The following is a 113256-nucleotide window of genomic DNA, read 5'->3' on the forward strand; positions in this document are numbered from 1 at the left end:
CCGGCGGCGCGAGAGCGTCGAGCATCCGTTCGGCACGATCAAGCAATGGATGAACCAGGGCGCGTTCCTGATGCGGCGGCTGGAAAACGTCCGCGGGGAGTTCAGCCTGACGGCGCTCGCCTACAACATCAAGAGGGCCATCTCCATCATCGGTGTGCCGGGCCTGATCGCCGCGTTGCGGACATAAAACGCCCCATTTTGCGTTGTTCTCAACCCAAAATAAACGCCACTATGCCCATGAACGCCACCATCGCACCCGAAAACGGAAAAGCTGGAAATTGGACAAAACGCCGCCGTCCACGCCGAAAATCAACTACTTTCCATCATTCGAAGAGTTCTCGGACGGTCTGCTTGAGTTCGGCGTCATCAAGCCGTTTGACGGCCAACCAGCTACCGTGGGCAATGGTGGCATGGTGGCGTTCGAGGCCCGCTCCCGCGCCCAGGTCAAGGAAGTCCACGCGGCGGCCTTGGCCCTCGGCGGCCAGGACGAAGGTGCTCCCGGTCCGCGAGGCGAGAATGGCGCAGACCCCTACTGTGCCTATTTCCGCGATCCTGAGGGCAACAAGTTTCTGGTCTACCGTGCAGGTCCAGACGAAAGTTGATGCTGAAGCCGCTGGGAGGCGTAACAGGTTTACGCCTCCTCCCCTGCGCAGGGTGATCTGGTCAGTAGCGCACCGTGCTGGCGTTGCCGTCCCACCCGTCTTCGTCGACAACAATGAACGCCGGAGTATTTGTCGTGGAATCTCTCTCGCAAACTCGTGAACCCCTGTTCAAACCGCTTCGATTGCCTTGTGGTTTGACGCTGAACAATCGAATTGCAAAATCAGCGATGTCGGACTCCTTGGGAGACGGAACCGGCCATCCAACCGCTGCGCAGATAAGGCTATATCAACGCTGGGCCGAAGGCGGACTGGCCGTATCGATAATTGGCGAGGTGCAGCTTACGTCCGGCTATGCCGAGAACCCCGGCAACCTGGTATTGAACGAAGCGTCGGACCTCGAACGGTTTCGGAAACTTGCTCAACACGGCAGCGAGAACGGCACCGGGCTCTGGCTACAGCTCGGCCACGCCGGAGCCCTTGCCTACGCACCAACCAGCAACCCCAAGGGCCCGACTGCTTTCAACCTGCAGGGGCTGCGTTGCGCGGAAATAACATCCGAAGAAATACGTCAACTGCCCTCTCAATTTGCGACGACAGCCCGGCTAGCGCAGAAAGCTGGCTTTGGAGGTGTGCAAATTCACGCAGCACACGGATTTCTGCTTAGCCAGTTTCTTTCGCCACTGTTTAATAAGCGGACGGACGGGTACGGGGGCGCGATCGCCAATCGCATGCGGCTATTGCTGGAAGCCATCGGGAGCAAAGTCCGCCTCCGACAGGTCTGGACGCGGACCCTACTTCCTCGAACTCGCAAAGCGAGCCCGTGCTGTGACGACCAAGCCTCTTATGCTGACCGGAGGCTTCAAGACGCGTGCACAGGCCGAAGACGCGGTGGCAAGCGGTGCAGTTGACATTGTCGGTCTCGCGCGTGCGCTCGTCCTTGAGCCTGCGCTTCCCAAACTCTGGAAAGAAAATCAGAAACCCGAGCCGAGCTTTCCAAGATTTTCAGATGCCCCGGAGGGTGGGATTACTGCGTGGTACACAATGCGGCTGGCTGAGATCGGCGCTGACAAGGAAACGCTCGTTTTCGGCGACCTTGAACAGGCAATCCAAGCCTATGCAGCCCGCGACGAATCTCGAACAGAAGTCTGGTCGGCTCATTTCGAAAAAAATTCCGTTGGAACAAGCTAAACCGACCACGTCAGGTTCAGGCCGCCCCTTCATTGAGCGGTCGGCCACTCGGCCTCTCAACATGCCGTAGCTCCCAGGTTCTGGCTAATAGCGCTCCATCGTCGCGATGAGCGACGTTGCCATCCGCTTCGCCTGGCGGGCAGGCTCCGCTGAGCGAGCAATTTCGGCTACGGCCGTTGCTCCCTCTTGGAGAAGATTGATCTCGTCCGCCACACGTCGCGGGTCGCGGAACCGCGCCGCATGAGCGAGTTCTTCGAAGTATGCGAGTGCCAAGCGCTTGTGCATCTCGGCGGCTCGAAACACGGGATCGGCGATGTCCTTGTGCTCTCCGGCAGCAGCCATGAAGCCGCAGCCTCTAAACTCCTTGTCCTTAAACCATAGTTCCAGAAAGTCGAACGTCGACAGAATTCGCTCCAGGGGATCGGTCGCGCGCTTCTCGACGAACTCGCGCATCTCACGGCGATCCGCCTGGTCGCGCCGCTCGAGCGCCGCGAGGATAAGGTCCTCCTTTGTCTCGAAGTGTCGGTAGAGGGTCGTTTTCGCGACGCCGCTTTCCGCGATAATCAAGTCGATGCCAGTCGCGTGGTACCCATGCTCGTTGAATAGCCGCAGAGCCGTCTCAAGCAAATGGTCCTTGATCTCTGATCGCCGCATAAACATCACTCAATGAAACTGATCTGTATCGATAATTAGTTGCCCGTAGAGCCCAGCGCAATAGCTGCCGCACCATCTCTTGCTTCTATTGGGCTCGCCTAATCGCAACTTCGTGATTTGAAAACGATACTGATCAGTAGTAATAAGTTAGAAACGATACAGATCAGTATCGTTTTGATTTAAACGGGTCGAGAACCCGCCATTACCACCAACAATGGGAGAAGAAAAATGACCGAGATTATTCATCATGTCGGCCTCCAGCCGAAATCGAAACACATAGCAAGCATCCAGCACATAGCAGAGACGTATGGCCGCACGGCGACGACAGTTGGCCTGTATGTATCAATCACCGTGATCTACGCCTGGTTCGGCGGCATGAAATTCACAGCCTACGAGGCCCAAGGCCTGGTCGATCTGGTCAGCAACAGCCCCCTTGTAAGCTGGATGTACTCCATCTTGAGCGTGCGAGGCTTTTCAAGCTTCCTGGGCGTCCTCGAAATCAGCATCGGCGCCCTTATAGCCGCAAGACTTATCAGCCCGATTTACTCGCTGGTGGGGGGTGTCCTGTCATCCGGGCTGTTCGTCACCACCATCAGCTTTATGATTACGACCCCTGGTGTGATTGTGCCCGAACTCGGGTTCCCCGCCATCTCGGTCGCTCCCGGCCAATTCCTGCTCAAGGACGTAGGCCTTCTGGCGCTATCGCTCTGGATTGCAATGGATTCGCTGACCGCAATCCGCTTCACGAGAAACTAAAACCAGAAGGCTGGCGTATCAGCCGCTAGAGAAAACGCCCCGGCCAAGCTTGGAATCGGGGCGTTCGCCATTCACCAAATTTCAAACTCGTGCCATTGTGCGGAGCGCGATCTTCTTCCACACAACGTACGGAGGGTTAGTGCCGTGAACGGGTTGTCCCACGGCATTGGGACGGGCATCGAGACGTGGGCCAGTTTCGGTTTGATTGGAGCGCTGGGCTTCGTCCTTGGCTTCGCGATGAACCACGGTTCGATCTGTACCTTCATCGCTACGACCGAATTGATTTCACAACGCAGGCCCGCGCGATTTCTCGCTCTGGCCGAATGCGCAGTGTGGGCCGCGATTGCATATATCATCCTCGACACGCTACCAACGATGCATGGCGGATGGTCTCCTTTGGTCCACATGGTGGCCGCAGCCATCCTCTTCGGCGTCGGCGTATACGTGAACGGTGCCTGCATATTTGGATCGGTTGGACACTTCGGTAACGGAGAACTGGATTTCGCGTTCACCTTCCTCGGGATATTTATGATCCTGTCCCTCGACACTGTGTTCAGTCTGCGCGGCGAACCGATGCCGATCAGCGGTTCACCGCCGCTTGCTCTGGAAGCCTTATTGGTGGTCTTGTCCGCGTTCCTGTTGCTCAGACTTGGCCTCTCCATAAAAGGGGAGACAAACTTCCGCCGTTTGACGGTGGCGATGAGTGCAATCGGAATAACTTCGGCCGTCTTATCTGCCTTCGCCACTCGTTTCTCAATCACGACCTCAGTCGGCTCGATGCTTTCCATCCCGGTGACGAGTTCACTCATCTTTGTCTGCATGTTTAGCGGCAGTCTCATCTCGGCGAGAATTCGCCGACATCGGTTTTCGCTGAGCTGGCCGACATGGAAAAGCTTATCACGAAGAACAATTGGAGGCCTGCTGATGGGCTTTGGGGCGCTCCTCATCCCCGGTGGAAATGACACGCTCCTGCTTGTCGGTCTCCCGATGGGAGCATGGCAAGCCTTCGTCGCCTATTTTCTCATGGTGGCGGCGCTTGCCGTGCTGATCGCTAGGTTTGGTTCGACAGCGCGATCTTGGTCTTGAAGACTTCAGCCAAAGTCCGAGCGCCATCACGCTGGATCGGTCACGAGCACGATCTTGCCCTTAGGCTGAGGGAGTTGCCCTTCAAGCATAAGATGGGCATCCCGCGCTTGCTCGAACGGCAGTGTAAGGCCGACGTTTACCTCCAGGGCGTTTTCGTTCAGCAGGTCTGAGATGCGCCGAAGGCTCTCGGTGGAAACATCGACCAGAAAGAACCCCGCCGTCACCTCATGCCTTTCCGCGAGCATCTGGTCCGGCTTGGATACGGCAGAAATCAACATCCCGCCCCGTTTCAGTACTTTGAACGACCGTGTTTGGGATTCACCGCCTACGAAATCCATCACGGCATCTACGTCATGGACCTCGTCTTCGAAGAGCGCTGCCTTGTAGTCGATTACGCGTCCTGCTCCCAACGAACGAACACGCTCGATGTCCTCCGAAGAGGCCGTGCATATCGAGTTCAGTCCAGCGCTTTTTGCAAATTGGACGGCAAAGGCTCCAACATTTCCCGCAGCCCCATGAATCAACACCGTCTGACCTTGCATCAGACCTGCTTGGTCGAACAACGCTTGCCAAGCCGTGACCGCGATGACCGGTAGCGACGCTGCAGCCACGTAATCGATCGACGGCGGCTTCCTGTCCAGCATAGATGCCTTGGCCGCTGCGTATTGCGCATACCCTCCGCAGAACCGCTTGTTCGTTACGCCGTAGACTTGATCACCGACCGCCAAGTGATCAACGTCGCTTCCCATGGCGACAACCTCGCCCGATATATCGGAGCCTAGAATGAGAGGAAGGGGCTGGGGAAGTGCACTGTTACCAGAGCGAATCCATCCATCCCACGGTCCAACGCCCGCAGCGTGCACCCTCACGATCACCTCGTCGGTTCCGGGCGTGGACGTCGTAATGTGTTCCAGCATCATCACTTCGGGCGGGCCGAACTCGTGAATGCGCCATACCTCTCCCGAGAAATGCTGCGGGCGATCGGACATCGGCTTTCCTCCGGTTGCGGTGGCTCTGCGCGAGAGTGTCGACCTTGGGGCGACGACGTGCACCCTCATTTCTCGGCAGATGTCAGCGGTTCGTCGCCGAATAGACCAAAATTGGGACGAGCGCCCAGCCCTCCTAAAGCTAGATGGCTTGGCTGCAGAGTGCGGTTGAGGGCGCGAATGAAAGACAGTCTCTGCCTATTTCCGCAAGGATACAACTGCTGCGAGGCTTGCGGTGGTCGCCGGACACAGTGTCGGACGCTTTGGAATCAGTCCGGCATTGCGAAGGCGTCGACAATCCGTTCCACGGCATGCTGGATGCCCGTGCCCAGTTGCCGTGATTTCTGCCACAGAACGACATAGTGATACGTTGCTCCTGGCTCGAAACGTCTGGTTTCCAGCCCGAGATGGCGATACTCTTGTGCAATGATCTCGTTCGTAATCGAGACGCCAATCCCGGCTGCAACGAAACCCGCGTCATGCCCGTGGACATCGTATTGCACGACGATATCCGGCTCTGACCCCATATAGCGCAAGGCGTTCACGTTCATCTGATGAGCGGAATATTGAGGCTCGATATCGATCAGGGCTTCCCCAATGAGGTCTTCCGGTGTGATGATCGGCAACTCTGAAAACCGGTGGGCCGGCGGGAAGAGGCAAACATTGACCGCGGTTCCCAGCGGGACCCAATCGAACAGATTGTCATCAAGCGGAAGCCTCGAAATACCGATGTCGGATCTGCCGTAGGTGACATGGTCTGCGACGTCCTTGTAGCTTCCGGTCCTCACCTGGATCGTGCGCGACGGGTTCGCCTCCCGGATTTTCTTGACGGCCCGCGGCATGAGCTGGAGGCAGAATACGCTTGGGGCTGCGATCCCGATCACGCCCGCCTCGTCGGACCTAATCATGTCGATCGCCTTGCCGAGCCGGTCGAGCCCGGCAAAGGCCGCATCCGTGCTTCGAAGAAGGTCCCATGCTTGACCAGTCGGGACAAGGCGATTGTTTTCGCGAACGAAGAGCGCAAATCCCACAAGCGCCTCCAGTTGCTGAACGTTCTGGCTTACCGCCGGCTGCGTGACTTTCAGCATCTGTGCCGCAAGGCGTTCGGACCCAGCGCGCATCACTTCGCGAAAAACTCGCAGATGGCGAAGTTTAATACTCGATCCCGATATATCCACCCGCCCTCCTCTCGCCCCGGATATAAGCCCTGCTTATCGTATCTTTTCATATCTTATAAATTGACCCTCCTCCCGTAAAGTATAAATCTGAATACAGAGGCGATAACCTTGGGTTAACACACTTTAATATTGCACCTTACGGTTAAAGCAAAGAATAATCCGCCATTTACAAAGTAAACACTTCTAATCCGCAGGAACGTTTTGCCCGCGGCACGGAGAACTATTATGCACGGGCTTGTTGAACAGTTTGCCGCGGGGACAATAACCACCCTCACGGTATTTGCTTCGAGCGCCATTCTCGGCACGGCGGTCGGTTTCTGTGTCGCTGCTGCCACTACGTCGCAACTCCGTCTCGCGGCGGCAGTCGGCACTGCATACGTCAACGTCATCCGGGGCGTCCCGGAACTTCTCATCATCCTCGTGGCGTTCTTTGGCGGAACCGGAGCCCTAAGTTGGGCCGTTGGACGCTATGTCGAGATCAATGCCTTCGCCGCCGGCGTCGGTGCGCTGACGATCGTCTTCGGCGGCTACGCCGCCGAAGTCTTCAGGGGCGCGATCAAGGCGATCGCGGCAGGTCAGACCGAGGCCGCGGCATCCCTCGGCCTTGGGCGGCTCCACACCTGGCACCTGATCATCGTCCCGCAGATGATTCCGCTGGCTCTTCCAGCCTATGGCAATCTCTGTATCTCGCTCATCAAGGATACCTCGCTGGTTTCGATTGTCGGCCTCAGCGATGTGATGCGCGTGGCCTATGTCGGGGCCGGATCATTTCGTGCGCCGTTGCCCTTCTACCTCGCCGCTTCCGCGATCTACCTAGCATTCACGAGCTGCGCTCTGTCCGGTTTCAGGGTTCTCGAGCGCCGTTTCGAACCCAAGGGAGGACGGGCATGAACCTTGACGTCACGCTCGAAGCATTCAGGATGCTGCCTGTGGGCCTCGTGTTAACGCTCGGGCTCACCGTCGCCTCGCTTGCCGCAGGTTTTGCGCTGTCGATACCACTTGCCCTGATGCGGACATCTGCCACCCGCTGTGTATCCGCACCGGTTCTCGCCTACACCTACGTTTTTCGGGGCACGCCGCTGCTCGTCCAGCTCTTTCTCATCTATTACGGGATCGGGCAGATCGATCTTGTCCGTCACAGCTTCCTGTGGTCGGTTTTTCGAGAGCCTTTCTGGTGCGCGCTCATTGCTTTCACGCTGAACACGACGGCCCACACGACGGAGGTGTTTCGCGGCGGCTTCATGGCCATCCCGAAAGGACAGGTCGAGGCTGCACGATCGCTCGGTTTGTCGCGCATGCACACGCTGCGGCTCGTCACTTTCCCACTGATGATACGCATCGTCTTGCCCGCATACACCAACGAGGCGATTGGCATGCTGAAAGCGAGTTCGCTAGCCAGCACGATCACACTTCTTGAGGTGACAGGATTGGCCCGGCAGCTCGTGTCGGCAACCTTCGCACCCTACGAAGTGTTTGTCGTCGCAGGGATTCTCTACCTCTCCTCCACTCTCTGCATCGCGTGGCTGTCCCGATGCCTAGAGGTGCAACTGAAACCGAGTGCACGGCCTTCGACAACACGACCGGCTGCTGCGGCCAAAAAGGACGAGGCCGCCGTCGGCGGACACCTCGCGCGCCCGTGAAACATTCGGCCGATCTGCGGAGCTTCACTTCTAACCAACCGGAGCAGAAAGGGGAACGACATCATGAAACTTGCCTACATAACATTGGCGGTGGTCCTGGCTTGCACGCCATGCGCAGCGGAAGAAGGGACGTCGCTTGCAATCGGCTCCGAGGGCGCCTCGCCGCCATGGAATTCGATCGACGCGTCTGGGCAACTCATCGGCTTCGATATCGATGTCGGCAAGGAACTTTGCCACCGTGCCAAGATCGAGTGCCGATTCATAGCTCAGGACTGGGACGGGATCATTCCGGCCCTCACCGTTGGAAAGTTCGATGCCATCATGTCGGGCATGGCGATCACCGAAAAGCGCAAGAAATCGATCGCGTTCTCGCAGCCTTACGCCGGTGGCTTCAACCAGATCGTCGTTAGAGGCGATTTGAAGCTTGCGCCGACCGACACGTCGCAGAAGCTCGATCTGACGGTAATCGACGCCTCGAAACAACAGGTCCTTGACCAGCTCAAGCAGGCGCTGGAGGGCAAGACGCTTGGTGTTCTGCGATCCTCCAACTCCGAGGTCGTGCTCAATGAACTCTTCGGATCAAGTGCGACAATCCGCAGCTACGATTCTCAGGACAATCTTCAGCTCGATCTTGCCGCGGGCCGTATCGATGGCGGCCTCGCGGATTACTTCACCTGGAAAACCTTTCTCGACAGCAAGGACGGCGAAGGCGCAAGTTTCTTTGGCCCCGAGCTGTCTGGAGGTCCGTGGGGACCCGGCGTTGGCGTCGGGCTGCGCCAGGCCGATACCGAGCTGCTCGCAACTTTCAACAGGGCCATCGACGAGGCACGTGAAGATGGCACCCTGGAGCGGCTCAGCCTCCAATGGTTCGGTATCGACGTCTCTCCGTCACGATAAAGGCAAGGTCCCTTCCAGGCACAACACGACGGTGCCTGGAAGATCCTATCCGATCAGAAGGTAGAACCATTCATGACACACTCCTTCACGGTGATTGCGACCGGTCAGTCTCTCATTCACCAAGATTTTCGTGCGACCGCAGACGACCGGCTTCGAGCGATCGAGGAAATAATCCGGTCGGCCGACGTCTCCTTCACCAACTTCGAAATGACGGTCTTTGGCGATCATGCCGGATGGCCGTTGAAGGGATCTTATTTCGGATATGCACCGCCGTCCGTGCTCGACTGCCTTCGCGAGATGGGCTTCAACGCGCTGTCGCTCGCAAACAACCACGCATTCGATCTTGGCCCTTCCGGCGTGCTGTCGACGATCGAGGAAGCATCGCAGCGCGGTTTTTTGCATGCGGGCACGGGACGCGACTGGCAAAGTGCGGGTGCTGTCGCAATGAAACAGATTGCGGGACGCACGGTCGGATTGATCGCCATGGATGCCGGGCCGGGACCTGCATTCATGTATGCCGAAGATCCCGGCCAGGGAAGGCCATCTCGTCCCGGGATTAACGAGTTGAGGGTTGAACGCAGATTCGAGGTCGATCAGCATAATTTCGAGATCTTGAGCACGCTTCAGCGACAGTTTGGTTCAACCGATCTCGAGCACGCCAACTACGCGCAGCCGAATGACCCGCCTCGAATTCATACCGACCGCGAGATCAATTTTTACGGCACGGTTTTTGCGCGATCCGTCGAGCAGGCCCGCAGGATTGCCGTCGATCCGCAAAGCGCAATCGCCCAACTCGGCGCAATCCGGAAGGCGAGCGCGGACGGTGCGTTCGTCATCGCGTATCTGCACCACCATCATTGGGAGCCCGACTGGCAGCGCACTCCGCTGTGGGTGCAGGATTTCGCCCGCTTATGTGTCGAGGCGGGCGCCCGGATGTTCGTCAGCCACGGCGCGCCAGTGCTTCAGGCCATCGAGATCCATCAGGACGCCCCGATCTTCTATGGCCTGGGAAACTTCATTTTCCACACTGCGCATGGCGATGAGGAATGGAGCCCAAGCGAAGTCTGGAAAAGCGTCATCGCATCCTGCGTCTTCAATGAAAGTGGCGATCTTCAAAGGATCGAGCTCGACCCGATCGTGATCGGAGGTCTTCAAGCGCTGCGGGATCGAAACCTGAGCCGCCTCGCTTATCCGGTTCTCGCGATGGAAGATGCCGCAGTAGACATCCTGACGGAGCTGAAACAGCGATGCCGCGCCTTTGGTACGGAACTGACGATCGAGGGCGAGCGCGGCTTCATTTCGAATTCGGAAGGATCGGCTGAACGCCTACCATCCCGGACGTAAAACAACGGATCTGACCGATGTGAGGCGGTGCCACGTACCCTTGTTGGCATCGCCTCACGCCTCCATTGCTTGCTCCTCCGCCATAGAGCTGACCAATTGAGCAACACGGCTGCGTAAACGCGGTGAGAGCTGGAGGACGTCTTCGATCAGTTGACGGCCTTCCGAGGTTGAAATGTAGGCGATCCGCTCATCGATTTCCGCGACGGCGAGGTAACCGTCGCCGCTCGCGGGCTCAGGAAGGCCATCGAAGAACCGCGAGACGGGCATCCGAAGGCAGCTTGCGACCTCATAGAGCATCGAGGCGCTGACCCGGTTCTTTCCGTTCTCATATTTCTGAACCTGCTGGAAACTGACCCCGATACCGGCGGCAAGATCGCTTAGGGAAACATTCGACTGGATGCGCCGGATGCGAATCTGCTGTCCGACATGCCTGTCGACAGGATGCGTGTCGCCTGAAGGTGATGGGACAGCCCGAACGGCCGCATGCCCACGCTTGGCGCGCCACGTCTTTTCGTTGCCTTGCTTCATTGAAACACCCCGTAGGTGAGAGCTTCTGCGGTACGCCCCCGCTGAAAAACTCGCTTAACCCGAAGCCGGGGAGTTAGAACACCGTACACGACGGTCCTATGGCCTTTAGTTCCGGAGAACCTGGACATACGCCACAGGCTCCCCGACCAAAGGTCAAGGAGTGTGGTGCCGTATCGGCCGGCACCAACCGCGTGTAGAGGGTTCTAATCCCCAAGACAGCGCGTACTGCCTCAACGCGCATCATAGGCAATCGCCGTGCTCAATGCAACGCAATTTTTCAAGGAAAATCAGCCACTTCCGCAGCACCGACCAACAAGAAACGCCCCGCGTTGCTACATACAACGGAGGTCGATTGCAAGGGTCGCGGTCTCCGGTCTGCCTATGAAAAGGCCCAGGGACCGCCTGTTTCGGTCACGTCACCGGATCTGAAGGCACGGGCCAGTTCGGCCCATAGTGGATCTTCCGTGAAGCTCGCCATGCCACCGCAGGCCTCTTCAAGCGTCATCGAGCCGAAGCACGTTATCAACGAAGAAAGGCCACTTGGGCCGGCATTGTGAAGAAGCGAAAAGGGTTCGAATGGCGCCGAGATGACACGGTGACCCCAGGCACCCGACCGTTCGTCGCGCAGGAGATTGCCCAAAAGCGCGCGATCCCCGCCTGTCTTTGCGAGCGCATTGCACAAGGCATAACGCATCAAGGGGTAGTAGACGGCATGGCGGCTGCCGCCCAGCACGCGCACGCCCGGAAGGATTGCAATGACGATAAAGACAAGGAGAAGGCTGGGCACGATGCTGCGGCCGATCAGTGCCTCGGACAAGGCTGGAGCGGCAAATGGAAGACGAACCGCATGTTTTTGGTCCGAGCACAGGAAGCCGCCCGCAAGATGGAGCGGGAAGATACGGCCCTCTTCGCATCCCCAGAAAAAGTGCGTGGCGTTCCTGAGCCACCCACGCCAAGGACCGGAATCGAGCCGGTCGATGGCACACAAGATCGCAAGCGGAAGTTCGGTATCGGCGAAGAGCGCGGAGGAAAGCCAGGATTGCGGGTCCGCGAGATGCATGACGACCATATCGGCAACGTCTCGATCGTCCAGCTGCAGGAGATCGACTTCCGGTTTAAGGAACCGTTGCCAAAGGCTCACATTGGCCTGCTGAATGGCATCGGCGGCGGATGAAAATTCGGCAGCGGGCATCTCCTGGGCCAGGCGGGTAAGGGAGGCCGGCGCATGCTCAGGTCGATCAGCGTTCTTTAAGTGGAACCGGTAGCCGCCATTTTCGGCCAGGACGCTATAGGGGATCATTCTGCTGCGTGTCAGGCCGAAGAGATTGATCGACTGACCATCGAGCGTCAGCCAGCCGGGACCCTTGCGGCCACGCTCGACGAATTTGACCGTGGAACAGGCATAGGAAATGTAGGAGCGGCTATTGCGCGCCTGAAGGCCCATCAGGCTAAACAAATGGGTGTAGAAGGCGTCGGGCTCGAACAGAAGATGCAGATGGGGGCCGGTCTGCATGACCGGATTGTCGATAATTTCCGCCTGAAAGCGTTCGATCTGGCGCTGATTATACCCCCTTCTGCTCGCGCAGCTTGCGATCCATGAAACCAGCAACGATTTTGCATGTTGACGGGCGCTGCAAGCAGGACCTGGCGACGCAGCAAACAAGGTTGCCGCGTAGTCGCGGACGGGAGCAGTGGGGAAATCGCGCACCCAGGGAAAAAGATCAAGGATGAGTGCCATGACCTCCGCCTTGGTAAATCGGTGCTGGCCAAGAGGTGCCGTGTTCATGGACTCAAACGCGGCCCCTCGGCCGTCGTCTCCCTTCGCTGACTCACGCAGAAGATCAGGAATGCGACGGTCATCAGAACGATCCCGAAGCAGCCAAGGATTATGGAGGGCTCAACACCGGGTCCGACAACCGCAATCAGGCCGTAGACTGCCAATCCGATTGCGACACAAAGCGTGTGGATCTGGCTGCGGGCACGTCCCAGCATGTGGCTCGGGACGGAGCGTTGAACCTGAACATCGATGATAACACGCGCTACATTGTAGCTGACGCCAAGCATCGTCATCTGCACGATGGTCATCGTCAGGCCCTGCAGGAGGATAAAGCCGGTAAGGATGAAGCCGGAAAGAGCAAGATGGCTGACCAGTCGATGGCTGCGAGGCTCAAGAAAGAGCAGGCCAATACAACCGGCAACCGAGCCGGCTGCCCAAGCCGCCTCCGGGTAGGAAAAATCGAGCGCCGTCCCCTTCAGCTGTTGGATAACGAGTGTTGATGCCAAAGCATTGACAAGCATCCCCATCGCATAAATCAGCGCATAGATAGCTGCGCTCGTGAGCAGCGGGCCTGAAGGCAAGGCGGTGGGCACCACGTCGGATAGCCGAAGCCGAACTATCGGTTTCCGCCCTGTCTCACGAATGACAAGCCAGGAGCGGCTCGAGATCGCCACGAAGGAGAGTGCAAAACAGAAAAGCGGGACGAGCACGCCAAAACGCTCTGGTACCATGACAAGGAGGATACCGGTCGAAAGTGCGGCCAGGAGGTTTCCGACCTGCATGGCAATATACGACATAGAGTTAAAGGCCATCAGCCGCTCGGCGGCAGCAATGGACGGTATCAAGGCTTGCAGAGCCGTCAGGTAGGTTCGGTCGACGACTGCGTACGCCAACCAGGAAACGACGAGAACTGGAATGGGATCGAAACAGGCTAGTCCGGCAAAGGTTGCGCCCATGATGATCAGCCTGAAAATATCACAGACAAGGCAGGTCAAGCGGCGGTCGAAGCGGTCGGCGGCAGAGCCGCCCAAGTTGGTTGTAAGAAACTCCGCTATGCTGCCTGCTGCGAGAAGGACAGCAACCACGGCTGGGCTGCGGCTGGCATCGACCACGATCCAGGCTACCAGGACGAAATAGGCATTGCGCCCGGCCGCCGCCGCCGCCATGGCGCACAAATAGCGATATCGCAGATTGATTTCTGACAAGCAGTTCATCCCGAGCAGCCACCACGGTCCGCTGCCCGTCGCAAGGCACCAGCCATGGAGATGCTACCCTCAGGGAAGTGCGCCGGCTTTCAGAATTTTGACATTTTGTTTGTGGTCACCTACTGAGACCAAGCCGCACGATAAACGGCCGGAGGCGCACCGAGTTCCTGCCGGAAGCTTGTCGAAAAATGGCTTCCGCTCGAATATCCGCACATCAAGGCTATTTCCGTGATCGAGTGAGAGGTCGTCCGGAGGAGGAAACTTGCCCGTTCGAGCCGGCGGCTGTTGAGGTAGGAATGCGGCGAGGCGCCTGTCGATTGCTTGAAGGCTCTGCACAGATGGGTAGCGCTCATTCCAAACTCTTGCGAAAGCTCCGTCAACGTCAGTTTCTCGCTCAAGAGGTCTTCGATCCTTTCGGTGATCCGCCTGAGAACGACCGGCGCAAGCCCGCCTCGCGTGCCCTTTTGCGGTCCGTTTGAACGCCGGAGCATCAGTCCGAAAATCGTTGTCAGGTGACCCTCGACAATCAGGCCGCTCGCCCGGTCGGATTGTGAGAGTTCACCAGCAATCTTGCGCGCCGCAAACTGGATCGCGAGGTCGTTGAAACCAAGTTCCGGCTTCAGACGCTCAGCCCTTCCGAATTCGTCGAAGAGGTTTCGGGCAAACTGTCTCTCGACCGATATCAGAAGATAAGATGCCGTCGAATCTCCTTCATCCCAGCCGCTCCAGGTGCGGCCAGGTGGAACGTAGGCCAGCGATCCCTCGGGACGGGCGACGAATCCGATCCGGCTTCCGTCCAAGTAGTTCTCGCCGGCGGTCGCAGTTCCCTGAATATTGAGAAAGATGGAGTGCTTATCGGCCGAAACCTCGATTTCCTGACGTTTCAGGCCCGTCCGGCGTACCAGGTCGGCTCTCACCCCTTTCCATTGCCCTTGCCGGTGCAGGACGGTCTCACAGTTGGAAGACTTGATGCAGCTCGGCTCCATGCAACCACGCATTCGGTTCCATCACTCCTGTCTGCAAACGAGTTTTAGCGATAACGCGCTGCACCTCAAGTTGCCAATCCGACGCTTATTAACCGATGGTCGAATTTCACGCGAATTTTTTGAAAGTACATCAAGATTCTGAATGAGCGGACATCGTCGATCACAAATTATGCCGTGCAGCATCGCCGCCCGATCCTCCGATAACGTGCAAGCTGCGGCGATGCATGTGAGGACGATCCGTACATGCATGATTTTTCCGACTTTCTTGAAGAATGCGAGCGTGCCCCGCGCCTGAACGAGCTCGCGGCCTTCTTCGCGTCCACCGCAGCCGGCCATTCAGGCGTCCCCTCGCACCGGCCAACAATCGACCGTCGCCTGCTGCCCAGGGATACGATCTTTAGGCGTTTTATCGCCCTTCACGAAATCCGCCAGGGTCCGTTCGATCAACATTATCTGAGCAGTATTCCTTACCGCTTTGAGGAGGAATGCCGGCTAGGATGCGGGATACTCAGGTATGCCACGAGCCGGCGGCGATCACTCAAACTCTACTCCCTCGGAACTGCCGAGGGTACGATGGCACGCACAGTCAGCGAGCTTGGGGTTGGAAAGGTTCAGTCACTTTCATGCAGTCCCAACGTAGAGAACCTGCGCAGCTTCTATGCCTACGGCGTGCCGCCGCACGCAACCTTCTTCCAAGGGCCGTTTCATCATCTCACAGTCGACGTCATCCGCGCCTCCGAAGACTTGAGGGCCTTTGCGAGCGGCTTCGATATCATTCTCGAGGACACGACATTTCAGATGTATTCGCCAAACCGGGAGGAGCAGGTTCGATTCGTCTCACAGCATCTGACGCCGGACGGCATCTTCGTGTTTGTTGAGAAGTTCAAGCATGATGAGAGAGAATATCGTCGTCGCGAATACCAAAAGGACTTCGGTTTCAAGACCCGCTTCTTCAGCGGCGATGACATCAGAGCAAAGGAGGAACAGGTGCTCACGCGGATGAACGAGAGCGAGGTGACGCTCGCCGAAATGGCCAAGGTGCTGAAGCCGCTTTTTGAGCACTGCTATGTGACGTGGAATAGCGGTAATTTCTATACGCTTGCCGCAAGCAACAGCGCGGACAACATCGAACAATTCATCGGAAAGCTCTGCGCGCCCGCCCTGCCGGTCGAATACGTCTACGAAGATATTCCTCGTAAGCTCTAGCCGTCAGTTGCCCTCGCCTAGCACGTTCAATCACTCAGCAGGCGAATTCTCGCGTCGCGCCGTAGCTCGCACAGACAACGCAAGCAACGCCCTATTCTTCGCGCGGGCGCAGTTTGGTCATTGCTTCTACAAGCGCCAAAAGTGACTCCACCGCATCAGCGGGAAGCGACTCGATCACTTTGATGAGCTTTCGGCGCTTGTCCGCCTCGGAGGGTGTCTTTCCAAACCGATATGGAGCGGCTGCCATGATGAAGTCAATCGGTGAAAAATCCAGAACTTCGCTCAGATGGATGAGCCGGGTGACGTGCATCTTCGTCTCATTGCGCTCGTAGCGGCCGTAGACTTGCTCGTGCAGGCCGAGAAACGGCGCCACCTCAGCCCTGGTCAACCCGGTCCTGTCGCGCGCCTGCCGGAGCGCTTCGGAAATGCGGCGATCGAGCTCGCCAAGTTCGGGCCCTTCGAAGCCGGGACAACGATAGATGGCTTTATCGATCTCCGGATCGGTCGTCTCAACGAGACGTTTGTCCTCGACGTACCTGTCAAATTTTGTCGTCATTAAAGGCAGCCTATCATTGTCCTACCTCCCTCTTACATCACCCTCACTGCATCTGGCTACCGCGGACGCCGGCAACGGAAATAGGAGCACAGGTCAAGAAATGGCAGCTACTTGACGAGGAGTGAGACGTGATGCGCGGCAAAGCCTCCCTTGCGTGCATCCGGCCGCAAGCGCCAGACGTCATTGCGAGGGTCGCCCTGATGACCGCTTCCGCCAGGGATGGATGCCCGACACAGGCTGGCCAGGTTCCGCCTTAACGACAGCCCGGCCCGCAGGGCGGCGCAAACCGCCTCACAAGGCGACGAAATCGGCTGTCGTTATGTTGGCATTAAAACGCGCAATTCTCCTTAAACGTGTCACGAGATTGCGGGCGCACCTTTGCGGGGGAGAGCGATGGCGGCGATCAAAATGAAGTCCTACACGTCTCCAACGCGGATCCTGCTTGTGCTCGATTGGGAAGACGGAAGCCAGACGTATAACTGATTTCCTCCAACCACACAGGGACGCATGGAGATGGAAGGCGAGCAACTGGGCTTTGCTTGCGAGCAGACGGGGAGAGCCGAGAGGTCAGCCTACCCGTTGGTGATCCTCTCGAGCCCTCTCAGGGGACCCGAAAGCGCCCCCTGCGTGTCCTTTTTGGCGGAAGGACAGGAGCAACTTAGGCAGAGTGCGCGCGCTTGGAAAGTTGGACCAAGGTCCGATTGGAAGGAGGGAGGCTGCAGGAGGGTTGGTCCGCGACATCCTAAAGCCTCCCTCATCCTTCGGGGCAGAAGGACATGGGTCACTTAGCGCTCACAGAACGCTCGGGTAGTCGGACTTAGGTCTGACGAGTTCACCGCCATTTTGCGAGTCTAGCGGGATTTCCGGCACACCCGCTCGTCACAAGAGTCCCGGAAGAAGCGGAAACGCAGGAGGAATCAGAGCCCGTGAGCTAGGACCTTCTGGCAGCCTGGCGACAAACGCTGCATGTTTTCCCTGAGGCAGGCGATGCCGCGTCCGCCGCCGAGCGGAACGGCACGGCAGTAAGACCGGAAGTCCGGCCCGCAGGCCTCGCGGGCAATGACCATTTCCTCACGCGGTGAAAGCTGCGGTGCGGCCGCGGCCGGCGCTTCGGCGTCGGGGGTGCCAGCATCCGGCGTGGCCGGCGCCGTCGATGCATCGGAAGACGATTTCGGCGCGGCGGCCTTGCTGCCTCCGCCGAGCGCGCTGATTGCCTGCTTGCATCCCGACGAGAGTGACGTTTCGTGCTGCTGCAGGCAGGCAAGCGCCTCCTTGCCTCCCGGCGTGACGCCGGAGCAATTGGACATGAAATCGCTGCGGCAGGCGGACTTGATTGCGTTGCGCTGCGCGTCGGTCGGTTGCTGCGCCAAGGCGGCACCCGCGAACAAGGCGACGCCCAGCACGGACAGGCCAAGTCTCCTTCTCCACATGCCACGTCTTTCCAGTGACGACGACGAGAAATTTTCCATAGTTCCTCTCCCTGCGGAAATCACAGTGTCGACCATGTCGGCATCGTGAGGCTGCTCTAGCCCTCTTCCTCCGAGGGCGCTCCATTGCTTTATCGACGGGGCAGAAGATCGAGCGCGGCGGCCCGTTCGTTCCTCGCCGGGAATAGCAATTCTCAATGCTACGTCTGTGCGTCGGGCACCGCCACCGCGCGGCGCTTCCGGTATTCCTCGAAGTGCTGCAGGATCACGTAGAAGGACGGCACCAGCAAAACCGCCAGGCACGTCGATGCAATCATGCCGCTGAAGACGGAAATGCCGATCGATCGGCGGGCGTTGGCGCCGGCGCCGGTCGCCAGCACCAGCGGCACCACGCCAAGGATGAAGGCAAACGACGTCATCAGGATCGGCCGGAAACGCAGCCGCGCGGCAAGCACGGCGGCAGCGGCGATTTCCATGCCCTGCGTGCGTTTTTCACGTGCATATTCAACGATCAGGATGGCGTTCTTCGAGGAGAGCGCGATGAGCAGAATGAGACCGATCTGGGTGTAGAGATTGTTGGCAACGCCGAGCGCCGTCAGTGCGCCGACCGTCCCGAGCAGAGCGAGAGGAACGGCGAGAATGACGGCGAACGGCAATATCCAGCTTTCGTATTGTCCGGCCAAAACGAAATAGACAAGCAGAATGGCAAGGCCAAAGACGTAGTAGATCTGCCCGCCGACCGCCCTCTCCTGATAGGACAGCGCCGTCCACTCGAAGCCGGCGCCTGGCGGCAGCGTCTGATCGGCAATCTGCTCCATGACATCGAGCGCCTGCCCCGAACTGAAGCCGCTGGCGGGACCCCCGACGATCGTGGCGGTAGGATAGAGATTGTAGAGACTGATCAGCGACGGCCCGGGCACGCTGGTGACATCGATCACAGTACCAAGCGGGACCATGGTGCCATCGCCGGCCTTGACCTTCAGGTTGCGGATATCATCCGGCCGCACGCGAAAATTCGGATCCGCTTGCACATAGACCTGGAAGGTACGGCCGAACTTGTTGAATTGGGTAACGTAGCTCGATCCGACGTAGCCCGAGAGGGCGGAGAACACCTGCCCGACCGTGACGCCAAGCGTCTCGGCCTTGATGCGATCGACCGAGACCTCAAGCTGGGGAGCATCCGCGCGGAACGACGTCTGCAGCCGCTGCAGCGAGGATTGCGAATTCCCGTGTTCGACGATCGTGTCGGCCAGCGTCTGCAGCAGCGGGAAATCGAAGCTGCCGTCCTTGAGCAGCACCTGCATGGTGAAGCCGCTGGCATTGCCGATGCCCTGGATCGCAGGTGGGACCAAGACCAGCATCTTGGCCTGCATGACACTTTCCAGTGCGCCATTCAGATGCTGGTATATCGACGGCAGATCCTGGCCTTTTTCCTTTCCTCGCACGTTCCAGTCCTTGAGAACGACATAGGCGACACCGGCGTTCGGCAGGCTTGCATTGTTGTCGAGGACCGAAATGCCGCTGATTGTCAGAACCTGATCGACGCCCGGTGTCGCCTCGGCGATCTCGCTGACCCGCAGCATCACGGCATCGGTGCGCTCCTTCGACGCACCATCCGGCAGCTGCGCGCTGATCAGCACGTAGCCTTGATCCTCGATGGGAAGGAAGGCCGTCGGAAGCCGGGCGAGCCCCCAGAAGGCAACACCAATCAGCGCCAAACCCACGAGGACTGCGATGGCACTATTGCGCACAAGGCCGGCGACGAGCCGGGAGTAGCCGTTCTCAGCGGCATCATAGATACGATTGAAGCTGCGATAGAAAATGTTGCGCTTCTCGGGCGCAACGGGCGGCCGCAGCCAAAGGGCGCATTGCGTCGGTTTCAACGTTATCGCGTTGATCGCGCTGATCAAAGCGGTCGCGGCAATGACCAGCGCAAATTGTCGGTATAGCTGCCCCGTCAACCCAGGCAGGAAGGCAGCCGGAATGAAGACCGCCATGAGAACCAGCGTAATACCGATGACCGGACCGAGAAGCTCGTCCATCGCCTTTTCTGCCGCTTGCCTACCGGGCATCCCCTCCTCGACGTGACGTGACACGCCCTCGACGATGACGATCGCGTCATCGACAACGATGCCGATCGCAAGGACGATCGCAAACAATGTCGACAGATTGACGGTGAACCCAAGGGCTGCCATCGCCGCAAAGGCACCGATGATCGTCACCGGAACGGTCGTCGCCGGCACGAGCATGGCCCGCCAATCCTGCAGGAAGAGCAGGATCACGATCAGCACCAGAACGCCGGCCTCGATCAGCGTCACGTAGACTTCGCGAATCGACGCCTTCACGAATTTCGTCGTATCGAACGGCATGCTGTATTCGAGGCCAGGCGGAAAGCTCTTTGAAAGCTCCGCCATCTTCGCCCTGACGGATTCGGCAACTGCGATGGCATTTGCGTCCGGCAACTGGAAAATGCCGATGCCGGTGGCGGGGCGCCGGTTCTGCAGGAATGACTGGCTATAGGTTTGAGCGCCAAGCTCGACACGGCCAATGTCGCGCACGCGCGTTATCCGGCCGCCACTGTCGGAATCGACCTTGACGATGATGCCTTCGAAGTCGGCGACTTCGTTGAGACGTCCGCTGATATTCAACGTGTACTGAAAATCCTGGCCGCTTGGCACTGGCGGTAGTCCCACCTGCCCCGCAGTGACCTCCTGGCTCTGCTGCTGAATGGTGTTGACGACGTCCTGCGGCGTCAATCCCCGGGCTTGCAGGAGATCCGGGTCCATCCAGATACGCATTGCGTACTGGCCCGTGCCGAAGACGCTGACATTGCCGACGCCTGAAAGCCGGGCGAGTTCATTCTGCAGGTTGATGACAGCATAATTTGACAGAAAAAGGCTGTCGTAGCGGCTATCTGGCGAGGTGAGGCTGACGAAACCGAGGATCGATGTCGACTTCTTCTGCGTCGTCACGCCTTGCACCTGCACCGCCTGTGGCAGTGAGGGCATGGCAATGGCGACACGGTTCTGCACGAGGACCTGCGCCTGGTCGGGATCCGTGCCGATCGCAAAGGTGACGGTCAACGAATAGGTGCCGTCGCTGGCACTGGTCGATTGCATGTAGAGCATGTTTTCGACGCCGTTGACCTGCAATTCGATTGGCAGTGCAACGGTGTCCACCAGGGTTTTGGCGCTCGCGCCCGGATAGCGCGTCGTCACCTGCACGGTGGGCGGAACCACGTTCGGATATTGCGCAACCGGCAGCTGGAAGAGCGCGACGGCACCGATCAGGACGAACACCAGAGCAAGGACGTTTGAGAGCACCGGCCGCTCGATAAAGAAGCGCGAAATCATCTTGTTCGCCTCCTGGAGCGGGTCCGGCGCCGTCTCATGGGACCTTCGATCCGCTGGGATCGCCTGTTGCCGCGGCGGCGTCTATCGTGATTTTCTCCGGCGTGACTTTCATGTCGGGCACGGCCCGCTGGATGCCGGCCATGACAACCCAGTCGCCAACGGCGATACCCTGCTCGATGACCCGCATCGAGCCGTCGCGCTGGCCGATCTTGACCGGTCGCTGTTCGATCACGTCGTCCTTGCCCAGCACCAGCACATAGTTCCCCTGCTGGTTGGTGCCGATCGCATCATCACGAACGAGAAGCGCCTTGTCCTGATGGGCCACGGGAACACGAACCCGAACGAAAAGGCCTGGCAGGAGGGCGTGGTCCTTGTTGTCGATGATACCGCGAACCGAAAGCGTGCCCGACGAGGCATCGATCTGCGGAGCGACATAGTCGAGATGGCCTTTGTGCGGATATCCCTGTTCGTCCCCCAGCCCGATTTCCACCGGTATGGTTGGGAGATCGACTTGTGTCAGCTTTCGTCCTGCCCTTGCGAGGCTCTGCTTGATCCTCAGCACCTGCGCTTCGCTGACGTTGAAATAGACGTACAGCGGATCGGTTTGCACGATGGTGGCAAGCTTTGTCGGGCCGGACACTCCGACCAGAGCGCCGACATCGACGAGATGATCGGTCACCGTGCCATCGAAGGGCGCCACAACCTCGGTGTATCCAAGATTGATGTTTGCAAGATCGAGGCTGGCCTGCGCGTTCAGAATGGAGGCGTTTGCCTCATCGAGCGTCGCCTTGGCGCTGTCGACAGCCGTCTGCGTCGTTACCTGCTGCTTGTTGAGATTGAGTTGCCGGTCGTATTCCTGCTTCGCCCCGACCTGCGACGCCTGCTGCGAGGCCAACTGCGCCTGAGCTTGATCGACCTGCGCCTTGTAGGTGTCCCGCTGGATGCTGAAGAGCTTGTCGCCCTTCTTCACTGCAGTGCCATCCTTGTAGTCGACCGACTCAAGAAAGCCCTGGACGCGCGCTTCGATATCGACGGCGCTGATAGCATCAGTATTGCCTGTCAGCTCGAAGTATTCAACTACCGGCTGTTGCAGCGGTTGCGCGACATTGACCTTGGGCGGCGGCGGCGGCACATACGCATTGCCCCCGCTGTCGCATGCCGATAAGCCGGCGACCACTGCCAAAATCCCGATAAACTGTAGCCCTCGATACGATCTACCACGCATTTCCCTGCCTCGATGAATGCACGAGCTTCGGATTTCATGCGTGCCTCGCGGTGGATCCCAACACTCCAGGGGCCGAGGCGGAGTGTAGTATGGGACAATATTTCCGCGAAAGGCAATAGCAACGCACGCGATAAAGAGTTGCCGATACAAGCCGAGATGTGCGAAAAGAGATGAACTTACAGTTACATTTCGGCAGCAAGAAAAGAAACGTGCAGTAGCTGCGCTTCCGTCCGGTCGGGCGGAGGTTGCCGAGCCGTTTTGAAGTGTCTCAAAGGCACGCCCTAAAGGAGTAGGCTCGCCTACCCCTTTCTAGCGATGGCAATGGCGCCGGCAACCTTAACGCACCCAGCATTCAACGCGTACCCCATCAACCGTTGCCAAAGTGAGGGCCGTGACATGTCGAAATTCATCTTGCCGACGCGCTTCAAGGTACTGGTTGCCGTGTGCGCGGTAACTGCCGGATTGAGCGGCCCGACCGGGGCATGGGCGGACGACTCGAAGGAGCTGCTGAAGGCAATGTCCGACTATATGGCGGCTCAAAAAAATTTCTCCTTCGACTATGTCTCGTCGGTGGAAGCCGTGACGCCGGCCTTCGAGAAGCTCCAGTTCGTCAGCTCAGGGACCGCAACGGTCAGCCGGCCGGACAAGATTCGGGTGACGCGGACGGGAGGCTTTGCCGACCTTGAGGCGAGCTTCGACGGGACGAGATTCACGGTTCACGGAAAGAACCTCGATGCTTACGCCCAGATCGACGCGAAAGGCAGCCTCGACGAACTCTTCGACCGGCTCGAAAATGCCGGCGCCGAGATTCCGGGCGCCGACCTCTTGCTGTCGAACAGTTTCGATATGCTGATGGACGGCGTCACCGAGGCCAAGCACATCTCAAGCGCCGTTGTCGACGGCATCGAATGCGAATACCTGACCTTCCGAAAGAATGATGTCGACTGGCAGATCTGGATCGAGACGGGCTCGAAGCCTATTCCGAAGCGCTATGTCGTCACCAGCAAGCATGTCGTGCAGGCACCGGAATACACGCTTGAGGTCCGGAATTTCCGCACGGGAGAAGATGCGAAGGCGGCAAGTTTCGCGATCGACATCCCTGGCGATGCAAAGAAGGTCGACCTCAGTGAACTCGGTCAGATCGATGAGCTGCCGGCGCCGGCGGGCCCAATGGGAGACGCACAATGAACACTGTCGTACGGATTTTCGCCTTTGCGCTCGCAGTCGCCTTTGCCTCTCTTGACGTCAGCATCGAGGGCAATGACCTGACAACCTTGACCGTCAGGGCGTCCACCCCGGCCGAGGCGGTGGTCGGACGTCCGCTGACGCCGCTCTCCTACGCGGGCGTCGCCCGCCGGACCACCCGCCGTGTCGTGCGTCGGACAAACGTCTACATCAGCACTCTGCCGGCGGGCTGCGTCTATGGAGCGTACTATGGGGGCTACTATTACCGCTGCGGATCGCTCTACTACGCCAAGAGCGGCGCTACCTATGTGCAAGTGGTGATCGAATAGAAGGCTCGAGCATTCACGTCTGCTTCAAGGGCAAGTCAGGAAAGGAATGTGCTTGAGCCACAGCGACCGGCGCATCAGGTGCGCCGTGCGCATCCTCCAGGAACTGCCCGGCCAGCAGCTGTTCCAGTATATCGACGACCATGGCGCCTGCCATCCCATCCAGTGAGACGGGCATCCCGGGCCGATGTCAGCTCGCGGCAATTCCGCACCGGGGTGCAACACAAATCGCAGCACTGGCCGCGCTCGAACCGCAGCAAAGCCAGCGTGGACGCGCGCGGCAGATGAACGAGATCATCGATGCGGTTGCCGAACGCCTGGTCAACACACGAAAGCGTCGAAATGGGCGAGCTTGCCACGCTGGCGGGTGCCCGGCCGAGCCGAAGCGCCAGATTGTTGCGCTGGATGGACGAGGGGAAATCGTTGCGCTACGCTGGTTGAAGGGCCTCAACGGCCGCTGACAGCGGCTGGTTTGCTGCATTCGCACGCTTCACGACGATTGCAATGGAACCAAATCGCACCTCAGTCCGTTATGGGCCATTGCCGCGAATGCGGCCACGGGAGATGGCGCCAGGGCGCCAGGGCGCAAATGGCACGTCAGACCTATTGGAAGGGCTATCTCAAGCTGTCACTCGTCACCGCCGCGGTATCGCTGACGCCGGCGACAACGGAAAGCAACCAGCTTCGATTTCATGTCCTGAACCGAAAGACGAAGAACCGCGTCGAAAGCCGCTACGTCGACAGCGTCACCCGCAAGCCGATTGCCGACAAGGATCAAGCCCGAGGATATCCGCGCGGCGAGGACGACTACGTCATTCTCGAAGACAAGGAACTCGACGAAGTCGGCTTGGAAAGCACGAAGACGATCGACATCGATACCTTCGTGCCGCGCGGCTCAATCGACTGGATCTGGTACGACAAGCCACATTTTCTCACCCCGGAGGACAAGGTCGGCACCGAAGCTTTCTGTGTGATCCGCGAATCGATGAACGCAAACGATGTCGTTGGCATCGCCCGGCTCGTCCTCTACCGGCGCGAACGGGCAGTCCTGCTTGAGCCGCAGGGCAAGGGCATTATTCTGTGGACGCTTCATTTCGGCGACGAGGTTCGCCCGCCGGCAGCGACACTGGACAGCCACAGCAAGGTGGATGACACCGTGCTCTCCCTGATGAAGAAGCTGGTGAAGGACCGGACCGAGGAATGGCAACCGGCCATGGTGCAGGACCCGATCCAGAAACGGCTGAGGGCAATGATCCGTGCGAAGCAGAAAAGCCTCGTCAAAGCGACACCACCATCTTCCAAGGGGCAGCCACCGAAACCGACGGGCAACGTCGTCAATATCATGGACGCACTGAAGAAAAGCCTCGCCAAGGAAACAGGCCGTCCGAAATCTCACTGAGACATCGCATCCAGCAGTCCGTTATTTTTGCTTCTCGAGCGGGACGGCAGCGGCAAAGAAGTCCGCCCACGGATCGCTTCGCAAGGTATTGAGACGCGCCGGAGCGTTGTCGACCGTGAAATAGGCCGGGCCGATTTCCTCGGTCAACTCTTTCCACTCAAGCGGCATGGAGACGGCAGCGCCGGGGCGTGCGCGCGTCGAATAGGCGGCGACAGCCGTATTGCCGCGCCCATTGCGCAGATAGTCGATGAAGATCTTGCCGTTCCGCTTCGCCTTCGTGGCGGTTGCCAGATATTTATCCGGCTGATCTTTCGACATACCGTCGGCGAGCGCCTTGGCGAAGGCCTTGACCTGCGTCCAGCTGGCCTTCGGTTTCAGCGGCGTCACGACATGCAGCCCCTTGCCGCCGGAGGTCTTGACGAAGGCCGCGAGACCGGCCGCTTCCAGACGCTCCTTCAGTTCATGGGCGGCGGCGATCACATCCGTCCAGCTGACGCCATCAGCCGGGTCAAGATCCATCGTGATCATGTCGGGCCGTTCCCAACTGGCTGTCGTGGCACCCCAGGGATGGATCTCCAGCACCGCGGACTGGACAAGCGCAATCATCCCGTCGAAGTCCATGATGCGCAGCAATTTCTCGCCGCCCCTGTCCTTCGGATCGGTGATCTGTTCGATACTCGAATTCATGCCCTTCCAGGCATGCTTTTGAAAGAACCGCTGTCCGCCAATACCATCAGGACAACGCAGCAGCGCCAGCGGCCGCTTGGTGACATAGGGTTCGATGAAGCGCCACACCCCCGCATAATAGCTGGCCAGCCCCTGTTTCGTGATGCCCTCCTCCGGCCAGTAAATGCGATCTGGGTGGGTGAGCGTGACGCTGGACTGAGGCAGTTCCTTTGCGGTCTTACTTGTTGCTTCGGGCATCACATCCTCTGGCGCCTTGTCTTCCCTCAAGCCACGAAACGCAGCATGCCGCAAATTGCCGTCGGCCGACCAGGCCTGAAACTCCACCTCGGCAACGAGCTCCGGCCTGACATAGACCAGCCCACGGCGCTCTTCGGCAGTGAGTTCATCGTCAAACGAATTCTCACTCTGCTCCATCGCCGACAACGTGTCATAGAGATCTTGTGCGACATTGACGCTGAAGCCCGTTCCTACCCTGCCGACATGCTCGAGCTTGCCACTGCGGTTGACGCCCATGGCAAGCGAGCCGATCGCATTTTTCATCGAGGTCGACGGCACATAGCCGCCGATGACCAGTTCCTGCCTCTGCAGGCATTTTGATTTGACCCATTCGCCAGTGCGCCCGGACACATATTCACTGTCCGCCAATTTCGAAATAATGCCCTCAAGACCGAGCTGGCGGACATGGTCCAGCACCAAGGCACCTTTCTCAGCGAAATGCTCGCTGTAGCGGAGCCTTCCGTCAGCGTCTGCCAGCAGACCCAACAGCAACGCCTTGCGGTTGATGAGCCGGGCTTGCTGCAGGCCGTATCCGTCAAGATAAAGCAGATCAAAGGCGTAAAAGACAAACCGATCGTGACGCCCTTGACTGAGATCGTTCTGGAGGGACGAAAAGTCGGAGGCGCCGTTTTCCCGCTCGACGACGATCTCTCCATCCAGGATGGCTGACTTGGCCGGCAGTGCCACGAAAGCATCGACAATCTCTTGGCCGAACTTCTCGGTCCAATCGAGGCCGCTGCGCGTGAGCAGGGTCGCCCTGCCATTCTCAAGCCGTACCTGCAGCCGGTATCCGTCAAATTTGATTTCGTGGATCCACCCTTCGCCCGACGGCGGTTTGGTCTTGAGCTTGGCAAGCTCGGGCTCGACAAAGGCGGGCATCGCGGCCTTTTCGGCTCCCTTTGGCCACTCATGGCGTTTCGGCTTGGGCGGGGTCGCTGCAGGCTTGGCGGAGGTCGGCTTTGACGTGCCCTTGGGGCGGGAGTTCCAGGTGGCGTCAGGGTGCTTGGCAATCTCTTCGATCTTGCGGCCGCTCTTGACCGATTCCGGCCGCTGTTTGAGAATGTCGCCCTTGTGGCGCGCTTCCTCGTCCTCGGCCTTGATGAGCAGCCAGTTTTCCTGTCTCTCGGCCGGTTTGCCGTGCATCCGAACGAGATGCCAGCGGCCGCTGAGTTTCTCACCGTCGAGGTCGAACTCCAGATGGCCCTTCTTGTAGCCCTTATGCGGATCGCCATTCGGCGTCCATGTGCCCCGATCCCAAACAAGCACCGTGCCGCCACCATATTGCCCCTTCGGGATGATGCCTTCGAAGTCGCCATAGTCCAGCGGGTGATCCTCGACGTGAACGGCAAGCCGCTTTTCATCGGGATTGAGGCTTGGCCCGCGTGTGATGGCCCAGCTCTTCAGCGCGCCATCGAGCTCAAGCCGGAAGTCATAGTGAAGTCTCGTCGCATCGTGTTTCTGAATGACGAAGCTGAGCGCTGCAGGTGCCGCAGACTTGGTGCCACGCCGGCTTCCTCGCGGCTCCGGCGTCACCTTGAAATTGCGCTTTGCCTGATAGGCCTCCAGAGCCATGGTCAGCTCGCCTTCGTCTGCCCGCTAGCGGCGCGTTTGCTGGCCGGTGGCTTAGCACTCAGCTTGGCGCTCTGGCGCAGGGCGTCCATGAGATCGATGACCTTGCCCCGCGGCTTTGGCTTCGCTCTCGGCAGCTCCCTGCCCTCGATTTTCGCCTTCACCAGCTCCGAAAGCGCCGTCTCGTAGCGATCGTCATATTCCTGCGGATTGAAGGCGCCCTTTTTCGTGCCGATGATATGGCCGGCCAGTTCGAGCATTTCGTTGTCGAACTTCATATCCGGAATGTCCTTGAAGACGGTATCGGGCTTGCGGACCTCGTAGTCGAAGCTCAACGTCGTCGCGACGACATAGTCGTCCTGCGGCCGGATCAGCACCGTGCGGTTACGGCGAAACAGCACGGCCTCTGCGATCGCCGCAACCTTTTGATCGTGCATGGCGCGAGCGATCAGTACGAGAGCCTCCTCGTCATCTTCGCCCGCCGGCGCCAGATAGTAGGGGCGATCGAAATAGAGCTTGTTGATTTCATTGTAGGGTACGAAGTTCTGCACGTTCAGGACTTTGTCGCTCTGCGGCATGACGCCGGCGATCTCGTCGCCCTCGATGACAATGTATTCGCCGTTGTCCAACTGATACCCCTTGACCTGGTCATCCCGTTCAACCGGTTTGCCGTTCTCGCTGTCAACGAACTGGCGCTCCACGCGATGGCCGGTCTTGCGGTTGATGATGTTGAACGAGATGCGGTCCGAGGTGGAGACGGCAGTGTATAATCCCACGCCGCACACGAGGTCTCCGACCTTCAAATGGCCTTTCCAGCTTGCCCGAGCTGCCATGACATTCCCCTCAGTTGTCGTTTTGCAGTTTAGTCCGGCGCCTTTCGTCCAAGGCTATGATCTTCTCAACGGATGCGACGTCGTCGCTCGTCACTACCGGAACCGGGTCGGCAGCGATGGCTTCGAGCACATCCTTCGATAGCCCTCCGTTGCGGATCACCCACTCAAGGGTCTCACGGGTCTGGCGTTCGGCCTTGAGCTGCGCGTAGAGCGCGATAATCAGCCGGTCTCGGGCATCCATCTGCCCGCTCTTGCGATCGATCTTTCGGATGTGAGGCACGTGATCACCCGCCCGCGTTTGCAACGAGAGGATTCAACAGATTGGAGGCAAAAAAGTTCCCGGACTGCGCAGCTCCGGCACTGTTTTTTGCTTTGATGGCAACCCTAGAAGCGCAGCGGAGGCGAAGAAACGATCTCCTCCTTGCCCTGTCAATGTTTTGCCGGCCGCCTCAAGATCGTGGCGCCGGTTGCTGAAACCGGATCGCTCGCTGGAAAAGTGCCTTCCAGTCCCTCGTCGAGCTGTTCTTCTATGGCGCTGCGATCGCCTGCTGCACGAGCGCCCGGCCGCCTGGTCAATCAGAGTTGACTTCACCCCATCGGCGGCAGCCATCTCCAACAGGACCGCCTTGGCTCGTTGCAGCAACAGGACGGAAACCACCTCGCCGCCATCGCCGAGGAATTCGATCGTGAAGCTTGCCGCCCATTTCGAGTGACCTGTGTGCCGACAACGTGCAACGACGTTCCGCTTCAGCTTTTCTTCTGCTTTCAAGGCGCAAGCCACGATCGAATGTTCCGAGTTGCGGCCAGCGGTGCGGTGTCCAGCGCGCAAAAAAATAGCCACCGCTTGCACGGTGGCTGAGAGTATGAGGTCAAGGACCTCCAGAGGGAACAGTTGCGTCATCGACCGGGAGGATGGTCGACATGCGTCAGCAACCGTCGTCAATATGCAGCTTTGGCGCCGTCCGCTCAATCAACCATGGACCGAAATCCGCTATTTGCGGAAACCATCTTTCCAGATTTTTGCGGAAACGCGCGATATTCTACCCGCACACTCCCGGGCAGCTCAGCCGTGCGGAGCCCTGGCGCCGAAACGAGGAGGATCAGGGCTTGGACGGCCTCGCTGGCCCGGTCGATTCCCGCAGTATGAGTTCGACAGGCCACAATTCGTGGATCTCCAGCGCGGACCGCCCCGAGAGCAATTGCAAGACAAGATCGGCGCAACGCGATCCGGCCGCACGCATCGAAGAGCGCGTCGCCGAAAGCGACGGCACCATGTTGTCTGCTGTCAGGTACGGAAAAACGTCGTCGTGGGCGATCACCGAGACGTCTCGGCCGATCTGCAGCCCCAGCGATCGAACCGCGCGATAGACGCCGAGCGCCGTCATCATGGATCCCGCCACAAAGGCAGTCGGCGGGTTCGGTTGTTCCAGGAAGGACCGCGCGAAACGAAAGCCAAGCTCGTCGGTGAAGTTTCCGTTCGCGATCAGCTGCGCATCGGGCTCTATACCGTGGCTTTGAAGGGCCTTGCGAAACCCGCTGTCTCGATGAAGGGCGTAGGTGGCGCCCGGCCGGCCATTGATCATTGCGATACGCCGATGGCCGAGGTCGATCAGATGCGATGTTGCTCGTTTGATCGCGGCTTCGTTGTCGATGTCGAGCCAGGCATGCGGCACGTCGATGGCGGATCGGCCATGCACAAGAAACGGCATGCCGAGTTCGTGCAGTAGCGCAATGCGCTCATCGTCGGGTTTGGGCGAATGCACGATGATGGCGTCCACGCGTCGACTTTCCACGAGTCGTCGATAAAGCTGCATCTCGTCTTCATGGTTCGGATCCGCCATCGGGATGACGAGAATGTCGGTCTCCTCTGCCACCAGTCGCTCCGCCATACCGGCCATGAACTCGGCAAAGTGGAATTCGCCGGCCCGCCCCATCACCACGCCGATCGCCCCGGCCCTACCGGTCTTCAGCCGCACTGCGTTGACGTTCGGGCTGTAGCCCAGCCGGACCGCAGCTTCGGCAACACGTGCACGTGTGGTCTCGCTCACCTCGGGGTAGCCGCTCAGCGCCCGACTGACAGTTGTCGGCGACAATCCCACCTGCTTCGCGAACTCTTTAAGCCTCATACGACATTGTGTCTTTCGTCCTGGCCTACCTGGCTGGACGCCAGCAGGTGCTGTCTTCCTTATGGCCTAAGCGTCGCAGTTCGCAAACAGCCAAACCGTTTTCAATTCTAGATATTCCTCGGCGGGCGATCCTGTTCTTTTCCCACAACCGAAATCAACGCCATCCCTCTGATTTTTCTGTGTTATCAATATGTGATTGCGGTTGTGCGACTTTGGCACGAGTGCCCGCTTGACTCAATATCGACCTTCTGACAGTTTTTTCCAACCAAACCGTTTTCAATTTTCTCAATGTTTGGTTCTTTTGGGAGGAAGATATGAAGTTTCGTTTCACAGCGGTCGCCATTGCTGCCGCGTTGATTGGCGTCGCACAGCCGTCCTTTGCCGTAAACATCAGCATCTCGGCCAGCTCCACCGGCAAGAACCTGGAGCTGTTCCGCAAGCAACTCGACGCCTTCGAGAAGGCAACCGGCAACAAGGTCAGCATCGTGACCATGCCATCCTCCTCGACCGAGCAGTTTTCGCAGTATCGCCTCTGGCTCGCCGCCGGCAACAAGGACGTCGACGTCTATCAGACGGACGTGATCTGGGCGCCGCAGCTGGCCGACCAGTTCGTCGACCTGAAGGATGCGGCGAAGGATGTCGTCGGCGATTTCTTCCCGTCGATCATCGCCTCGCAGACCGTGAACGGCCGCCTCGTCGCCATGCCGCTCTACACCGATGCACCGGCGCTGTTCTACCGCAAGGACCTGCTCGACAAGTACGGCAAGCAGCCGCCGAAGACCTGGGACGAAATGGCGGCAACCGCCAAGGAAATCCAGGAGAAGGAACGCGGCGCCGGCCAGAAGGATCTCTGCGGCTTTGTCTTCCAGGGCAACGCCTATGAGGGTCTGACCTGCAACGCGCTGGAATGGGTCAAGTCGTCGGGCGGCGGTCAGATCATCGAAGCGGATGGCACCATCTCCATCAACAACGAGAAGGCTGCAGGCGCGCTCGACCGTGCCAAGGGATGGATCGGAACAATCTCTCCTCCCGGCGTCCTCGCCTATCAGGAAGAAGAGTCCCGCGGTGTCTGGCAGACCGGCAACGCCGTCTTCATGCGCAACTGGCCCTATGCCTACGCGCTCGGCAATGGCGCAGACAGCGCCGTCAAGGGCAAGTTCGACGTCGCAACGCTTCCGGTCGCCAAGGAAGGCGACACCCCGTCATCGACGCTCGGCGGCTGGAACCTTGCGGTCTCCAAGTATTCGCAGAACCAGGACGCCGCCATCGCGCTCGTCAAGTTCCTGACCTCCCCGGAACGCCAGAAGCAGCGCGCCGTCGAGCTCTCGAACCTGCCGACGCTGCAGGCGCTCTACGACGACAAGGACATCGCTGCCGCGCAGCCGTTCATGCCGAACTGGAAGCCGATCTTCCAGAACGCCGTTCCGCGTCCCTCCGCTTCGGCCAAGGTCAAGTACAACGAGGTGTCCTCGAAGTTCTGGACCGCCGTTCACAATTCCCTCTCCGGCAACGGTACTGCCGCAGAAAACCTCGAGCTTCTCGAAGCCGATCTGACGTCGCTAAAGGGCGACAACTGGTGATTGACAGTACCGGCAGCGGCGGCCCCCCGCCGCTGCCCTCTCCTGAAGACGCCATCGTCAATCGCCTCAAGAAGCGGGGACCTCATGACTGAAGCCGCAATGCCTCAAAGCGTCGGATCGCGAGCGCGCGCCGCCAGCACCTCGTCGGATTTGCACGCCGAGCGCGTCCGCTCGGCCTGGATGTTCCTGGCTCCGACCCTGTTCATTCTGGCAGTCGTTGCCGGATGGCCTCTTTTCAGAACGGTCTATTTCAGCTTCACGAACGCATCGCTCACCAGCCTCGGCGACGCGCAGTTCGTCGGCTTCAAGAATTATCTCTCCTGGATCACGCTCAAGAGCGGGCGCACCGTCTATAGCGGCCTGCTGGCCGATCCCGCCTGGTGGGGCGCCGTCTGGAACACGATGAAATTCGCGTTTCTGTCAGTGACCATCGAAACCGTCCTCGGCCTCGTCGTCGCCTTGGTGCTGAACGCCCAGTTTCCAGGCCGCGGCATCGTGCGTGCCGCCATTCTCATTCCCTGGGCGATCCCGACCATCGTTTCCGCCAAGATGTGGGCCTGGATGCTCAATGATCAGTTCGGCATCTTGAACGACATCCTGCTTGGCCTCGGCCTGATCAGCCAGAAGATCGCCTGGACCGCCAATCCCGACACGGCGATGATCGCGGTACTGATCGTCGATATCTGGAAGACGACGCCCTTCATGGCGCTGCTCATTCTCGCCGGCCTGCAGATGGTCCCCGCCGATATCTACGAGGCGGCCAAGATCGACGGCATCAACCCGATCCGCGTCTTCTGGCGGCTGACGCTGCCGCTGGTGCGCCCGGCCATCATGGTCGCGGTGATCTTCCGCATGCTGGATGCCATGCGCATCTTCGACCTCATCTATGTGCTGACGCCGAACAATGCACAGACCAAGACCATGTCCGTCATGGCGCGTGAAAATCTCTTCGATTTCGACAAGTTCGCCTATGGGGCAACCGCTTCAACCGTGCTCTTCCTGATCATCGCAACGGTTACCGTGCTCTACATGTGGCTCGGTCGCGTCAAACTCGGTGGGAGCGAACGCTGATGTTGCTGACCCTGACCAAGAACACGCTCTTCTATCTGCTCGTCACCGTCATCGTCATCGTTGCGGTCTTCCCGTTCTACTATGCGATCCTGACGAGCTTCAAAGCCGGCACGGCCCTTTTCGAGGTGAACTACTGGCCGACTTCGATCTCGCTCACCAACTACACGACGGTCCTGACCACGGGCAGCTTCATTCGCAGCCTCGGCAATTCTCTGCTCGTCGCCTGCCTCGTCGTCGCGGCCTCGCTGCTGCTTGCCGTCACCGCGTCCTATGCGCTTGCCCGCGTCAATTTCCGCGGCCGGGCACTGCTGATGCTGACGATCCTGTCGGTCTCGATGTTCCCGCAGATCGCCGTGCTCGCCGGCCTGTTCGAGCTGATCCGCTGGATCGGCATTTTCAACACGCCTTTCGCGCTGATCTTCTCCTACATGATCTTCACCCTGCCCTTCACTGTCTGGGTGCTGACCACCTTCATGCGCGATCTGCCCATCGAAATCGAGGAAGCGGCGATCGTCGACGGCGCCTCCCCCTGGGTCATCATCACGCAGGTTTTCATGCCGCTGATGTGGCCTGCTTTGGTCACCACAGGCCTGCTTGCCTTCATTACGGCCTGGAACGAATTCCTCTTCGCCCTAACATTCACCTCGTCGGACGCTCAAAGAACCGTGCCGGTTGCCATCGCCCTGCTTTCGGGCGGCAGCCAGTTTGAAATTCCTTGGGGCAACATCATGGCGGCATCCGTCATCGTCACGGTACCGGTCGTTGTCCTGGTCCTGATATTCCAGCGACGCATTATTTCCGGCCTCACAGCCGGCGGCGTCAAAGGTTGAAGAAAGCAAGATATGGCACAGATTCGACTCGACAATATCCGCAAGAGCTTCGGTGCGCTCGACGTCATCAAGGGCGTCTCGCTTGATATCCGCAAGGGCGAATTCATGGTCTTCGTCGGCCCTTCGGGCTGCGGCAAGTCCACGCTGCTGCGGCTCATCTCTGGGTTGGAGGAGATCTCGTCGGGCACGCTGTCCTTCGATGGCGAAGCCGTTAACCGCTTTGCCCCCTCCAAGCGTGGCATCGCGATGGTGTTCCAATCCTATGCGCTTTACCCGCACATGACCGTGTTCGAGAACATGGCCTTCGGCATGAAGCTATCGGGCCGCAGCAAGGAGGAATGCAAGACCCGCGTCGAACAGGCAGCCGGCATGCTGCAGCTCTCGCCTTATCTGGAACGCCTGCCGCGGCAGTTGTCGGGCGGTCAGCGTCAGCGCGTGGCGATCGGCCGCGCCATCGTCCGCGACCCGAAGGTGTTCCTGTTCGACGAACCGCTGTCGAACCTCGATGCTGCGCTGCGTGTCGCGACCCGGCTTGAGATCGCCAAGCTTCATCGCAGCATGCATGGCACGACGATGATCTACGTCACCCACGACCAAGTCGAAGCAATGACGCTGGCCGACCGCATCTGCGTGCTGCGCGACGGCGTCGTCGAACAGGTCGGCACGCCGCTCGAGCTTTACGAGACGCCGAATTCCGTTTTCGTCGCCGGCTTCATCGGCTCGCCGAAGATGAACTTCCTGACGGGCGAATTCTCGGCACCCTACAATGCCCACACCATCGGCGTGCGGGCCGAACACATGGAGATCGTCCAGCAGGCGCCCGCCTGGACGGGAACCGTCATCCATTCGGAAATCCTCGGCTCGGACAGTTTCGTCTATCTCGACATCGGGATCGCCGAACCGCTCGTTGTTCGCGAAACGGGCGTATCGAGCCACCGACCCGGCCAGAAACTGGGCGTCGCCCCGCTAGTGGGCTGCATTCACCGGTTCGACCAATCCGGACGCGCGCTCGAGAGGATACCCCTCAAAGGCGCGGCCTGACACCCATCAAACCACAGGATCCGACCGCTTCCCATCGGTTTCGGACCACCATCGCATGAAGGAGCAGTAACTTGGCTATTCGCACCATTGTCTGGGGTGAAAACATCCACGAAACCACCAATGCCATCGTTCGGGGCATCTATCCGGAGGGCATGCACACCACGATTGCCAATGCGCTGAACACCGATCCAGCTATCAGCGCGACGACGGCGACGCTGCAGGAGCCTGAACACGGCCTGACCGAAGCGCGCCTCGCCGAAACCGATGTCCTCACCTGGTGGGGCCACAAAGACCATGGCGCCGTATCCGATGTCGTCGTCGAGCGCGTCGCCAAGCGCGTCTGGGAAGGCATGGGCCTTCTCGTTCTGCACTCCGGCCACTTCTCGAAGATCTTCAAGCGCCTGATGGGTACGCCCTGCGCTCTGAAGTGGCGCGAGGCCGGCGAGCGCGAACGCCTCTGGACCATCAACCCGCGCCACCCGATCGCAGCCGGTATCGAGGAGAATTTCGTGCTGGAAAACGAGGAAATGTACGGCGAGCAGTTCTCGGTACCGGAGCCGCTGGAAACCGTCTTCATTTCCTGGTTCCAGGGCGGCGAAGTCTTCCGCTCGGGCCTCACCTGGCGCCGTGGCGCGGGCAACATCTTCTACTTCCGCCCCGGCCATGAAACCTATCCGACCTATCATGATGCCAACGTCCAGAAGGTACTCATCAACGCCGTGAAATGGGCTTATAACCCGCAGGGCGATCTCAAGAGCATCACCGATGCCCCGAACGTTCCGGTCGAAAAGGCGCTCGAACCGATCGTCGAGCGCGGTCCGAGACTGCACCAGGCCGGCGAAGCCGGTTACCGCTGAGGAGCATAGCAATGCGTCTACTCGTTCTTGGCACAGGCGTTATGGCCAAAAACCAGGTTGCCAACTTTCTCGCCATTGATGGCGTGGAGGTTGTCGGCGCCGTTGATACGGACCCGGTCCGCCTCGCCGAATTTGCCGATCACTTCCACATCGAGAAGCGTTTCCAGACGCTCGAGGAAGCGATCGCATGGGGCGAATTCGATTCCGCCACCAACGTCACGCCGGATCGCATCCACCACGCGACCAGTCTGGCGCTGATCGCCGCCGGCAAGCATGTGTTTTGCGAAAAGCCGCTGGCGGAAAACTACGCCGACGCGCTGGAGATGACGGAAACCGCGGAAGCTGCAGGCGTCGTCAACATGGTCAACCTGACCTATCGCAATGTGGCGCCTCTGCAGCGCGCCCGCGAAATGGTGCTGGCCGGCGAGCTCGGCACGATCCGCCATGTCGAAGCCTCCTACCTGCAGAGCTGGCTGGTTTCTCGCGCCTGGGGTGACTGGCGCACGGAATCGCGCTGGCTATGGCGCCTGTCGACCGGTCACGGTTCGAACGGCGTGCTCGGCGATGTCGGCATCCACATCCTCGACTTCGCCGCCTATGGCGCAGCAACCGACATCGACCATGTCTTTGCCCGCCTGAAGACCTTCAACAAGGCACCGGGCGGCCAGATCGGCGAATATCTCCTCGACGCCAACGACAGCTTCACCATGTCGGTCGATTTCACCAACGGTGCGCTCGGCGTCATTCACGCCACCCGTTGGGCGACCGGCCACCTCAACGAATTGAAGCTGCGCATCTACGGCGAAAAGGGCAGCCTGGAAGTGATCCATCGTCCCGATGGTTCGGACCTGCGCGGCTGCTTCGGCGAGGACATCGAGACCGCCACTTGGCGCGACATCGAAGTGCCCGCGGTTCTCACCAACTACCAGCGCTTTGCGGAAGCGGTCAGAACCGGAAAGCAGGACGACCCGACCTTCCGCCACGCTGCCAACCTGCAGAAGGTCATCGACCTTGCGATCGTGTCGGAGAAGGAGCGGCGGGAGCTCAATCTGCTGGAGGCCTCCGAACAGGATAGCCCAGCAGACAAGCGGATACCGCCGCTGACTGTCGTGGTCTGAATACAAGGGGACGAGCTGCCAGCCAGAAACGATAAGGGCTCGCTCATGCGGGCCTTTGTCGCCTTGGATTTACTATCGAAGGCGCTCTGCCAGCAGACCAATCAAAGCCGCATCGGCATTTGCGAAAGCGAGCCTCAGATAACGCTCCTGCCCTTCTCCAAAATAGCTTCCGGGCAAGCAAACGACGCCCGTCTCTTTTGCCAGCCGCTCCGCGACGGCCGATGAACCGAGCTGTTCAAAGGGATGACGGATGAAGGCGAAGTAGGCGCCGATCGCGCCGATCTCCCAACCGGGCAAGACTGCCATTACGGCCTTTAGCGCATCCGCGCGGCGCGCGATTTCCAGACGGTTGCCAGCACGCCAACCGGCGAGGATTGGCATCGCCTCGGCAACGGCGATCTGCGCCGCGCGCGGAGCGCAGATCTGCATATTGTCCATCACCTTGGTAATCTCGGCGACGACGCTCGCACCGGCCGTGATCGCTCCGAGGCGATGGCCGGGAATGCAGAAGGACTTCGAAAAGCTGTAAAGCAGGATAAGCGTGTCTTCCCAGCCCGGAATTGTCAGCAGCGGATGCGGCGCGCCGTAACCATCGGGCAGAAAGTCGCGATAGGTCTCGTCGACGATCAGCCACGCCCGGTGCTTGCGGCACAACATCAACAGGTCGCGCAGCAGCGCCGGCGGATAGATCGCGCCGGTCGGATTGTTCGGCGTGACGATCGCCAGCACCTTCGCACCTTGCGCCAGAGCCTTTTCGGCGGACTGGACGTCTGGCAAGAAACCGTTCTGCGCATCGCACTCGACGAGGGCACGCTTGATGCCAAGCATCGACAGCGTCGTTTCCTGATTGAAATAGAACGGATTGGTCAGCGCCACCGTATCGCCGGAACCGGCAAGCGCAATCGCCACGGACATGAAGGCCTGATTGCAGCCGGCGGTTATATGGATGTTGTCTGACGACACCGCGGCGCCGTAGACTTCCGACATATGCCGCCCATAGGCTTCCCGCAGCACGTCCTCGCCCTCGATCGGCCCGTAGCCGGTCATCTTCGGTGAGGACGCGGCTTGGCCCAACAGCCGCAGCATATCGGGGTGCGCGGGATAGCCGGGCACGGCCTGCGAAAGGTCGACCAGCGGCCCCTTCCCGCCCTTGTATTCACGAGCCCAAGCAAGGACGGACGGGATAGGCGGGGGAGACAGTCGCGCAACAAGCGGATTGGGTTCGGCAGACATGCGTATCTCTTACGGAACGAGGTGGACCAGACTCCTGCACAAAATGGGCTGCCTCGGCAACATGCATTCGAACGTCAGGAACCGCAGAAAGCCTTGAGCTTTGAAAGCTTCGGCACGTGGATATGCCGATTGGCAACGATCCCGATAATCCCCTCGGCCTTCAGCTTCGACATCTGACGGGAAACGGTTTCGATCGTCAGCCCGAGGAAGTCGGCAATATCCGCCCGCGATAGCGGCAGGTCGAACTGGCGCCGGTCGCCGGTCGCCTCGGGATCGAGATGCGTCGCGATCAGGAGCAAGAAGCTTGCGACCTTCTCCGCCGCCGTCTTGCGCCCCAGCGTCACCATCCAGTCGCGCGCTTCATCCAGCTCGCGCAGTGTCTGCGTCATCAGACGTTCTGCAAGCGCGGGGTTGCTCTTGACCATGCGCTCCAGCGCAACCTTTGGAATGCGACAGAGGTTGACGTCGGATGCCGCCTCCACCGACACGGCATTCTCGTCGGCATTCAGTCGGCCAAGGAGATCGGGAGCAAATTGCAGTCCAACGATCTGTTGGCGTCCGTCTTCCAGCGTCTTCGTGAGCTTCACGACGCCACGGATCACGGTGGCGTAGGATTCGGCCGGCATCTTCTCGCCAGCCAGCTCATCGCCGGCTTCGTGGTTGACGAGGCGCGTATGCGCAGAAAGCGCCTGCAACTCATCGGCGCCGAGCGCGCCGCATATGCCCTTGTGGCGGACCTCACAACTCATGCAACGCACTGGTATGTTTGAATTATGTATGTCTTTGCGCATCAACTCAGCTCCGCGCAAAAGCATAGACGACAGCCACAGCGGGACAATAGCGTTTTCTTGATTGAAATCAAAGTGTCACCGGATGGGCTGACGCGCTTCGACGGCAACACCTTCGCCATCACGCCGAAGGGCCGGCCTTTCGTTCGGGTGATCGCGGCGACGTTCGACCGCTACCTCAGGGACAGGCGAAACATTCCGTCGCCTTGTGATCGAGATCAAGTTTTGCCGCGGCGAACCTTGCTATGACTGACCGCGACACCAAATTGCCGCAGCCCTCACTGGCCGATTGCCTGTAGAGCCGACCCCGTTATAGTGGTTTCAGAAATTTCTGAAATCACAGACACAACGGAAACCGAGATGAACCTTCCGCCGCTTGTTCAATCCTTCGTTCTGCACTTTGGTGAAATGGGCTCGCGCTGGGGCATCAACCGCACGGTCGGCCAGATCTACGCCCTGCTCTACGTGTCGCCTTCGCCGCTCTGCGCCGAGGAAATCGCCGATTCGCTCGGCATTTCGCGATCGAACGTGTCGATGAGCCTGCGCGAACTGCAGACCTGGAACCTCGTCCTGCTGAAGCACCGACCCGACGACCGGCGCGACTTCTTCACGACGCCGGATGACGTCTGGCTGATCCTGCGCACCCTTGCCGAGGAGCGCAAGAAGCGCGAGGTCGATCCGACGCTCTCGGTGCTGCGGGAAATCCTCATGCAGCGGCCGGCAAGTGAGGCCGAGCGTCATGCGCAGGAGCGCATGAGCGAGATGCACACGCTGATCGAACAGCTAACGCATTGGTATGAGGACGTAAAACAACTTGAAACCGAACGGCTTGCAACGTTACTCTCGCTCGGAGCGAAAGTGACGAAGCTGTTGGAGGCCAAGGACCGAGTCGTTTCGCTCGGCCGCAGCCGCCGGCCCAATCCTGCGAACAAGAGTTAGCGCTATGGGGAGTGCTTACTTAGACGCAAAAGGAAAGCAGGCTTTCGGCAAGCCGGCAAAAACCGTGCCCGGACATGGTGGGTTGCGAAAGACAGCCGCGATCCTGACCCTGGCATCGCTGATGTGGATCCCACAGGCGGCACTTCTCGCCACGGCCGTCGGCCGCATTGCCGACGGCGGCGGCTTCACCGATGTTTTGTGGCTCGCCGTCTTTATCGCCCTGCTCGGCATAGCGAAAAGCTGTCTCGAGGCAGCTGGCGGCCGCATGGCGTTTCGCGCCGCGCGCGCCGAACTGACAGCGCGGCGTGAACTGGCTGCCGCAGCCCTTGCCCGACGCTCGCCGATCGACAGCACGAAGCCGAGCTCCGGCGAGGCCGCAAGCGTTCTCGGCGAGCAGGCCGAGATGATCGTTGCCTATCTCTCGCGCTTCCAGCCGGCCCGCTTCAAGGCGAGTGCCGTGCCGCTGGTCATCCTTGCCTGTGTCTTGCCGATTTCGTGGATTGCGGCCCTCATTCTCTTGATCGCCATGCCGCTGATCCCGGTCTTCATGGCATTGATCGGCTGGCGCGCGCAGGCGGCAAGCGAAAAACAGCTGGCAGCGACCGGCGGCCTCAACGGTTTCCTCCTCGACCGGCTGCGCGGGCTGGCCACCATCCGCGCGCTTGGTGCCGTCGACGCGACCGCGACGAGGCTGAGCGCCGACGCCGTGTCGCTGAAGGTCCGGACGATGGCTGTGCTGAAGATCGCCTTCCTGTCGTCGGCCGTTCTGGAGCTTTTCGCGGCTCTGGGCGTCGCGCTGGTCGCCGTTTACATCGGCTTCTCCCTGCTTGGAGAAATCCGCTTCGGCGCCTGGACAGCCGGGCTCGACCTGACGACCGGCCTCTTCGTGCTGCTGCTTGCGCCCGCCTTCTTCGAGCCGCTGCGCGAACTCTCGGCCGTCTGGCATGACCGGGCCGCCGGTGAAGCTGCGATCAAGGCGATCGATGCGCTGAGCACTGGCGGCCTCATGCTGCCCGAGGACGCCGACCCATGCGCAGGCAAGCCAACCACGCCAGCTGGCGCCATCCGACTGCAGAATGTCGGCTTCCGCTACGGCAAGGATACCGGCATGACGATCGACGCCTTCGATCTGAACATCCGTCCCGGCGAGCATGTCGCACTGCTCGGCGCCAGCGGCTCTGGAAAATCGACCCTGCTCGCCCTGATTGCCGGCCAGGCTGCCTGCGAGACCGGCAGCATCACCATCGACGGACAGCCAGCCAACCCCGCCCTGTGGGCCAAGATCGCCTGGGTCGGCCAGAAGCCGCACATATTTGCAGGCACGATCGCGGGCAACATTTCGCTCGGTCGGCCCGGCGTTTCGATGCAGGCCGTGGCGAGGGCGCTTGAGCTCGCCAAGCTTCCCCGCTTCGCCCGCAGTCACGCTCGACGCCCGCTCGGCGATGGCGGCATGGGACTTTCGGGCGGCGAAGCGCTGCGCCTCGCAATCGCCCGCGCCGCCTGCAATATGGACGCCTGCATCGTGCTTGCGGACGAGCCGACGGCGCACCTCGACGCCGAGACCGCAAGCGAGATCACCGAGGGCCTGCTTGCTCTTGCAAGGGGACGCACGCTTGTTGTGGCAACCCATGACCCGCGGCTTGCCGCGCGCATGGACCGGACGATCGCCCTCGATCTGGAAACCGCACGGGAGGCCGCCGAATGAGCGCATCGCTTTCCAACCTCAAGCCGATCGTCAAGCTCTTCGTGACCGAACAACGCCGCGGCTTGATCCTCGGGGCCGCGCTTTCGGCGACCACGGTATCTGCAGGGATTGCTCTGCTCGGCCTCTCCGGCTGGTTCATCACGGCAACCGGCATCGCCGGGCTTTCGGCAGCAACGCTCGCCACCTTTGACGTCTTCATGCCGTCGGCCGGCATTCGCCTGCTTGCGCTCGGCCGGACCGCTTCGCGCTACGGCGAGCGGCTCACCACCCATGACGCAACGCTGAGCGTGCTCGCGGCTCTGCGCGAACGCTTGTTTCGTGGATGGTCCGTGGCCGGTGGCGCCCGGGAGCTTGCACGCCGGCCCGCCCGCCTGCTCTTCCGCCTGACGGGCGACATCGACGCGCTCGATTCCCTTTATCTGCGCGTGCTGGTTCCGGCAGGCGTTGCGATCTGCACGGCGCTTGCCGCGAGCATCGCGCTCGGCCTCATGCATCCACTCTTCGGACTGGCGGCCGGCATCGTGCTGCTTGCCGCCGGTCTCGGCATTCCCGTCGTCGCCGGACGTCGGGCAGCAAAGCATGCTCGCCGCCGTGCCTATGGCATCGAGGCCGTTCGCGCGCGCACCGTTGATCTCGTCGCCGGCCAGACAGACTTGCTGATGGCCGGGTGCCTGGATGCACAGCGTGCGGCGATCGCCGAAGCCGACCGCTATGCCGCTTGCGCCGACGACCGCCTCAACCGCGTCGAAGCCGGCGTCACATTCGGCTTCGGCCTCATCGCTACCGCGTTGCTCAGCGGTTCGCTCATGGCTGGGGCAGCATTGAGCGTAGCGGGCACAATCAGCCCGCCGGTCGCCGCGCTCGGGGTGCTGATGATCTTCGCCGCAGTCGAGCCCTTCGGTGCGCTGCGCCGTGGTGCGATGGAGCTCGGCCGAACCCTGCTTGCCGCCCGCCGCATCGCGCCGCGCCTGTCGGCAGATGAAGGCGCACACCGCAACGCTGCATCGGCTCCCGATCTGGCTTTTTGCCTGAACGAAGTGACCGCGGGATATGAGGCGGAAATGCCTGTGCTAGGCAGCATCACCCTCGATCTAAAGGTCGGCGAAAAACTCGCATTGATCGGCGCAAGCGGTAGCGGCAAATCGACACTCCTTTCGCTTCTCGCAGCCGAAATAGAGGCCAGCCACGGAGCCGTCGAATGCGTCGAGGCGACCCTCTTGACGCAGCGCACGGAGCTTTTCCAAGATAGCGTTCGCGGCAATCTGCAACTCGCGAGCTCCGATGCAAGCGACGTCGCGCTGCATGGGGCACTCGCCGCCGCCGGTCTCCTGCGCGCAGTCGTCGCTCTGCCACGCGGCCTCGACACGCCGCTTGGCGAAGGCGGCATGGGGCTCTCGGGCGGTCAATCGCGCCGCCTTGCCCTCGCCCGGCTCTTCCTGCGCGACGCGCCGCTCTGGCTGCTGGATGAGCCGACGGAAGGCCTCGATGGCGCAACCGCGCGCGATGTCATGAGCCGTCTGGTGGAGAAAGCGCAGGGACGCTCGCTCGTCATCGCCACGCATATCCGTAGGGAGGCCGCGATCGCGGACGTCATCGCGGTCATGGAGGATGGGCGCATCACCGACGTTTCGCGCCGCGGAGAGGCAGCGTTCGAAAAGGCTTTGAACCGGTTGAGACCGGACTGAGCCACACCGCATGACCGCCAGGCAATCCGGTTTGGCGGGAACCCTTCGTACCCCGTGGGACCGTGGGAGAAAGACAATGGAACTAGACATCGTCGCGCTATCGCGCTTCCAATTTGCGCTGACTGCGCTTTACCACTTTTTATTCGTGCCTTTGACGCTCGGGCTCTCCGTGCTGCTTGCCATCATGGAAACCGTCTACGTCATGACGGGCCGCCAGGTCTGGCGGCAGATGACGAAGTTCTGGGGCATACTGTTCGGCATCAACTTTGCAATCGGGGTCGCCACCGGCATCGTCATGGAGTTCCAGTTTGGCATGAACTGGAGCTACTACAGCTACTATGTCGGCGATATTTTTGGCGCACCGCTGGCCATCGAAGGGCTGATGGCGTTCTTCCTTGAAGCAACCTTCGTCGGCCTGTTCTTCTTCGGATGGGACAAGCTTTCGAAGGTCGGTCACCTGGTCGCGACATGGTGCGTGGCACTCGGCTCCAACTTCTCGGCTCTCTGGATCCTCGTCGCCAACGGCTGGATGCAGAACCCGGTCGGCTCGGCGCTCAATCCGCAGACAATGCGCATGGAAATCACCAGTTTCTTCGACGTGGTCTTCAATCCGGTCGCCCAGGCGAAATTCGTCCACACCGTATCGGCCGGTTATGTCTGTGCATCGATCTTCGTGCTCGGCGTCTCGGCCTGGTACCTGTTGAAGGGTCGACACCTCGAAATCGCCAAGCGTTCAATGACGGTTGCGGCATCGTTCGGCCTGGCATCGGCGCTTTCGGTCGTCGTCCTCGGTGACGAAAGCGGCTACCTCGCGACCGAAAACCAGAAGATGAAGCTCGCCGCCATCGAGGCGATGTGGGAGACGGAACCAGCGCCCGCCGCCTTCACTGCCTTCGGCTTCCCCGACCAGGAAGCGCGCGAGACGCATTTTGCCATCCATATTCCCTGGGTCATGGGTTTGATCGGCACACGCTCGCTGACGACGGAGATCCCCGGTATCGACAAGCTCGAGCAGCAGGCGGAAGCCCGCATTCGCGACGGTATCAAGGCCTACGACGCGCTGATGCAGATCCGCGCCGCAGCAACGCCGGAGGGTATCGCACCTCAGGTCCGCACCTCGTTCGAGGAACTGGGACACCAGCTCGGCTACGCTCTTCTTCTGAAGCGCTACGTCGACGATCCGCGCCAGGCCACGGACGCGCAGATCACCCAAGCCGCACGGGACACGATCCCGCATGTACCGACGCTCTTCTGGTCGTTCCGCATCATGGTCGGGCTCGGCATGTTCTTCATTGTCTTGACGGCCACCTTCTTCTGGCTCTCGGCACGGCGTCATCTGGACAGGTACCCGCTCCTCCTGAAGATTGCCGTCTTCGCGATCCCGCTTCCCTGGATTGCCATCGAGGCGGGTTGGATCGTTGCTGAAATCGGCCGTCAGCCGTGGGTCATCGAAGGTGTTTTGCCGACGGCAATGGCGGTGTCGAGCCTCGGCGCAAGCACGGTACTGCTGACGATCATCGGCTTTGCCGTGCTCTACACCACGCTCATCATCGTCGAGATGACGCTGATGATCAGAGCCATCCAGAAGGGGCCGGAGCCGGACGACGAGCCGGAAGCAGAGCTTATTTCCGAAACCCTCGTTCCCGCTGCGGAGTAATCCATCATGGTCCTGCACGAGCTGATAGACTACGAAATCCTGCGCTTGATCTGGTGGCTGCTTCTCGGCGTACTCCTGATCGGCTTTGCCACCACGGATGGCTTCGACCTCGGCGTCGGCACATTGTTGCCTTTCGTCGCCAAGACCGATACGGAGCGCCGCGTCGCCATCAACACGATCGGCCCTGTCTGGGAAGGAAACCAGGTCTGGCTGATCGTTGGCGGGGCCGCGACTTTCGCCGCCTGGCCGCCGCTTTACGCCGTGTCGTTCTCGGGCTTCTACCTCGCGATGTTCGCGATCCTGTTCGCGCTCATCCTGCGCCCGGTCGGCTTCAAGTATCGCTCCAAGCGCGAGAGTGCCCGCTGGCGCAACAACTGGGACTGGGCGCTGTTCGTCGGTGGTTTCGTACCGTCGCTGATCTTCGGCGTCGCCGTTGGCAACGTGCTGCAAGGCGTGCCGTTCCGCTTCGACCCGGCTGACATGCGCATCTTCTACGAGGGCTCGTTCTTTGGCCTTCTCAACCCTTACGCTCTGCTTTGTGGCCTGCTCTCGGTCGCCATGTTCGTCATGCACGGCGCTTCCTGGCTGGTCCTGAAAGCAAGCGGCACGGTCGCCGAACGGGCAAGACGCTATGGCAGCCTCGCCGCGCTCGCCGTCATCATCCTTTTCGCACTCGGCGGCATCTTCCTGGCGCTTGGTGTGAGTGGCTACAGCATCACCAGCGAGATCAACCGGGCCGGCCCGTCGAACCCTCTGCTCAAGACGGCCACCCACGATGGCTTCTGGCTGACGAACTATGGCACCCACTCGTGGATGCTGATTGCGCCGGTCCTCGGCTTCCTCGGAGCAGCAGCCGCCTTCCTCGCCCTTCGGGCAAAATGGGAAGTCGCTACCCTGCTCTTCAGCAAGCTCTCGATCTTCGGCATCATCTCGACCGTCGGTCTCTCGATGTTTCCGTTCATCCTGCCCTCCTCACTCGACCCGAGGTCGAGCCTGACGGTATGGGATGCCTCGTCGAGCCACATCACGCTGTTCGTCATGCTTGTCGTGTCGCTGATCTTCCTGCCGATGATCGTCGCCTACACCGCCTGGGTCTACAAAGTCCTCTGGGGCAAGGTCGATGAAGAGACCGTCAACGACAAGAGCGGCCACGCTTACTAAAGGAGAAAGACGATGTGGTATTTCGCATGGATCCTCGGCCTGCCCCTGGCCGCCGCCTTCGCCGTCCTCAACGCCATGTGGTATGAGCTGATGGACGACGAAGCCAAGAAGCGACAGCAGTAGCGCTTCGGCGTCCTGTTTGAAACCAACGAAGGGACGGTCTGCGCAGGCGCTCGTCCTTTTTTTGCGTGAGAGACGTCAGCTTCGAAATTCTGATGCTCACGAACTCGAAGGTTAATAGCTGGGGCTAATAGCTGGCCTCGACGAAAATCCGGAGCTTCGACGCCGGCCCGATCCTCGGCCTCGAAGCGCGACGCGGTCGGGCTGTCCAGATCGATGACGCCAAGAATTTTACCGTTGCGTTGAAGCGGCACGACGAGTTCCGAACGCGAGGCGGCGTCACAGGCGATATGCCCGGGAAACGCATCTACGTCCTCGACGAGGATCGAAGTCCCCTTTTCCACAGCCGTACCGCAGACCCCGCGGCCGACCGCGATTCGAACGCACGCGGCCTTGCCCTGGAATGGTCCAAGAACCAGCTCCTTGTCCGATTTCAGGAAGTAGAAGCCCGCCCAGTTCAGATCCGGCATCATTTCGAACATCAGAGCCGATGTATTCGCGGCATTGGCGATCATATCGCTTTCGCCGTGCAGCAGCCCCTTCAGCTGCTGGCAAAGCTCTTTGTAGAAATCGGCCTTGTTGGCGGAATTTATGGTCGCGGCCTGAAACATATCCGTTATCGCTTCCGTTTGCGTGGTGAGCGTCGATATAGGGGCACGCACCCCGATTGCCAAACGCAATCGTCAGGAGCAGGATGGACCATCATGTCACTCGATGGCGATAGTTATCAGCAACCATCTTGTCGGTCGATGATCCGACTCTATGTAGTGCCCTGTCGCGACCTATTGCGGATCGCGAATTAAGTCGGCCGGCAGCTGCGGTTTGCGCGCACGGCGATATCGGGCGGCGGTCAGTTAAAACGCAGCCGCCCCTCATTGTTAGGGCATTGCGACGAGCGCAGCAGCTATCTCGGCAAAGCTGCGCAAGACGTCATGAAGCCGCTTCGGCTGGGCAGATTGATCCATTGATTTCAAGCAGAGGTAAGGACGATGACACCGGAAGACAGACGGGCGGTCTTTAGCCACCGCCAGATAGCGGCAATCATTGAAGGCATCATGCAGGAAGACGGCACCGAGGAGCCGATCACGGGAAAATCGCTTGGCGAGGCGATCCTCTTCGTGTCGGAAGAAGCGGCGACCAGCGCATCCAGCGCCCATGTCATTTACGGCGAGAACGGCTCGCTTAGCTATACCGATTGCCTGAGCGTTTACCGCGACTACGGCGTGGCTCTTCGCCAGACGCCGAATTGAGACAAACGCTGGGCGGGCTGCGCTGAGCGCTCTTGCCCGTAAGCAGAAGGATGCAGTCGATATGGCGAAGCGAAGTGCAGGCCTGCTGATTTACCGCCTCCATGATGGTGGCTACGAGGTCCTCCTGGTTCACCCGGGGGGCCCCTACTGGGCAAAGAAGGACATCGGCGCCTGGTCGATCCCCAAGGGCCTCGTCGACGAGGACGAAGATGAACTTGATGCGGCAAGACGTGAAGCCCGCGAAGAGCTGGGCGTCGACGTCGAAGGAAGCTTTCACCATCTCGGGGAATACAAGCAACCCGGTGGCAAGATCGTTGCTGCCTGGGCAGTCGAGGCCGACATCGATCTGGAAGCAACGGCCAGCAATCGCTTCCAGATGGAGTGGCCGCCGCGCTCCGGCGTGATGGTGGAATTTCCCGAAGTGGATCGGGCCGAATGGTTCACGCTGGCGGATGCGGAGCGAAAGATCCTGAAAGGTCAGCAGCCCCTGCTCGTGGATTTCCTTCGACGGCGGTCGCAAAGTCCCCTGGAGGCATATGCGAGCTGATCAATGATGACAGCCGGGCTTGCGATTGTGCATGGCAGCTATTCGCAATCAGCTCTCGCGTTGCCGTCGGCGGTCCGTAAGAGTTCAAACACTCTCCTGCGGACGAATCTAGAAACATGACAGCCCATTCTTCGCCACTGCGCGGTGTTCTCGTCGCGTTCGGCGCCTATGCCGTATTTGCCTTCAGCGATGCATCGATCAAGATATTGCATGGCGACGTGCCGGCCTATCAGATCGCCTTCATCGGTGCGCTGTTCGGCTGCGCAGCACTGCCCTTCATCAAAGGCAGGGATGACACCTTTGTCGATATCGTCAGAAGCACGAACCGCACCCTTTGGCTGCTGAGGTTCGTCTGCGGCGCCATAGGAGCAATCGCTTCGATCATCACGTTCACAAAGCTGCCGATGGCCGAGGCCTTCTGTCTGCTGTTCCTTCTGCCGTCGTTCGTGACCATTCTGTCGGTCATCTTTCTCGGGGAAGACGTCCGCTGGCAGCGCTGGGCCGCCGTCATCGTCGGCTTCATCGGCGTTCTGGTCGTGCTCCGTCCGGGCTTCCGCGAGTTGTCGGTCGGTCATCTTGCGGCGGCGATCGGCGGCCTGGCTGCAGCAATCTCGATCGTCGTCATGCGAAAGATGGGGCCGGCAGAAAAGCGCCTGTCGCTGTACGGCGCAGCCTTGCTCGGCACGCTCGCCGTCAGTGGCATCCTGATGCTGTCGGAGGTGGTTGTTCCAACCCCGCGCCAGTGGCTGTTCATCGCAAGCTATGGCCTGCTTGGCGCGGCCGGTAACGTGCTTTTGATGACAGCCGCCCGGCTGGCACCGGCAAGCCTGGTCGCCCCTCCTCAGTACAGCCAGATGTTGTGGGCGATCGCATTCGGATATCTGATCTTCGACGACACCATCGACCTTCCGATGGCTGCCGGCATCGTTCTCATTATCTGCTCGGGCCTGCTGACGCTCGCCCGTGAAAAGAAGCGTGGTACGCCGCTGCCGCGAGCCGTCGTTTCGGCTGACAGCCAGGCGCCGCTTGCAACATCGACCGAGGCGACCGGCGACGTGGAGCGACCAGCTCAAACGGCCTCGCACGCGATTTCTCAAGCCTAAAAAAACCGCCTTTGCCGGAGTCAATGACGTTGGCAAAGGCGGCTCTTCTATTTTTTCAGAGTCTGGGTGATCGGGACCGTTAGCGGCGCAGGACCGGGCAGCCGCGGATGTTGCCGAAGCTGATTTCATCGGCGCCACGGCGCGTCCAGCCCTCGACGATCACGCGGCGGGGCGTGACGTCGACCACGCGGGCACGACGAAAGCCGTAGTCGCGCGCGATATCTTCTGCGAGCCGCGGGTCACAGCCACGCTGACGCCGCTGCGGGCGATCATAGTCAGACGGTGGCGGACGGTAGTAACCGGCAGGCGGTGGCGGGCGACCACTGCCAATGTAGACGTCTACCTGAGCGGATGCCGGTGCAGCTGCCCCGGCAACAGTGCCGGCGGCGAGCAGCGTCGCAAGGCCCGCCTTGGCCAAAAATTGCATCATCGAAAGTTCTCCATTAGGGTGCGGCGAAGCCCTTCCCCATTCGATACACTCTTACCGGCAAGGTCAGGTCCAACCTTTCCGGATCTGCGCATTCATATGCGATTCGCACAAAGCAGGGTGAAAATGGCGTGGCCAAGGCAAGCTGACGGCGCCATTGTGGATGGTGCCAATCAACGGCGGATCAAGGGGCAGCCGCGAACGTTGGCGAAAACCATCCGGTCCCAGCCCCGATAATTGCGGCCGGAAACGACCACGCGCCGCGGCGTGACGGTCGTGACGCGCGCGTAGCGCAGGCCTGTCCAACGTGCCTTCTGGACAGCTTGCACGGGCGAGCAGGCATAGGCGGGACGGTATTGGACATCGACAACTGGCGCACGTCCCCATTGCGAAGCCGAGGCGGTCGGTGCCCCGAACGGAACCGAGGCCAATGCGATAATGGCGGCAAACGAAGCCTTGGCGATGAAATGGGTCATGACACGAACCTCTGAACCGTTGCTTACATCTCCCATTCGGGATTATGGCGACGATAACCCTCTGAAACTGAATGATCTTCGAACCGGCCGTTCAGTTCCGGTTCAGCCGCCGAGATGCAGCACGATCTCACGCCGATGCGGCCGGTCGCGGTGTTCGAACAGGTAAATCCCCTGCCACGTGCCGAGCGCGAGGCGCCCCCCGACAACCGGAATGCCGATGGAAACCTCAGTCAACGCAGCCTTGATATGCGCCGGCATATCGTCCGGTCCTTCGGTCGTATGAACGATCCAGCGCATCGAGGGATCGGACGCGGGAGGCACCAGTCGGCGAAAGAATGCATCGAGATCGGTGCGGACGTCCGGGTCGGCGTTTTCTTGAATGAGCAATGAGCATGAGGTGTGGCGCACGAAAACGGTCAGCAGCCCCTCGGCCGCGCCATTGGTGCGAACGAAGGATGCTGCCTCCGCCGTAACCTCGTAAAGGCCCTGTCCCCTGGTGGAAACGGTGATGATCTTCTGGGGCATGGCGCCGGTTCCGCTAAACGTCTCTTTTACCAGACGTGGCGTTGAGCTGCCCTCATGTCAATGCAGCTTCCTCGGCAGCTTCCTCGCTGCTCAAAGCTGCAGAAAGGGAACGAATCCACCGAAAATCATCCGCTTGCCATCGAAGATCGACTTCCACTCGTCGCCTTGAAGACGAGGGTCTGCCATCACCTTCGCCATGATGTCATCGCGCTCCTGGCGCGAGCCATAAACGATCCAGGAAAAAACCACGACTTCGTCGTCGGCCGCCTGCACGGCGCGCGGAAACGAGGTCAGTTCCCCATACGGCACGTCGTCGGCGATGCATTCCACATACTCTTTCGCACCGTAAGACTTCCAGATCGCACCTGTTGTCGCCGAAAAGGCCTTGTACGCCTCAATGTTCTTCTGCGGCACAGCCACGACGAACCCATCGACATAGGACATGGTTTTCTCCCTTTTGCGTTCTTTTGCGTTGTTGCACGTCCAAGGACCAACGGAGTTGGCTTGGACCGACAGCCCTCTTCAAATTAAGATTAGGCAGGATCGGCGATAGGCAAGAGATCTGCCGCGAACTTCCAATCGGGAATAATTCGCTGACCGTTGTCGGCGCTCCTCCTCTTTCGGCGTCCTTGCCACAGATGAAGCGCCAGGAGGACAACCGATGCAGAAGATCACGCCTTGCCTTTGGTTCGATAACCAGCTCGACGACGCCATCAGCTTTTATAGGGCGATATTCAAGGGCGCCGGGGACCCGCAGGTGAAGCGAGGCCCGGATGGGAAGGCATTTGCCGCGACGTTCGACCTGGAAGGCCAGCAGTTCATGGGCCTGAACGGCGGCCCTCAGTTCAAGTTCAGTGAGGCCGTCTCATTCTTCGTTCGTTGCAAGGATCAGGCAGAGGTCGACTATTACTGGGAACGGTTGCTCGATGGCGGCAAGGCGCAGCAATGCGGCTGGCTGAAGGACCGGTTCGGCGTCTCCTGGCAGATCATACCCGACGCGCTGATGCGCTATCTCAACGATCCGGACGCAGAAAAGGCTATGCGTGCGCAGGCCGCCATGATGCAGATGGTGAAGATCGATATCGCGGCGCTCGACGAAGCCTACGCAGGCTGCGCGCCGGACATCTCCACAAGCCGGGTCTGATCCTTCGCCTGTGCCTGCGTCTCGGCCTCCTGGCACTGCGTGGTGATGCGCAGGCTTCGGAACCGCTCGACGAGAAAATCGACGAGCGCGCGAACTGCTGTCGGCAGTCCTCGCGTTGCGGTGAAGACAAGGTAGATCGTCGCCTGGGACATCTGGTGATTGGGCAGAAGGCGCACGAGCCTGCCATCGCGAATTCCCTCGGCGCAGATATGGTCGGGCAGAAGCCCGACCCCTATCCCGGCATATATCGCTTCCAGCACGGCCGCGACGCTGCGGCAGCTCATGCGCGGCCTGTGCTGATGCCGGTATCGGGTGCCATCGGGTCCAGTGAACTCCCAGACATCCCAGTCCTGCCACTCCGTCAGCGGCCCGGCAAAAGACACCGTCGCAGCGTCGGCGAGGCATTCGACGCCTTCGATCGAGCGCAGTGAACTCGCAACTTTCCGGTTCGCCACAAGGATCAGATCCACCTTGCTGAGCACGCGCATCGTCAGTTCGGAATCCGTCTCTTCGGCCAATTGCGCGCGAACCGCGAGATCGAGGCGCTCGTTGATGATGTCGACCCGTCGATCCGTACTGAGGATCTGCAGCTGAACCTTGGGGTAACGGTTGAGAAACTCCGGGATGATTGCGCCAAGCGAGCCATCCAGCAATCCGTGGGGCACGCTGATACGAATCTGCCCCTGCGGTTCACCGGTCGCATCGTTGATGGCCTTGGCGGCGCGATCTGCCTCGCGCAGCATGTTTTCGCAGTGATTGTAGAAGGCACGTCCGATTTCCGTCACGCGGAATCGATTGACCGTCCGCTCCAGTAGCCTGACGCCGAGTCTTGCCTCCAGCGCTGTTATGTGCCGGCTGAGCTTCGATTTCGGCATGTTCAGCACCGCCCGGCGGCGGAAAAGCCATTGTGACGGACGACGGCGGCAAAATAGACGAAATCGTTCAGATCCTGGAAAACACCCTCTGCGTTCAGCATCGGGGCACCCCTTTCAGTAAGCTCGATAGGCCTGCGATCATTATCGCTTACCGCTACCAAGGGGTGATGCCAACCGCATGGAACGCGATTTCGTTCCAAATTTGGAACACTGCGTTCCAATCCGTGCCCTTCAATTTGGCCTTTGGCGGGACTACTTGCGGTGCGATTTCCTTTGGCGCCGTTGCATTGTGGCGTTACGCGCGCTCCTACGAGCCCCGAGAACAGCATGACGAAGGCGATGCGCCGCACACCTGCGACGCAGCGGAATCGCGAGCTTAAGTGTTTGATATTGTTACATAAAAACAACAGAATACAGCAAAGAACCGTCACAAGCAGGGATTTCGTCACAGGCAGAATTGATAGATTTGATCAAGGATGAAATTAAGGCTTCAGCGGTTCGCTGATCCGCCAGCCGAAAGGCAAACTACCGGAACGGCCCCATCTCCCCTGGCGGCGGTTCAATCGAAAAGGAAATGGATTTCAAATGAATATACGGATGGCTTTGTTGACCTCCGCCGCAGCGTTTGCTGCTGCGTCTACGCCGGTCTTTGCTGCGGACGCAATCGTCGCAGCTGAACCCGAGCCGGTTGAATACGTCCGCGTCTGCGACGCGTACGGCACAGGCTACTTCTACATCCCGGGCACCGAAACCTGCCTCAAGGTCAATGGTTACATTCGTTTCCAGGTTGACGGCGGCCCGGATGAGAAGGGTACGTCGGACTGGAACGCTCGCACACGCGCCCAGGTTCAGTTCACCGCCAAGAGCGACACGGAATATGGTCCGCTGACCGGCGTGATCGTTTTCCGTAACAATGGCGACAACGCTTCGACCAGTACCATTTTGGACTCGGCATACATTGATATCGCCGGCCTGCGCGCTGGTCTGTTCTACAGCTGGTGGGATGACGACCTTTCGGGCGAGCCAGACGTCCTGTCCAGCTTCCAAACGCTGCACAACTCCATTCGCTACCAGTATGAAAACGGCGATTTCTACGCCGGTATCAGCGTAGACGAGCTTGAAGACGGCTATTACAAGCCTGGCGAAAACCCCAACAACGTCGGCGTTGCCTTCGGCATCGGCGGCAAGGCTGGCGCGATCAGCTACCAGGTTATCGGCGGTTACGACACCGACAACGAAGAAGGTGCTGTCCGCGGCATGCTTTTCGCTGATATCGGCCCGGGCACGCTCGGCCTGGCAGCTGTCTATGCGTCTGGCCCGAACTCCTACTACTCTCAGTCGGAATGGACGGTTGCCGCCGAATACGCGATCAAGGCCACCGACAAATGGACGATTACCCCGATCGCCCAGTACTTCGGTAACTATGTGCCTGATCTTGACACCTTCCACGGCGACTCCTTCGACGGTCTGGGCGATGCATGGAAGGTCGGCATCACCGTCGACTATCAGATCGTCGACAACCTCTACGCCAAGGCAACGGTCGATTACACCGATCCGGACGACGCCGACGAAGTGACCAAGGGCTTCTTCCGCCTGCAGCGCGCGTTCTAATTCGAAATCCCGGCGCCCTGGATCAACCTTGGGCGCCGCCCAGTATTGCGTTTTCTGATCTGTTTGACCTCCGATCAGTTACGGGGACGGGTCCGGTTTCCCTGCCGGACCGTCCTTGCTTTTTTCCCAAGCATGCCACGCTTCCGCAGCGAGATATCTCGATCAATCAGATGCCATGGGGCAGAACGGTTCCGATATCGAACAACGCTGCTTCAAGCAGCCACCGGTGGCTTCGCGCCACACTAACCCGCGAGCTCCTCGATCGAGTCCACCCGATCGGGGTAGAAGGCGAGATGCTCCTTGATCTCGCTGACCGCAGCATACGGATCTTCATAGGTCCAGATCGCGTTCCCCGCGGTGTCGCCACCCGAAACGATGTTGAAATACGAGGCCTCCCCCTTATAGGGGCAATAGGTATGGTGGTCACTTCGGGTCAGGAGCGCCATGTTGACATCAGCACGCGGTATGTATTGCACGGCGGGATAGGACGCTTCCTTCAGCGTCAACGCGTTGCGACTGTCGGCAATGACCTGACCGCCGAGCTTGACGACGACGCGCGCCGGATTTTTCCTGACGGTGATTGGATGATCGGGACCAGGTATCTTCATCGGTTGTGCAGACATCGACAGCTCCTTTCGGCCAGACATCAGATATAGGGACCGACGTGGCGAATTTCATGCGCCGATCAACTGGAATCGCGCTGGCTTCATAGGCGTGGCGGATCTGCGCACATCGTATTGTGCCTTGGCCGCGTTCTACCTCGCCATTGTCGCCCGTCGCTGAAGCGCCCCGAGCCCCAGGACAGCCGCCAACACGCACCCGACGCCGCCGATCTGGTATTTTGACAGCGGTTCACCGAGGATCCCGAAGGCCAGCAACAGCGCTGAGACCGGTGCGACTGCGGTGAAGAGCGACGCCTCAACACCACTCACGCGCTCCGCCCCCGCATACCAGAGAATGAAGCCGGCAACAGTCGGCACGAGTGCATAGTAAATCACCGCCGACATTGCACTTGCAGGCAATGCGCTCGGCACGCCCTCAACCAAGAGGGCCGCGACCATAGCGACAAGGAAGCCGATCCCGGTCATCAACGCGGATTGCGTCAGCGCCGGGATCGGTGAACTGAGGTTCTTGTTCAGGAGTATGAACAGGCTTTCGCAGATCACCGCTCCGAAAACCAGCGCGTTGCCAAGGAGGGATCCACTGCCTGCGTCGGGCGAAAGAGCAATGAAGAGAACGCCGGCAGCCGCCAGCGCGATCGCCAACAGCATCGATGAATGTGGTCGCTCGCCCAAAACCGCGACGGAAAGCGCCGCGGCGACGACCGGCAGCGTTCCAATGATGACGCCCGCGTCGGCGGCTGTGGTCAGCCTCAGGCCCGAGATCAGCAAGGTTGTGTAGCCAACGCTACCCGCACCGGCCTGAACGACGAGGATGATCCAGTCGCGAGGCGGCAAGCCTGGCAAGCGCGTCCGGGTCATCCACATCAACAGCACGAAGAATGGGAAGGCTGTGGCGAAGCGCAGAGCTGTTGCCGTGAGTGGCGGCATGCCTGATGCAATGACCCGGCTTGCGATGACCGTGCTGCCGACTGTTATCATCGCCAAAGTCAGATAGAGGTAACCTTGCAAATGTCGCTGCATCATCTTCTCCTGTTTGCACAGAAGAAAGACGAAAACCGCACGGCGATCTTGTATGAAATTGCAGCGCAGTCAGGCGACCGCATTCGCGTAGGCGCGCGGGGAAACTCCGTACTTGCGCACAAATACCCGCGTCATATGGCTTTGGTCGACGAAGCCGCTGGCAACGGCAGCTTCAGCCAAGGGCGCGCCGCCGGCGATCAAGTGTCGGGCAAGATGGATGCGGCGCTGGACCAAATAGGCGTGTGGTGTCATGCCGGTCGCCTTGGCAAAACCGCGCAACACCTGAAATCGGCTGAGCCGGCTTGCGCAGGCGAGATCGGACAGTGAGATGGCGACCGTTGGATCGCAGTCGATCATCTCCTGCGCGGTCCGGATCGACTGAGGAGCAGCCTGCCGTTCATTCGGCACGACCTCCGCAACGACACGGGCGACGAGTTCAAGAAGGACTTCCTCAAGCTGCAGTCGATGCCCTCCTGCGCTCGTCACCAGCCCAAAGGCTGCCTCGAAGCACGCCGCAATCGCCTGGTCATGCAGTACCGGATGCGAAATCTCGACAGCCGATCGCCGCCCCTGCGTGATCTCGGAGACATTGGTAGCGATCATATCGGGATCGAAGTAGAGGATCCGCCACGATCTGCCGCCACCAATCGGCGTGCCATCATGCACTTCGTTCGGATTGACCGTGATGATATCGCCGGCGCCCGCCTCAACCATCCCTCGGCCGCTCAGGGACTTTTGCGCACCTGACGAAACCAGCCCGATGCCGAACTGCTCATGCGTATGGCGCGCGAAGCTTTGGTTGCTATCGGCAGCCACGGCCTCGATGCCGGGAACGACCGACCTGAACATGCGAAATTGACTGCGAGCCATGTCTGCGCTTCCGAGGTAACAACGCATAGTGCCAGCGCAAGCCACTGAAAACAACGGTGAGAAATCGGTCGATGCAGCGATCCCGTCAAGCCATCAAGACTGGTCAGCCTGACCACTCAATGGATCGTTTCGCGAAAATCGTCGTCGGCAAGAATCGCAAAGACATCCTCAAGCGCGGCGACCAGGATGTCGGTGAGCTCGTCCCCGCGATTTTCGACAAAGGCTGCCTTGGTTGCCTCATCCTGCAATTCGAAGAAGCGCTCGATCTCGTTCGACATCTCATTGTCCTTTCACGCGCCACCGACATGTGGCGATGGGACAAAGTTAAGGCCCCATTCTTGCGTCGAACTGGATCCAAGGTCCGCAGCAATGTTCAAAAATCAGACACGTCCATGATGTTCCTCAATGCCACGCGACGGCACCTAGAAGCTAGGGAGCCTGCGGCTCTTCCATTGGCTTTTTGGAATTGGATTTCCCACGTCGTAGGCAAAGGATACGACTTTTGTGGCACCGGCATCGACTTCACACCGAAAGCTCACATCATACCAACGGGCACTGGCGCGGAACGCAACCCCGTTTAATTCAAGGACCGTCCCTTGCGCCAACCCAGCGCGCGGCAACATCTCGGGCCTGTAACCAGAAGGTGAGTGTATCAGTTGCTGGCGCAGTTCCGAACTACACAGTTCGGCGACACGAGCGCTGCGCGGCAAATCACCCATTGCAGTTCGCGCCACCGGATCGTTGGTCATATTCTGCGAGAACAGCGTCTTCGCCTTCGTCAATTCGGTCGGCTTGTCCACCGCCGTGGTAGCCGTCACCTCGGGTTTTGCTGCAGCGGGCGGCTTTGCCTGCTGGAAACTCGTCTTGGCTTCGCTCGCAGTTCCGGCGGCAGGGCCATTTTTCTCGGCATGATGATCCGCCAGGTCGACCTGCGGGAGTTCGACATCCTCAGGAACCGGATTGGCTGGCGGTTCCTTGCTTTCGGGTGCCTTGGCCGCTTGCGCAGTTTCCTCTGGCTTCGCTTGATCCTGTTGAGGTTCCGGCTTGGGCTCGGCTGAAGGAGGCGCCACATCTGGCTTCACGCCGGCGACGGACGCATCCCCCTCATTGGATTTTTCTGGTCCGGTATCCTTGTCGCCAAATTCGACCACCGGTCGCAGCACCGACAGGGGTTGCGACTTGCCGGACAGCTCCTTGGATTGGGCATTTTCTGCAGCAGCCGTCTCCGGCGGTTTTTCCGGTGGCTTCTCTTCGCGCGCCTTTGCCTCCTGCGACGGGGGTGGCGGCGGAGGTGGCGGAGGTGGCGGAGATTGCTCGGCCTTTGCTTCCTTCGGCGGTTCCGCCGGCTTCTCGGCCGGCTTTTCTTCCGCCTTCTTCTCCTCCGGCTTCTTCTCCTCCGGCTTCGGCTCCTCCGGCTTGGGCTCTTCCGGCTTCTTCAGCTCCGGCGGCTTTTCCTCGGGCTTCTTTTCCTCCGGCGGCGGCACGAGGTCGACGCTGACAGTTTCCTCCTCCGGCTGGGGCTGGGGCACGGGCAGCTTCACGAGAAAGAAGGCGACGACGGCAAGGTGCAACAGCACGGAGGCAAAGATGCCCCAGCCGAACGCTCCCCATTTTTTTGCCGAAATCTGCTGCATGCCTACGAACGATGCCCTACGCCACGCTACCGATGTGGCCTCTTAAGAAGGCATCATCAAGCCATAAAACAAAAAAGCCTCGCGCTCCACGCACGCAATGCGTCGGCGCAGGACACGATCCACATATTTGCCAGTCGCAGGCCCGGCAGCCCGACAAATCAGCCCAGCGAACCTATGATCTCGCGATAGGCGGCCTCCGGAAATGCCTTCAATGTCCGCGTGCGCACATTGCCAGCCATTCCAAGAGACAAGTTGAAACGGGCCATCACGGCATCGTCCGGTGCCTCGCATACGGCGACAAGGTCATGATCGCCCATCGTCAGGAAAAAATTTTGGAAGGAACCGCCCATATCGCCAAGCAGCTTCTTTGCCGCGTCCAGGCGCTTTGTCGAGTCGCGAACGTTGCGAATGCCCTGATCCGTCCAATTGATAAGCACGATGTAAGTGGTCATTGCACACCTCCCAACGGAGGGTCTCGGCCCACGCAACAGGCTATGGCGACCTCGCTCATGCGCTGTGGTCGGTCCCTTCCCCCGTGGGGTATACCTTACTCCTGTCCCCGTTCGACAACAAGAAACACCACGGCCCGCAGATGCGCGCCAAAAGCAAAAAGCCGGGCACAAGGCCCGGCTCTTTGATGCGTTTGGTCGAAGACCAACTCCTAACTGTCGAGGAAGCTGCGGAGCTTTCTGGAGCGGCTCGGATGCTTCAGCTTGCGCAGCGCCTTTGCTTCGATCTGGCGGATACGCTCGCGGGTGACCGAGAACTGCTGGCCGACTTCTTCGAGCGTGTGGTCGGTATTCATGCCGATGCCGAAACGCATACGCAGAACGCGTTCTTCGCGCGGTGTCAGTGATGCCAGAACGCGGGTCGTGGTTTCGCGCAGGTTCGCCTGGATGGCGGCGTCGATCGGCAGCAGCGCGTTCTTGTCCTCGATGAAATCGCCGAGGTGTGAATCTTCTTCGTCGCCCACCGGGGTTTCGAGCGAGATCGGCTCCTTGGCGATCTTGAGGACCTTGCGGACCTTTTCGAGCGGCATTGCGAGCTTTTCGGCCAGTTCTTCCGGCGTCGGCTCGCGGCCAATCTCGTGCAGCATTTGGCGCGACGTGCGGACGATCTTGTTGATCGTCTCGATCATGTGCACCGGAATGCGGATCGTGCGGGCCTGGTCGGCGATCGAGCGGGTGATCGCCTGACGGATCCACCACGTCGCATAGGTCGAGAACTTGTAACCGCGGCGGTATTCGAACTTGTCGACCGCCTTCATCAGGCCGATGTTGCCTTCCTGAATGAGGTCGAGGAACTGCAGACCGCGGTTCGTGTACTTCTTGGCAATGGAGATGACGAGGCGAAGATTCGCTTCGACCATTTCCTTCTTGGCGATGCGCGCTTCGCGCTCGCCCTTCTGCACCATGTGCACGATGCGGCGGAATTCCGAGATCGAAATGCCGGTTTCCGTTGCGAGATTCTGGATCTCCTGGCGGATGTCGCGGATCGTCGTGTTTTCGCCCTTGGCGAATTCCTTCCAGCCGCGGGCGGCCAGATTGCCGATCGACTTCATCCAGTTCGGATCGAGCTCGGCGCCCTGATACTGTTCGAGGAAACTATCGCGCTTGACGCCGTAGGATTCAGCCAGACGCAGCAGGCGGCCTTCGTTCTGAACGAGGCGCTTGTTGATGTCGTAAAGCTGCTCGACGAGGGCGTCGATGCGGTTCTGATTCAGCGACAGAGACTTGACGGCCTTGATGAGCTCATCCTTGAGCTCCTTATAACGGCGCTCCTGGGCGGACGACAGCGTCCCGGTCGCGGCAAGGCGCTGTTCGACCTGCTGGTCCTGAAGCTTGCGCAGCTTCTTGTAGGTCTCGGCGATGATGTCGAGCGTTTCCATGACCTGGGGGCGCAGTTCCGCTTCCATGGCGGCGAGCGACAGGTTGGACTCGTCTTCGTCCTCTTCCTCTTCCTCAGGAGGCAGGCCCTCGCCGCCGACATTGGTAATGTCGTCGTCGCCGGAACGGACGCGGCGCGTCTTTTCCTTTTCTTCGGCAGCCTTGCGGTCAGCCTCGATCTTCTCAGGGCTCTGGAACTGCGGCGCAGCCTTGGCTTCCGGACCGGAATAGGTCGTTTCGAGATCGATGATCTCGCGAAGCAGCGTCGTGCCTTCGTTCAGTTCGTCACGCCAGATGATCAGCGCCTGGAACGTCAGCGGGCTCTCACAGAGACCACCGATCATCGTTTCGCGGCCGGCCTCGATGCGCTTGGCGATCGCAATTTCGCCTTCGCGCGACAGAAGCTCCACCGAGCCCATCTCGCGCAGGTACATGCGCACCGGATCGTCGGTACGGTCGGTCGGCTCCTTCTTCTTGGCGGTCGCAAGGGCGGTACCGCCAGACGGGGCCAGTTCGCCGCCTTCGCTTTCGTCGTCGGAGCTGGAATCGTCGTCGTCGCCACCGGTAGCGCCGGCCTCTTCGGCTTCCTCGTCCTCGATGACGTTGATGCCCATATCGGACAGCATCGACATCGTGTCTTCGATCTGCTCGGACGTCACCTCTTCGGACGGCAGGACAGCATTCAGCTCGTCCATCGTCACATAGCCGCGTTTCTTCGCGGCCTTGATCATCTTCTTGACCGCGTCATCGGAAAGATCGAGAAGAGGGCCGTCGGTGCCGCCGTCGCGTTCGACTTCCGCTTCTTCGTTCTCTTTGACCTTGGTTGCCATTTATGTCGTCGCCTTCCTGACGCTATTCAAACTCGCCGCAGTGAACGGCCGCACGCAGCCGATACGCGGCAAACGACCGTCTCGAATCACCTAGTCCCACCTAACGGGATGAGATTTAATGCCTGATTAACCACGATTGCCGGCGACGGACGACAGAGCTTAAAAGTCATCATATGTCCGGCCATGGTTGTGCGATCCGCCCTTGACCCAGTTCACCGCTTTCCAAGTCGAACGGTGATTCCCATATTTTTTGTTCTCGTCAAGCTTTTCTAGCAAAAAAGCCTCAGAAAACCCGGAAAAATCCTTATCCACAGGCCCGGAACCGCTCAAGCGATTGCCAAGCATAAATAGGATGTCACCACGAGAAGACAAGAGCAGCGGACATTCTTCTTGAACGGCAAAGTTGCCGCCAAGAACCGTTTGCCCGCCGCTAGTTGTTTGATCCGGGTCGAAAGCTTAGTGAGACTGCCCATCCCAGGGTTGGATCTCTAGACTTGCAAGATCGACGGCGGGAATGCAGCGGACGTTGATGCACGCCATCTCGGCGCCATCCGGCATTTTGGCTTCGGCGAAAGGAGCAATGCCGCATGTGTCGCAGAAGCGATGCTGAATGGTGCGCGTATTGAACGTATAGGTCGACAGGTTCTCACGCGGCGTTTTCAGCGTGAACTTGTCGCGCGCAACGAAGGCGAGCAGTCCTCCGCGCCGCCGGCAAAGTGAACAATTGCAATCAAGGGCGGAGGTGAACTCCCCGTCCACTTCAAACGCGATTTTGCCGCAATGGCAGCTTCCCTCGTAAATCATAAGTCCCCCTCAGTTCCAATCCATAACCACCTTGCCGGAATTGCCGGAGCGCATCGCCTCGAACCCCTCACGGAAGTCATCGATGCCGATCCGGTGCGTAATGACGGGCGACAAATCCAGCCCGCCCTGCACGAAGGCTATCATCTTGTACCAGGTCTCGAACATCTCGCGACCATAGATGCCCTTCAGATTGAGCATCTTGAAGATGACTTTGTTCCAGTCGATCTCGAAGCCGGCGGGTGCGATGCCGAGGATGGCGATCTTGCCACCATTGTTCATCTTGTCGATCATGTCGCGGAACGCCGGTGCGGCGCCGGACATTTCCAGCCCGACGTCGAAGCCCTCGGTCATGCCGATCAACTTCATCACATCGGCAAGGTTCGGCGTCGAGGCGTCGACGACATAGTCGATGCCAAGCTTGCGGGCGAGCTCGAGCCGGTGCGGGTTGATATCGGTGATGACGACCTTGCGCGCCCCCGATCGCTTGGCGACCAGCGCCCCCATGATGCCGATCGGGCCAGCGCCGGTGACAAGCACGTCCTCGCCGACGAGATCGAAGGACAGCGCCGTGTGCACCGCGTTGCCGAATGGATCGAAGATCGCGGCTATCTCGTCTGGAATATCATCCGGGATTGGCACCACGTTCGCCTCGGGAATGCAGACGAACTCGCCGAAGGAACCGGGGCGGTTGACGCCGACGCCCAGCGTATTGCGGCAGAGATGGCCTCTGCCTGCGCGGCAGTTGCGGCACTTGCCGCAGACGATATGTCCCTCGCCGGAGACCCGCTCGCCGACATGGTATTTCGTTACCGCCGAGCCGATCTGTGCGATCTCGCCGCAGAATTCGTGGCCAACCACCATCGGTACCGGAATGGTCTTCTGCGCCCACTGGTCCCAGTTCCAGATATGCACATCGGTGCCGCAGATCGCGGATTTTTTCACCTTGATCAGCACATCGTTCGGCCCGACCTCGGGAACGGGAACATGCTCCATCCAAAGCCCGACCTCCGGCTTCGCCTTGACCAGTGCCTTCATCATGTTCGACATGATCTTACTCTCCCAAACCCTTTAGATGACACCGAGTTCGCGGCCAGCTTGCGCGAAGGCTGCGATCGTCCGCTCGACGTCCGCACGCGAATGCGCGGCCGACATCTGCGTGCGGATGCGTGCCTGCCCTTTCGGCACAACCGGGAAAGAGAAGCCGATCACGTAGACGCCCTTTTGCAACATCAGCGCCGCCATGTCCTGCGCCAGCTTGGCATCGCCGAGCATGACCGGAATAATCGGATGCCCCTCGCCGGCAAGCGTGAAGCCAAGCTTCGTCATCTCGGAGCGAAACAGCATCGCATTTTCCGCCAGCCGCTCGCGCAGCGCGGCACCATTCTCGATGAGATCGAATACCTTGAGGGATGCAGCGGCAATGACTGGCGCCAGCGTGTTCGAAAACAGATAGGGACGCGACCGCTGGCGGAGCCACTCGACCGTTTCCGCCTTGGCCGCGGTATAGCCGCCGGAAGCACCGCCGAGTGCCTTGCCGAGCGTGCCGGTGATGATGTCGACCCGGCCTTCGACCCCGCAATGCTCGGCTGACCCACGCCCATGCTTGCCGACGAAGCCGACGGCGTGGCTGTCATCGACCATGACCATCGCACCATACTCCTCGGCCAGATCACAGACGCCCTGCAGATTGGCGATGATGCCGTCCATCGAGAAGACACCATCGGTGGCGATCAGCTTGAAGCGACTGCCTTGCGCCTTCTTCAGTTCCTCCTCCAGCGCTGACATGTCGTTGTTGGCATAGCGGAAGCGCTTAGCCTTCGAGAGGCGCACGCCGTCGATAATCGAGGCATGGTTCAACGCGTCCGAGATGATCGCGTCCTCCTCGCCGAGCAGGGTCTCGAAGAGGCCGCCATTGGCATCGAAACAGGAGGAATAGAGGATCGTGTCTTCCATGCCGAGGAAGGAGGAAATGCGCGCCTCGAGCTGCTTGTGCTCCTCCTGCGTGCCGCAGATGAAGCGCACTGAGGCCATGCCATAGCCATAGCGGTCGAGCGCCTTCTTCCCCGCCTCGGCAAGCTCTTCGTTGTCGGCGAGCCCGAGGTAGTTGTTGGCGCAGAAATTCAGAACCCGCTCGCCCGAAGCAACGGCGATCTCGCCCGCCTGCTTCGACGTGATGACACGCTCGGACTTGTAAAGCCCGGCGTCTTTCAGTGCAGCAAGTTCGGTACGGAGGTGGGAGAGAAATTGCGAGGTCATTGAGTGCCCTTCTTGTGATGTTTCCCAATGCCCTGCACTAGCACATAGCCAGGCGCCTGTCTTGCCGTCGTCACCCCCGTGCGGGCGATCAACAAAAACATCAGCCGGTCCATCTCTTCTGCCCATTCGGGACGCGCGCAACGGCTCGTCGCTCGTCCGCCACGCCTCGAGGTGGCGGAGCGAAACGCCGGCCGCGATCGGCGTGTTCAGCGTCGTCCCCAGCATGCGATCCTATTTGGCGACACCCTTGGCGAACCATCCGTGGTGCGCTGCCCTGGCGCGAACAGCCGTCAAGCGGCAAGATCCGGCGCCCCTCGCCATCCACCGCCCAAGCGGGATTGCCCGGCGCCATAGACATCGGATGCTCGATCAAAAAGACGACATCGGCGCCCGGCACAAGCCCATTGTGGATCGTGGCAGACAGGCGGATAACATCCTCGATATCGTGAAATGCCAAAGAGCTATTGCCAGATCGAACGAAGCCGGCGGCAATTGCGGCCTCTCCAGATTCGCGATCCGGTAGCTGACCGAATGATTGACGGGGTCGCGCCGCGCCCGGTCGATCATTTCGCCCCGAGATATCGAAGCCGAGGACGCGTTTTGGACCCTGCCCGGCGGCACAAAGGGCAAACCAGCAGAGCCGCAACCGAGATCGACGATCCGCTTGCCGCGCAGATCCGCCAGCACTGCCTGGATCGGATCCCATTCGGGCGCACCGTCGGGGCCGTGCAGAGATCGCGAAAGCCGGCTGGCCTGTCCAACCAGCACGCGATAAAGGCCGCGCACCAGCGGTGACCCACAGCCCTTCCGACGTCCATCGGGAGACGCGGTGGGTCCGCCGCCGAGCAACCTGGATGAGTATACGCGGGGGATCACCGTAGGTCGCATCGCTATGATAGGCGTTCGCAGAAGGTTCGTTTCGAATGTACGATATCGTACGAGCGTTCGCGTCGTTGCTATCCTTCCTGCTCACTCGTCGCTGCCTAGTCGTGGCTGAGGATCACGTCCAGAAACGCATCGCCGTAGCGTTCGAGCTTAGACTGGCCGACGCCTGAGATGGCGAGCATCTCCTTGTGCTTCCGCGGCCGCTCGGTCGCGAAAGCGATGAGCGTCGTATCGGGAAAGACGACGTACGGCGGCACGCCGAGCGAGCGTGCAATCGCCGTCCGCTGCGTGCGCAAAGCGTCGAACAGGACACCGTCGCCACCAGACAGAACGGAGCGCCGCTCGACCTGCGCGGCTCGTTTGGAGCGACGTTCGGCAGCCGGACGATCCTTGCGGAAAAAGACCGGTCGTTCGCGCTTGAAAACGGCGCGGGCCTCCGGCTCCAGCTTCAGGGCGCCAAACGCCTCGTGATCGACGCGCACCAGTCCCATCGCAAGCAGTTGCCGAAATACCGATTGCCACGTGCGGGCCGGCAGATCGTTTCCGGCCCCGAAGACCGGCATCGTGGTGTGGCCGAAGCGTTCCGTCTTCTCGTTGACATGACCGAGCAGCACGTCGACCACATGTCCGGTACCGAACCGCTCGCCCGTCCGGTAGATCGCCGCAAGCGCCTTGATCGCCGCCTCCGTCCCGTCCCAGGTTTCGACCGGCTTCAAACAGCTATCGCAGCCGCCGCAATTGCCCGCATGGGCCTCGCCAAAATGCGCAAGGATCGCCTGGCGGCGGCACGAAGCAGTCTCGCAGATCGCCAAGAGTGCATTGAGCTTGGAGCGCTCGACACGCTTGATCTCGTCGGCGGCGGCTCCCTCGTCGATCATCCGTCGGCGCTGGATGACGTCGGCCATGCCGTAGGCCATCCACGCTTCCGAAGGCAGGCCATCGCGCCCGGCGCGGCCGGTTTCCTGATAATAGGCCTCGACCGAACCCGGCAGATCGAGATGGGCCACATAACGCACGTTCGGCTTGTCGATCCCCATGCCAAAAGCAACGGTGGCGACAAGGCACAGGTCTTCCTCTTTCAGAAAGGCATCCTGGTTGGCATCACGAAGCGCCCTGTCCATGCCGGCGTGATAGGGGAGCGCACGGGTACCCTGTCCCTTCAGCCACTCGGCCGTATCCTCGACCTTGGCGCGCGACAGGCAGTAGACGATACCGCTGTTGCCTTTGTGTCCGGAGAGAAAGCGCAGCAGCTGCTGGCGCGGCTGGTCGCGCTCGACGATTTCGTAAGAGATGTTCGGTCGGTCGAAACTGGTGGTGAATACCTTCGCATTGCTCAGGCCAAGCCGTTGCGCGATGTCGTCGCGTGTATGCGGATCAGCGGTCGCCGTCAGCGCGATGCGCGGCACGCCGGGATAGTGTTCCGCAAGCCTGCCGAGTTCGCGATATTCCGGCCGGAAATCATGTCCCCATTGGGACACACAATGCGCCTCGTCTATGGCAAAGAGCGCGATCTTCGAATTGCCGATGGTGTCACGGAAGCCATCCATGAGAATGCGTTCCGGCGTTACATAGAGAAGGTCGAGCTTGCCCGCCGATAGCGCCCGTCGAACGTCCATGAACGCCTCTCGCGACAGGGAAGAGTTCAGCGCCGCCGCACTGATACCGAGCTGCTTCATCGCCTCCACCTGATCGCGCATCAGCGCAATCAACGGCGAAACGACAATGCCGACGCCCTCGCGGCAGAGCGCTGGAATCTGGAAGCACAGCGACTTTCCGGCCCCCGTCGGAAAAAGAACGACGGCATCGCCGCCGGAGACGACATGCTCGACCACCTGCTGTTGCTTGCCGCGGAAGGCGCGATAGCCGTAGACACGGTTGAGAATGCCGAGAGGCGAACGCTCGGCACCGAACAAGGCATCGCCAGCGGAAAATTGCCGATCTGCCGGGTCCATCAATGGCTCGCCGCTCCCTTGACGCGGCCGGAGAGCACACCGAAACCATCGATGATCGCTTCCTGGTTCTCGAGGCGAAGCCCCTCGAAATGGACCTCCTGCAGCGCGCGCATCAGCTGGTCGATCACCTCGCCGTTGCCGGCCTCGGTCGCCTCGGCGATCTCGCGTTCGAGCTCGATCTTTTGGAAACGCAATGCTTTGGCGCGTTTGTGGAAAGCGAGCGCCTGCCGGTAGCCCTCGCGCGCATCCTCCATCGCTGCCTCGGCCGTGGCGATCCACAGGCGGGCATTGCGGATCTGCTGCTCGAGCCCCTGCAACAGCGGGCCGAAGCCCTGCTCTTCCATGCGCTCCAGCAGATACTCGCGCGTCAGATGCGGCCCGGCGACGGCAGCCGCTGCCCCGAGCATGACGGACCAGAGCCGCTGAAGCTCGCGGTTGTCGTAATCGATCGAGGCGATCTCGTCATATTCGTCCTGCATCAAGGCTGGATGATTGATGACCGTCAGGGCCAGCACGCTCTCTCGCAAAGCAGGTGTTTCCTGATGGCCGCGAACCAGACCGGAGCGGGCCAGCCGATCGGAAATGCCGCCGCCGGACAGGCGCGGGCCGCGCGGCCCCTCGTTGCCGCGGCCGCGACCTTGGCCAGCGCCGCGATCAAAGCTTCGCCGTTCGCCGCCGCGGCTCTGGAATTGCGGCTGGAAGAAGCCGTTCAGGCGGTCGCGCATGTCCTGCTGGTAGTGACGACGCACGTTTTCATCGGCGATGACCGCCACCAGCTGCTTTAACCGCGCTTCGAGCTCGGCCTTGGCTTCGGGCGTCTCGAACTGCCCCGTATTGATTTCACGGCTCCAGATCATCTCGGCCAGCGGCTTGGCCTTGCTCATCACCCTGTCGAAGGGCGCGCGGCCTTCGTTGCGGACCAAATCGTCCGGATCCTTGCCGTCGGGCAGCAGGGCAAAACGCACGGTGCGCCCCGGCTTGATATGCGGCAAAGCCAGATCGGCCGCGCGATTGGCGGCGCGAATACCGGCGCCATCGCCATCGAAGCAAAGCACCGGCTGCGGTGTCATCTTCCAGAGGAGTTCGAGTTGGCTCTCGGTCAATGCCGTGCCGAGCGGCGCCACGGCATTCTCGACGCCCGCCTGGTGCAGCCCGATCACATCCATATAGCCTTCGACGGCGATGATCGTGGCCTCGCTGTTGGCGCCCTGTGTCGCGCGCCGGGCGCGCGCGAAATTGTAGAGTACATTGCCCTTGTGGAAGAGCTCCGTCTCATTGGAATTGAGATACTTGGCTGGAGCGTCCGGCGACATCGCACGGCCACCGAACGCAATGACCTTCTCGCGCGACGACAGGATCGGAAACATGATGCGGTCGCGGAAACGATCGTAGGAGACCGGCACCTCGGGTCCGTGCACAACGAGCCCGCAGGCTTCGATCTGGTCCTTCGCAACCCCCTTGCCCGCCAGGAATTCCTTCAGTGCATTGCGACTGTCGGGCGCAAAGCCAAGCCGGAACGTCTCGATCGTGCGTCCCGTCAGCCCGCGATCGCGCAGATAAGCGCGCGCCCGCGCGCCGTTTGCCGTCTGCAGCTGATCCTGAAAGAACGTCGTCGCAAGCTCCATCACATCGAGAAGCGAGGTGCGCTCCTTCTCGCGCTTCTCGATGACCGGATCGGCAATCGGCATGGCGACGCCCGCCATGTCGGCGATCTGCTGCACGGCCTCCGGGAAGCTCAACCCCTCCAGATCGGTGAGGAATCGGAAGTGATCGCCGGTCACGCCGCAGCCGAAGCAGTGGTAGCGCCCCTTCCGGTCCTCGCAGTGGAAACTCGGCGACTTCTCGCCATGAAACGGGCAGCAGGCCCAATAGTCCGCGCGCGAGACATTGGTCTTGCGCTTGTCCCAGCTCACACGACGGCCAATCACGTCCGAAATCGGCACGCGATCGCGTATCTCGTCGAGAAAGGAATTGGAAAAGCGCATGTGAACCTCTTAACAGGGGTCCATATAAGCAGGTTCATCAGCACATGCCACGGCATTTGGCCAAAAGACGCGCTATTCACAGGACTGCCGCGCCTTCAGAACCATGATCGGACGAGCGTTCAAAAATGCGTTACCACGCCTGCGACAGGGGGTGCGACACTGAGGATCGCGGCCCCCGTTTTGCGTGTATGCAAGCCGGCGTCTTGAGCGCGCCAACTCTTGGCTTTCGTCAAAAATTGGTTGCAGAACAATAGCTTCCTATCTGCTCAGAACGACGAATTGCCACCGTAAAACCCCAGCCTTCAGCACCAAGGACACACATAAGGCAGTCTCCGTCGCCAATCATTATTTTTTTGTAATTTGAATCACTTGCCGCATCGCAATACCGTCATCTCAACAAAGCGATCCCCAAGCGAGGCACCATCCCTACCCCCGGCGCCGCCTCGCAAGGGTGTCTTTGCTAATATTCGCTGGCTTGGATCTCGGTCCTGCGTCGCCACCGGAAGCAAAGAGCAAGAAGGCAGGAGCACCCCCAGCTCCTGCCTTCTTTAATTTCACCCAGCGGTTTTATTTTGATATTTCCGCGTCCACTATTGGCGCCGGAAGGCATTGACAGGCACCATCCTATGCCTAATGAAAGCGACCTATCGGGATGGTCGCATGCCACATAAAGTTGAAAATTTTCTAGAAAGCGACGCCTTCTTCGTGGCCGTGTTGCATTGCGCTCGCGAAATGCTGTCGATCTATCGCGAGAGCCCGCGCATCGCATCGATCTTAGCCGCGCAACAGCGCTGGCTGATGGCCCATGCCGGCTTCGCCCTTCATTTCGGCTACCCCGGCGAACCGAAACTCGGCCTCTATTCGGGCCGTTTCATCGCCTTCGTCGTGGCCAACAAAATTGCTAGCCGCAATACCGCGGCGGCCTTTATCCAGGAAATGCGCGCCTACCGGTTCCTTCGTCCGGTCGAAAGTACAAGCGACAAGCGCACGCGCCTGTTGGAGCCGACCGAAACCGCCCACGAGCACTTTTTCAGGTGGCTCACCACTCATCTTCTCATTCTCGACAGTCTGGACGGCGCCAACCGGCTGGACCGGTTCAACGCCGATCCATCAGCCTTCTCCAAGCTGCAGCCGCTGATTTCCAAGGCGATCATCGATAGCGACGCCGTGCGCGACCCCGGCGCAACATACAATCTGTTCAACTGGGCCAATTCCGGCGGTCTCATCATGGACTACCTGATGAGCCGCATCGGCAACTTCGATCGCACCTCGGACCGGGCCTACATCGGGCCGCTGTCACTCAAGGAAATCCGTGACCAGTTCATGATCTCCAACACGCACCTCAAGCGCCTGCTGACGCAGGCGTCCGAAATGGGAAGTGTGGGCTGGACGCAGCCGCCCTACAAGGGCGATACCTGGCTCTCGCGCGGCTTTGTCATGGAGTACTGGGGCTATCAGGCAGCAAAGTTCGCGGTTGTCGATGCCGCCGCGGAGGCAGTGCTGGGGCCTGCCGCCAGAAAAGCGGCGAGCGCGCTGATCAGTTCAGCAGTTCCTTGACGGCGCCGGAGGCCTTGGAGAAGTCCATCTGGCCGGCATAGCGCTCCTTCAGGACAGCCATCACCTTGCCCATATCCTTCGGGCCGGCGGCACCGATCTGCGCGATGATCGCGGCGATGTTGCTGCGAACCTCTGCGTCGGAGAGCTGCTTCGGCAGGAAATCCTGGAGCACGACAATTTCGGCGCGTTCCTTGGCTGCCAATTCCGGACGTGCGTTCTCTTCGTAGATCTTCGCCGATTCGTCGCGCTGCTTCACCATCTTGGCGAGGATCTGCAGAATCTCGTCGTCGCTCGCCTCTTCCTTTCCGGCGCCGCGATTGGCGATATCCCGGTCCTTGACGGCGGCCTGAATCAGGCGAACGGTCGAAAGCCGTTCGGCATTCTTGGACTTCATGGCATCCTTGAGGGCGGCGGCGAGTTGATCGCGCAACATTATGGTCACTCCTGTTTGAATGCCGCTTCATAAACCACGCGAATGGTTGGGATCAAATAAATTGCGGAAAATGGCGGCAGAAAGCGCGAGAAAACCCGCAGAATGTGCGGTACAAAGATTGACCTCGCGCAATAGCGTGGCTATTTACCGCCACCTGCACCAAAATTCGTGATCAGGCCTGAGAGCGCGCGCCTTGCCGCGCGCATACGCTTGCGAACCAAATGGCCGGCCAACGTTGCCCAAGAACGTGTGGCTGCCGGAAACGGGATGAAGATGACCGCAACAGCACCCTGGACAACCGAAAAGCCGACCGCCCTGCTCGTTCTTTCAGACGGAACCGTCATTGAAGGCAAGGGCATCGGCGCGACCGGCAAGGTACAGGCCGAAGTGGTCTTCAACACAGCACTGACCGGCTATGAGGAGATCATGACCGATCCCTCCTATCTCGGCCAGATCGTCACCTTCACCTTCCCGCATATCGGCAATATCGGCACCAACGACGAAGACATTGAAGACCTGACGCCGGCAGCACGCCACGGCGCCGTGGGCGTCATCTTCAAGGCCGACATCACCGAACCGTCCAACTATCGCGCCGCCAAGCATCTCGATGCCTGGCTGAAGGCCCGCGGCATCATCGGCCTCTGCGGCGTCGACACCCGCGCCCTGACGGCCTGGATCCGCGAGAACGGCTCGCCCAACGCCGTCATCGCCCACGACCAAAACGGTGTCTTCGACGTGGAGACGCTGAAGGCCGACGCCAAGGCCTGGAGCGGCCTCGAGGGCCTCGACCTCGCCAAGATCGCCTCCTCGGGCCAGTCCTCGCAGTGGGCGCAGACTCCGTGGATCTGGAACCAGGGCTATGGCGAACTCGCCCCCGAAAATGCCAAGTACCACGTCGTCTGCCTCGACTACGGCGTCAAGCGCAACATCCTGCGCCTGTTTGCCGGCCTCGACTGCAAGGTCACGGTGATGCCGGCAACGAGCAGCGCCGAGGACGTGCTGGCCATGCAGCCGGACGGCATCTTCCTTTCGAACGGCCCGGGTGATCCGGCAGCAACCGGCGAGTATGCCGTTCCCGTCATCCAGAAGCTGATCAAGACCGACATCCCGGTCTTCGGCATCTGCCTTGGCCACCAGATGCTGGGCCTGGCGCTCGGTGCCAAGACCGAGAAGATGCACCAGGGGCATCACGGTGCCAACCATCCGGTGAAGGACCACACGACAGGCAAGGTCGAGATCGTCTCGATGAACCACGGCTTCGCGGTCGACACGAAGTCTTTGCCCGATGGCATTGAGGAGACTCACGTTTCGCTCTTCGACGGCACCAACTGCGGCCTGCGCGTCGCCGGCAAGCCGATCTTCTCCGTCCAGCACCATCCGGAAGCCTCCCCAGGCCCACAGGACAGCCACTACCTCTTTCGCCGCTTCATCAATCTGGTGCGCCAGAAGAAGGGCGAGGAAGCCCTCGCCGAGGGCTGAGACGCTATTTGCTCACGCGATTCGAAAGCCCGCTTCCGAGCCCAGCCACTGACTTACCAGCCACTTACTTAAAGGTGGAATCTGAAGCCTTTGCTTGATCAATACCCCCTAAAACGCCGGTTTCCGGGGGTATTTCTGATGTCGGCGTTTTTTCGGAAACCCCAAAACGGCTTTGACTGCCTCTCCGCGACAATGGATGAACGTCAACGTTTGCCGGAACCTCATTGCCCCGAACTCCGGCGGCGCGGCAGATCCAGATCTGGGCCTTGGGAGACCTGGGCGGCGCGGCGGCAAGAGCGGGAACGGTTTCGGTCCAGATTCGGACATCGATGCGCGTAAGGTCATGGACCAGAGGTTGCGCCACCGTCATACGTCTCCGATTTGTCTTCTTCCTCATGCTCGTCTGTGGGGAGCATCTCGACTGGAGCATGCATCCATTTGTCGTGTATCTCTGATTGCCGCGATCTCGACAGTGCCATCTCGTGAGCGGTTCGCGAGCACAAGGGGAGGCATACTGACCTTCCGAGTTTCCAGGATTTCCCTTTCGGTCACTTGCGGAAACGATGAAAGACGTGTGGTGGGGAGCGACATGCAGCTCCCGCGGGATTATCAATGCGACACCGCAACGATATTCGTTTGAATGGCGTCGGGACTACTGATTTACTGAGCTTCGGTCAGGGAGGCAGCCATGAGATGCGTGGTTCTGGCAGTTGCGTGCTTGCTCCCGACGGTATCTCTTGCCGCCGGGCCCGTGAAGGTCGATGCGAAAGATTACAGCTGTGCTCAGCTCGCGCAGATGATCCGCCAATCCAAGAAGGTCTATGTACGCCTCGGCTTCGGGGGCCGCAATTTTGCCTATCCGCCGGCCCGATGCGGGCCTGGGGATAAGCTGAGCACTGCCAGTTTGCGTGATGGCACCGGCAGGCAGTGTCTCCTGGACTACGCCTGCGTGAATGATCCGATGTCGATGTACAATTACTAATTTATCGGCGGCAAACTGGCTTGGGGGGTGAGAGGAAGCGCGCGCTCGCCCCGAGCCCAGCGACCGCCCATTCGCTCACTTGAAAGCCGGCTCTCGAGCGGTTTTTTATTTCCGGCCTGTTGACCTCAACTTAAGTTGAGGAATTACACCCGCCTTTGTGACATTGAAGCAAAGGAGATGAGGATGAACGGAGCGTTTTACCGGATCGACAAGTTTGCTGTTCCGGCCGCCGCGCGCGAGGAGTTCCTGATGAACGTGCTGAAGACGCACGCGGTCTTGCAGGCGCAAGAAGGCTTCATCAGCCATCAGGTGCTGGAACAGGTTTCAGGATCCGGCGAATTCAACTTCGTGACGATCGCCCAATGGGAAAGTGCGGAGGTGATCGACCGGGTCAAGGCCGTCGTACAGGCCGCCCATCGTGCCCGAAACTTCGATCCGCAAGCACTGTTCGAACGGCTCGGCATTCGCGCCGACCTTGCCAATTACAAACCGATCGCGGCTTGATCTGAATTGGCCGGCTAGACGCCGGCCATGTCCTTCTCGCGGCGGACAAGCAGGTAGAAGCGTCCGCAGAGCAGCACGGCTGCCGCCGCCAGTCCGACCAGGAAGCCGTACCAGATGCCGATGCCGCCGAAGCCAAGCGGGAACGCAAAGGCCCAGGCAAGAAAGAAGCCGATCGGCCAATAGGCAATCAGCGCCATGATCATCGGCACGCGCGCATCCTTCAGGCCGCGCAGCAGCCCGTTGGCGATTACCTGCAGGCCATCGACCAGCTGGAAGAGCCCTGCCACAACGATCAGCGGCCCGGCATAGGCAAGCACCTGTGGCGCCTCTGGCAGGGTGGTATCGAGGAACCAGCTTCCCAGGAACTCGGGAACGACCGCAAACAAGATGCCCCCGGCACCCGCGATCAGGCAGGCGATGACGACGACTGCGATCGAGGCTCGAACGACGGCGGTGTAGTCACCTTGCCCGTGCGCCACGCCAACCCGAACGGTCGCCGCCTGCGACAAGCCGAGCGGGATCATGAAGGCGATCGAAGCCCATTGCAGCGCAATACCATGAGCGGCGAGCTCGATTGTCCCAATATGCCCCATCAGCAGTGACGCCACGGTAAAGAGGCTGACTTCAGCCAAGATCGTGATGCTGATCGGCAGACCAAGGCGCACGACCTCCCAAAACGCCTTCCAGTCGGGACGCCAGAACCGCACGAAAATCTCGTAGCGCCGCGTCTCCTCCCTGCTCTGCACATAGCCAACGATAAACAGGAAGCCGGCAGCCTGCACGACGACCGAAACGATCGCAGCTCCCTCCAGCCCCATTGCCGGAAAACCGAAATGCCCGAGCACCAGCGCATAGGCGAAGAAGGCATTGAGTACCAGCATCGCGATCGTCACGTTGAGAACGACCGCCGCTCTGCCGATCGCACTGACGAGTGCGCGCATGACGTTGTAGAGCAGGCCGGGGAGCACGCCGAACTGACCGATCAGGATGTAGCCATGCGCCAGTGCCGCCACTTCGGGCTTCTGCCCGGCGGCCAGCAGGATCCGCTCGGAGTTGAAGAACGCCGGCAGCATGATCACCCAATAGGCCAGCACGACCCAAAGACCCATGCGCAGTGATCGGCGCACGCTGACGACGTCACCCCTGCCGTATGCCTGCGCAACCATCGGGATGACCGCGATCGCAAAACCCGAGCCGAAGACGAGAATGGTGAACAGGAACTGCGCCGAAAGCACCATGGCGGCCAGATTTTCGGCGCCGAGGCGGCCGACGATCATCACGTCGGTCGTATTGATGCCGAGCTGGGCCAACTGCGCGCCGATAAGCGGGATTCCGAGCGCCAGCGTGGCGCGAACATGCGCAGCCCAACGGTTATCGGTTTTCGGCGCAAGCTTGCGCGCGTCGATCGGCGTGTCCATGACACTGTTCCTGTGATTGAATCGCTGACGGCCGCAAGTTGCGGCGAAACATCAAGACGGCTTAGATCAAAGCCCGGCAAAGGACCACTCAAAACTATGCAAATGATGAAAAATTCATCATCGTATCACGAAATCTGATGGCTCACTCCGCCGGCTGCTCGACGATGTCTGCGGCCTTAACGGTGCGCACCTTTGTCAAAAAAACCATGGCGGCGATCAGGATGATGATGGCCGACAGCAGATACGGCGCTCCGGCGAAGCGCACCGGCGCCTCGGGCTTCGTGAAGTAGCCGAACAGCTGCGTAAAGATCAGCGGCCCGATGATCGTGGTGATGCTGCTGAGGCTTGTGAGCGCCCCCTGCAGCTCGCCTTGGGCCGACGGCGGCACTTTGCCGGCTGCTATGCTTCGCAGCGGTGGATCGGCGACATTCTCCATCACCGTCAGCACGATCACCGTGTAGACCATCCAGCCCTCCCAGGCGAAGGCATAGCCCGTCAGTCCGACGACGGAAAAAGACAGGCCAAGGACGGCAGTCTTCCACTCGCCAAGCACCGGCACGATTTTCGGCAAGATGACACCCATGACGAAGGCTGCTCCGATGCCATAGATGCCGAGCGACAGGCCGATTTGCCCCTCGCTCCAGCCATAGCGGTAGGTCGACACGAAGGACCAGACCGCCGGATAGACGGCATGCGCCAGCCAGAAGCAGAACATGACCGCACAGATCGGCCCGATACCGGGATAGGTGCGCATCTGCTTCAGGGCGCCAAGCGGATTGGCTCGCTTCCATTCAAACGTCCGACGATGCCTTGCCTCCAACGTCTCGGGAAGCATGAAGTAGGCGGCAACGAAATTCACGAACGAAAGAGCCGCAGCCCCGAGAAACGGCACCCGGGGGCCGAACTCGCCGAGGAAGCCGCCGATGACAGGACCGATCGTGAAACCGACACCGAACGCAATGCCGATCAAGCCGAAGTTCTTGGCGCGATTCTCATCAGTACTGATATCGGCGATGTAGGCCGAGCAGGTCGCAAAGCTGCCGCCGCTCAAGCCAGCAAGCGCACGACCGATGAAGAGCATCCAGAAGCTCGTCGCCACCGCGCAGATGAAGTTGTCGATCGCAAAGGTCAGCACCGACAGAAGCAGGATGGGTCGCCGCCCGAAGCGGTCGCTGAGATTGCCGAGGAACGGCGCAAACAGGAACTGCATGACCGCATAGACGACGAGCAGCCAGCCGCCGTCGAGCGCAGCGTCGCTCACCGATCCCCCGGTCAATTGCTCGAGATAGGCGGGAAGTACCGGCATAATGATCGCAATCCCGATCACGTCGAGAAACAGGATCATGAAGACGAGGAAGAGGCCGCGACGAACGAATTTCGGATCGAGCATCAGACATCTCTACAGCAGGTTGTTTTTTGAAAAGACGATCTCGTCCCCGGTCTTGTTACATAGCTCACGTACATTAGCGAAACAATCCGTGAACATTTCAAATCTTTTGATAGGCGCACGACTTATGTTGATTAGGAACCGGAACAAACGCAGATTCTAACCCGCTTTGCGCTGCTCAGCTTTGACGAAATCGACGAAAGCCCGAAGTGCAGGCGGCATATGCTTGCGGCTCGCGTAGTAGAGAAACGGGCCGGAGAACTCCGTGACCCATTCTTCGAGGATCGGCACCAGTGCCCCCATCTCCTTGGCTGGCAACAAGACCTCCTCGAAGGTCCGGATAATGCCAAGCCCGGCGACCGCAGCCGAAACCTCCATATCGATCGCGTTGGCGATGATCGGCCCCTTCGGCGTGATCACCAGCGTCTCCTCGCCCCGCTCGAATTCCCAAGGCAATGAAGCGCCACTCAGGAAGCGATGCCTGACGCAATCATGCGCGAGCAGATCACGCGGGTGACGTGGAACGCCACGCCGCTCCAGATAATCAGGTGCCGCCGCCGTGACATATCTTTGCCTGCGAGGCCCGATCGGCACCGCGATCATGTCGCGCTCCAACCGCTCGTCATAGCGGATGCCGGCGTCGTAGCCGGCAGCAAGCACGTCGACGAACGTGTCCTCGCCGACGATCTCGAGTGAGATCTGCGGATAGCGCTTCAAAAACCGGTTGGCGAGATCGGGCAGAAACAGCCGCGCGGCGATCGTCGGGACGTTGAGGCGAAGCGTCCCGCTTGGGCTATTGCGGAAGGTATCGAGTTGCTGAAGCGCCAGGGAGACCTCTCCCAGAGCAGGCGTAAGACGTTCCAACAGCCGCTCCCCCGCCTCCGTCGGCGTGACGCTACGGGTCGTCCGGTTGAACAGGCGAACGCCGACGCGCTCCTCCAGGCGCCGCAGCGAGTCGCTGAGCGAAGACGCAGAGACACCGCGTTTGCGGGCCGCCGCGCGAAAACTGCGCTCCCTTGCAATGGCGGCGAAGGCATCCAGATCATTGAGGGGAAGGTCTTCCATTGTGCATTTTCCCGTACAGCCCGTTCGCATTCACATGGATTATCGCACGAAGCCAGGCGCGATAGAACCGCTCCGAAATATCAACACAGGCATGACGAAGGAGAACGACATGGAGACGCATCGCTTGGGAAAAACCGGACCCACGGTATCGGCCATCGGCCTCGGCTGCATGGGCATGTCCGGCATGTATGGGCCATCCGACCGCGGCGAAAGCATTGCGACGATCCATGCCGCACTCGACGTCGGCATCAATCTGCTCGATACCGGCGACTTCTATGGCATGGGCCATAATGAAATGCTGATCGGCGAGGCGCTGAAGGGTCGAAAGCGGGACGATGTTGTGATCAGCGTCAAATTCGGCGCGCTGCGCGATCCAGCCGGCAACTGGAGCGGCTACGATTCCCGTCCGGCGGCAATCAAGAACTTCCTCGCCTATACGCTGAAGCGTCTCGACGTCGACTACATCGATATCTACCGCCCTGCCCGCCTGGATCCCAACGTTCCGATTGAAGAAACGGTGGGCGCGATCGGCGACATGATCAAGGCCGGATACATCCGCCATGTCGGGCTGTCGGAAGTCGGCGCCGACACCATTCGTCGGGCGGCAAGCACCCATCCGATCTGCGACCTGCAGATCGAATATTCGCTGATATCGCGCGGCATTGAGGACCAGATCCTGCCGACCTGCCGCGAGCTCGGAATTTCCATCACCGCTTACGGCGTTCTCTCTCGCGGTCTGATCAGCGGACATTGGCAAAAAGGGCAAGGAAGCGGCGCCGGCGATTTCCGCGGCATGAGCCCGCGCTTTCAGGACGGCAATGTCGATCAGAACCTCGCGCTCGTCGAGGAATTGCGCAAGATCGCGGACGCAAAGCGGGTATCGGTCGCTCAGATCGCCATCGCCTGGGTGGCAGCCCAGGGCCACGACATCGTGCCTCTTGTCGGAGCGCGCCGGCGCGACCGCCTGACCGAAGCGCTCGGCTCGCGCGCCGTGCAATTGTCGGCCGAGGATATGGCGGCGATCGCGCGGGCCGTACCGAGGGACGCTGCGGCGGGGCCGCGTTATCCCGACGCCCAGCTCAAACATATGGACAGTGAAAGATGATGATGATCAGCCTCTCCTCTGGAAGGCTGTGTTTCAGATCGGCCCTGAGAACGTATCGCAGGCGGACAACTGCCCGCTGTCGAAGCCGCGCTTGAACCATCGCGCCCGCTGCTCCGAGGTGCCGTGGTTGAAGCTTTCCGGCACCACATAGCCCTGGCTGCGCTTCTGCAGCGTGTCATCGCCGATCTGCTGGGCTGCGTTCAACGCCTCCTCCAGATCGCCGGCTTCGAGAATGCCCTTCTGCTCGGTGAACTTGCCCCAGATACCGGCAAAGCAATCGGCCTGCAGTTCGACGCGAACCGACATCTTGTTGGCGTCCGCCTCGCTCATCCGCTGACGCGCCTGATTGAACTTCGGCAGGATGCCGAGCAGGTTCTGAACGTGATGGCCGACCTCATGTGCAACCACATAGGCTTCGGCAAAATCGCCGGAGGCGCCGAATTGGCGGCTGAGCTGGTTGAAGAAGGCCGTGTCGAGATAGACCTTGTGGTCGCTCGGGCAGTAGAACGGCCCGGTCGCCGCGGAGGCAAAGCCGCAGGCAGATTGCGTCTGTGCGGAGAAGAGAACGAGGCGAGGCTCCTCGTACTGGCGGCCCTGGGACTGGAAGATCCCGTTCCAGGTGTCCTCCGTCTCGGCAAGGACGGTTCGCACGAATGCGGTCATTTCGTCATTGGCGGGCGTCTGGCCTCCCGATTCGCTCTGCTCGTAGCCCGGTCCGCCTGTTGTCATGCCGCCATCCATGATCTGCAGCAGGTCGATGCCCATGGCCTTTAAGACAAGGTAGATGACGACGAGGAAGATGATGGTGCCGATGCTCAAGCCACCGCCGCGCCGGCCCATGCCGCCGCCTGACGGAAAGCTGAAGCCTCCTCCTCTGCCCAATCCGCCCATGGAAGGGTCGCTACGGCGATCCTCGATGTTGTCGGACTGACGCCGGCCTTTCCATTCCATGACGGTTCCCCCAGGGCTAAACCTTCGGTCGCTACAGGCTCATATATATCTCGCTGATCGGGAAATTCCAGCTACCCGAGAAGGCGTGTTTTAGCGGAGGCTAACAGCGCAAGCAGCCTTCGGGATTTGCGTCCGGCCAAGCAATCAGGCGGTTGCGACGGCATCCTTCGCAGCGTCCGTGGCCGATCCTGATTGGCGATCAAACAGCGTCTTCAGAGTAAAATGGCCGAACCCGACGACAAGCACCGACGCGTAGCCGTCAATGGCGTAGTGCCAGCCGAGATAGACGGAGCTCGCTATCACGAACGCCGTGTAGCAAAAGGCGATGATACCCAGCCTGCGTGAGACCTCGGCCGCGAAGAATGCATTCAAGGCGATCAGGCCCACATGGACGCTGGGAAACGCCGAGATGCCCGAGCCGAGCCCGGATGTCCCGTGCTCGTGAAGCGACCATAGGTAACGCTGAAACATGCCCGCGGTCGTCGGAGTATCAGGCGAGTTGAGAACGCTCAGCAGCGCCGCAAAGCGCTGCCCGTCGCCGGTCACGGCGCCATAAAAGACAGGCCCGGCCGATATGAAGATGCCGGCAAGAATATTTCCGCAGACCACCCAGACGAGCATGAACATGCTGATATAGCGGACGCGTATCGACGCCGCTCGCGGCGAGGTTGCGACGTAGAAGAGCGTTGCGAAGCAGACCAGGAACCACAATATGCTGTAGTTCCAATCGACGATCTTGACGATGGCGTCGTGGCCGGCGATCGAGAGCAGCCCCCTCCAGGGATCGGGCCCGAACGACAGCAGGGCATCGAGGTTTGCGAGCGGTTGATCGTAGATGAAGCCGCCGCGAATGATCGGCAGCAGATTCTTGATCGATGTGAACGTGCCCTGAAAAATCATCAGCGCCATCAGCAACGCCATGCCCGAGAAGAGATGGGCCAAACGCTGAGGCGAAAATGCTCTTCGCGCAGCCAGCGATCGTTTCTGATCAAAGCGAAGCAAAATCCATGCGCAGTCTAAAATGGCGGCCGTAAGTGGCATGAAAAACAGGAACAGGTAGGTCCATTGGCCGAAGTATAGGTCGAAAGACATCATCTCGGCGTGGCCATAGGCGATCAGCAACACGACGCCGATCACGACATAGAGTGCTACGGCGAGATAAAGCCAAACGTCCGCCTTCATCCGGACCTTGAGGTGCGACAGCAACTCCAAAGTCCACGCTCTGAGGCTCACAAGCCTTTTATCACGCTGAGATATTGTCAATTCAAGCGCGCCCCTGCAAGCAAACCACCCTCCTGGTTTGCCATGATAAATAGAAGCACCCTATTTGTTAATTTTCACGAACTGGCCCTGCTAAAAACTCGGCCTGACCATAGTTTCCAATTGCCAGGCAAAGAAGCACGTACCAAGCACAGCACGCGCCCGCTTGACGAGACATCGCCATTCAGGCCTCCTTGCGCGACGAAGTCATAGGAGGAGAGACAAACGATGAAGGCGGTGCGGCTCGAAGCGACGGGAAAGCTGGCCCTGCGCGAGGTAGAGCGTCCCGAGCCGGGTGTCGGCGAATTGCTTGTTCGCGTGGAGGCCTGCGGCATTTGCGGCACCGACCGCCATCTGTTCCTCGGAGAGTTTCCTTCCAAGCCACCCGTTACGCTTGGCCACGAGTTTGCCGGCATCATCGAAAAAATCGGCGAGGGTGTGAGCGGCTTTCGCAAAGGCATGCGCGTCACCGGCGATCCGAACATCGCCTGCGCTCGCTGCCCGCAATGCCAGCGCGGCCGCGTCAATCTGTGCCATAACCTGCAGGCGATCGGCATCCATCGCGACGGCGGTTTTGCCGAATATGTCTGCATTCCGCAGCAGCAGGCCTTCGAACTGCCTTTGGCACTGGATCCTCTCCACGGCGCCTTCTGCGAGCCTCTCGCCTGCTGCATCCACGGCGTCGACCTTGGCGAAATCCGGACCGGCGCCTCGGTCGTCGTCCTCGGCGGCGGCGTGATCGGCTTGCTCATCGTGCAGTTGGCCCGGCTGGCGGGAGCAACCAAGGTTGTCCTCGTCACCCGCAGCGAGGAGAAGCGGACGCTCGCCGAGAGCCTTGGCGCCACGGCGAGTGCGGATCCTTCGACAGGCGATATCGTGGCACGCTTGACTGCGCCAGACGGTTTGCTGCCCGGCGGCGCCGACGTCGTCATCGAATGCGCCGGTGTTGCCGAAACAATCGAGCAGGCGCCCCGCCTTGCACGGCGCGGCGGCACCGTCGTGATCCTCGGGGTCATGCCCCAGGGCATGAAGATTGCGGTCGAACCCTTCGACCTCCTCTTCCGCGAGATCAAGCTGGTGAACTCGTTTCTCAACCCGTTCACGCACCGGCGCGCGGCCGATCTCATCGCATCGGGGACCATCAAGGTCGCGCCGCTTGTCTCCCGCCGGATCGGCTTTCATGACGCGGTAGAAGCAATCTCCAGTCCCGCCCGCCGGGGTGAGATCCGAGCCCTTGTCGTACCGGGTGTCGTACCTGCTATCGACTAGGCTTCTGCCGTTCGGCCAATTCCTGTCGATTCCGCAATTTATGGGGTTCCGTTTACAAATACATTTGCCTATAAGCCGCTTCTAGCCTGAAAAGACCATCACATGCGCGACCCGGCCGGTGCCTCCCACCCTGGCCGGCTTTCTGCGCAGCTAGGAAACGGAAAAAGCCATGCCGAAGCGCCAAGATATCAAATCGATCCTCATCATCGGCGCGGGACCGATCGTCATTGGCCAGGCTTGCGAATTCGACTACTCCGGCACCCAGGCGTGCAAGGCGCTGAAGGAGGAAGGCTACCGCGTCATCCTCGTCAATTCCAACCCTGCAACGATCATGACCGACCCGGGTCTTGCCGACGCCACCTACGTCGAGCCGATCACGCCCGAAGTCGTCGCAAAGATCATCGCCAAGGAACGTCCGGACGCGCTGCTGCCGACCATGGGCGGTCAGACGGCACTCAACACCGCCCTCTCGCTGAAGCGCATGGGTGTTCTTGACCGTTACAATGTCGAGATGATCGGCGCGAAGCCCGCTGCAATCGATATGGCCGAAGACCGCGCCCTGTTTCGCGAGGCAATGGACCGCATCGGGCTCGAAACCCCGCGCTCAATGCTGGCAAACGCCACCGACATCAAGGATGCCGATCGCAAGACGCATGAAGCCGAGCGCAACAAGCTGAAGGAGAGCCTCTCCGGCTCCGACCTCGACAAGGCGCTCGACGAGCTCGAAAACCAGTGGAACCTCGGCGAGACCGACCGCAAGCAGCGCTACATCAGCCACGCCATGGCGATCGCTGCGCAGGCGATCGACGCCGTCGGTCTGCCTGCCATCATTCGCCCGTCCTTCACCATGGGCGGCACCGGCGGCGGCATTGCCTACAACCGCTCGGAATTCTTCGAGATCATCGGCGGCGGGCTGGATGCCTCGCCCACAACCGAAGTTCTGATCGAGGAATCGGTTCTCGGCTGGAAGGAATATGAAATGGAGGTCGTCCGCGACAAGGCGGACAACTGCATCATCATCTGCTCGATCGAGAACATCGACCCAATGGGCGTCCACACCGGCGACTCGATCACCGTCGCCCCGGCGCTGACGCTGACCGACAAAGAATATCAGATGATGCGCAACGCCTCGATCGCCGTCCTGCGCGAGATCGGCGTCGAGACCGGCGGCTCGAACGTTCAGTTCGCCGTCAACCCGAAGGACGGCCGCCTCGTCGTCATCGAGATGAACCCGCGTGTCTCGCGCTCCTCGGCCCTCGCCTCCAAGGCGACCGGCTTCCCAATCGCCAAGGTCGCTGCCAAGCTCGCGATCGGCTATACGCTGGACGAACTGGAAAACGACATCACCGGCGGCGCGACGCCGGCCTCCTTCGAGCCGTCGATCGACTACGTCGTCACCAAGATCCCGCGCTTTGCCTTCGAGAAGTTCCCGGGCGCCTCGCCGGTGCTCACCACCGCGATGAAGTCCGTTGGCGAGGTCATGGCGATCGGCCGCACCTTCGCGGAATCGCTACAGAAGGCGCTCCGCGGTCTCGAAACGGGATTGACTGGCCTCGACGAGATCGAAATTCCGGATGTCGAGGAAGGTGAATCCAGCCAGAACGCCATCCGCGCCGCCATTGGCACACCAACGCCGGATCGCCTGCGCATGGTCGCCCAGGCGCTGCGTCAGGGGATGAGCCCTCAAGAAGTTCACGAAGGCTGCAAGATCGACCCCTGGTTCATCGCCCAGTTCAAGGCGATCGTCGACATGGAAGCTCGCATCCGCGAGCACGGCCTGCCAGCTGACGCAACCAACCTGCGCGCTCTCAAGGCGATGGGTTTTTCCGACGCCCGCCTGGCAACGCTGTCCGGCAAGCGCCCGAAGGAAGTGGCCGAGCTGCGCAACAGCCTGAACGTGCGACCGGTCTTCAAGCGCATCGACACCTGCGCGGCCGAATTCGCCTCGCCGACGGCCTACATGTACTCGACCTACGAAACCCCGTTCGTCGGCCTTGCCCGCTCGGAAGCTGACGTTTCCAACCGCAAGAAGGTCGTCATCCTTGGCGGCGGTCCAAACCGTATCGGCCAGGGCATCGAATTCGACTATTGCTGCTGCCACGCCGCCTTCGCCTTGAGGGATGCCGGCTATGAAGCGATCATGATCAACTGCAACCCGGAAACGGTCTCGACTGACTACGATACCTCCGATCGCCTCTATTTCGAGCCGCTGACGGCCGAGGATGTCATCGAGATCCTGCGTGGAGAGCAGGAAAGGGGCGAAGTCGTTGGCGTCATCGTCCAGTTCGGCGGCCAGACCCCGTTGAAGCTTGCAGAAGCCCTCGAAAAGAACGGCATTCCGATCCTCGGTACGGCACCCGACATGATCGACCTCGCCGAAGACCGCGACCGCTTCCAGAAGCTGTTGATGAAGCTCGATCTCAACCAGCCGAACAACGGCATCGCCTACTCCGTCGAGCAGGCCCGCCTCGTCGCCACCGAAATCGGCTTCCCGCTGGTCGTGCGTCCGTCCTACGTTCTGGGCGGCCGCGCCATGCAGATCATCCACTCGGAATCGATGCTGCAGACCTACCTGCTCGACACGGTTCCGGAACTGGTGCCTGAGGACATCAAGCAGCGCTATCCGAACGACAAGACCGGCCAGATCAACACACTTCTCGGTAAGAACCCGCTGCTGTTCGACAGCTACCTCAGCAACGCCATCGAAGTCGACGTCGACTGCCTCTGCGACGGGACAGACGCTTATGTCGCCGGCATCATGGAGCATATTGAGGAAGCCGGCATTCACTCCGGCGACTCGGCCTGCTCGCTGCCGCCGCGCACGCTATCGAACGAGATGGTCGACGAGCTCGAGCGCCAGGCGAAGGCCATGGCCAAGGCGCTTAACGTCGTCGGCCTGATGAACGTGCAGTTCGCCATCAAGGACGGCACCGTCTACGTTCTCGAAGTAAACCCGCGCGCCTCGCGCACGGTACCCTTCGTCGCCAAGACCATCGGTGCGCCGATCGCCAAGATCGCGGCGCGCGCCATGGCTGGCGAAAAGCTCGATGCGACGTTTGCCGCCTACGGCGAAAAGCCCGATCCGCGCAACCTCAAGCACATTGCCGTCAAGGAGGCCGTATTCCCCTTCGCCCGCTTCCCCGGTGTCGATACCCTGCTCGGTCCGGAAATGCGCTCGACCGGCGAAGTCATTGGCCTCGATACCGATTTCGCGCTGGCCTTCGCCAAGTCGCAGCTCGGCGCCGGCGTCGAACTGCCGCGTGAAGGCACCGTCTTCGTTTCGGTCCGCGACGAGGACAAGCCGCGCGTTCTGCCGGCCATCCGCGTTCTCGTCGGCGAAGGCTTCAAGGTCCTGGCAACCGGCGGCACGCAACGCTTCCTGGCTGAAAACGGCATCGAGTCGACGAAAATCAACAAGGTCCTGGAAGGGCGTCCGCACATCGAAGATGCGATCCGCAATCGCCAGGTTCAGCTCGTGATCAACACGACCGACGGCAACAAGGCGATCTCCGACTCGAAATCGCTGCGCCGCGCAACGCTGATGCAGAAGGTCCCCTACTACACGACGATGGCCGGCGCCGAGGCAGCCGCCCAGGCGATCAAGGCGCTGCGCGCCGGCAACCTCGAAGTCCGTCCGCTGCAGAGCTATTTCTGAGCCAAACGACCTGAAGTTGCCGTCCGATCTCCTGGATGCTACCGTTGCGGCGGTACATCCGGAGTGGTTCATGGCAAAGAACCTCGTCATTCTGTTTGACGGCACGTCGAACGAGATTTCGGCAGACCGGACGAATGTCCTCAGACTATTCGGCACCCTGAAACGCTGCGATGAGCAGATCGTCTATTACGATCCGGGCATCGGCACGTTCGGCGCGCCCAATGCGTGGTCGAGACTGCTTCGCAAATCCTACGAGATTTTCGGGCTCGCGACCGGCTGGGGTCTCGATCAGAACGTCAAGGAAGCCTATCGCTTCCTGGTGGAGAACTACGATCGCGGTCCGTCCGATGCCGACGGGCGACATCCCGATCGCGACCGTATCTATATCTTCGGCTTCAGCCGCGGTGCCTATTCGGGGCGCGTCCTGGCAGGCTTCATCCATGCCTTTGGCTTGACAAGCCGGTATCATCTCAATCTGCTCGACTATGCCTATAGGACCTACAAGGGGATTCCCGCGCAGGAAGAGCAGCGCGGCGGCGCCCCGGAAGATGGTGGCGAGGATGCGCCGTCGGCCTTCGCTGCCATGCGTCTTTATGAGCGCACGCTCAGAAACGACCGTCCGCCGATCAAGCTTTTGGGCCTCTTCGACACAGTGGCGTCGGTGATCGAGGCCGGCAAATGGCATCCGCAATTCAAGACCCACCCTTTCACCCGCAAAAATCCGAGCGTCGAATGGGTGCGCCACGCCGTCGCGATCGATGAACGGCGGACGATGTTCCAGCCGGAGCTCTGGGAGCGGGATCAGGAATATTGGGGTCGCCCGTTCCGCCCAAAGATGCCGGTCAAGCAGAACTTCAAGGAAGTGTGGTTTGCCGGCGTGCACGGCGATATCGGCGGCGGCTATCCGGAAGCGCAGAGCGGAGCGGTCAAGATCCCCCTCGCCTGGATGATCAAGGAAACGAACCCCGCCGGGCTCCTCTATCGCACCCGCACCGTCAACGACATCGTGCTCGGAAAGAGCGGGAAATACGCGCCGTTGGACCCCATGGCTCCCCTCCACAGTTCCATGACCGCCGGCTGGAAAATCCTTGAATACATCCCCCGGCGCGTGCCGGAAAATTCCTGGCGCAAGCGCGGCAGTCGCAATGGCATTTATTTTCCCTTGAGCGACCGGCGCTTCATTGCGGACGATGCGCTGATCCATATTTCGGTCAAGGAGCGGAAGGATGCGCGTTCCTATGATCCACCGAACCTGCCCGCAAACCCACATTTCGTTCCCTAGCGGCTTGAATCATGTCCTGCTATCAAGCAGTCAAACCCTTGATCCGGCTCTTGCCATCGTTATGACGACGGCATGCACAGACGCATCGCGTCGTCGCAGTGAATACGAATTTTATGGAAATCGCCGGTGCCGATCTGCTATAAGCCGAGTAACTAGGATTGTTGCACGGTTCCGAAGTTCGCCTTCGGGACCTGTTTTCTTTTGTGTCTGCGGCTAAGCAGACGCAGGGAGTGAAGGACAGAGAAATGGTTGATAAGGTACCGATGACACAGGGTGGTTTCGTCAAGCTGCAGGAAGAGCTGCGCTGGCGTCAGCAGGAAGAGCGCCCGCGAATCATCGAAGCGATCGCAGAGGCGCGCGCCCATGGCGACCTTTCCGAAAACGCCGAATACCATGCCGCCAAGGAAGCGCAGAGCCACAACGAAGGCCGCATCAGCGAACTTGAAGACCTGACCGCACGCGCCGAAGTCATTGACCTGTCCAAGATGTCTGGCGACAAGATCAAGTTTGGCGCCAGGGTGAAGCTCGTCGACGAGGACACCGAAGAAGAGAAGACCTATCAGATCGTCGGCGACCAGGAAGCCGACGTTAAGGCCGGCCGTATCTCCATCTCCTCTCCGATCGCGCGTGCGCTGATCGGCAAGGAAGTCGGCGACTCCATCGAGGTCAATGCACCCGGCGGCGCCAAGGCGTACGAAGTTCTTTCCATTTCCTGGGGCTGATGAACCGGTGGAAGGTCGCGACCAACCGGCTATCATCAATGTCAGTGACGTCGAGATTATTGCGCCGAACTTCAAAAAACGGCTCTCAGGCGTCACCTCCACCATCATTCAGTTGATCCCGGTCCAGCGCGCACTCGGCGAGAAGATTGCGGCTCTGGGACCGGGTCTTCCGGCATCTTTGCCGCACATTCGCTTTCGCGACCTGCCGAAGCTTTGGCGCGCCCCCCGCAGCCGGCCGTTCCGCATATGGCACGCCCGCCGCAACATCGAGATGCTTGCGGCCATCGTGATGCGCGATGTCCTGCGCATGCCCTTGAAGATCGTCTTCACCTCGGCCTCTCAGCGGCGCCATACCGGCTGGACGAAATGGCTGATCTCGAAAATGGACGCGGTGATCGCAACCAGCGGCAAGACGGCCGATTATCTGGAGGTGCCGAACACCGTCGTTCTGCATGGAATAGACACGACCCGTTTTTCCCCGAGCGACGACAAGGCCGGAGCCAGGCGGGGCCTTGGTCTCGACGCGACGAAGAAAATCGCCGGCTGCTTCGGCCGCGTTCGCCGTCAGAAGGGAACGGACCTTTTCGTCGACAGCATGATCGCCCTGTTGCCGACCCGACCAGACTGGATGGCTATTGTTGCCGGACGTGCAACCACGCAGCACGTCGAGTTCGAGAAGGAACTGAAGGCGCGCGTCGCTGCCGCCGGCTTGGCCGATCGCATTCTCTTCGTCGGCGAACACACCAATATCAATGACTGGTATCGGATGCTCGACCTCTTCGTCGCTCCGCAACGCTGGGAAGGTTTTGGTCTGACGCCGCTCGAAGCCATGGCAACGGCTGTCCCGGTGGTCGCCACTGACGTCGGTGCGTTTCCGGAACTGCTGTTAACCGGCGCCAACGAAACAGGCGTCATTGTCCCGCGCGATAATGAGGACGCAATGGCTCAAGCTGCGGGCCTGTTCATGGACGACGACAGCCGCCGGCAACGGGCATCGGCCCGTGCGCGGGTCCATGCGATGAACGCCTTCAGCATCGAAGGGGAAGCCCAGAAAATCGGTGCCGTCTATCGATCGCTTTGAGCGACGCGTCAAGGTTTGCGGGTGAAGAGCTCGAGGTAGGCGTTGGCAATCACGTCTTCAGAGAACTGCTTGATCAGCGTGTCGCGTCCGCCTGCCGCAAGCTTTGCGGCCAGAACAGGGTCGTTGATCACCCGTTCGATGGCGTGCGAAAAACCATCGCTATCTCCGATTTCGGCCAGAAGCCCATTGTCGCCATCCCGCATGAACCACGAAGGTCCTTCGGAACGGCTGGAAACGACGGGCTTGCCCTGCGCCCAAGCCTCCAGAATGACATTGCCAAGCGGTTCGTGGTTTGACGGCATGACAAAGATATCGGCAGCCGCCACGAAAGGTCGCGTATCCTTCTGCCAGCCGAGAAATCGCACGCGGTCCGTCACGCCGAGATCCGCCGCTGTCTTCTTGACGTTGTCCAGTTCCTCGCCTTCTCCGGCGAGCCACAAATAGACGCCCGGAAGCTTCGCGACCGCTTCCGTCAGCAGCGCAAATTCCTTGCGTGGCACGAAACGGCCCATCGACATCACAACAGGCGCATCAGCTGGTGTGCCGAATGCAGCACGGTCGATCGGGGCAACCTGTTTTGCACTCGTGAAGTTCGAAATCACCTCGACGCCTCGCGTCCATCCTAGCTCGCGCACGTGCTCGGCGATGCCGGGCGTGTTGCAGACAAGAATGTCGGAGTTCTTGAAGTATCTGAGATTGGTCGGGTAATCCCCAAGCCGGGAGATCTTGATGCAACCTCTGTAGTTCGGCATCAACTCGCTCGCGCGAGGTGCCCAGGCCATGATTGCATCCGGCCGGACCCATCGCGCATTGAGAGCAACTCTCAGCGGCAGCAAAAACCGATCCAGGGAGAGATTGCGGAAGTTGCTTTCGGAGATCCTGACCGAGGCCGGCATATCCTTGCGCCAGATCCGACCGGGTCGGATGATGGCGCTCTGCTCGACATTGCGCCGAGCCAGGGCATTGACGAGGTGAACGAAGAACCGCTCGGCCCCCCCATCCTTGCCAAAGTGGAAGTGCATCACCCTCACGGTTCACTTTTCCCGGTTTCAAACAAGCGGATGTAGGCTTGCGTGATGGCCTCCTCGGAAAACCGGTTCGTGAGCGTGTCTTGGCCACCTCCGATCAAGGCAGCACGCAAGGCCGGCTCATCGCGAAGGCGCGCAATTGCATTCGCCAGCCCCTCGACGTCGCCGCAATCGACCATCAACGCATCCTTGCCATCGGTCATCACCCAGCTCGGTCCCTCGGCACGAGAGGAGATGGTGGGTTTTTTCGCCCCCCAGCCCTCGAGGCAGACATTGCCAAGTGGCTCGTGAAGCGACGTAACGGTGAAGACATCGGCGGAGGCGAGATAGGCATAGGCATTGGTCTGCCACCCGGCAAACCGCACGCGGTCGCGCAGGCCGAGCTCTTCGGTGAGTTTTTCAAGGTTCTCGCGTTCCGGCCCATCGCCCAGCAGCCACAGATATGCATCCCGGGTTCTCGCAATCGCCTTGATCAGCACGTCAAACCCCTTCCGCCTTACGAAGCGGCCCATGCCGATCACAACGAACGCGTCTGCGGGCGTCTGTAGCGCCTCCCTGGCGATTGGCTCGCTCGGGACCGAACGCGTGAAATTGGCGATCACCTCGACACCCCGCGTCCAGCCGAGTTCCCGCACACGCTTGGCGATATCAGGCGTGATACAGACGAGCGTTTCAGAATTGCGGTAGTAGTCGAGGTGTTCGGGATAGTCTCCGAGCCGCGAAATGCGCCTGGCGTTATCGTATCGCGGCATGAAGCGGCTCGCGCGCAATTGCCAGGACATGATCACGTCGGGCTGAAAATCGTTCAATATGCCGCGCATGCGCGCCGACAAGACAAACCGGGAGATCGAAATACGCCGGAACGTACCCTCATAGACCTCACCGCATTTTTCTATGTCCTTGCGCCAGCTGCGGTCGGGGCGAATGAGCGCACGCTGCTCGATACCGCGGTCGTGGAGGGCATTGACCAAGTTGACAAAGAAGCGCTCTGCTCCGCCCTCCTTGCCGAAATGAATATGCATCACTTTCATTGCGATCGGACCTCAGTGCCTTCCTGCGTCGTCAAAGCTCGGGTGCCGCTCTGCGACCTGCCGTTGGTACAGCTTCGCCTGGGTGAGAAAGGCGTACACAGCGCCGGTCATTGCCTCGATAAAGCCCGACGGCCCGCAGCGCCATAGCCCGTTGTGGAAATACAGACGCAGGAAATAGAGCGGCGGGCTGAAAATCAGTCTGGCGAACGTTGTCCCCTCGCCCAAGGCAAAGTGCTGATCGGCTTTGAGCGTCGAGTACTTGTTCTCTTTCAGGATTTGCTCATCGATGATCAGGGGCCGATAATGAAGGAGACTGCCGGACTTCGCATCCCCGACACGCCCGGTCGGCACGATACCTTCGTGAACGGTCTGCGTGAGATCATACGCACCTCTGCCTTTGCGGATGAGCCGCAGGTTCTTTCGCTCGTGCACGTGCACGGGCGTGTAGCCGTAACCGATCAGATAGGGGCGACGCGCCACGCGCCACCCGACAATATCGTCGGCAGCGGCAACCAGCTCCGGCAAGAGTTTCCGCAGCGGCGCATCGAGCCGCTCATCGGCGTCAATATTCAAGCGCCAGGGCTGGGTACACTGATCGAGCGCGAATTGCTTCTGCCCCGCATAACCGCGCCACGTCTCGTGAAACAGCCGGATTGGCCAGCCCTTGTCGATATAGGATTGCAGCAGAGCGACCGTACCGTCCGTCGAACCGGAGTCGACCACCACGATTTCCGCACATTTATCGAGACTTTCGATGCAATTGCCGAGATACGTCTCTTCGTTCTGACAAATGATGAACGCGGAAATGGGCAATTTGGTCATAGAATAATCTTCGCATCTTCATCCGCAGCGGACGGCCCAGCAAAACGCCTCTAATAAGGCATAAGCCGTTCCATTCATAGAGCTTCGCTTCCAGCTCTTTGCCGCTCAGACTTCGACCAGGCCGGCGCGCTTGACCTGTCGGATCGTCAGCATCGTGCGCACCGTATCCACGTGCTCGTTGGCCGTCAGCACCTCGATCACGAAGTCCTGGAACCGCGTCAGGTTCTCGGCAACGCAATGCAGCAGGAAATCGCTGTCGCCGGACACCATCCAGGCCTGTCGCACCAGCGGCCATTGCGCCGTTGCGGCGGCAAAGGCCTTGAGGTTGGCCTCCGACTGATGCTTCAGACCAACCATGCAAAAGGCGACCAGATCGAAGCCCAGCTTCGGGCTGTTCAGCATCGCGTGATAGCCCTCGATGACGCCGGTCTCTTCGAGCTTACGCACGCGGCGAAGGCATGGCGGCGCCGAAATCCCGACGCGGTCGGCCAGCTCGACATTGGTCATGCGGCCGTCGGCCTGTAGCTCACGCAGTATCTTTATATCGATGGCATCGAGTTCGGCGCGCAGCACAATCCTGCCCTTCCTTTAATTCATGATCGCCAGCTTCTATATAAAGCGACGGAATTCGCAAGAAAGTTTCACCTCGGCGATGGATTGTTGCACGCCGCGCCGAGAAAGCCTTGTTGGTAACGCAAGGCTGCCCTTGAATAAAAGCACTGGACGTTCATAAATGGCGGATGGATCGCGAAACGGCCTCATTCGCCTCTTAGCCGCCGCCCTCCCGACAGTCGAAAAGGAAATACCCATGTCCGCCCGCCATACCAAGGTGCTCATTATCGGCTCCGGCCCTGCCGGCTACACGGCTGCCGTCTATGCAGCCCGTGCAATGCTGAAGCCCGTGCTGATTGCCGGGATGGAGCAAGGCGGACAGCTGATGATTACGACTGACGTGGAGAATTATCCCGGTTTTGCCGATCCTATCCAAGGACCGTGGCTGATGGACCAGATGCTGCAGCAGGCAAAACATGTCGGCGCAGAGATCGTCAACGACATCGTCACCGAAGTCGAGATGAACCAGCGCCCGTTCGTGGCGCGCACGGATAGCGGCCAGGTCTGGACTGCTGATACGCTGATCATCGCAACCGGTGCCAAAGCGAAGTGGCTGGGTATCGAAAGCGAGCAGCATTTCCAGGGCTTCGGCGTCTCGGCCTGCGCGACCTGCGACGGCTTCTTCTACCGCAACAAGGATGTCATCGTCGTCGGCGGTGGCAACAGCGCCGTCGAGGAAGCGCTCTACCTCTCCAACATCGCAAAGTCGGTGACGGTCGTGCACCGCCGCGACATCTTCCGTTCGGAAAAGATCCTGCAGGAACGACTTTTCTCGAAGGAAAACATCAAAGTGCTTTGGAACACCGAAGTGGCCGAAATTACCGGCACGCCGGCCAAGCCGCCGATGCCGCCGTCCGTTACGGGCGCCCGCCTGCGTGACACACGCACCGGTGCGATTACCGAGGTTGCCGTCGACGGCGTCTTCGTTGCGATCGGCCACGCGCCGGCCACCGAGCTTTTCAAGGGCAAGCTGAAGCTGAAGGACAATGGCTACCTCTGGACCGCGCCTGACTCGACGGCAACCAGCCTCGAAGGCGTTTATGCCGCCGGTGACGTGACCGACGACATCTTCCGCCAGGCGATTACCGCCGCCGGTCTGGGATGCATGGCAGCTCTCGAAGCCGAACGATATCTGACGGGCCATATGCCTGTCGCCGTTGCCGCGGAGTAGGATCGGCTATGAGGGGTGGGGGAATGCCATTGGATTGGGACAAGCTGCGTATCTTTCACGCAGCTGCCGAAGCGGGTTCGTTCACGCATGCGGCGGATAAACTGCATCTGTCCCAGTCCGCGATCAGCCGCCAGGTCAGCGCGCTCGAGCAGGACGTCGGCACCAAGCTTTTCCACCGCCATGCGCGCGGTCTGATCCTGACGGAACAGGGCGAACTGCTCTATCGCACCGCTCACGATGTGCTGCTGAAGCTCGAAACGGTGAAGATGCAGCTGACCGAGACGACGGAAACGCCGACCGGAAAGCTGCGCGTGACCACGACGGTCGGCCTCGGTCAAGGCTGGCTGACGGACAAGATCCAGGAGTTCATGCAACTCTATCCGGATGTCCAGATTCAGCTGATCCTCGACAACGAGGAAGTGGATGTGAACATGCGTTATGCCGATTGCGCCATCCGCCTGCGCCAGCCGGTGCAATCGGACCTGATCCAGCGCAAGCTGTTCACCGTTCATATGCACGTCTATGCGGCCCCCTCGTACATCAACCGGCACGGCGAGCCGCAGACGGTCGAAGCTCTCGACAACCATCGCATCATCACGTTCGGTGAGCCTGCGCCGAGCTACCTGCTCGATGTCAACTGGCTGGAAGTGGCCGGACGATCGTCCGACAACAAGCGCATCCCGCATCTGCAGATCAACAGCCAGACCTCGATCAAGCGCGCGTGCCTGCTCGGGATGGGCATCGCCTGCATGCCCGACTATATCGTCGGACGCGACCCTGGCCTCATCCAGCTGCCGATCAACGCCGACGTGCCGTCGTTCGATACCTACTTCTGCTATCCCGACGAAATGAAGAATGCCGCGAAGCTGAAGGCTTTCCGCGACTTCATTGTCAGCAAGGCGCGCAACTGGAACTTCTAGTTGCCTCGTTCGGAAATACAAGCCGTGCAATATGTGCATGTCTGGCATGCATAAAACGGGGTTGCCGTTTGCTCATTAAAACACCATATCGCACATAGCTGATGCACATGGTGGCTTTTCCTCCCAGTTCCACCGCATTGGCTGTTCCCCTCTGGAGGTTTTGACCTTCACACCTATAAAGGGCCCCGATCTTTCGGTGGCCCTCTTTTTTTGCCCGTTTTTTTCGCAGTGCAGCAGAAATTTGTGCAGCGCATAGCAGGCATGCGCAAACATGCATTGAAATCTGCCTCCCAAAGCATCATATCCCACTCAGTTGATGCATTTCGTGGTTTCTCTCCCAGTGCCACCGCGTCAGCTGTTCCCCTCTGGAGGTTTATAGACCTTCACACCTTTAAAGGGCCCCGATCTTTCGGTGGCCCTCTTTTTTTGCCCAAAATTTAGTCAGGACGGGACATGCAACACTTCACGCCGTCGTGACTTGCATATCGAAAGCGAGCAATCCATATATCGCCTACAAACGATTTATAGTTCGAAGAACGGCGATGGAAAAAGACGAAATCCTGAAGGCGATCGCCCATCCGACACGGATGGAAATCCTGAACTGGCTGAAGAGCCCCGAAAAGCACTTTTCCTCGCAGGAGCACCCGCTTGAGATGGGCATATGCGCCAGTCAGTTCGAGCGCTGCGGCCTATCGCAATCGACCGTCTCAGCGCATCTGGGGACCTTGAGCCGAGCCGGCCTGGTGACGACAAGACGCGTCGGCCAATGGATCTTCTACAAGCGCGACGAGGAGACCATCGCGGCTTTCCTCAATCAACTCTCGAAGGATCTGTAGGATGCCGGTCGCCTCTGCGCTGCCCTGCCTGAGCGCGCCTGCGTCAGGCATGATGAGCGCCAAGCGACTGGCGGACTACTTTCCAACACGGGCTCAGATGCAACGCGCACCGCTTGCGACTGCCGGTGTTGATCGGGCGCATTGCAACAGCCCTCACCCATCCCTTTGCCGAATGGCAGGCGCGTGCGCCTCGGCCGAGTGATCTTCCCGCAGCAAGAAAGGACTCCCATGAGCAAGCTTTTCGAACCGACAAAGATTGGCGACATTACCCTCAAGAACCATATCGTGATGGCGCCACTCACGCGCAACCGCTCTCCGGGCGCCGTTCCGAACGACCTCAACGTCGAATACTACCGCCAGCGCTCAGGGGCTGGGCTGATCGTCACCGAGGCGACGGCCATTACGCATCAGGGCCAGGGCTACGCGGATGTTCCCGGCCTCTACTCCAAGGAAGCGATCGACGGCTGGAAGCGAGTGACCGATGCCGTGCATGCGGCAGGCAGCAAGATTGTTGTTCAGATGTGGCATGTCGGCCGTATCTCGCACACGACGCTGCAGCCGAACGGTGGCAAGCCGGTGTCTTCGACGAATACGGCCGCAAAATCCAAGACCTATCTCGTCAACCCGGACGGTACAGGAAGCTTCGTACCGACGTCTGAGCCGCGCGCCCTTGAAACATCGGAAATCCCGGGCATCGTTGAAGACTATCGCAAGGCAGCGCGCGCCGCGATCGAAGCCGGCTTCGACGGCGTCGAGATCCACGCCGCAAATGGTTATCTGATCGACCAGTTCCTGCGCTCCGGCATCAACGACCGCACGGATCAGTACGGTGGCTCCGTCGAAAACCGCGCACGTTTCCTCTTTGAGGTCGTCGATGCGATCACCGCCGAGATCGGCGCTCGCCGCACCGGCATCCGCATTTCACCTGTGACGCCGGCAAACGACTCCTCCGACCCGCATGCACAGTCCATCTTCACCTACGTAGTCGAAGGCCTGGCAAAGTATGACCTCACCTACATCCACATCGTCGAGGGCGCGACCGGAGGCGATCGAAACTATCAGCAAGGCGACAAGCCCTTCGACTACAAGGCGCTCCGCAACGCCTACGAAAAGGCTGGTGGCAAGGCGAGCTGGATGGTCAACAACGGCTATGATCGCGACATGGCGATCGACGCCGTAGAGAGCGGCCGCGCCGACCTCGTCGCGTTCGGCAAACCGTTCATCTCCAATCCCGACCTCGTCCAGCGCCTCAAGGACAACGTGTCCCTCGCCGGACTCGACCAGGCAACGCTTTATGGTGGCGGTGCCACGGGATATGTAGACTATCCAACGCAAGTGAAGGCCGCCTGAGCCGGCAAACGCCAATGGAGTCCCGCCGTCTGGCGGGATTTTCTTTTTCCAGCGCCCTGTTAGCATGCCGCCATGTTCTTATCGCACATCAAGCGCTGGCGACTGACCGTCGACGGCGAACCGATCATTACCCATTGCAGCCACCTGTTGCCCGTTCTCTGGGACGGCAAACCCGCGATGCTGAAAATCTCAAGCGATGAGGCCGAGCGGGCTGGCGGCGCCCTGATGCATTGGTGGGACGGCGTCGGCGCAGCCAGGGTGTACGCGCACGACAGCGAGGCCGTTCTGCTCGAGCGCGCGCTGGGCCGTCGCTCGCTTCTGGCAATGGCAATGGACGGCGCCGACGATACGGCAACCCGCATCATTTGCAGCACTGTTGCAAAGCTTCACGCCCCGCGCGAACACCCCCGGCCCGAGCTCATTCCGCTTGCCCGCTGGTTTCGCGACCTCGCCCCGGCGGCAGACGTCCATGGCGGCATACTGGCTCGGTGCAACCTGATTGCCGCAGCACTGCTTGCCGACAACGGCGATCCCGTCGTCCTGCACGGCGACATTCACCACAGCAACATCCTCGATTTCGAACAGCACGGGTGGCTGGCGATCGACCCCAAAGGCCTCGTCGGCGAACGCGGTTTTGATTACGCCAACATCTTTGTCAACGAAGACCTTCCGACAACAAGTACTCCCGGCCGTCTGCGAAGGCAGCTTGGCATCGTCGCGACCGAGGCAGGCCTTGAGCCGAAACGCCTGCTGCAATGGATTGCTGCCTATTCGGGCCTGTCAGCCGCCTGGTTCCTCGGCGACGGATCGACGGAACTGGCCGAAAGTCCACTCGCTGCGGCGCGCATTGCGTTAGCCGAACTGCAGCAGGGCTAAAGCACGGCGCGATCTTTGAGATTCGCTTGTCGCGCTTTAGTTCTTTGTTTTCACGCATGTCTTTGGCCTGAAGCCGGATCCCACCTTCGCAAGACATGCTTTAGGCGCGCCGTCCATCCAGCGCGCCGTGCTCGGATCCTGGCGTCGCACGCCCTAACCGCGCGAGGCCGGTTCAGCGAAGAAACGCCATTATGCGGCAATCCGTCAGAAGAACCGTTGGGATTACGCCTCTTTGCTTTTGCGCGCTTTCGCCTTGGCGGGGGCGTTCTTCTTCAAGTTGTTCTTGTTGTAATCGATAGCGGCCCGGACGAGTGTCTTTAGAGCGGGCTCATTGATGTCATCGCCCTCGAGGAAATCGATGGCGCGACGCGCGTTGCCTTCGAGGCCCGCATTGAAGAGCTTGGCAGGATCCGGGATGTTCGCCCCATGAGCAAAGGTAAGCTTCACCTTTCCCTTGTGCGCGTTGGCAACCGCGATCATTCCGTCGCGGGACCAGACCGGGCTTCCCATCCACTTCCATTCCTCGATGATCTCCGGGTCGACCTCGAGAATGGTCTTACGGACACTGGCGAACGTCTTGCCGCGCCAATCTGAGATTCCTTCGATCAATTGATCGATGCGTTCGGATGCATCCATTGTATCCAATTCCTCCAATTCCAACCTTGCCGCAATCCCTTCGCCAATCCTCCAACGATGAGACGGCTCGTACCGGCTCTCACATTCGTTCGCCAGGCAACCGACTTGCCTGTCTCACCCAGTCGGCGAACTGAGCCTCATCGAGCTGGTCGTCTTCACGGATATCGAGGTAACGCACCTCCTTCTGTTTTGACACCCCTTGGGGCACCGGCTCCAGAGAGCTGCCGCGGAAGAAAGCCACCTTGATGTATTTGGTGAAGCAGTGAAAGCTCAGGAACCAGCCCTCACGCTTGATGCCGTAGAACGGCGAGTTCCATTTGACTGCCTTATGGACGTCGGGCACGGTTTGCCCGATGAGCGCATCCAGACGGCGTCCAAGGTCGCTTTTCCAGCCTGGCATGGCGGCGATGTAAGCCTGTACGGGCCCATCGCCTTCGGCTTTCGCGATCTGGGGATTGCCGCCTGAGAGCAGTGTCGGCCTGATTCCACTCGCGGTCTTGGTCATTGTCCATCCTCTTGAGCCAACCTTGTATGGTCGCTCTTTGAATTGGCGGCTTCGCTGACGCGCGCCGTGACGCAAAAACGGCGACACGCTCGACATCAAAGGCTATCCGCAGATGCCTTGGTCATGCAACCCTCGACAGGTTCCTAGTGGACTGCTTGCAAAGCGCCTGCCTCGGTCGCCGGCCCTGCTGTCGGCAGGCAGCCGAGCGAGACCAAGGCGGCGCGAACGGCCTCGTCGATTGGCGTATTCGGCTCGCTGCCGAGCTCGCAGACCAATCGTTCATTCGACATCCGCAGCGGTTCTTGCCAGAGATAACGCATCTCCTTCAATTCACGCATGAAGGTGACGAACGGAGCGGCCAGCGGCACGATCCACCAAGGAAAGTCCTGCGTCTTTATGGCGTTGCCGGCCACCCGCTTGATGGCAGCCACCATCTGGCAGCCATCGGCGTCCCAGAAGCCGTCCATGTGATAGACGGCAAACGATGGCAGGCGGTCAGCGCATTCGACGAGACGGACCATCGTTTCTGCAACATCAGGCAGATAGGCCCATTGATGCCCGACACCGCGCCGCGCCGGATTCTTGACGGCGTTCACCGGCTTTCCCGGTGTGACCATGCCCTGCGAGAACCAGCTGTTGGCGCCCCCCGGCCCGAAGAAATCGCCGGCGCGTACAATGATGACCGATACGCCGCTTTGCGAGGCTACCTGCAGTCGCCTTTCCATTTCGACGCGGATCGCTCCCTTCTTCGTCACCGGGTGTTGCGGGCTGTCTTCTCGAAGGACTGGAAAGGCATCCGGTCCGAAATTATAGACGGTACCCGGCAGAACGATGCGCGCGCCGAGGGAACGCGCCGCTGCGATGGTGTTGTCGAGCATCGGAAGGACGAGCTTGTCCCAATCGCGATAGCCCGGCGGATTGACTGCGTGGACAATAAGGCTGGCGCCTTGCGCCGCGGTCATGAGATCGTTGGCGTGCATCGCATCGCCCTGCACCCAATCGAGGTCGGGCGCATTCGCGCGGGCCTTTGCTGCATCCCGGTTCAGCGCCCTCACCCGCCAACCGCGTGCGGCGAGCGTGCGAGCGACCTCGCCTCCGATCCCGCCTGTTGCACCGAGCACCAAAGCAACCTGCCCATTGAATTCAGTCACGATGGTCTCCGTTCTGTTCAACTGACCCGATCATGCCCGTATGTCTACATAAACGAAATTGACGAAATTCGTAGGGCCGATATACATAAATGCATGAGCAGGGAACCCGACTGGCATTTCTACCGAACGCTGTTGGCGGTGCTGGACCACGGATCGCTTTCGGCGGCAGCGCGTGAATTGGGCCTGACGCAGCCGACGGTCGGGCGGCACATCGATGCGCTGGAGGACGCAATAGGCTCGCAGCTCTTCGTGCGCTCACCGAACGGTCTTTTGCCGACGGATGCAGCGCTTGAACTGAAGCCTTATGCCGAAACGCTCGCGTCGACATCCGCCGCCCTGCTGCGAACGGCGTCGGGGCATCGTGAGCGCGTTGCCGGCACAGTCCGGATAAGTGCCAGCGAGGTCATCGGTGTCGAGGTTCTACCGCCGATCCTCGCACCGCTGATGGCGGCCCATCCCGAGCTCAATATCGAGCTCTCGGCCTCGGACGCCATCGAGGACCTTCTCAATCGGGAGGCAGATATCGCCGTACGGATGGCACAGCCGGCGCAGGATCAGCTTCTCTTTTGCCGCATCGGAGAGATACCGCTCGGCTTTCACGCCCATCGTCGCTACCTCGCCCAACACGGCATGCCGCAGGAGATGGCCGACCTCGCAGGACACCGCCTTGTCGGCTTCGACCGACAGACAGCCTATATCCGGTCCATGATGGCGCGCTTTCCATTGCCGGACGGCCTCCCCTTCGCTTTCAAGAGCGATAACCCGCTTGCGCAGATTTCGGCAATTCGCGCCGGCTTGGGGATTGGAATCTGCCAGACCGGCCTCGCAGCGCGGGAGCCTGATCTGCTGCCGGTCCTGCCTGAGCTTTTCCGGATACCTCTCGACACCTGGGTCGTCATGCACGAGGGGATCAAAACGGCACGCCGCTACCGCGTCACATTCGACGCACTGGTCGACGGCCTGATGAATTACGTAAAGGCAACGGCGCGCAAGCGCCCGGGCTGATCATCGCTTGGACGATAACCGCACGCTCATGCGCGAGGCGAGGCTTCGCTGGAATGGCTTTTCCAGGTGCCGTCGACCACCTCGGTCTCCGGCCGGTCTCCGCCTTCGGCATACTCCTCATGCCATTTACCCTTGTCATCCTGCCAGCTGATCTCCGCGGAATCACCGCCAACCTGCTGTTCGGCCGCAACGATACGGGCTGCTTCGAGCGCTTCGGAGTGTGTCGGGAATGCTTCCGAATAGACACTGCCCAACCGGTAGGCCCAGCCCCCGTCGTGAGGTACGACCTCGTAGACCACCTTGACCATGCATCTCACTCCACTTCTTCTTGTTTCGCGCTCGAATACTGACCGGATTGCATCCAGTTCTGCGCGGGCCGCGTTGCAAGAGACGAGAGGGCGCCGCGATGTGCTTCCGGCTGACCGATGCGGTAGTATTCCATTAAATTCTCAAGACTGCAAACGCGCTCCCTCCTCGTGCTTGCTTGCCATGCAAAATCATCGCTTTAGACTTGCCGGATGAATCAAGATCGGAGCTTTCCGTGGATATCGTGTCGCGACTGAAAGACGAAATGCTCTTGGTATTGGCGATGATGGTCGCGGCTGTCGCCTATATGTCGGAACATGCGGTTCTCGAGATGGGGCGCGCGATATCGCTCATCGCCGCAGCCCTGCTTGTCGCCACCATCGTCTTTGCCTCGGTTCGCGTCGCCCACCATGCGGAGATCCTGGCAATCAAGGTCGGCGATCCCTACGGCACGATGATCCTGACGCTGTCGGCCGTTGCCGTGGAGGTGATCATCCTCGCCATCATGATGAGTGGCGAAAGCTCCCCCACGCTCGTTCGCGACACGATCTATGCGGCCCTCATGCTCGACATCAACGGCATCCTTGGCCTTGCCGCCCTACTTGGAGGCTTGAAGCACGGAGAGCAGCCCTACAACGACAACTCGGGAAAGACCTATGGCGTCATGATTCTTACTGCCATGGGTATCTCGATGATCGTCCCTGAATTCGTGCCGGCGGATAAGTGGCACTTCTACTCCGCCTTCACCATCCTGGCGATGATCGCTCTCTACGGCCTCTTCCTGCGCATGCAGGTCGGCCAGCACAGCTACTTCTTCAGCTATGCCTACCCTCGCAACGAACGGAAGAAGACCGATCCAAAGGAGCACTCGACCGAGGATTCCACGGCCGCCTCGATCGCCACGATCCTGATCGGCGTGGTCATCATCGGCCTCCTTGCGGAGTTCATGGCCACCTTCATGACGCAGGGCCTGCGGGACACAGGCGCTCCCGTTGCCCTGACCGCCATCGTCGTCGCAGCGATTTCCGCAGCACCTGAAATCCTGACGGCGCTGCGTGCGGCACTGCGCAACCGCATGCAGGCGACCGTCAATATCGCCATGGGCGCGTCGCTGTCGACTGTCATCCTCACGGTTCCGGTGATGGAGACGATCGCCCTCTACACCGGCCAGCCCTTCATCATGGCCATGACACCGGTCCAGACCGTGATGGTGGCGATCACCTTGATTGCGGCGGCCATCAACCTCAACGACGGCGAAACCAATGCTATCGAAGGCATGACGCATTTCATCCTCTTCGCAACATTCCTGATGCTGTCGGCATTGGGACTTTGATTGTGTGGGACGTGTCCGATCGTTCTGTCGCTACGGCTAGGAGATCGCACCTTGCAATTCGTCTGCCTGCACACCATGTCCATGGTATCGGCAGCATCTGAAACGGGCGCTGCCCCGTGCGGGCGATCAGCAGCGTTCCGGCCCCAACAAAGGAGGACAGCATGTCTTCCGGCTCCAGCATAAAGTTCAAAACAAGGTTCGCAAACCCGTTCGTTCCAAACGCGCGGATGATTGCTTTGGAAGCCGGGACCTATCGGCTGAGCCTCGACGAGGAAGAGAACGAAGGCCTTCAATTTTCCGCCTTCAGGAGAACCAGGACCCATCTCGAAATACCGGCGACTGCAACGCGCATCGACACCAGGCAGCGGCTGAGTGTCTTTGCAGGACATCGAAACTGCCTGCCCAAGAATGTCAGCACCGGTGAGTGATGGCCCGCAGAGCGCGCGACGGCAATGTTGCCGACAACGCGATCCAACAGAGGAACAAGAGGCGCATTATGGCAATCGCATTTCCCAACCGCGCCAGAAGTTATGACGAAACCGCCAGGCGCATCCGCTTCCTCGGCCATGATGGTATGTTCGAGATTCGTTTCTCGATGGATATTGACGTGCTGACGAAGGGACCTTGCCCGGCAGCCACATCGGAACGCGACTATCTCGCGGGATTTGACGGGCTTCGAACCCGAATTCTAGATGTCGCCAAACGCGTGTACGGTTCCAAACGACAAAATTCGATCATCCTGAAACTGACGGATTTCAGATAGAAGATTGATCGACGGTTCTTTTTTCCTGCACCAAAGCCCCTATCGAAAACCAACCCGACAACGAGGACCCACCGCATGCATGAACCATGGAGCAAAAGCCGCGAACGTGCAGAAGCGGCGTTCGGCTTGACACAGACACAGATGTTGTCCCGCACCAAGGAGGCTTTGAAAATCGACGCCGCCGCTACCGCCAGAAATGAGAAGACTGCGCGACTGAGGGCGATGCGCCTTGAACAAGAAGCCCAGGCGCGGGCCGGGAAATCGTCCCATGCAACGCCGATCACCGAATGACCGAGGGAGCAGGTGCGGCGCATTTGGGACGTTGGTTTGATTGAAGCGATCCCACCGGATCAGGCGCAAGTCTCGCCTTGTTCACCCTTTTGATAAAACGCCACAACACTTCGCTTGAAAGCTTCGCTGTGCTTGGACATCAAAAACCCCCGAAGGTTGTTGGCCAACATTCGGGGGTCCGTTCATCTCCGGCGGTTTTTTTGATTTCGTTGCTGGCTTACTTGCAGGCGCCACAGAAACGCTGGATGCGCTTGCAGGCTTCCTCAAGCAGCGCTTCGGAGGTCGCATAGGAGATGCGGAAGTTCGGGCCAAGGCCGAAAGCCGAGCCATGAACGACGGCCACACCTTCGCTTTCAAGCAACTCGGACACGAAGTCCTCGTCCGTCTCGATAACCTTGCCAGAGGGTGCGGTCTTGCCGATCAGGCCGGCGCAGGACGGATAGACGTAGAACGCGCCTTCCGGCGACGGGCACGTGATGCCCTTGGCCTGGTTCAGCATCGACACGACGAGGTCGCGGCGGCCTTCGAAGATCTTCTTGTTCTGGGGGATAAAGTCCTGCGTGCCGTTCAGCGCTTCGACAGCCGCCCACTGGGCGATCGACGTCGCACCCGAGGTCTGCTGACCCTGGATCATGTCCATCGCCTTGATGAGCTGGATCGGACCTGCCGCATAGCCGATACGCCAGCCGGTCATCGCATAGGCCTTGGAGACGCCGTTCATGGTCAGCGTGCGATCGTAGAGCTTCGGCTCGACTTCGACAGGCGTGACGAACTTGAAGTCGCCATAGGTCAGATGCTCGTACATGTCGTCGGTCAGCACCCAGACATGCGGATGCTTGAGCAGCACGTCCGCCAGTGCCTTGAGTTCGGCACGCGTATAGGCAGCGCCCGACGGGTTGGATGGCGAGTTGAAGACGAACCACTTCGTCTTCGGCGTGATCGCCTTGTCGAGATCGGCCGCCTGGAGCTTGAAGTTGTTTTCCTGCGTCGCCGAAACGATGACAGGCGTACCGCCGCATAGCGCCACCATCTCCGGATAGGACACCCAGTAAGGCGCTGGAATGACGACTTCGTCGCCCGGGTTCAGGGTCGCCATGAAGGCGTTGAAAAGGATCTGCTTGCCGCCGGTGCCGACGATCGTCTGCTCCCAGGAGTATTCCAGGCCGTTCTCGCGCTTGAACTTCGCGGCAATCGCCTTGCGCAGTTCCGGAATGCCGGATACCGGCGTGTACTTCGTTTCGCCACGGGTGATCGCGTCGATGGCGGCCTGCTTGATATTGTCTGGCGTATCGAAGTCCGGCTCACCGGCACCGAGGCCGATCACATCGCGTCCTTTCGCTTTCAGCTCGCGCGCTTTCTGGGAAACGGCGATGGTGGCTGAAGGCTTCACACGGGAAAGAGCATCGGCAAGAAAGGCCATGATATCGGTCCTATACGGTTGATTTGGGCAGAAAGCCGGGACCGGAGTTCTGCGCTAAGCTCTATGTCCAATGTCAGCAGGCATTTCAAGCGCAAAGGCGTGATGGTGCCAATGAATCTTGGTGATCAGTCGGCTCAGGCGATTGTCGATCCGCGACATCGCCCAACCGGCCCGATGCACCATTTTGCGAAGCAGTTGAATCGGTTTCTGAAGAGAGCCCGATTTACGCCCTGAAATCAAAAACTTCGCCTTTTTCAGGCTTTGCCACGAATTGGCCGCAACAAATGCCGCGGCATGCCGCAATTCGGTCGCGAGCACGCCGAGATCGAAGCCGCATTTTGGTGCATCCGACATTGGTTATTGAGGGCATACCATGTTTCTGGAAGACGAGTTCGTCATAAGGCGCGTTCGCGCCAGTCGCGTATCCATCTCATTGCTGGTTGCATTCGTGGCTTTCGCCGCGTCGATCCTTATGACGTTCGGGCTCGTCACGACTGTCTACGCCGGAGAAAGCCAGCAGAAGGTCGAGCAGCTCGCCGGCCTCGTGCGGCCGAACGACGTCAACAGCGGCTCCCTCCTCTTTCCCGCCAGGGAGCCCGGCTTCTTCGTCGAGGCACCGCGCCTGAAGACCGATGTGCAGATGGACGTCTCCGGCCCCATCGCGCGCGTTAGGGTCACACAGCGCTTCCAGAACCCAAGCAAGGGGTGGGTCGAGGGCACCTACGTCTTTCCGCTGCCTGAGAATTCCGCCGTCGACGTGCTGAAGATGCAGATCGGCGAGCGCTTCATCGAGGGCCAGATCAAGCCGCGTCAGGAAGCGCGCGAGATCTACGAACAGGCCAAGGCGGAAGGCAAGAAGGCAGCCCTTCTCGAGCAGCAGCGGCCCAACATCTTCACCAACCAGGTCGCCAACATCGGCCCCGGCGAAACGATTGTCGTGCAGATCGAATACCAGCAGGCTGTCCACCAATCCGGCGGCGAGTTCTCGCTGCGCTTCCCGATGGTGGTCGCCCCCCGCTACAATCCGGCGCCAATCGTCCAGACCGTGGAGTTCAACAATGGCGCAGGCTTCGCAATTCCGAATGATCCGGTGGAAAATCGCCAGAAGATCGAGGCTCCGGTTCTCGATCCGCGCGACAACGCCAAGATCAACCCCGTTGCGCTCACCGTCGATCTGAAGGCCGGCTTCGCGCTCGGCGACGTGAAATCCTCCTTCCACGACGTCGACATCAAGCAGGACGGCGACCAGAACCGCATGATCTCGTTGAAGGGCGAGAGCGTTGCGGCAGACAAGGACTTCGAACTCACCTGGAGGGCCGCGCCCGGCAAGACGCCAAGTGCCGGGCTTTTCCGTGAAGTCGTCAACGGCAAGGCCTACCTGCTCGCCTTCGTCACACCGCCGGCAACGCCCGATGCATCCTCGCCCGCGGCCAAGCGTGAGGTCGTCTTCGTCATCGACAATTCCGGCTCCATGTCCGGCCCATCGATCGAGCAGGCCAAGGAAAGCTTGGCGCTTGCCATCTCGAAGCTCAATGTCGACGACCGCTTTAACGTCATCCGCTTCGACGACACGATGACCGACTACTTCAACGGCCTTGTTGCAGCCTCGCCCGACAATCGCGAGAAGGCCATTGCCTACGTTCGCGCATTGACCGCCGATGGCGGCACCGAAATGCTGCCCGCATTGCAGGATGCACTGCGCAACCAGGGCCCCGTTTCCAACGGCGCGCTTCGCCAGGTCGTGTTCCTGACCGATGGCGCGATCGGCAATGAACAGCAGCTGTTTGCCGAGATCAGCCAGAACCGTGGCGAGGCTCGCGTTTTCACCGTCGGCATCGGCTCGGCGCCGAACTCCTATTTCATGACCAAGGCCGCCGAGATGGGCCGAGGCACGTTCACCCAGATCGGCTCCGCCGACCAGGTCGCTGGCCGCATGGGCGAGCTCTTCGCAAAGCTTCAGAACCCGGCAATGACCGACATCGCAGCAACCTTCGAAGGCGTCAAGGCAAAGGATATCACCCCGGTTCCGATGCCTGACCTCTATACTGGCGAGCCGGTGGTCCTGACCGCCGAACTGCCGGAAGAAACACCCGCCGGCAAGCTCCAGATCATAGGCAAGACCGGCCTTCAGCCCTGGCGCGTCGACATGGATATTGCCAATGCCGCTGACGGCCGGGGAATTTCGAAGCTCTGGGCCCGTCGCAAGATCGACGACCTTGAAGCCCGCGCCTACGAACGCGAGGACGGAGGCTTGCTCGACAAGGACATCGAGACGGTGGCGCTCGCCCATCACCTCGTCTCGCGGGTGACCAGCCTCGTCGCAGTCGACGTCACGCCGTCGCGTCCCGCCGGCGCGCCGCTTGGCTCGGCAAAGCTGCCGCTCAACCTCCCTGACGGTTGGGATTTCGAGAAGGTCGGCGGCGAGGACGTCCAGCCCGCAGCTGAAAGCGCGCCCGATCACGCGATGACAACGCCCCAGCAGGAATTTGCCCAGCTGGCAGCATTGCGTATGGCTGCTGCCCCGACGGCGAAAGCAGCCGGGCTGATTGCCCAGAAGTCCGCGTCGGTAAAGCTGCCGCAAACGGCAACACGTGCTGACGAAAAGATTGTCCGCGGCATCGTCGTGCTTCTCGCTGCACTGATGGCGGCAAGCGGGCTTGCCGTCTGGCGCCGGCGCGTGCGCGGCGTCTTTAGAGGAGCCAAGCCATGACGGCCGCCAGCGCAAGATCGGGAGTTCGAAACCAGGAAGTGGACGAGTTCGGCCCGCTTCCGACCTACCTCGAGCTCGCCATGGCGACGGCTGCCGCGACCGCCTACGATGCAGCCCCCGAGCGCGACAACCGATCGCTCCTGCCCAGTCTCTCCATCGTCGAGAAGGCAATTGCCGTCAGCATCGCCCTCCTTGCTCTCTACGGAACGGCACTGGTCGCCGATGGACTCTACATCAAGGCCAAGGCGCAATTGTCACAGATCCTCCTGAAGCGAGCCTTTGCCGCCGAACTCCGCGGCGAAGACGCCAAGCCCTGGCCCTGGGCGGATTTCACGACCGAGGCGGAGGTGACTGCACCGCGCCTCGGCAAGCATGCGATCGTCCTGTCCGGTGCCTCTGGCGAGGCTCTGGCCTTCGGCCCCGCCTGGCTCGCCAATACGCCCCAACCCGGCGATGAAGGCACCTCCGTTATCGCCGCCCATCGCGACACGCATTTCCGCTGGCTGAAGGATGTCAAACCGGGCGACGAAATCGAGGTCACACGTCGCGACGGCAAGGTCCTGACCTTCAAGGCGGGCGAAGGCCGCATCGTGCCATGGGATCGAAGCGGGATCGATCCGGCAGCGCAAGGTCGTCATCTCGTGCTTGCGACCTGCTGGCCTTTCGGCGCGACGCAACGCGGCCCGCTGCGCTATATCGTCGAAGCGGAACTCGTCGATCCGCAACCAAACACAAAGCCGTTATCCCGAGCCGAATGAGGTTGAAGCAGGTGTCCGATGCTCCACGTTGATCGGGACAGACAATGGGACGGACCATGACGATCTTTGCAAAGCTTCACGTCGGCTCCTTTCTAGCAGCCGCGGTCTTGGCCGCCGCCTCCCCGAGCTTGGCGGCCGATACGGTCAAGACGAAGACGGTCGAGGTTCAGGTCGATACGATTGCGACCGGGCTCGAGCATCCCTGGGCAGTGGAGGTTCTTCCCGACGGCTCCTATCTCGTCACCGAGCGACCGGGGCGGCTGCGCATAATCCGTGACGGCAAGCTCTCCCTTCCCATTGCCGGCGTACCCAAAGTCAGTGCCCGCGGTCAGGGCGGCCTGATGGATGTTGCGCTCGCACCCGATTTCGCAGCGAGCCGCAAGATATTCCTCACCGCTGCCATAGGGGCCAAGGGCGGCTCCGGCACCGAGGCCTTCAGCGCCACGCTGTCAAAGGACGGAACCAGGCTCGATGACGTCAAATCCATCTTTGCGATGACGCGCTTCACCGGTGGCAATATCCAGTACGGTTCCCGCATCGCCTTCGCCAGGGACGGCTCGCTGTTCATCAGCGTCGGAGACCGCGGCGACAGGGATCGCTCCCAGGACTGGAAGGACGACGCCGGCTCCATCATTCACATCAACGCTGATGGCAGCATTCCTGACGACAATCCTTTCAAGGACGGCGCCAAGGCGCTTCCGGAAATCTGGTCGAAAGGCCATCGCAATGCGCAAGGCATCGCCTTCGATGCCGCCGACGGCAAGCTCTATACGGTTGAGCACGGCGCCCGCGGCGGTGATGAGATCAACGAGATCGAGCCCGGCAAGAACTACGGCTGGCCGATCATCACCTATGGCCGTGATTATTCCGGCGCCGAGATCGGCGAAGGCACGGCCAAGGAAGGACTTGAGCAACCGCTTTATTATTGGGACCCGTCCATAGCGCCGGGAGCGCTCGTCGTTTACCGCGGCAAGATGTTCCCCGAATGGGATGGCAATTTTCTTGTCGCGGCGCTGAAGTTCCAACTGCTTTCGCGCATGCAGCGCGACGATAACGGAGCTTTCGTCGCCGAGGAGCGGCTATTCGATGGCTCCTATGGCCGCATGCGTGATGTGGTCGTCGCGCCCGACGGCGCCCTGCTGATCCTCACGGATGAAGACGATGGTGCATTGCTCAGGGTGTCGCGAGCACCGGCGGACAATGGCTGATGCGAAGCCTAAAGCACGGCGCGATCTTTGAGGTGCGCTTGTCGCGCTTTAGGTCTTTGTTTTCATGCATGTCTTTAGCCCGAAGCCGTTCCCGGGGAGACATGCTTTAGAGACCGGCGCGCAGTTCTTTTCGGATCACGAATTTTAGCCCCGACCACGTCTCGTCTATTGCGCAGACTTTGACGTCAACCAGCCCCAAAGGCAGAAAAATCGATCGCAGCACGTCTTCGGTGATTGTTGTCGGCATTCGCGCGGCTTTCTTGGGCCAGGAAATCCAGAGCATCCCGTCGGGCCTGAGAAGGCCGGACAAAGCCTGCGCCGTATCTTCCAGACGTGGCAGGCGGGTTTCGAACACGTGCACATAGTCGAAGCGACGCTCGATCACTGCCGGGACAGCCGTGTCGACAGAGGAGAAATGGCGAAAGCCTCTAAGCTCAGCAATGTCAGGCACGCCGAGCAGCAGTGCCGCTCGCCCTTCCTTGAGGCCAAGCTTTCGCGTGAGTGAACTGCCGCAGTACCCTGCAGGCGCAAGCGGAGCCTTTTCCTCGCGTTCCCGTGGCAATGAACCCGTTTTCGTCATCATCTGTTTTTGCTCTCATGGGCTGACGCCTCGCGACAGTCTTCACCCTTGCCCCAACGAAAGGCAACTGCTAACGCTCGACGACACCCCCTCTCCCCGCATCGAGGACGAAATGACGCGCATTCAGGCGAACCTTCTTTTGTTGCTTGCAGCTGCCATCTGGGGTGGCGGCTTTGTCGCGCAGTCGACGGCAATGAAGGCGATCGGTCCGTTCTGGTTCATTGGCCTGCGCTTCATGATCGCTGCGCTGGCGGTTCTTCCGTTCATGCTTTTTGAGGCACGCAAGAGCCCGGTCAAGACCGCGCCGCGCCACCTCAAGCTCTACCTCATGACCGGTCTTGCACTGTTTGGCGGCGCCACCACCCAGCAGATCGGGCTGCAGACGACGACGGTGACGAATTCCAGCTTCATCACCGGCCTCTACGTCGTGATCGTGCCATTGATCGCGGTGGTCTTCCTGCGCCGCTCTCCGCACTGGATCATCTGGCCCGGTGCGATCATGGCCGTATCCGGCATTTACTTGCTGTCGGGCGGACAGCTGTCGGCACTGACGACCGGCGACCTGCTGACGGTCGTTTGCGCAATCTTCTGGGCCGGACAGATCACACTGGCTGGCACCACGGTATCTGAAACTGGCCGTCCGCTTGCGCTCTCGGCCGCCCAGTTTGCCTTGACCGGCGCCTGCGCGCTCGCCGTTGCGCTCGTCACGGAGCCGATCAGCTCTACGGCGGTATGGGCTGCGGCCCCGGAAATCCTCTATGTCGGGATCTTCTCCTCGGGTGTCGCCTTCTCGCTTCAGATCATTGGCCAGCGCTACACGACGCCATCGCAGGCAGCCATCTTCCTGTCCTCTGAAGCGCTCTTCGGCGCCTCGCTCGGCGCCTTGCTGCTTGGTGAAACCATGCCGCCGCTCGGCTACGCCGGCTGCGCACTGATGTTCACCGCCATGCTTCTGGTTGAAGTGGTGCCCGAAATAGCGCGCCGTCGCGCTTCGGGCAGACTGAAACCGAGCCCAAATTTGGGTTGAACGTCTGGAAAAGAAAAAAACTTTAGCTTTTGCGCAATCGCGTTAACGTTGCATTTTTGGCAAAATCTGCTCCCAAACTATATTGCCAACAATATAAAGCGTGCCTCCACGGCTGCTGACGAATGAAATTTTGCTCCGGGAGCGCAAAAATGCGGCCTGAAGGCAGCCGCCGGCACAGACGCGTTAAAAAACTTTTGCTTGCCAAAATTTAATAATCGCAGCACTCTCACCGTGTTCGGGCATTTTGCGAGCATGGGAAGTCCTTTAAGAATGTGCGCGCCGGAGACGCTAATATTCCGGTCAGCCAGTTCCGAGAAAGCGGGCGTCAGTCCCGTGGTGAGCTTGGTTGTGCTCGAGGGGACCTTTTTCTCACATTTCAATAATTGCCTGCCAACGTCTCCGCGAGGAGGCATTATCAGTGATGCTGCCCGTGTGGATGGCGGGCGGAGATAAAAGGACCTGACGCATGGCCGAGACTGGCACTGTAAAATTCTTCAACACCGACAAAGGCTTTGGCTTCATCAAGCCGGACAAGGGCGGCGCCGACATCTTTGTACACATTTCTGCCGTTCAGGCGTCTGGCTTGGCCGGACTGACGGAAAATCAGAAGGTTAGCTTCGACACGGAGCCGGACCGCCGCGGCAAGGGCCCCAAGGCTGTCAACCTGCAGATCGCAGGCTGAGCCTCCAGCCAACGCTGTCAATTCGAGTTGAAGCCCGGCAGCAATGCCGGGTTTTGTCATTCAGCCTGTATTCAGATCGCGGCCCTTACCTTGCCATCATCAAGGTGCAGAACCGGAATCGGTTAAAACAGGGAAAGACAAATGAACAGGCTTGCGAAGACCCTCCTTATGACGGCAACCGCTGCTGCCCTCACGGTATCATCGATCGGCGTTGCTTCGGCTGGTGATTGGCATCGTCATCACCACGGCGATGACGCGCTTGTTGGCGGCGCTGTCGGCCTTGCAACGGGTCTGATCGTCGGCTCTGCCATCGCCAGCGCGCCGCGTTATGATGAGCCGCGCTATATCGATCCGCCGGTCTATGAGCCGGAATACGAAGCAGTGCCGGTCTATCGCGCTCCCCCGCCCCGCTATTATCGTCCGGTCGCTGCCGACGTCGAGCCTTGGACTCCGCAGTGGGAACGCTACTGCTCCTATCGCTACCGGTCGTTCGATCCGCGCAGCGGCACCTTTATCGGCAATGACGGCCGGAGCCACTTCTGCAACGCTGGCTGATGTCTGAACGCATGATCAAACACCAAGCGCCGCCCCTCAGCGGCGCT

At 60.2% G+C, this 113256-nt stretch carries 110 protein-coding genes and 4 pseudogenes; 58 read left to right on the top strand and 56 right to left on the bottom strand.

Annotated features, from left to right (window positions below; translation table 11 throughout):
• From BSG20_RS06920 to BSG20_RS37260, 4 genes and pseudogenes are all read left to right on the top strand, one after another.
• Positions 1–187, top strand: a 187-nt coding sequence (locus BSG20_RS06920) for a transposase (protein WP_143147464.1), incomplete at its 5' end; no start/stop codon positions are given.
• A 163-nt stretch (positions 188–350) separates the two neighbouring features.
• Positions 351–602 (top strand): annotated as a pseudogene (locus BSG20_RS38605) (VOC family protein); the annotation flags it as partial.
• Positions 603–715: 113 nt separating this feature from the next.
• A complete protein-coding gene (locus tag BSG20_RS06930; RefSeq protein ID WP_244541270.1) occupies positions 716–1510 on the top strand; it encodes an oxidoreductase in 795 nt (264 codons plus the stop codon).
• On the top strand, positions 1428–1790 hold the full coding sequence (locus tag BSG20_RS37260; protein ID WP_244541271.1) for a hypothetical protein: 363 nt from the start codon (positions 1428–1430) through the stop codon (positions 1788–1790). Before BSG20_RS06930 ends, BSG20_RS37260 begins: the two co-directional genes overlap by 83 nt.
• 84 nt (positions 1791–1874) lie before the next feature.
• Here BSG20_RS37260 and BSG20_RS06935 read toward each other — a convergent pair whose 3' ends face one another.
• A complete protein-coding gene (locus tag BSG20_RS06935) occupies positions 1875–2444 on the bottom strand; it encodes a TetR/AcrR family transcriptional regulator (protein ID WP_072373340.1) in 570 nt (189 codons plus the stop codon).
• Positions 2445–2672: 228 nt separating this feature from the next.
• Between BSG20_RS06935 and BSG20_RS06940 the strand changes: the two genes are divergently transcribed.
• Both BSG20_RS06940 and BSG20_RS06945 read left to right on the top strand, forming a co-directional pair.
• On the top strand, positions 2673–3200 hold the full coding sequence (locus BSG20_RS06940) for a YkgB family protein (RefSeq protein ID WP_083539880.1): 528 nt from the start codon (positions 2673–2675) through the stop codon (positions 3198–3200).
• Between the two features lie 144 nt (positions 3201–3344).
• Positions 3345–4286 carry a YeeE/YedE thiosulfate transporter family protein gene (locus tag BSG20_RS06945; RefSeq protein ID WP_072372716.1) on the top strand — a complete coding sequence of 314 codons (942 nt, stop codon included), beginning with the start codon at positions 3345–3347 and terminating at the stop codon, positions 4284–4286.
• A 26-nt stretch (positions 4287–4312) separates the two neighbouring features.
• Here BSG20_RS06945 and BSG20_RS06950 read toward each other — a convergent pair whose 3' ends face one another.
• Together BSG20_RS06950 and BSG20_RS06955 are read right to left on the bottom strand one after the other, a co-directional pair.
• The gene (locus BSG20_RS06950; RefSeq protein WP_072372719.1) at positions 4313–5275 is read right to left on the bottom strand and encodes an NADP-dependent oxidoreductase; all 963 of its coding nucleotides are present in this window, start codon (positions 5273–5275) and stop codon (positions 4313–4315) included.
• 266 nt (positions 5276–5541) lie between these two features.
• Entirely contained in the window at positions 5542–6450 is a 909-nt protein-coding gene (locus BSG20_RS06955; RefSeq protein WP_072372722.1) for a LysR family transcriptional regulator, read from the bottom strand.
• 225 nt (positions 6451–6675) lie between these two features.
• Here BSG20_RS06955 and BSG20_RS06960 point away from each other — a divergent pair, with 225 nt between their 5' ends.
• The 4 genes from BSG20_RS06960 (at position 6676) to BSG20_RS06975 (ending at position 10331) form a co-directional block, all read left to right on the top strand.
• A complete protein-coding gene (locus tag BSG20_RS06960; protein ID WP_072372725.1) occupies positions 6676–7341 on the top strand; it encodes an ABC transporter permease in 666 nt (221 codons plus the stop codon).
• The gene (locus BSG20_RS06965; RefSeq protein ID WP_072372728.1) at positions 7338–8090 is read left to right on the top strand and encodes an ABC transporter permease; all 753 of its coding nucleotides are present in this window, start codon (positions 7338–7340) and stop codon (positions 8088–8090) included. Before BSG20_RS06960 ends, BSG20_RS06965 begins: the two co-directional genes overlap by 4 nt.
• A 63-nt stretch (positions 8091–8153) precedes the next feature.
• Entirely contained in the window at positions 8154–8987 is an 834-nt protein-coding gene (locus BSG20_RS06970) for a transporter substrate-binding domain-containing protein (RefSeq protein ID WP_093041053.1), read from the top strand.
• A 72-nt stretch (positions 8988–9059) separates the two neighbouring features.
• On the top strand, positions 9060–10331 hold the full coding sequence (locus BSG20_RS06975) for a CapA family protein (RefSeq protein WP_072372734.1): 1272 nt from the start codon (positions 9060–9062) through the stop codon (positions 10329–10331).
• 54 nt (positions 10332–10385) lie between these two features.
• Here the strand turns inward: BSG20_RS06975 and BSG20_RS06980 are convergent, their stop codons facing one another.
• The 4 genes from BSG20_RS06980 to BSG20_RS06995 all read right to left on the bottom strand — a co-directional run bounded on the left by BSG20_RS06980 (position 10386) and on the right by BSG20_RS06995 (position 14758).
• Positions 10386–10859, bottom strand: a complete 474-nt coding sequence (locus BSG20_RS06980) for a helix-turn-helix domain-containing protein (RefSeq protein ID WP_072372737.1) — start codon at positions 10857–10859, stop codon at positions 10386–10388.
• Positions 10860–11238: 379 nt separating this feature from the next.
• Positions 11239–12597 carry a hypothetical protein gene (locus tag BSG20_RS06985; RefSeq protein ID WP_244541272.1) on the bottom strand — a complete coding sequence of 453 codons (1359 nt, stop codon included), beginning with the start codon at positions 12595–12597 and terminating at the stop codon, positions 11239–11241.
• Positions 12598–12641: 44 nt separating this feature from the next.
• The gene (locus BSG20_RS06990; protein WP_167371549.1) at positions 12642–13841 is read right to left on the bottom strand and encodes an MFS transporter; all 1200 of its coding nucleotides are present in this window, start codon (positions 13839–13841) and stop codon (positions 12642–12644) included.
• Positions 13842–13960: 119 nt separating this feature from the next.
• A complete protein-coding gene (locus BSG20_RS06995) occupies positions 13961–14758 on the bottom strand; it encodes a helix-turn-helix transcriptional regulator (RefSeq protein WP_244541273.1) in 798 nt (265 codons plus the stop codon).
• 312 nt (positions 14759–15070) lie between these two features.
• On the opposite strand from BSG20_RS06995, the gene BSG20_RS07000 reads away from it, so the two are divergent.
• On the top strand, positions 15071–16033 hold the full coding sequence (locus tag BSG20_RS07000) for a class I SAM-dependent methyltransferase (RefSeq protein WP_072372748.1): 963 nt from the start codon (positions 15071–15073) through the stop codon (positions 16031–16033).
• Positions 16034–16124: 91 nt separating this feature from the next.
• Here the strand turns inward: BSG20_RS07000 and BSG20_RS07005 are convergent, their stop codons facing one another.
• The 4 genes from BSG20_RS07005 to BSG20_RS07020 all read right to left on the bottom strand — a co-directional run bounded on the left by BSG20_RS07005 (position 16125) and on the right by BSG20_RS07020 (position 22594).
• Entirely contained in the window at positions 16125–16589 is a 465-nt protein-coding gene (locus BSG20_RS07005; RefSeq protein ID WP_072372751.1) for a helix-turn-helix domain-containing protein, read from the bottom strand.
• A gap of 917 nt (positions 16590–17506) precedes the next feature.
• Positions 17507–18058 carry a hypothetical protein gene (locus BSG20_RS07010; protein ID WP_072372754.1) on the bottom strand — a complete coding sequence of 184 codons (552 nt, stop codon included), beginning with the start codon at positions 18056–18058 and terminating at the stop codon, positions 17507–17509.
• A 158-nt stretch (positions 18059–18216) separates the two neighbouring features.
• Positions 18217–21369: an efflux RND transporter permease subunit gene (locus BSG20_RS07015; protein ID WP_072372757.1), complete on the bottom strand. Its 3153-nt coding sequence runs from the start codon at positions 21367–21369 to the stop codon at positions 18217–18219.
• Between the two features lie 34 nt (positions 21370–21403).
• Positions 21404–22594, bottom strand: coding sequence for an efflux RND transporter periplasmic adaptor subunit (locus tag BSG20_RS07020; protein WP_072372760.1), 1191 nt, complete (start codon positions 22592–22594; stop codon positions 21404–21406).
• A 396-nt stretch (positions 22595–22990) separates the two neighbouring features.
• On the opposite strand from BSG20_RS07020, the gene BSG20_RS07025 reads away from it, so the two are divergent.
• Together BSG20_RS07025 and BSG20_RS07030 are read left to right on the top strand one after the other, a co-directional pair.
• Positions 22991–23782: a DUF2092 domain-containing protein gene (locus tag BSG20_RS07025; RefSeq protein WP_072372763.1), complete on the top strand. Its 792-nt coding sequence runs from the start codon at positions 22991–22993 to the stop codon at positions 23780–23782.
• Positions 23779–24108 (top strand): hypothetical protein, encoded by a 330-nt coding sequence (locus BSG20_RS07030; RefSeq protein WP_072372766.1) that lies wholly within the window; start codon positions 23779–23781, stop codon positions 24106–24108. The genes BSG20_RS07025 and BSG20_RS07030 overlap by 4 nt, the downstream gene beginning before the upstream one ends.
• Before the next feature lie 13 nt (positions 24109–24121).
• Here the strand turns inward: BSG20_RS07030 and BSG20_RS38360 are convergent, their stop codons facing one another.
• Positions 24122–24250 (bottom strand): hypothetical protein, encoded by a 129-nt coding sequence (locus BSG20_RS38360; protein ID WP_280142170.1) that lies wholly within the window; start codon positions 24248–24250, stop codon positions 24122–24124.
• Positions 24251–24389: 139 nt separating this feature from the next.
• Here BSG20_RS38360 and BSG20_RS37265 point away from each other — a divergent pair, with 139 nt between their 5' ends.
• Together BSG20_RS37265 and ku (BSG20_RS07040) are read left to right on the top strand one after the other, a co-directional pair.
• The gene (locus tag BSG20_RS37265; protein ID WP_244541275.1) at positions 24390–24566 is read left to right on the top strand and encodes a hypothetical protein; all 177 of its coding nucleotides are present in this window, start codon (positions 24390–24392) and stop codon (positions 24564–24566) included.
• 128 nt (positions 24567–24694) lie between these two features.
• A complete protein-coding gene (gene ku, locus BSG20_RS07040) occupies positions 24695–25504 on the top strand; it encodes a non-homologous end joining protein Ku (protein WP_072372771.1) in 810 nt (269 codons plus the stop codon).
• A gap of 21 nt (positions 25505–25525) precedes the next feature.
• On the opposite strand, the gene ligD is transcribed toward ku (BSG20_RS07040), so the two are convergent.
• From ligD to BSG20_RS07065, 5 genes and pseudogenes are all read right to left on the bottom strand, one after another.
• Positions 25526–28039, bottom strand: a complete 2514-nt coding sequence (gene ligD, locus BSG20_RS07045; protein ID WP_072372774.1) for a DNA ligase D — start codon at positions 28037–28039, stop codon at positions 25526–25528.
• 2 nt (positions 28040–28041) lie between these two features.
• The gene (ku, locus tag BSG20_RS07050) at positions 28042–28869 is read right to left on the bottom strand and encodes a non-homologous end joining protein Ku (protein ID WP_072372777.1); all 828 of its coding nucleotides are present in this window, start codon (positions 28867–28869) and stop codon (positions 28042–28044) included.
• A gap of 10 nt (positions 28870–28879) precedes the next feature.
• Positions 28880–29149 (bottom strand): hypothetical protein, encoded by a 270-nt coding sequence (locus BSG20_RS07055; RefSeq protein WP_072372779.1) that lies wholly within the window; start codon positions 29147–29149, stop codon positions 28880–28882.
• A 149-nt stretch (positions 29150–29298) separates the two neighbouring features.
• Positions 29299–29604, bottom strand: a pseudogene (locus tag BSG20_RS38795) (hypothetical protein).
• 365 nt (positions 29605–29969) lie between these two features.
• Positions 29970–30995 carry a substrate-binding domain-containing protein gene (locus BSG20_RS07065; RefSeq protein ID WP_072372782.1) on the bottom strand — a complete coding sequence of 342 codons (1026 nt, stop codon included), beginning with the start codon at positions 30993–30995 and terminating at the stop codon, positions 29970–29972.
• 314 nt (positions 30996–31309) lie between these two features.
• Here BSG20_RS07065 and BSG20_RS07070 point away from each other — a divergent pair, with 314 nt between their 5' ends.
• The 6 genes from BSG20_RS07070 (at position 31310) to BSG20_RS07095 (ending at position 37492) form a co-directional block, all read left to right on the top strand.
• The gene (locus tag BSG20_RS07070) at positions 31310–32575 is read left to right on the top strand and encodes an ABC transporter substrate-binding protein (protein WP_072372785.1); all 1266 of its coding nucleotides are present in this window, start codon (positions 31310–31312) and stop codon (positions 32573–32575) included.
• A gap of 84 nt (positions 32576–32659) precedes the next feature.
• The gene (locus BSG20_RS07075; protein WP_072372787.1) at positions 32660–33646 is read left to right on the top strand and encodes a carbohydrate ABC transporter permease; all 987 of its coding nucleotides are present in this window, start codon (positions 32660–32662) and stop codon (positions 33644–33646) included.
• Positions 33646–34476, top strand: a complete 831-nt coding sequence (locus BSG20_RS07080) for a carbohydrate ABC transporter permease (RefSeq protein WP_037069880.1) — start codon at positions 33646–33648, stop codon at positions 34474–34476. Before BSG20_RS07075 ends, BSG20_RS07080 begins: the two co-directional genes overlap by 1 nt.
• A 12-nt stretch (positions 34477–34488) precedes the next feature.
• Entirely contained in the window at positions 34489–35517 is a 1029-nt protein-coding gene (locus BSG20_RS07085; RefSeq protein ID WP_072372790.1) for an ABC transporter ATP-binding protein, read from the top strand.
• Between the two features lie 71 nt (positions 35518–35588).
• Entirely contained in the window at positions 35589–36374 is a 786-nt protein-coding gene (locus BSG20_RS07090; RefSeq protein ID WP_072372793.1) for a ThuA domain-containing protein, read from the top strand.
• Positions 36375–36385: 11 nt separating this feature from the next.
• Positions 36386–37492: a Gfo/Idh/MocA family protein gene (locus BSG20_RS07095; RefSeq protein ID WP_072372796.1), complete on the top strand. Its 1107-nt coding sequence runs from the start codon at positions 36386–36388 to the stop codon at positions 37490–37492.
• A 72-nt stretch (positions 37493–37564) separates the two neighbouring features.
• Here BSG20_RS07095 and BSG20_RS07100 read toward each other — a convergent pair whose 3' ends face one another.
• Positions 37565–38725: an aminotransferase gene (locus BSG20_RS07100; protein WP_072372799.1), complete on the bottom strand. Its 1161-nt coding sequence runs from the start codon at positions 38723–38725 to the stop codon at positions 37565–37567.
• Positions 38726–38799: 74 nt separating this feature from the next.
• Positions 38800–39474, bottom strand: coding sequence for a Crp/Fnr family transcriptional regulator (locus BSG20_RS07105; protein WP_167371550.1), 675 nt, complete (start codon positions 39472–39474; stop codon positions 38800–38802).
• A gap of 399 nt (positions 39475–39873) precedes the next feature.
• Here BSG20_RS07105 and BSG20_RS07115 point away from each other — a divergent pair, with 399 nt between their 5' ends.
• The 6 genes from BSG20_RS07115 to cydX all read left to right on the top strand — a co-directional run bounded on the left by BSG20_RS07115 (position 39874) and on the right by cydX (position 46783).
• Positions 39874–40452: a GbsR/MarR family transcriptional regulator gene (locus BSG20_RS07115; protein ID WP_024317555.1), complete on the top strand. Its 579-nt coding sequence runs from the start codon at positions 39874–39876 to the stop codon at positions 40450–40452.
• Between the two features lie 4 nt (positions 40453–40456).
• Entirely contained in the window at positions 40457–42157 is a 1701-nt protein-coding gene (gene cydD / locus BSG20_RS07120) for a thiol reductant ABC exporter subunit CydD (RefSeq protein WP_072372804.1), read from the top strand.
• Entirely contained in the window at positions 42154–43842 is a 1689-nt protein-coding gene (cydC, locus tag BSG20_RS07125) for a thiol reductant ABC exporter subunit CydC (protein ID WP_072372807.1), read from the top strand. The genes cydD and cydC overlap by 4 nt, the downstream gene beginning before the upstream one ends.
• A 76-nt stretch (positions 43843–43918) precedes the next feature.
• Entirely contained in the window at positions 43919–45499 is a 1581-nt protein-coding gene (locus tag BSG20_RS07130) for a cytochrome ubiquinol oxidase subunit I (protein ID WP_072372809.1), read from the top strand.
• A gap of 6 nt (positions 45500–45505) precedes the next feature.
• Complete coding sequence (cydB, locus tag BSG20_RS07135) at positions 45506–46660, top strand: cytochrome d ubiquinol oxidase subunit II (protein WP_072372812.1); 1155 nt, start codon at positions 45506–45508, stop codon at positions 46658–46660.
• 12 nt (positions 46661–46672) lie between these two features.
• A complete protein-coding gene (gene cydX, locus BSG20_RS07140) occupies positions 46673–46783 on the top strand; it encodes a cytochrome bd-I oxidase subunit CydX (RefSeq protein WP_072372815.1) in 111 nt (36 codons plus the stop codon).
• A 124-nt stretch (positions 46784–46907) separates the two neighbouring features.
• Here the strand turns inward: cydX and BSG20_RS07145 are convergent.
• Positions 46908–47391: pseudogene (locus BSG20_RS07145) on the bottom strand (GAF domain-containing protein).
• Positions 47392–47769: 378 nt separating this feature from the next.
• On the opposite strand from BSG20_RS07145, the gene BSG20_RS07150 reads away from it, so the two are divergent.
• The 3 genes from BSG20_RS07150 (at position 47770) to BSG20_RS07160 (ending at position 49680) form a co-directional block, all read left to right on the top strand.
• A complete protein-coding gene (locus BSG20_RS07150) occupies positions 47770–48030 on the top strand; it encodes a hypothetical protein (RefSeq protein ID WP_024317561.1) in 261 nt (86 codons plus the stop codon).
• 61 nt (positions 48031–48091) lie between these two features.
• Positions 48092–48577 carry an NUDIX hydrolase gene (locus BSG20_RS07155; RefSeq protein WP_072372818.1) on the top strand — a complete coding sequence of 162 codons (486 nt, stop codon included), beginning with the start codon at positions 48092–48094 and terminating at the stop codon, positions 48575–48577.
• A 116-nt stretch (positions 48578–48693) separates the two neighbouring features.
• Complete coding sequence (locus tag BSG20_RS07160) at positions 48694–49680, top strand: DMT family transporter (RefSeq protein WP_072372822.1); 987 nt, start codon at positions 48694–48696, stop codon at positions 49678–49680.
• 79 nt (positions 49681–49759) lie between these two features.
• Here the strand turns inward: BSG20_RS07160 and BSG20_RS07165 are convergent, their stop codons facing one another.
• The 4 genes from BSG20_RS07165 to BSG20_RS07180 all read right to left on the bottom strand — a co-directional run bounded on the left by BSG20_RS07165 (position 49760) and on the right by BSG20_RS07180 (position 51552).
• Positions 49760–50110 (bottom strand): hypothetical protein, encoded by a 351-nt coding sequence (locus BSG20_RS07165; RefSeq protein WP_072372825.1) that lies wholly within the window; start codon positions 50108–50110, stop codon positions 49760–49762.
• A 170-nt stretch (positions 50111–50280) separates the two neighbouring features.
• Positions 50281–50583 carry a hypothetical protein gene (locus BSG20_RS07170; RefSeq protein WP_072372828.1) on the bottom strand — a complete coding sequence of 101 codons (303 nt, stop codon included), beginning with the start codon at positions 50581–50583 and terminating at the stop codon, positions 50281–50283.
• Between the two features lie 102 nt (positions 50584–50685).
• Positions 50686–51108: a secondary thiamine-phosphate synthase enzyme YjbQ gene (locus tag BSG20_RS07175; protein ID WP_072372831.1), complete on the bottom strand. Its 423-nt coding sequence runs from the start codon at positions 51106–51108 to the stop codon at positions 50686–50688.
• Between the two features lie 90 nt (positions 51109–51198).
• Entirely contained in the window at positions 51199–51552 is a 354-nt protein-coding gene (locus tag BSG20_RS07180; RefSeq protein WP_037118034.1) for a DUF1428 domain-containing protein, read from the bottom strand.
• A gap of 217 nt (positions 51553–51769) precedes the next feature.
• Here BSG20_RS07180 and BSG20_RS07185 point away from each other — a divergent pair, with 217 nt between their 5' ends.
• Entirely contained in the window at positions 51770–52252 is a 483-nt protein-coding gene (locus tag BSG20_RS07185) for a VOC family protein (RefSeq protein WP_072372834.1), read from the top strand.
• On the opposite strand, the gene BSG20_RS07190 is transcribed toward BSG20_RS07185, so the two are convergent.
• Positions 52210–53127 carry a LysR substrate-binding domain-containing protein gene (locus BSG20_RS07190; RefSeq protein WP_244541276.1) on the bottom strand — a complete coding sequence of 306 codons (918 nt, stop codon included), beginning with the start codon at positions 53125–53127 and terminating at the stop codon, positions 52210–52212. The two genes, BSG20_RS07185 and BSG20_RS07190, sit on opposite strands and share 43 nt — an antisense overlap.
• 32 nt (positions 53128–53159) lie before the next feature.
• On the opposite strand from BSG20_RS07190, the gene BSG20_RS36355 reads away from it, so the two are divergent.
• Positions 53160–53507, top strand: coding sequence for a hypothetical protein (locus tag BSG20_RS36355; protein WP_167371548.1), 348 nt, complete (start codon positions 53160–53162; stop codon positions 53505–53507).
• A 205-nt stretch (positions 53508–53712) separates the two neighbouring features.
• Positions 53713–54738, top strand: coding sequence for a porin (locus tag BSG20_RS07195; protein ID WP_072372837.1), 1026 nt, complete (start codon positions 53713–53715; stop codon positions 54736–54738).
• 242 nt (positions 54739–54980) lie between these two features.
• Here the strand turns inward: BSG20_RS07195 and BSG20_RS07200 are convergent, their stop codons facing one another.
• The 13 genes and pseudogenes from BSG20_RS07200 to dnaG all read right to left on the bottom strand — a co-directional run bounded on the left by BSG20_RS07200 (position 54981) and on the right by dnaG (position 69483).
• On the bottom strand, positions 54981–55361 hold the full coding sequence (locus tag BSG20_RS07200) for a DUF427 domain-containing protein (protein WP_072373346.1): 381 nt from the start codon (positions 55359–55361) through the stop codon (positions 54981–54983).
• Positions 55362–55493: 132 nt separating this feature from the next.
• Complete coding sequence (locus tag BSG20_RS07205; protein ID WP_072372840.1) at positions 55494–56381, bottom strand: DMT family transporter; 888 nt, start codon at positions 56379–56381, stop codon at positions 55494–55496.
• Between the two features lie 69 nt (positions 56382–56450).
• Positions 56451–57251, bottom strand: a complete 801-nt coding sequence (locus BSG20_RS07210; protein ID WP_072372843.1) for an AraC family transcriptional regulator — start codon at positions 57249–57251, stop codon at positions 56451–56453.
• 116 nt (positions 57252–57367) lie between these two features.
• Positions 57368–57529, bottom strand: a complete 162-nt coding sequence (locus tag BSG20_RS36360; protein WP_167371551.1) for a hypothetical protein — start codon at positions 57527–57529, stop codon at positions 57368–57370.
• 144 nt (positions 57530–57673) lie between these two features.
• Positions 57674–58885, bottom strand: coding sequence for a DUF930 domain-containing protein (locus BSG20_RS07215; RefSeq protein WP_072372846.1), 1212 nt, complete (start codon positions 58883–58885; stop codon positions 57674–57676).
• 158 nt (positions 58886–59043) lie between these two features.
• Positions 59044–59337 (bottom strand): GYD domain-containing protein, encoded by a 294-nt coding sequence (locus tag BSG20_RS07220; RefSeq protein ID WP_007790116.1) that lies wholly within the window; start codon positions 59335–59337, stop codon positions 59044–59046.
• 209 nt (positions 59338–59546) lie between these two features.
• Positions 59547–61601, bottom strand: coding sequence for an RNA polymerase sigma factor RpoD (gene rpoD / locus BSG20_RS07225; RefSeq protein WP_024317054.1), 2055 nt, complete (start codon positions 61599–61601; stop codon positions 59547–59549).
• Between the two features lie 456 nt (positions 61602–62057).
• A complete protein-coding gene (locus BSG20_RS07230) occupies positions 62058–62405 on the bottom strand; it encodes a GFA family protein (protein WP_072372849.1) in 348 nt (115 codons plus the stop codon).
• A gap of 9 nt (positions 62406–62414) precedes the next feature.
• Complete coding sequence (gene tdh, locus BSG20_RS07235) at positions 62415–63452, bottom strand: L-threonine 3-dehydrogenase (RefSeq protein ID WP_072372852.1); 1038 nt, start codon at positions 63450–63452, stop codon at positions 62415–62417.
• 21 nt (positions 63453–63473) lie between these two features.
• The gene (locus BSG20_RS07240; protein WP_072372854.1) at positions 63474–64661 is read right to left on the bottom strand and encodes a glycine C-acetyltransferase; all 1188 of its coding nucleotides are present in this window, start codon (positions 64659–64661) and stop codon (positions 63474–63476) included.
• 83 nt (positions 64662–64744) lie between these two features.
• Positions 64745–65450 (bottom strand): annotated as a pseudogene (locus BSG20_RS37270) (class I SAM-dependent methyltransferase); the annotation flags it as partial.
• A gap of 194 nt (positions 65451–65644) precedes the next feature.
• Positions 65645–67498 carry a DNA helicase RecQ gene (gene recQ, locus BSG20_RS07250; RefSeq protein ID WP_072372860.1) on the bottom strand — a complete coding sequence of 618 codons (1854 nt, stop codon included), beginning with the start codon at positions 67496–67498 and terminating at the stop codon, positions 65645–65647.
• A complete protein-coding gene (dnaG, locus tag BSG20_RS07255; RefSeq protein WP_072372863.1) occupies positions 67498–69483 on the bottom strand; it encodes a DNA primase in 1986 nt (661 codons plus the stop codon). The genes recQ and dnaG overlap by 1 nt, the downstream gene beginning before the upstream one ends.
• Positions 69484–70143: 660 nt before the next feature.
• On the opposite strand from dnaG, the gene BSG20_RS07265 reads away from it, so the two are divergent.
• Positions 70144–71040 (top strand): hypothetical protein, encoded by an 897-nt coding sequence (locus BSG20_RS07265; RefSeq protein ID WP_072373349.1) that lies wholly within the window; start codon positions 70144–70146, stop codon positions 71038–71040.
• Here the strand turns inward: BSG20_RS07265 and BSG20_RS07270 are convergent.
• Complete coding sequence (locus BSG20_RS07270) at positions 71021–71473, bottom strand: GatB/YqeY domain-containing protein (RefSeq protein WP_072372866.1); 453 nt, start codon at positions 71471–71473, stop codon at positions 71021–71023. The genes BSG20_RS07265 and BSG20_RS07270 overlap by 20 nt on opposite strands.
• 273 nt (positions 71474–71746) lie before the next feature.
• On the opposite strand from BSG20_RS07270, the gene carA reads away from it, so the two are divergent.
• The 3 genes from carA (at position 71747) to BSG20_RS07290 (ending at position 74438) form a co-directional block, all read left to right on the top strand.
• Positions 71747–72952: a glutamine-hydrolyzing carbamoyl-phosphate synthase small subunit gene (gene carA, locus BSG20_RS07275; protein WP_072373352.1), complete on the top strand. Its 1206-nt coding sequence runs from the start codon at positions 71747–71749 to the stop codon at positions 72950–72952.
• Positions 72953–73640: 688 nt separating this feature from the next.
• Positions 73641–73934, top strand: a complete 294-nt coding sequence (locus BSG20_RS07285; protein ID WP_072372869.1) for a hypothetical protein — start codon at positions 73641–73643, stop codon at positions 73932–73934.
• A 183-nt stretch (positions 73935–74117) separates the two neighbouring features.
• Positions 74118–74438, top strand: a complete 321-nt coding sequence (locus BSG20_RS07290; RefSeq protein WP_072372872.1) for an antibiotic biosynthesis monooxygenase family protein — start codon at positions 74118–74120, stop codon at positions 74436–74438.
• 14 nt (positions 74439–74452) lie between these two features.
• Here BSG20_RS07290 and BSG20_RS07295 read toward each other — a convergent pair whose 3' ends face one another.
• The 3 genes from BSG20_RS07295 to BSG20_RS07305 all read right to left on the bottom strand — a co-directional run bounded on the left by BSG20_RS07295 (position 74453) and on the right by BSG20_RS07305 (position 78308).
• The gene (locus tag BSG20_RS07295) at positions 74453–75856 is read right to left on the bottom strand and encodes an MATE family efflux transporter (RefSeq protein ID WP_072372875.1); all 1404 of its coding nucleotides are present in this window, start codon (positions 75854–75856) and stop codon (positions 74453–74455) included.
• A gap of 142 nt (positions 75857–75998) precedes the next feature.
• Positions 75999–77246, bottom strand: a complete 1248-nt coding sequence (locus BSG20_RS07300; protein ID WP_072372877.1) for a TCR/Tet family MFS transporter — start codon at positions 77244–77246, stop codon at positions 75999–76001.
• Positions 77247–77402: 156 nt separating this feature from the next.
• Positions 77403–78308 (bottom strand): LysR family transcriptional regulator, encoded by a 906-nt coding sequence (locus tag BSG20_RS07305; protein ID WP_072372880.1) that lies wholly within the window; start codon positions 78306–78308, stop codon positions 77403–77405.
• A 109-nt stretch (positions 78309–78417) separates the two neighbouring features.
• Between BSG20_RS07305 and BSG20_RS07310 the strand changes: the two genes are divergently transcribed.
• Positions 78418–79413 (top strand): aldo/keto reductase, encoded by a 996-nt coding sequence (locus BSG20_RS07310; protein ID WP_072373356.1) that lies wholly within the window; start codon positions 78418–78420, stop codon positions 79411–79413.
• A gap of 33 nt (positions 79414–79446) precedes the next feature.
• On the opposite strand, the gene ypfJ is transcribed toward BSG20_RS07310, so the two are convergent.
• Entirely contained in the window at positions 79447–80364 is a 918-nt protein-coding gene (gene ypfJ, locus BSG20_RS07315) for a KPN_02809 family neutral zinc metallopeptidase (protein WP_072372883.1), read from the bottom strand.
• Positions 80365–80508: 144 nt separating this feature from the next.
• Positions 80509–81546, bottom strand: coding sequence for a phosphatase PAP2 family protein (locus BSG20_RS07320; RefSeq protein ID WP_244541277.1), 1038 nt, complete (start codon positions 81544–81546; stop codon positions 80509–80511).
• A 306-nt stretch (positions 81547–81852) separates the two neighbouring features.
• Between BSG20_RS07320 and BSG20_RS07325 the strand changes: the two genes are divergently transcribed.
• The 5 genes from BSG20_RS07325 (at position 81853) to BSG20_RS07345 (ending at position 89633) form a co-directional block, all read left to right on the top strand.
• Entirely contained in the window at positions 81853–82893 is a 1041-nt protein-coding gene (locus BSG20_RS07325) for a zinc-dependent alcohol dehydrogenase family protein (RefSeq protein WP_072372886.1), read from the top strand.
• Between the two features lie 169 nt (positions 82894–83062).
• Positions 83063–86548 carry a carbamoyl-phosphate synthase large subunit gene (gene carB / locus BSG20_RS07330; protein ID WP_072372889.1) on the top strand — a complete coding sequence of 1162 codons (3486 nt, stop codon included), beginning with the start codon at positions 83063–83065 and terminating at the stop codon, positions 86546–86548.
• Between the two features lie 70 nt (positions 86549–86618).
• Positions 86619–87830 carry a T6SS phospholipase effector Tle1-like catalytic domain-containing protein gene (locus tag BSG20_RS07335; protein WP_072372892.1) on the top strand — a complete coding sequence of 404 codons (1212 nt, stop codon included), beginning with the start codon at positions 86619–86621 and terminating at the stop codon, positions 87828–87830.
• Positions 87831–88075: 245 nt separating this feature from the next.
• A complete protein-coding gene (gene greA / locus BSG20_RS07340) occupies positions 88076–88552 on the top strand; it encodes a transcription elongation factor GreA (RefSeq protein ID WP_072372895.1) in 477 nt (158 codons plus the stop codon).
• 31 nt (positions 88553–88583) lie between these two features.
• Positions 88584–89633, top strand: coding sequence for a glycosyltransferase family 4 protein (locus tag BSG20_RS07345; protein WP_072373361.1), 1050 nt, complete (start codon positions 88584–88586; stop codon positions 89631–89633).
• Between the two features lie 8 nt (positions 89634–89641).
• Here BSG20_RS07345 and BSG20_RS07350 read toward each other — a convergent pair whose 3' ends face one another.
• From BSG20_RS07350 to BSG20_RS07365, 4 genes are all read right to left on the bottom strand, one after another.
• The gene (locus BSG20_RS07350; protein ID WP_072372898.1) at positions 89642–90664 is read right to left on the bottom strand and encodes a glycosyltransferase; all 1023 of its coding nucleotides are present in this window, start codon (positions 90662–90664) and stop codon (positions 89642–89644) included.
• Positions 90661–91692 (bottom strand): glycosyltransferase, encoded by a 1032-nt coding sequence (locus BSG20_RS07355; RefSeq protein ID WP_072372901.1) that lies wholly within the window; start codon positions 91690–91692, stop codon positions 90661–90663. The genes BSG20_RS07350 and BSG20_RS07355 overlap by 4 nt, the downstream gene beginning before the upstream one ends.
• 12 nt (positions 91693–91704) lie before the next feature.
• A complete protein-coding gene (locus BSG20_RS07360) occupies positions 91705–92514 on the bottom strand; it encodes a glycosyltransferase family 2 protein (protein ID WP_072372904.1) in 810 nt (269 codons plus the stop codon).
• Positions 92515–92619: 105 nt separating this feature from the next.
• The gene (locus BSG20_RS07365; RefSeq protein WP_037118089.1) at positions 92620–93087 is read right to left on the bottom strand and encodes an Lrp/AsnC family transcriptional regulator; all 468 of its coding nucleotides are present in this window, start codon (positions 93085–93087) and stop codon (positions 92620–92622) included.
• Between the two features lie 235 nt (positions 93088–93322).
• Here BSG20_RS07365 and trxB point away from each other — a divergent pair, with 235 nt between their 5' ends.
• From trxB to BSG20_RS07390, 5 genes are all read left to right on the top strand, one after another.
• Positions 93323–94297, top strand: a complete 975-nt coding sequence (gene trxB / locus BSG20_RS07370) for a thioredoxin-disulfide reductase (RefSeq protein ID WP_072372907.1) — start codon at positions 93323–93325, stop codon at positions 94295–94297.
• Between the two features lie 23 nt (positions 94298–94320).
• Complete coding sequence (locus BSG20_RS07375; protein WP_072372910.1) at positions 94321–95217, top strand: LysR family transcriptional regulator VtlR; 897 nt, start codon at positions 94321–94323, stop codon at positions 95215–95217.
• A gap of 542 nt (positions 95218–95759) precedes the next feature.
• The gene (locus BSG20_RS07380) at positions 95760–96053 is read left to right on the top strand and encodes an ArsR/SmtB family transcription factor (protein WP_072372913.1); all 294 of its coding nucleotides are present in this window, start codon (positions 95760–95762) and stop codon (positions 96051–96053) included.
• A 228-nt stretch (positions 96054–96281) separates the two neighbouring features.
• On the top strand, positions 96282–97403 hold the full coding sequence (locus BSG20_RS07385; RefSeq protein ID WP_072372916.1) for an alkene reductase: 1122 nt from the start codon (positions 96282–96284) through the stop codon (positions 97401–97403).
• Between the two features lie 72 nt (positions 97404–97475).
• A complete protein-coding gene (locus BSG20_RS07390) occupies positions 97476–98279 on the top strand; it encodes an aminoglycoside phosphotransferase family protein (RefSeq protein ID WP_072372919.1) in 804 nt (267 codons plus the stop codon).
• 222 nt (positions 98280–98501) lie between these two features.
• Here the strand turns inward: BSG20_RS07390 and BSG20_RS07395 are convergent, their stop codons facing one another.
• The 3 genes from BSG20_RS07395 to BSG20_RS07405 all read right to left on the bottom strand — a co-directional run bounded on the left by BSG20_RS07395 (position 98502) and on the right by BSG20_RS07405 (position 100571).
• Positions 98502–98915, bottom strand: a complete 414-nt coding sequence (locus BSG20_RS07395; protein WP_072372922.1) for a DUF1801 domain-containing protein — start codon at positions 98913–98915, stop codon at positions 98502–98504.
• A 79-nt stretch (positions 98916–98994) separates the two neighbouring features.
• On the bottom strand, positions 98995–99420 hold the full coding sequence (locus BSG20_RS07400) for a DUF1801 domain-containing protein (protein ID WP_072372925.1): 426 nt from the start codon (positions 99418–99420) through the stop codon (positions 98995–98997).
• A 143-nt stretch (positions 99421–99563) separates the two neighbouring features.
• Positions 99564–100571 carry an SDR family NAD(P)-dependent oxidoreductase gene (locus tag BSG20_RS07405; RefSeq protein ID WP_072372928.1) on the bottom strand — a complete coding sequence of 336 codons (1008 nt, stop codon included), beginning with the start codon at positions 100569–100571 and terminating at the stop codon, positions 99564–99566.
• 93 nt (positions 100572–100664) lie between these two features.
• Between BSG20_RS07405 and BSG20_RS07410 the strand changes: the two genes are divergently transcribed.
• Positions 100665–101576: a LysR family transcriptional regulator gene (locus BSG20_RS07410; protein WP_072372931.1), complete on the top strand. Its 912-nt coding sequence runs from the start codon at positions 100665–100667 to the stop codon at positions 101574–101576.
• A 26-nt stretch (positions 101577–101602) separates the two neighbouring features.
• Here BSG20_RS07410 and BSG20_RS07415 read toward each other — a convergent pair whose 3' ends face one another.
• A complete protein-coding gene (locus BSG20_RS07415; protein WP_072372934.1) occupies positions 101603–101884 on the bottom strand; it encodes a DUF2188 domain-containing protein in 282 nt (93 codons plus the stop codon).
• Between the two features lie 5 nt (positions 101885–101889).
• Complete coding sequence (locus tag BSG20_RS38365) at positions 101890–102018, bottom strand: hypothetical protein (protein ID WP_280142172.1); 129 nt, start codon at positions 102016–102018, stop codon at positions 101890–101892.
• Between the two features lie 99 nt (positions 102019–102117).
• On the opposite strand from BSG20_RS38365, the gene BSG20_RS07420 reads away from it, so the two are divergent.
• The 3 genes from BSG20_RS07420 to BSG20_RS07430 all read left to right on the top strand — a co-directional run bounded on the left by BSG20_RS07420 (position 102118) and on the right by BSG20_RS07430 (position 103978).
• Positions 102118–103215 (top strand): calcium:cation antiporter, encoded by a 1098-nt coding sequence (locus BSG20_RS07420; protein ID WP_072372952.1) that lies wholly within the window; start codon positions 102118–102120, stop codon positions 103213–103215.
• 161 nt (positions 103216–103376) lie between these two features.
• Positions 103377–103643: a hypothetical protein gene (locus BSG20_RS07425; protein ID WP_072372954.1), complete on the top strand. Its 267-nt coding sequence runs from the start codon at positions 103377–103379 to the stop codon at positions 103641–103643.
• A gap of 68 nt (positions 103644–103711) precedes the next feature.
• Positions 103712–103978, top strand: coding sequence for a DUF1488 family protein (locus BSG20_RS07430; protein ID WP_072373364.1), 267 nt, complete (start codon positions 103712–103714; stop codon positions 103976–103978).
• Between the two features lie 508 nt (positions 103979–104486).
• Here the strand turns inward: BSG20_RS07430 and BSG20_RS07440 are convergent.
• Together BSG20_RS07440 and BSG20_RS07445 are read right to left on the bottom strand one after the other, a co-directional pair.
• Positions 104487–105689 carry a pyridoxal phosphate-dependent aminotransferase gene (locus BSG20_RS07440; RefSeq protein WP_072372958.1) on the bottom strand — a complete coding sequence of 401 codons (1203 nt, stop codon included), beginning with the start codon at positions 105687–105689 and terminating at the stop codon, positions 104487–104489.
• A 54-nt stretch (positions 105690–105743) separates the two neighbouring features.
• Entirely contained in the window at positions 105744–106007 is a 264-nt protein-coding gene (locus tag BSG20_RS07445) for a hypothetical protein (protein ID WP_143147466.1), read from the bottom strand.
• Between the two features lie 55 nt (positions 106008–106062).
• Between BSG20_RS07445 and BSG20_RS07450 the strand changes: the two genes are divergently transcribed.
• The 3 genes from BSG20_RS07450 to BSG20_RS07460 are packed head-to-tail and all read left to right on the top strand — an operon-like array spanning position 106063 to position 110365.
• Positions 106063–108399: a marine proteobacterial sortase target protein gene (locus tag BSG20_RS07450; protein ID WP_072372962.1), complete on the top strand. Its 2337-nt coding sequence runs from the start codon at positions 106063–106065 to the stop codon at positions 108397–108399.
• A complete protein-coding gene (locus BSG20_RS07455; protein ID WP_072372965.1) occupies positions 108396–109157 on the top strand; it encodes a class GN sortase in 762 nt (253 codons plus the stop codon). Before BSG20_RS07450 ends, BSG20_RS07455 begins: the two co-directional genes overlap by 4 nt.
• Before the next feature lie 56 nt (positions 109158–109213).
• Complete coding sequence (locus tag BSG20_RS07460; RefSeq protein ID WP_072373366.1) at positions 109214–110365, top strand: PQQ-dependent sugar dehydrogenase; 1152 nt, start codon at positions 109214–109216, stop codon at positions 110363–110365.
• A 106-nt stretch (positions 110366–110471) separates the two neighbouring features.
• On the opposite strand, the gene BSG20_RS07465 is transcribed toward BSG20_RS07460, so the two are convergent.
• The gene (locus tag BSG20_RS07465; RefSeq protein ID WP_072372968.1) at positions 110472–110948 is read right to left on the bottom strand and encodes a class I SAM-dependent methyltransferase; all 477 of its coding nucleotides are present in this window, start codon (positions 110946–110948) and stop codon (positions 110472–110474) included.
• Positions 110949–111057: 109 nt separating this feature from the next.
• Here BSG20_RS07465 and BSG20_RS07470 point away from each other — a divergent pair, with 109 nt between their 5' ends.
• The 3 genes from BSG20_RS07470 (at position 111058) to BSG20_RS07480 (ending at position 113209) form a co-directional block, all read left to right on the top strand.
• Positions 111058–111972, top strand: coding sequence for a DMT family transporter (locus BSG20_RS07470; protein WP_072372971.1), 915 nt, complete (start codon positions 111058–111060; stop codon positions 111970–111972).
• Positions 111973–112438: 466 nt separating this feature from the next.
• Entirely contained in the window at positions 112439–112654 is a 216-nt protein-coding gene (locus BSG20_RS07475) for a cold-shock protein (RefSeq protein WP_007534130.1), read from the top strand.
• 141 nt (positions 112655–112795) lie between these two features.
• On the top strand, positions 112796–113209 hold the full coding sequence (locus BSG20_RS07480; RefSeq protein WP_072372974.1) for a BA14K family protein: 414 nt from the start codon (positions 112796–112798) through the stop codon (positions 113207–113209).
• Positions 113210–113256 lie beyond the last annotated feature (47 nt).

It is taken from the genome of Rhizobium tibeticum (assembly GCF_900110205.1).
GTDB classification, from domain to species: domain Bacteria; phylum Pseudomonadota; class Alphaproteobacteria; order Rhizobiales; family Rhizobiaceae; genus Rhizobium; species Rhizobium tibeticum.

Bases quoted from the DNA above. Each gene is read 5' to 3' on its own strand.
- BSG20_RS06930 (WP_244541270.1), top strand. From the start codon at position 716: ATGAACGCCGGAGTATTTGTCGTGGAATCTCTCTCGCAAACTCGTGAA.
- BSG20_RS06935 (WP_072373340.1), bottom strand. From the start codon at position 2,444: ATGCGGCGATCAGAGATCAAGGACCATTTGCTTGAGACGGCTCTGCGG.
- BSG20_RS06940 (WP_083539880.1), top strand. From the start codon at position 2,673: ATGACCGAGATTATTCATCATGTCGGCCTCCAGCCGAAATCGAAACAC.
- BSG20_RS06950 (WP_072372719.1), bottom strand. From the start codon at position 5,275: ATGTCCGATCGCCCGCAGCATTTCTCGGGAGAGGTATGGCGCATTCAC.
- BSG20_RS06960 (WP_072372725.1), top strand. From the start codon at position 6,676: ATGCACGGGCTTGTTGAACAGTTTGCCGCGGGGACAATAACCACCCTC.
- BSG20_RS06965 (WP_072372728.1), top strand. From the start codon at position 7,338: ATGAACCTTGACGTCACGCTCGAAGCATTCAGGATGCTGCCTGTGGGC.
- BSG20_RS06970 (WP_093041053.1), top strand. From the start codon at position 8,154: ATGAAACTTGCCTACATAACATTGGCGGTGGTCCTGGCTTGCACGCCA.
- BSG20_RS06975 (WP_072372734.1), top strand. From the start codon at position 9,060: ATGACACACTCCTTCACGGTGATTGCGACCGGTCAGTCTCTCATTCAC.
- BSG20_RS06980 (WP_072372737.1), bottom strand. From the start codon at position 10,859: ATGAAGCAAGGCAACGAAAAGACGTGGCGCGCCAAGCGTGGGCATGCG.
- BSG20_RS06985 (WP_244541272.1), bottom strand. From the start codon at position 12,597: ATGGCACTCATCCTTGATCTTTTTCCCTGGGTGCGCGATTTCCCCACT.
- BSG20_RS07000 (WP_072372748.1), top strand. From the start codon at position 15,071: ATGCATGATTTTTCCGACTTTCTTGAAGAATGCGAGCGTGCCCCGCGC.
- BSG20_RS07005 (WP_072372751.1), bottom strand. From the start codon at position 16,589: ATGACGACAAAATTTGACAGGTACGTCGAGGACAAACGTCTCGTTGAG.
- BSG20_RS07010 (WP_072372754.1), bottom strand. From the start codon at position 18,058: ATGGAAAATTTCTCGTCGTCGTCACTGGAAAGACGTGGCATGTGGAGA.
- BSG20_RS07015 (WP_072372757.1), bottom strand. From the start codon at position 21,369: ATGATTTCGCGCTTCTTTATCGAGCGGCCGGTGCTCTCAAACGTCCTT.
- BSG20_RS07020 (WP_072372760.1), bottom strand. From the start codon at position 22,594: ATGCGTGGTAGATCGTATCGAGGGCTACAGTTTATCGGGATTTTGGCA.
- BSG20_RS07025 (WP_072372763.1), top strand. From the start codon at position 22,991: ATGTCGAAATTCATCTTGCCGACGCGCTTCAAGGTACTGGTTGCCGTG.
- BSG20_RS07030 (WP_072372766.1), top strand. From the start codon at position 23,779: ATGAACACTGTCGTACGGATTTTCGCCTTTGCGCTCGCAGTCGCCTTT.
- BSG20_RS38360 (WP_280142170.1), bottom strand. From the start codon at position 24,250: ATGGTCGTCGATATACTGGAACAGCTGCTGGCCGGGCAGTTCCTGGAG.
- BSG20_RS37265 (WP_244541275.1), top strand. From the start codon at position 24,390: ATGAACGAGATCATCGATGCGGTTGCCGAACGCCTGGTCAACACACGA.
- ku (WP_072372771.1), top strand. From the start codon at position 24,695: ATGGCACGTCAGACCTATTGGAAGGGCTATCTCAAGCTGTCACTCGTC.
- ligD (WP_072372774.1), bottom strand. From the start codon at position 28,039: ATGGCTCTGGAGGCCTATCAGGCAAAGCGCAATTTCAAGGTGACGCCG.
- ku (WP_072372777.1), bottom strand. From the start codon at position 28,869: ATGGCAGCTCGGGCAAGCTGGAAAGGCCATTTGAAGGTCGGAGACCTC.
- BSG20_RS07065 (WP_072372782.1), bottom strand. From the start codon at position 30,995: ATGAGGCTTAAAGAGTTCGCGAAGCAGGTGGGATTGTCGCCGACAACT.
- BSG20_RS07070 (WP_072372785.1), top strand. From the start codon at position 31,310: ATGAAGTTTCGTTTCACAGCGGTCGCCATTGCTGCCGCGTTGATTGGC.
- BSG20_RS07075 (WP_072372787.1), top strand. From the start codon at position 32,660: ATGACTGAAGCCGCAATGCCTCAAAGCGTCGGATCGCGAGCGCGCGCC.
- BSG20_RS07080 (WP_037069880.1), top strand. From the start codon at position 33,646: ATGTTGCTGACCCTGACCAAGAACACGCTCTTCTATCTGCTCGTCACC.
- BSG20_RS07085 (WP_072372790.1), top strand. From the start codon at position 34,489: ATGGCACAGATTCGACTCGACAATATCCGCAAGAGCTTCGGTGCGCTC.
- BSG20_RS07095 (WP_072372796.1), top strand. From the start codon at position 36,386: ATGCGTCTACTCGTTCTTGGCACAGGCGTTATGGCCAAAAACCAGGTT.
- BSG20_RS07100 (WP_072372799.1), bottom strand. From the start codon at position 38,725: ATGTCTGCCGAACCCAATCCGCTTGTTGCGCGACTGTCTCCCCCGCCT.
- BSG20_RS07105 (WP_167371550.1), bottom strand. From the start codon at position 39,474: ATGAGTTGTGAGGTCCGCCACAAGGGCATATGCGGCGCGCTCGGCGCC.
- BSG20_RS07115 (WP_024317555.1), top strand. From the start codon at position 39,874: ATGAACCTTCCGCCGCTTGTTCAATCCTTCGTTCTGCACTTTGGTGAA.
- cydD (WP_072372804.1), top strand. From the start codon at position 40,457: ATGGGGAGTGCTTACTTAGACGCAAAAGGAAAGCAGGCTTTCGGCAAG.
- cydC (WP_072372807.1), top strand. From the start codon at position 42,154: ATGAGCGCATCGCTTTCCAACCTCAAGCCGATCGTCAAGCTCTTCGTG.
- BSG20_RS07130 (WP_072372809.1), top strand. From the start codon at position 43,919: ATGGAACTAGACATCGTCGCGCTATCGCGCTTCCAATTTGCGCTGACT.
- cydB (WP_072372812.1), top strand. From the start codon at position 45,506: ATGGTCCTGCACGAGCTGATAGACTACGAAATCCTGCGCTTGATCTGG.
- cydX (WP_072372815.1), top strand. From the start codon at position 46,673: ATGTGGTATTTCGCATGGATCCTCGGCCTGCCCCTGGCCGCCGCCTTC.
- BSG20_RS07150 (WP_024317561.1), top strand. From the start codon at position 47,770: ATGACACCGGAAGACAGACGGGCGGTCTTTAGCCACCGCCAGATAGCG.
- BSG20_RS07155 (WP_072372818.1), top strand. From the start codon at position 48,092: ATGGCGAAGCGAAGTGCAGGCCTGCTGATTTACCGCCTCCATGATGGT.
- BSG20_RS07160 (WP_072372822.1), top strand. From the start codon at position 48,694: ATGACAGCCCATTCTTCGCCACTGCGCGGTGTTCTCGTCGCGTTCGGC.
- BSG20_RS07165 (WP_072372825.1), bottom strand. From the start codon at position 50,110: ATGATGCAATTTTTGGCCAAGGCGGGCCTTGCGACGCTGCTCGCCGCC.
- BSG20_RS07170 (WP_072372828.1), bottom strand. From the start codon at position 50,583: ATGACCCATTTCATCGCCAAGGCTTCGTTTGCCGCCATTATCGCATTG.
- BSG20_RS07175 (WP_072372831.1), bottom strand. From the start codon at position 51,108: ATGCCCCAGAAGATCATCACCGTTTCCACCAGGGGACAGGGCCTTTAC.
- BSG20_RS07180 (WP_037118034.1), bottom strand. From the start codon at position 51,552: ATGTCCTATGTCGATGGGTTCGTCGTGGCTGTGCCGCAGAAGAACATT.
- BSG20_RS07185 (WP_072372834.1), top strand. From the start codon at position 51,770: ATGCAGAAGATCACGCCTTGCCTTTGGTTCGATAACCAGCTCGACGAC.
- BSG20_RS07190 (WP_244541276.1), bottom strand. From the start codon at position 53,127: ATGCCGAAATCGAAGCTCAGCCGGCACATAACAGCGCTGGAGGCAAGA.
- BSG20_RS07195 (WP_072372837.1), top strand. From the start codon at position 53,713: ATGAATATACGGATGGCTTTGTTGACCTCCGCCGCAGCGTTTGCTGCT.
- BSG20_RS07200 (WP_072373346.1), bottom strand. From the start codon at position 55,361: ATGTCTGCACAACCGATGAAGATACCTGGTCCCGATCATCCAATCACC.
- BSG20_RS07205 (WP_072372840.1), bottom strand. From the start codon at position 56,381: ATGCAGCGACATTTGCAAGGTTACCTCTATCTGACTTTGGCGATGATA.
- BSG20_RS07210 (WP_072372843.1), bottom strand. From the start codon at position 57,251: ATGGCTCGCAGTCAATTTCGCATGTTCAGGTCGGTCGTTCCCGGCATC.
- BSG20_RS36360 (WP_167371551.1), bottom strand. From the start codon at position 57,529: ATGTCGAACGAGATCGAGCGCTTCTTCGAATTGCAGGATGAGGCAACC.
- BSG20_RS07215 (WP_072372846.1), bottom strand. From the start codon at position 58,885: ATGCAGCAGATTTCGGCAAAAAAATGGGGAGCGTTCGGCTGGGGCATC.
- BSG20_RS07220 (WP_007790116.1), bottom strand. From the start codon at position 59,337: ATGACCACTTACATCGTGCTTATCAATTGGACGGATCAGGGCATTCGC.
- rpoD (WP_024317054.1), bottom strand. From the start codon at position 61,601: ATGGCAACCAAGGTCAAAGAGAACGAAGAAGCGGAAGTCGAACGCGAC.
- BSG20_RS07230 (WP_072372849.1), bottom strand. From the start codon at position 62,405: ATGATTTACGAGGGAAGCTGCCATTGCGGCAAAATCGCGTTTGAAGTG.
- tdh (WP_072372852.1), bottom strand. From the start codon at position 63,452: ATGTCGAACATGATGAAGGCACTGGTCAAGGCGAAGCCGGAGGTCGGG.
- BSG20_RS07240 (WP_072372854.1), bottom strand. From the start codon at position 64,661: ATGACCTCGCAATTTCTCTCCCACCTCCGTACCGAACTTGCTGCACTG.
- recQ (WP_072372860.1), bottom strand. From the start codon at position 67,498: ATGGACCCGGCAGATCGGCAATTTTCCGCTGGCGATGCCTTGTTCGGT.
- dnaG (WP_072372863.1), bottom strand. From the start codon at position 69,483: ATGCGCTTTTCCAATTCCTTTCTCGACGAGATACGCGATCGCGTGCCG.
- BSG20_RS07265 (WP_072373349.1), top strand. From the start codon at position 70,144: ATGCCACATAAAGTTGAAAATTTTCTAGAAAGCGACGCCTTCTTCGTG.
- BSG20_RS07270 (WP_072372866.1), bottom strand. From the start codon at position 71,473: ATGTTGCGCGATCAACTCGCCGCCGCCCTCAAGGATGCCATGAAGTCC.
- carA (WP_072373352.1), top strand. From the start codon at position 71,747: ATGACCGCAACAGCACCCTGGACAACCGAAAAGCCGACCGCCCTGCTC.
- BSG20_RS07285 (WP_072372869.1), top strand. From the start codon at position 73,641: ATGAGATGCGTGGTTCTGGCAGTTGCGTGCTTGCTCCCGACGGTATCT.
- BSG20_RS07290 (WP_072372872.1), top strand. From the start codon at position 74,118: ATGAACGGAGCGTTTTACCGGATCGACAAGTTTGCTGTTCCGGCCGCC.
- BSG20_RS07295 (WP_072372875.1), bottom strand. From the start codon at position 75,856: ATGGACACGCCGATCGACGCGCGCAAGCTTGCGCCGAAAACCGATAAC.
- BSG20_RS07300 (WP_072372877.1), bottom strand. From the start codon at position 77,246: ATGCTCGATCCGAAATTCGTTCGTCGCGGCCTCTTCCTCGTCTTCATG.
- BSG20_RS07305 (WP_072372880.1), bottom strand. From the start codon at position 78,308: ATGGAAGACCTTCCCCTCAATGATCTGGATGCCTTCGCCGCCATTGCA.
- BSG20_RS07310 (WP_072373356.1), top strand. From the start codon at position 78,418: ATGGAGACGCATCGCTTGGGAAAAACCGGACCCACGGTATCGGCCATC.
- ypfJ (WP_072372883.1), bottom strand. From the start codon at position 80,364: ATGGAATGGAAAGGCCGGCGTCAGTCCGACAACATCGAGGATCGCCGT.
- BSG20_RS07320 (WP_244541277.1), bottom strand. From the start codon at position 81,546: ATGAAGGCGGACGTTTGGCTTTATCTCGCCGTAGCACTCTATGTCGTG.
- BSG20_RS07325 (WP_072372886.1), top strand. From the start codon at position 81,853: ATGAAGGCGGTGCGGCTCGAAGCGACGGGAAAGCTGGCCCTGCGCGAG.
- carB (WP_072372889.1), top strand. From the start codon at position 83,063: ATGCCGAAGCGCCAAGATATCAAATCGATCCTCATCATCGGCGCGGGA.
- BSG20_RS07335 (WP_072372892.1), top strand. From the start codon at position 86,619: ATGGCAAAGAACCTCGTCATTCTGTTTGACGGCACGTCGAACGAGATT.
- greA (WP_072372895.1), top strand. From the start codon at position 88,076: ATGGTTGATAAGGTACCGATGACACAGGGTGGTTTCGTCAAGCTGCAG.
- BSG20_RS07355 (WP_072372901.1), bottom strand. From the start codon at position 91,692: ATGAAAGTGATGCATATTCATTTCGGCAAGGAGGGCGGAGCAGAGCGC.
- BSG20_RS07360 (WP_072372904.1), bottom strand. From the start codon at position 92,514: ATGACCAAATTGCCCATTTCCGCGTTCATCATTTGTCAGAACGAAGAG.
- trxB (WP_072372907.1), top strand. From the start codon at position 93,323: ATGTCCGCCCGCCATACCAAGGTGCTCATTATCGGCTCCGGCCCTGCC.
- BSG20_RS07375 (WP_072372910.1), top strand. From the start codon at position 94,321: ATGCCATTGGATTGGGACAAGCTGCGTATCTTTCACGCAGCTGCCGAA.
- BSG20_RS07380 (WP_072372913.1), top strand. From the start codon at position 95,760: ATGGAAAAAGACGAAATCCTGAAGGCGATCGCCCATCCGACACGGATG.
- BSG20_RS07385 (WP_072372916.1), top strand. From the start codon at position 96,282: ATGAGCAAGCTTTTCGAACCGACAAAGATTGGCGACATTACCCTCAAG.
- BSG20_RS07390 (WP_072372919.1), top strand. From the start codon at position 97,476: ATGTTCTTATCGCACATCAAGCGCTGGCGACTGACCGTCGACGGCGAA.
- BSG20_RS07395 (WP_072372922.1), bottom strand. From the start codon at position 98,915: ATGGATGCATCCGAACGCATCGATCAATTGATCGAAGGAATCTCAGAT.
- BSG20_RS07400 (WP_072372925.1), bottom strand. From the start codon at position 99,420: ATGACCAAGACCGCGAGTGGAATCAGGCCGACACTGCTCTCAGGCGGC.
- BSG20_RS07410 (WP_072372931.1), top strand. From the start codon at position 100,665: ATGAGCAGGGAACCCGACTGGCATTTCTACCGAACGCTGTTGGCGGTG.
- BSG20_RS07415 (WP_072372934.1), bottom strand. From the start codon at position 101,884: ATGGTCAAGGTGGTCTACGAGGTCGTACCTCACGACGGGGGCTGGGCC.
- BSG20_RS38365 (WP_280142172.1), bottom strand. From the start codon at position 102,018: ATGGAATACTACCGCATCGGTCAGCCGGAAGCACATCGCGGCGCCCTC.
- BSG20_RS07425 (WP_072372954.1), top strand. From the start codon at position 103,377: ATGTCTTCCGGCTCCAGCATAAAGTTCAAAACAAGGTTCGCAAACCCG.
- BSG20_RS07430 (WP_072373364.1), top strand. From the start codon at position 103,712: ATGGCAATCGCATTTCCCAACCGCGCCAGAAGTTATGACGAAACCGCC.
- BSG20_RS07440 (WP_072372958.1), bottom strand. From the start codon at position 105,689: ATGGCCTTTCTTGCCGATGCTCTTTCCCGTGTGAAGCCTTCAGCCACC.
- BSG20_RS07450 (WP_072372962.1), top strand. From the start codon at position 106,063: ATGTTTCTGGAAGACGAGTTCGTCATAAGGCGCGTTCGCGCCAGTCGC.
- BSG20_RS07455 (WP_072372965.1), top strand. From the start codon at position 108,396: ATGACGGCCGCCAGCGCAAGATCGGGAGTTCGAAACCAGGAAGTGGAC.
- BSG20_RS07460 (WP_072373366.1), top strand. From the start codon at position 109,214: ATGACGATCTTTGCAAAGCTTCACGTCGGCTCCTTTCTAGCAGCCGCG.
- BSG20_RS07465 (WP_072372968.1), bottom strand. From the start codon at position 110,948: ATGATGACGAAAACGGGTTCATTGCCACGGGAACGCGAGGAAAAGGCT.
- BSG20_RS07470 (WP_072372971.1), top strand. From the start codon at position 111,058: ATGACGCGCATTCAGGCGAACCTTCTTTTGTTGCTTGCAGCTGCCATC.
- BSG20_RS07475 (WP_007534130.1), top strand. From the start codon at position 112,439: ATGGCCGAGACTGGCACTGTAAAATTCTTCAACACCGACAAAGGCTTT.
- BSG20_RS07480 (WP_072372974.1), top strand. From the start codon at position 112,796: ATGAACAGGCTTGCGAAGACCCTCCTTATGACGGCAACCGCTGCTGCC.